The following is a 115,343-nucleotide window of genomic DNA, read 5'->3' as shown; positions in this document are numbered from 1 at the left end:
TCGATCTTGCGGCATTGCCGGTCTACAATCGCGATCGCGTCTTCGAAGGCTTCCGTGGCTTCGGTGTCATCCGGATTGGTGATTCTGTCATAGACCCGGATGCACGCGGCCTGCGCCTTCGCGCTCCTGCTCCGCTTCCTGAAGCACCAGACGCCGAAATTCCCACGGTCGATGTGGAAGCTCTGGAAGGCGACGACATCAAAGGTGAGATCGAGCCAGATCTTGAGACGCCAAAGGACGACAAGGTCATCAGGCTTGCGGAGCATCGACCGCAGCAGCGGCAGGAGCGCCATCTGTCGCCCTCGGATCGCTCCGCCTTCGAGGAGATACGCGCGCGCCTGCAGCGAGACTTCTTGGCTGCCCAGGAAGAAAAGGCAGCAAGAGAGGCGCAGGAGACGCGCGACAGCGACCTTGATGCCGTAAACCTCGACAGCACGGATCAAGGCGAGGCCGTACCGGCCGACCAAGATGAGGCGGCTATCGACCAGCCGGTGGAAGCGGTTGCCGAAGAGGCTTCAGCGCCTGTTGCAGAAACGCAGACCAATGAGGAGCAGTCCGCACCCCAGACTAAGCGACCGGATGTTCACTCTGCGCAGGGGCCAGGCATCGCCCCGCGGGACGTGGATTATCTCCCCTCTGCCTTTGCGACCGGCGGACGGCCCAGCGTCGAGCCAGACCTTATTGCGCACCTGCCGATTCCGCTTCTGGTTCACGCTGGCGATGAGCTCTACTTTGCCAATCAGGAATTCCTGGAACTGACCGGCTATGCCAGTCTCGACCAGATCCGCCGTGAAGGTGGCCTCGACCGTCTGTTCGTCGACTGCGACGATGAGGCTCGCGAGAGTGGTCGGGTCGTCGTACGGACACTTGGCGGCGAGGAAATTGCGGTTGAAGCGCATCTCCAGTCCGTGCGCTGGGAAGGTCATTCGGCGTTGCTTCTGTCGCTTCGGCGCAAGGAGCAGGAAAAGCCTCATCAACCGGCGCCGCAAGAGCCGATCATTTCCGAGCGTACACAAGAAGATACCGATCGCCAGATCGAGATGATGCGCACCATTCTCGATACGGCAACCGACGGCGTCATTCTGATCAACCCGGACACGACCATTCGCAGCATCAGCCGTCCCGCAGAAGCATTGTTCGGTTTCGACAGCGTGGCCGTTGAAGGAAAGCCCTTCCACACGCTGTTTGCGATCGAAAGCCGCAAATCCGCGCAGGATTACCTTGCCGGCCTGTCCGGCAATGGCGTGGCGAGCATCTTGAATGACGGACGTGAAGTCATCGGGCGTGAGGCGCAGGGACGCTTCATCCCGCTGTTCATGACCATCGGCAAGTTGCCCGAAGACAGCGGCTTCTGTGCTGTGCTGCGGGACATCACACAGTGGAAGCGTGCGGAGGAGCAGCTTACTCAGGCCCGTGCCCAGGCGGAGCGCGCTTCATCACAAAAGACCGAGTTCCTGGCACGTGTGAGCCACGAGATCCGCACCCCGCTCAATGCCATCATCGGCTTTTCCGAGTTGATGATGGACGAGAAGTTCGGGCCGATTGGCTCGGATCGTTACCGCGATTATCTGCGCGACATCAACCGCTCCGGCAACCACGTCCTCGATCTCGTCAATGACCTGCTCGACATCTCCAAGATCGAGGCAGGCGAGCAGGAGATGAATTACGAGGCTGTGTCGCTCAATGACTCGCTGGCTGAAACCGTTGCAATGATGCAGCCGCAGGCGAACCGGGAACGAGTCATCATCCGCTCCTCGCTCGCCTCGAACCTGCCGGAAGTGGTCGCAGACCTTCGCAGCGTGCGCCAGATCGCTCTCAATCTGTTGTCCAATGCGATCCGCTACACGCAAGCTGGCGGGCAGGTTATCGTCTCCACCTCATATGAAACGTCAGGCGACGTGGCGATGCGGGTACGGGACACCGGCATTGGAATGTCCGTCGCCGAGATCGATCAGGCTCTGAAACCGTTCAAGCAGATCAGTGCCCTCAAGCGCGGACGCCATGATGGTACGGGGCTTGGTTTGCCACTGACGAAGGCAATGGTTGAGGCAAACCGTGCCCGCTTCACCATTACCTCCACCCCGGCCGAAGGCACGATGGTGGAGGTGGTGTTTCCCTCGACGCGGGTTCTTGCCGAATAGTTGCGCTACTTGTTGCCTTCGTGGCGCAGGATCAGCCCGACAAACAAGCTTGAGAACAACACAATCATCAAGGCGTGCGGCGCTGCTTCCGCCATCATCCCTTCCGACGTGCGGCTGAAAACGGTCGTTGCCAGCGTGCTGTAGCCGATAGGCGCGAGCAGGAAGGTAATCGGCAATTCCTTGACGATCATGATGAACACCAGCAGCGACCCCGACAGCATCGAGGTCCGCAGCAATGGCAGCGTCGTCAACATGAACGATGCAAAATGGCCATGCCCAAGCGATCGCGAAACCTCCTCATAGCGCGGCCCGATCTGCAGGAGCCTGCTCCGCACAGGACCTACAGCAAGAGCGAGGAACGTCATTACATAGGCAAAGATCAGCAACGTGGCGGTCTGATATAGCCATGGCGCAGCGCGCAGAGCAAAGAACGCCATTGAAAGTGCGAAGGCCAGAGGCGGCACGGCGTAGCCGAGATAAACCAGCCGATCGAGCGCCGACGAAGCGCGCGACGGGTAGCGGACCGTGAGGTAAACGACCGGCACGGCGAGGACGATCGCCGCTACAGCTGCCGGAACTGCGACCAGCGTCGTGCGATAGAATGCGGTCAGAACTTCCCTCGGATCAACGAGCGGGCCAGCACGCCAGATCCAGTAACTCAGCACCATCAATGGCAAGCCGATCGACGCCACGTACACGCAGGTGAGGAACAACCAAACCAGCGGCCGTGCGCGCCCGAGCGAAACCGGTGCAGCCGGGCGCGCTGTCCCCTTCCCCGTGCGCACATAGCGCCGCCCGCGCAGGCGCGCCTCGATCATGATGAAGGAGAGTGTAACTGCCATCAGCATCAGCGACAGCCAAGCAGCGTAGACCCGGTCAAACGCACCGGAATACTGAGTGTAAATCGCGTAGCTGAAGACCTCATAGCGCATCAGCGCGATGACCCCGAAATCACCCAGCACATAGAGGCCGATGACCAGCCATCCCGAAAGCAGAGCCGGAACGAGATGGGGAACCACAACCGCAAAGAACGTCTGCCACGGCGTCCTGCCAAGGCTGCGAGCCGATTCCTCCAGACTTGGATCAAGACCGAGCAGCGAGGCCCGCAGGTTCAGGAAGAGGTAAGGAAATGTATAAAGCGAGAGGGCAAGGACGGAGCCTGACCAACCTTCCGGACGCGGCAGGCGGATACCGAAGAAGTGGGTCGCGAAACCGTAATAGCCGGACATCCCGATGAGGGCGTAGGCCATCACGTATCCGGGTACAGCCAGAGGCAAGACGCCCATGATGCTGTGGAATTTCTTGAAGCGAAGATCGCTGCGAACCACCAGCCAGGCAAGCGGCAGCGCGATCAAGGTCGTCATGATGAGAACGCCCGCCGTCAGCGCCAGCGTATTGCGCAACAGCAGGAAGTTGCGTTCGCGAAAGACGATCTCCGAAAGAGACGCTGAATCCCCTTCCAGCGCACGAGCCAGAAGGTACACGAACGGCAACAGCATTCCAGCCGCCACAATGGCGGCCGGAAGCAGCAAAAGAAGATGCGGGCGCCGCTGTCGCGACGCCCGCCAGGATGCAATTATGGTTGTCAGAGTAGGCCTACTTCACGCAACAAAGCCAGCGTTCCTTCAAGATCGCTGATCTGGTCGATGTCGATCCGCGGGCTGATGTCCTGAATCGTCGCGAAAGATTCCAGCGTGGTGTTGACGATTAGGCCCGGAATTACCGGGTACTCGTTGCCCTGAAGGGTGATGTACTGCTGCGCGGCAGGCGACAGAAGGTAATCGAGGAATTTCCGAGCGGTTTCCTGATTGTCGCTTGCGCTGACGATACCTGCGCCCGCAACGTTCAGCAGATTGCCAACATCTCCGGAAGCGAAGTGCGTCATTGCGACCGGATAATCCTTATCTGTCACCAGATAACGGCCGAGATAATAGTTGTTGACGAGGCCGAAATCGATCTCGCCATTGGCAATACCTTCGATCTGCGAACCGTTGTTCTTGTAGACCTTGGTGTCGTTGGCGATCATGCCTTCAAGCCAGGCTTTGGTCGCCTCGTCACCATGAGCAACGCGATAGGCGGTCACGAATGCTTGGAACGAGCCGTTCGTTGGCGCCCAAGCGACCTTGCCGCGATACTTCTCGTCAGTCAGGTCATTGATGGACGCCGGAAGATCGTCTTCCTTTACGCGCTCCTTCGAGTAGACGAGGACACGCGAGCGACCGCTGGTCGGCACCCACTTGTTGTTCACATTGCGGAACGCCTCGGCAATGCCTTCATTCATCTCGGCCGGAAGGTCCGCGAAAAGTTCCGAGATCGCGCCAAGCGCGCCGCCATCCTGAGCCCAGAACACGTCCGCTGGCGACTGATCACCTTCTTCCTGGAGCAGCGTCGCGAGCTCGGACGTGCCAGCGTAGCGGACATTCGCCTTGATTCCGGTGTCAGCCTCGAACTGCTTGATGATCGGACCGATCAATGCCTCACCACGACCCGAATAGATCGTGAGTTCCTCGGCCTGCGACGCAGCAGGAAAAGCGAGTGCAAGGGCAACGCAGCCCGCGAGAAGTTTCAGCGCTCTCATGTTCGTTCCAGTTCAAGGTTGGAAGAATAAAAACCATTGAGCATCCGCTGTCGGACAGCGTTCCTCCCAGACGGATGCCCACGCGGACCGTAACATTAGCTGAGCATCAGGTTCAAGTTTAATTCACAAGGATCCCGAGCTCGCGGAAGATCCGTCTGATAAAAAAAACGCCCCAGAAGGGGCGTATAGAAGTCAGAAAAGGCTGTCACACAAGGGCTTGAGCGACCCTACGCCGAGGCGGCTGAACAAAACTGTCCCTCAAGTTGAGTGCGACTATCGCGCCGTGGGCGTTAACAAAACCTTGCCCGAGCAGCGCAACATTTACCAATCGATATCCTCCCTGAAATCTAGGTAAATTTGGCAGCAACGGCTTGTTTACCATCAGGACTGCAGCTCAGGAATGTCTCTATACAGTTCAAGCGCCTGGGGATTGGCCAGCGCTTCCTTGTTCTTGACCTCTCGCCCGTGCACCACGTCGCGCACTACGAGCTCGGTGATCTTGCCCGATTTTGTGCGGGGTATGTCGCTGACGGCAACAATCTTGGCCGGCACGTGACGGGGGCTGGCGCCAGTGCGGATACGGGTCCTGATCTTCTGCTCCAGCTGAGGGTTGAGTGCTACACCTTCGGCGACGCGCACGAACAGAACGACACGAACATCGCCTTCCCATTCCTGCCCGATGCAGATCGCCTCAAGAATTTCGTCCAGTTGCTCAACCTGATTATAAATTTCGGCGGTGCCAATGCGCACGCCACCTGGGTTCAGCGTCGCGTCCGAGCGGCCATGGATGATGAGGCCGTCATGCTCGGTCCATTCTGCGAAGTCCCCGTGGCACCAGACATTGTCGAAGCGCTCGAAATATGCCGAGCGGTATTTGGCGCCGTCAGCATCCTTCCAGAACATGATCGGCATGGACGGAAAGGCCTTGGTGCAGACCAGCTCGCCCTTTTCCTGGCGGATCGAGCGGCCTTCATCATCCCAGACGTCGACCGCCATGCCCAGGCCCGCCCCCTGAATCTCACCCATCCAGACCGGCAGCGTCGGAACTCCGAGCACGAAGCACGACACGATGTCGGTGCCTCCCGAAATGGAAGCGAGGTGCACATCTGCTTTGATGCCTTCGTAGACGAAGCGGAAGCACTCTGGCGCAAGCGGCGAACCGGTTGACGATATGACCCGCACCGAGCTGAGGTCATGAGTCTCGATCGGTCGCAGCCCGGCCTTGCGCACGCTGTCGATGAATTTCGCCGACGTTCCGAAATAGCTCATCTTCCAGTCGCGGGCGTAGTCGAAGATGACGTTTCCATCCGGATGGAATGGCGACCCGTCATAAAGAAGCAGGGTTGCGCCTGACGCGAGACCGGTAACGAGCCAATTCCACATCATCCAGCCACAAGTGGTGAAGTAGAAGAAGCGGTCACCGTCCTTGATGCCGGCATGAAGGCGATGTTCCTTGACGTGCTGCAGAAGCACGCCGCCCGCCGAATGCACGATGCACTTTGGAACGCCGGTCGTCCCAGATGAGAACAGGATGTAGAGCGGATGATCGAAAGGCAGGCGCGTGAAGTTCAGCTCCACGGGCTGATACCCCTCAAGTGCTGCAGCGAGCGGCGTTGCCTTCTCGATCTCAGCCGAAACTTCTTGCGCATCTCCCAGATAATCGACGATCAACGCTGCTCGGACCGAAGGCATCTGATCGAGAACAGCGGCGATCTTTGCCCCTACCTCAATGCGCTTTCCAGCGTACCAGTAGCCATCGGGCGCGATGAACAAGACGGGCTCTATCTGGCCGAAACGATCCAGAACGCCCTGCTCGCCAAAGTCCGGAGAGCAGGAGGACCATATGGCGCCGATCGACGCAGCTGCCAGCATTCCGGCAACGGTCTCCGGCATGTTCGGCATCATGGCTGCGATCCGGTCTCCTGCCTGAACGCCGTGAGCGCGAAAGAGCTGCTGCATCCGTGATACTAAAGAGCGCAGCTCATCCCAGGAAAGGACGCGCTCTACCTTATCTTCCCCGCGAAAGACGATTGCCTCGCCGCTGCCGCTTTTTTGCAGAAGATTCTCAGCAAAGTTCAGCCGCGCATCCGGGAAGAAACGCGCGCCTGGCATCTTGTCTCCATCCAGAAGGACCCGCTCGCCCCTTTCACCAACGATCCCGCAGAAATCCCAGACCAGGGTCCAGAACGCTTCGCGATCGTTCACGGACCATTCATGGAGTGTGTTGTAGTCACCAATTTCTTTACCGGCGACGTTTTGTGCCAGCCCTGAGAATTCGGTTATCGGAGCATCAGCGATCCAGTCGGGTGATGGTTTCCAGAGTGGTGATGCTGGCGACATAGACGGCTCCTCCAAAATGCAATGTCGCGGCGAGTAAGCACACCGCCATCGATGTTCGCAAGCTTTAGGAATGCAATTGGCCGTAAGTGTCTCGATCACGCGAAGCCGCTGGCGGCTGAAATTCCCTATAGGTGCGATTGAGACGTCGTATTACGCTCAGCCACCTTCAATGTGAGGTTGATCAGGCTTGTTGACGATCAGAAAGGGACTCATTGCGCTGGCAGCGCTCCTTCTGCTCGCCCTGCTTTTCGTGACGGTCTTGCCGTGGATTGCATCCACCAAGATCGTGCGCGATCGCATTGCTTATGAACTGAGCCTCTGGAGCGGGTACCGGGTGTCGCTCGGGGAAGCGCCCGAACTGAACGTTTGGCCGACATTCAGCGCGGCATTGCGGGATGTTTCGTTCCACGAATGGGCGAAGGAGTCTCCCGCCGTACTCGAAGCCGACCGTCTTGATGTCTCGCTATCGCCCCTGGCCGCGCTGCGCGGGCGCGTCGAGATGTCGTCGATCTCGATGTACCGCCCGTTGCTGCGCCTGAACCGCACCGATGTGGGGCTCGATCTGCCAGCCTCGCCTGGTGGCGGACGCATGATGCAGGCGATCAACACCGCCACGCGCCTCGTCCAGGAAAATCCCAAAACCCCGGATCTGAAGGCGCTTCCAAGTGACGCTTTCGGCAATGTCGAATTCGTTGATGGCAAGATCGTCATTGTCGAAGGCGACGAGACTGAAGGCTTCAGCAACCTGACCGGCAAAATTACGTGGCCAGCTTTGAACCGTACTTTGCGGATAAACGCCAACGGCGTCTGGCGCGGCGAGGCGGTACAATTGGAAGCGAGCGCCGAAAATCCGCTCATCCTGATGGGCGGCGGAAACGCAACCGTCATGGGCTCGCTCAAATCCCCGCTTTCCGAGGCCTCATTCAACGGCACCGCCAACTTTTCGGGCGAACGGTTCTTCGATGGCGAGGCGAACATGGCAACCCCGGCCCTCCGGCGCATGCTGGAATGGCTGCGCGTTCCGGTCACGCCGGGCTCGACCATTGGCCCGGTCTCGGTATCCAGCCGGATACAGGGCAGCGGCAAACGTCTTCGTCTCGACAATGCCTCGCTTAAATTGGGAAGCAACAACGGCACTGGCGGCATCGACATCGCCTTCGTCGATGAGTTTCCCGCGATCTCCGGAACCCTTGCGTTCGACACGCTGGACTTGCGCACCTATCTGGCCGGTTTCACCTCAATCGCATCTGGCTCCGGCAGCCTCTATGCTCCACTCGACACCGGCATTGCCAACCAGATCTCGCTGGACCTTCGCCTTTCGGCAACGACAGCCACCCTCGGACATGTAACGCTTTCCGAAATTGCAGCTTCAACGCAGGTGAAGGGACCACTCATGGTCCTTGATCTGTCGCACGCGGATGGCTTTGGGGGCGAGCTGCAAGCAGGTCTGCGCATCGACACCATCGATGATCGCAAGGCGGTCGAGATCCGTCTCATTGCGACGGAGGTCGAAGCGCTGGCGCTTGCAAAGGCGGCAGGTGCGGAACGCCTGCTTCCGCAGGGACGCGCCAACATTTCTGTCATGCTCAAGGGCTCGGGCAACAACTGGAACGACGTTCTCGGGTCTGCAGAAGGGTCTGTCGCAGCCACAATCGGTCCAGGATCGCTGGGCGGTCTCGATTTGGCGAAGTTTCGCGAACGCTGGGGCGGTGGCGGCTTTTTTGCGCTGTCCGAAGTTGCAGGAGGCCCCATCGCGCTCAGCGGCGGTACGTTTAACGCCAAGGTGACGGGCGGCGTCGCGCGTATCGAAAAGGCTGACCTCCTTCTGGAAGATCAGCGCATCTTTTCCTTTTCCGGCATCATACCCTATTTCGGCCGCGCGCTCGCGGTGTCAGGCCACCTCGTCCCCGTCCTGCCGGGCGGCACCCGCGGGCTTGCAGAATATCCTTTCTTCATCGGCGGGGCTTGGGATACGCCATATGTGGCACCTGTTGTCCCCTCTTTCGAAAACCAGATTACCTATCCGCGCTGAGCAACTTGCTCATCGCGCTGGCGCTGGATGTCGCGTCGTTTGTTGACGATCGCAGCGGCTAACACCCCGACGGTGACAACAGCGATCAAAAGCGTGCAAACCGCGTTGATCTCCGGCGTCACACCAAGTCGCACCTGGCTGTAAATGCGCATCGGCAAAGTGGTTGCCCCCGGCCCCGAGGCGAAGCTCGCTATCACAAGGTCATCCAGCGACAGGGTGAACGCCAGCATCCACCCGGATACCACAGCCGGCATGATGACCGGGAGCGTTACGTGGATGAAGGTCCTGAACGGTGTCGCCCCAAGGTCCATCGCAGCTTCTTCCAGCGACCTGTCAAAGCTGATCAGGCGTGATTGGACGACAACGGCAACGAAGCACATCGAAAAGGTGATGTGGGCAAGCACAATTGTGAGAAAGCCACGATCGAGCCCTATCGCCACGAAAAGCAGAAGTAGAGAAAGGCCGGTAATCACCTCGGGCATCACCAAGGGCGCAAACACCATGCCGGAGAAAAGGAACCGCCCCCGAAAGCGCGTATAGCGCGTCAGAGCCAAGGCTGCCAACGTTCCAAGCACCGTCGCGACTGTCGCCGACACGAATGCGACGCGCGCGGTCACCCATGCCGCGTCAAGCAAAAGGCGGTTTGAGAACAGCGATGAATACCATCGCGTCGAAAACCCACCCCACACCGTGACCAGGCGCGACTCGTTGAACGAGTAGATGACCAGCAGGACAATCGGCAGGTACAGAAACGAGAAGCCCAGAACGAGCGCGACGATATTGAAGCGGCTGAGTTGGCCCTGCATCTCAGCGCTCCTGTTCCTGAGCCCGCGCCTGTGCGCGCTGGAAGAACATCATCGGCACCACCAGGATCAAAAGCAATATAACCGCCACCGCCGAGGCGACCGGCCAGTCCCGGTTGCCGAAGAACTCTGTCCAGAGCGTCTTGCCGATCATCAGTGTGGTCGAACCGCCGAGGAGATCTGGAATGACAAATTCGCCAACCGCCGGAATGAAGACAAGAAGGCAGCCGGCAACCACACCCGGCAGCGACAGCGGGAAGGTTATTTTCCAGAATGCTGCAATGGGCGGCGATCCAAGATCCTGCGCTGCCTCTATGAGGGAATAATCCAGCTTTTCCAGCGTCGCATAAAGCGGCAGGACCATGAAAGGCAGATAGGAATAGACGATGCCGATATAGATTGCCGTGTTGGTGTTCATGATCTGCAGCGGCGTGTCTATAATGCCAACCCAAAGCAGGAACTGGTTCAAAAGCCCTTCCGGCTTCAGGATACCGATCCACGCGTAAACGCGGATCAGGAAGCTGGTCCAGAACGGAAGGATCACCAGCATGAGCAAGCCCATGCGCATCGAGCTTGGAGCGCGCGACATCGCATAGGCCATCGGATAACCGACAAGCAGCGCGAAGAATGTGGAAATCCCGGCAATCGTGACGCTGGAGATATAGGCGTTGAAGTAGAGCGGATCGTCCACCAGCCACAGATAGTTCTCAAGCGAGAGCTGCTTCAGGTTTCCCCAAAACGCCGCCAAGCCATCCGCCCAGTCGAAAACCGGACGATATGGCGGCATCGCGATCGTCGTCTCCGACATCGAGATCTTGAAGACGATCGCGAAGGGCGCGAGGAATAATACCAGCAGCCACAGATACGGCACGATAATGACTAGCCGGCTCAGAATGGCCGACAAGATCGTGCCGCCATTGGTCTTCTGGCCGGCAGAAACGTTCCCGCCCCGTGTCGCAGCGCTCGCTTGGGACATAATCAGCCTCTCCAGCTAGCGCGTCAGGACGACGCCGGCATCCGGCGCAAACGAAATCCACGCACGATCCGACCATGTAAGTGGATCATCGCTGATCCGCGCGCTGTTCAGGGCACTGGCTTTGACAACTTGGCCGTCATCCAGCTTGATGTGATAGACCGTCATGTCGCCGAGATATGCAAGGTCCCAGACCTCGCCCTGCATCGCATTGAGGTGCCCTTCCGCAGGCGGCTTGGACGAGACCCGGATCTTTTCCGGACGGATCGCAAACGCGACCTCAGCACCTGGAGCAGCCTCGCCAGCATTTTCAACGGAGATTTGCGCGCCGCTGCCACCGCTGATGACAACGCTGTTGCCGGTGCGGCTGGCAACCTTTCCTTCAAGCAGATTCACACTGCCGACGAAGTCGGCAACGAAACGGGAAGCCGGCGCTTCGTAGATCTCTGCAGGCGTTGCAACCTGCATTACCTGCCCCTTGTCCATGATGGCGATCCGGTCCGCCATCGTCATGGCCTCCTCCTGGTCGTGGGTCACCACCACGAAGGTCAGCCCGAGATCCTGTTGCAGATCCATCAGTTCGAACTGGGTCGCCTCGCGCAGTTTCTTGTCGAGAGCTCCCAGGGGCTCATCAAGCAGAAGAACTTTTGGGCGCTTGGCAACAGACCGCGCGAGCGCCACGCGCTGACGCTGTCCGCCGGAAAGCTGATGCGGCTTGCGCTTGGCGAATTGTTCGAGCCGCGCGAGCTTGAGCATCTCCGCCACGCGCTCCGCGATCGCAGCCTTCGGCATGCCGTCCTGCTTGAGCCCAAATGCGATATTGGCCTCGACCGTCATATGCGGGAACAACGCATAGGACTGGAACATCATGTTGACGGGCCGCTTGTAGGGCGGGATCCCCGACAGGTCCTGACCGTCGAGCAGGATGCGGCCCGACGTTGGCGTCTCAAAGCCGGCCAGCATGCGCAAAAGTGTGGACTTGCCACAGCCCGATGCACCCAGCAGCGCAAAGAACTCGCGCTCGTATATGTCAAGGGACAGGTTGTTGACGGCCGTGAAGTCAGCGAAACGCTTGGTCACGTTCTGGAAGGAAATGTAGGGCCGTGCCTGCGGGTCGTTCCAGGGGGCAAAGCTTCTGCGAATGCTGCCGAGCGATTTCATTACCAAGAATCCCCGTCCCGATCACTAAACTAGCAGGGACACGACGCCGGGATGGTTCCCGGCGTCGCAATTGATGTCATTACTGCCCGGTGACGACCTTGGTCCACATGCGGGTGACAACGCGCTGAGTGCGGGTGTCGTATGGAAGGTGCGTGAACATCTGGCTCAGCGCTTCCTCATTCGGATAGATCGCAGGATCGCTGGTGATTTCCTCATCCACAAATTCCTGCGACGCAAGGTTGCCGTTCGCGTAGTAGACATAGTTGGTGGAGCGAGCGATCACTTCAGGCTCCATCAGATAGTTGAGGAATGCGTGTGCTTCCTCGACATGCGGCGCGTCAGCCGGGATCGCCAGCTGGTCAAACCACATCTGGGTGCCTTCCTTTGGCGCAACATAGGCCACGGTCACACCCTGATCAGCTTCGGCTGCGCGATCTCGCGACTGCAGAACGTCGCCCGACCAGCCCACTGACAGACAAATATCGCCGTTTGCCAGCGCGTTGATGTACTCCGAGGAGTGGAACTTGCGGACGTAAGGACGGATCGCCAGGAACATTTCCTCAACCTTGGCGAAATCCTCAGCCTCATGGCTGTTGGGATCAAGGCCCAGATACTGCAGGGCGATCGGCACCATGTCGCTCGGAGAATCGAGGACGTGAATGCCACAATCGGCAAATTTGGCAGCGTTTTCAGGCTTGAACAGGATATCCCAGGAGTCGATCTTCTCGGTGCCCATGATCTCCACCATTTTCTGGACATTGTAGCCCAGACCGACCGTGCCCCACATGTAGTTGATGGAATACTCGCCACCCGGATCGTACATGTCGGTACGTTGCGTGATGGCATCCCACATATTCTTTATGTTGGGCAGCTTGTCCTTCTGCAGCTTCTGGAACACGCCAGCTTCGATCTGGCGTGCAAGGAACGAACCTGTCGGTGCGACAACGTCATAGCCTGAGCCGCCCGACAATAGCTTCGTTTCGAGAAGCTCGTTGGAATCGAACACGTCATAAATGACGCGGATTCCGGTTTCCTTGGTGAAGTCACTGATGATGGACTCGTCGATATAGTCTGACCAGTTGTAGACGTTGACGACGCGATCCTGTGCCTGAGCGCCGACTGCGAAGGCAGCAGCGGCAAGTCCGACCGACGAAAGCAAAATTGCCTTGCGGATCATTGTGTTCTCCTCTGAAACCCGTTTTTGCCCCGGTCAGACACCGCGCCCTCCCGCTGCATTTTGTTGAAAGCCTATTGACGTTTTTGAACTGCGACAAGCAGTAAAAGCACCAATCAAGCCTAAAGGTAGGTGGTTCTTTCAAGCGGCGTGATTTCAGCCCAAAATGCCATGATTTCCGCGCGCTTCAGGTCCTTGTAGACCTTTGACAGAAGCGGCCCGAGAGCGCGGTCAGCAAAGCGTCCCTTTTCCATGAGCTGGAGCGCCTCGTCCATGTCATCCGGCAGATAAAGCCCTTCATCAGCGTAAGCATTACCTTCAATGGGCGGAGGCGGCACGTCCTTGTTCTCGATGCCCTCGATCATCCCCTGAATGATCGCGCTCATGACGAGGTACGGATTGGCGTCAGCTCCTGCAATACGGTGCTCAACCCGTCGGTTCGCGTCGTTCGACACGGGGATGCGCAGCGCGACCGATCGATTGTTCTCCGCCCATACGGCACGGGTCGGGGCATATGATCCCGGCGTGATGCGGCGGAACCCGTTCCAGGTATTGATGAAGAGAAGCAGAGATTCAGGCATGGTGCGAAGCAACCCAGCAACCGCCGACTCCAGAACCGGACGACCTTCGCTGCCTCCGAATATATTGCGGCCATCTGCGTCGAGCACCGAAGCATGCACGTGCATGCCATTGCCGGCATATTCGAGAAACGGCTTTGCCATGAACGTCGCCGTCATACCGTGCGCGCGAGCGCAGCCCATCACGATGCGGCGCAGCAGGATGACATCGTCGGCTGCCTTGAGCGGGTCAGCGCGATGCTTGAGATTGACCTCGAACTGGCCCGGCGCAGCCTCTTTGATGATCGTGTCGATCGGCAGCTTTTGCGCATGTGCCGCATCCCGGATCATGTCGAAAAGGTCGGCGTGCTCTGCAAGATCATCGAGACCATACATCCGCAGGCGGTCCGGCCCTGCCATGGCGCCCACCGGCGCTGGCATGCCATCGTCCCAGTCGGTCTCGGGGTCGAGCAGGTAGAATTCAAGTTCAAACGCAACGACCGGGAAGAAGCCCTTCGCCTGGATTTCGGCGACCTTCTTCTTCAGGACCTGCCGGGGATCGGCCAAAAACGGCTCACCTTCCGGCGTGAAGGTTTGAAGCAGAACCTGAGCCGTCTTTCGTTTCGCCCAGGGAACGATTGCGAGTGTCCCGCGAGTGGCTCGGCAGTAGCCGTCCTTGTCGCCGGATTCGATGTGGAGACCAGTTTCGGAAACCTCGCGGCCCCAGACATCGAGGCCGTGCAGCGACAGCGGAAAATTGACCCCTTCCCGGAACGCTTTTTTCAGCGCATCAGCCGGGGCCCATTTCCCCCGCATGACGCCGTTTGGATCGACGAGCAGAAATTCGACCGCCTCAAGGTCGGGATGCTCCTCCATAAACGCGCGGTACTCGTGGTCATGCTCGGACACTGCGTTACCGCTTCCACCCGACTCGGCCCCATTATTAGTTGGATCTAAACCTAAAGTTCCACTCTCTACTTCAGCTATTTGCAGGCTTCCGGTCTCCAGAACGCCCGATAGTGTTTCTCGCAAGGTAGACCTGTTTTGTTGTTACTGATTATTACAAGGTGCCCGGCGCCCGTAGGACTGTCAACGGGGGCGACTTCACCCAATCTCCTAGCGAAGTGCGCCAATGCCGGAGGTGCCCGGCCGCTGAGGGCGTGACAGACGAGAAAGCTGCATGCCGATATGCGACAGCAACGCGGCGAACACGATCGCGCCGCCGATGAGCGTGCTGGTGGACGGCACCTCAGCATGGACGAGCCAGACCCAGACGGGCCCCAGCAACGTCTCGAAGGTTGCCAACAGCGCGGCATAAGAAGCCGCGATCATCCGCGCGCCGGTGGCGAAGAACGCCAGCCCCAGCCCGAGATTGACAGCTCCAAAAGCAAACAGAAAGCCCATATCGGTCACAGAGACCTGGACAGAAGAAGCCTGCGTTGCAGCGAACCCCGCCGCCATCAGGGTCCCAAGGCACATGGCCGGTGTCATCCGGACATGGGAAAAACGCCGGGTCGTAACCGTGACGATCGAGAACATGATGACGATCAGCACCGCCAGCAAATTGCCGATGAGTGAGCTACTGGAACCCAGCGAGTCCGAGACCATGACGCCAACCCCGAAGATGACGGCGAAAATCGCGATCCAGGTGAAACGGGGAATCCGCTCCGCGAGCAGCACGAAGGAGAGAAGCGCCGCGACCAACGGTGTGCCGGCCTGTATCAGCAGGATATTCGCAACGGTCGTGTAACCAAGCGCAACGACAAAGGCAGAGGTGCACACCGTAAGGCACGCAGCCACCACGATCCCGGCAATGCCCATGCTGCGGAACATGGCGAGTGTGCCTCGAAGGCCATCACGGACAAGCATGAAGATGACGAGGATAGCCGCCGCCCAGACCGACCGCCAGAAGATGACCGCCCAAGGGTCATCTATCTCGATGAAACGCGCGAACATTCCACCCAGGCTCCAGCAAACAGCCGCGGCGAAGACCAGAACAAATCCAAGCCGCTCATCAGGTGCGGCGGCAGGGGAACTCACGCTGACTGCACTGGCCACCACGATCTCCCGAAAGCTCTGCTCAAGAAGATCGCTATCCAGTTTCCGCGCTCGCCGCGTGGTCCAGTTTGAGCCGCTGATTAGCTCACCTTTGACCCACTTCAATCGGCCCGCCGGGACGTCCCGGCCTAGACTTCGATCTGCTCTGCCAGCTTCTGGAGGATTGGCTGGAGACGATCCGGCATGATCGGCTTTTGAAGCACGATGTCGATGATACTGTCTGCACCGGGGATGGAAAGCTTGCCACTTGCGTGCGATAGCAGGATGACGAAGGGCAACCTTTCTGCCCGGGCATTGCGGCGCTCGGCCAACGGCTCGATCAGACGCGCCCACTCCGCATCATCCGGACTGTGATCGACAATGATCATGGCCGGCTCTTTGGCCTTCAGAATATCAACGTCGGTACCCGGTGCTTCTGCCAGCGCTTTCAGTCCCGCCCGCTCGGCAATCTTTGAAATGACGATCTGATTGATGCGTGAGGGACCGACAACCATCACCAGCTTCGTATCTGGCGTCAGAAATTGCGGCTCCAGCCGGTCGGAGCTGGCAGGCTTGCCATTCAGCATTGCAGATCTCTCCCCCGGAAGCCCCCCGCGAGTTGCCACCTCGCACGAACTTGCTGTGTCTCTTGCAATCCAAGATGAGAGTCAATAGTCGAGCCGGACTACCTGTCCGGATACTGCATCTAAAAAAGAAGAAGACGACCTATTTCAAGGCCGTCTTCCTCTTGTTTACTTCTACCCTCAGGCAGCATCACGCGACTGGGTAACAATGACAGGGATCATCAGGTCACCCCAATTGCCATCTCCGCCATGATGCCGCGCCGAGCGAACCAGTTCGACGGAAACCCCCGCCTCGACAGCCCGCATCACAGACTGGTTCAAGCGATGCAAATCGTTCGCGAGCATCCTGATCGTGGCCTGCTGATCGTCGTTCATGGCAGAGGCTTGTTCTTCTGCCCTTTCCTTGACGCGTGTTTTGGGGGTCATGGTTCTCTCCTCGCTTTGGGGACTTGCTTGCTATTCCGCTGCCGGGCGGAACTGCTCCGTTTCAGTGGATTCCTTCATGGCAGTCGTCGAAGACTGGCCGCCCGTGATTGCAAGCGACACGGCATCGAAATAGCCGGTGCCAACTTCGCGCTGATGCTTGGTCGCGGTGTAGCCGTTGGCTTCCGCCGCAAACTCGGCTTCCTGCAGTTCGGAATAGGCCGCCATCTGGCGGTCCTTGTAACCGCGTGCCAATTCGAACATGCCGTAATTGAGCTGGTGGAAGCCGGCGAGCGTGATGAACTGGAACTTGTAACCCATGGCTCCGAGTTCGCGCTGGAACTTGGCTATGGTGGCGTCGTCGAGGTTCTTCTTCCAGTTGAAGGAAGGCGAGCAATTGTAGGCGAGCTTCTTGCCCGGATGCACCTTGTGAACCGCCTCTGCGAACTTGCGCGCCTGCTCCAGATCCGGCTTGCCGGTTTCCATCCAGATGAGGTCGCAATAAGGCGCATAGGCGATGGCGCGGGCGATGCATGGCTCAATGCCATTCTTCACCTGATAGAAGCCTTCAACCGTGCGTCCGGCATCATAGTCAACAAACGGCTGGTCGCGCTCATCAATGTCCGAAGTCAGAAGCTTTGCGGCTTCCGCATCCGTACGGGCAACGATCAGTGTCGAGGTACCCATTATGTCAGCTGCCAGCCGGGCCGCATTGAGGTTGCGGATATGCGCCGCGGTCGGGATCAGAACCTTGCCGCCGAGGTGGCCGCACTTCTTTTCGGAAGCCAGCTGGTCCTCAAAGTGAACACCGGCAACCCCCGCCTCGATGAAAGCTTTCATGATTTCAAACGAGTTCAAAGGACCGCCGAAGCCGGCTTCGGCATCGGCAACGATCGGGGCGAACCAGGTCTCGACCGACAGGCCATTGCCTTCCGATGTCTCGATCTGATCTGCGCGCTGCAGTGTGCGGTTAATGCGCTTGGCAAGTTCCGGGGCGGCATTTGCCGGATAAAGCGACTGATCCGGATACATGGCGGAGGCCGTGTTGGCATCGGCTGCAACCTGCCAGCCGGACAGGTAGATTGCCTTCAGACCAGCGCGTACCATCTGCATCGCCTGGTTACCTGAAAGTGCGCCCAGCGCGTTGACGAAGTCCTCTTCGTGGATGAGCTTCCACAAACGGTTCGCACCGTTTTCGGCCAATGTGTACTTGATCTGGACCGATCCACGCAGCCGCTCAACATCAGCGACCGAATAGGGCCTCTCGATGCCGTCAAAACGACCGGCTGGAGCGCTCGGGATCAAGTTGTAAAAATCAGTCATGATGAAATTACTCCGTCGGTGGCATGTGTTTCCAGTACCTGCGCTAGGCGCCGTCTCTCGTGACTTGATTTACATTGCACTGCGAAGAGAGCCGAGAACTATGCGGATAATCGCCACCAAAATCGGGTGAATTTGTACTGGCGTTAACAAGAAACGGGTGTAAAGTTGTAAAGAATGTAAAGGGGGAACATCTGTAAATGCTCATACAAACGGGGCGTCATGGCTGAGCAAAAGATCTTCGCTGGCCCACGCATCCGCCGCGTGCGGAACGCGCTCGGCCTCACCCAGACCGCCATGGCGCAGGGCCTTGGCATCTCGGCTTCGTACCTGAACCTGATTGAGCGCAATCAGCGCCCCTTGACCGTTCAGCTTCTTCTTAAGCTATCCTCGGTCTACGACGTTGAGCCCGACGAATTGCAGGCCGAGGCTGGCGGTACCGTTTCCGCGATGCGCGAAGTCTTCGCCGACCCGCTTTTGGTCAGCGAACTACCGGGCGATCAGGAGCTCATCGACCTCATCGAAACCGCGCCCAACGCATCTGCGGCGATGATCAAACTCTTCCGCGCATACAAGGAGCAGGCAGAGCGCCTTACGGACCTGTCGGAAATGCTCGCGCGTGAAGGTCGGGCGACCTCGCTTATATCCGCCCGGCTCCCAATGGATGAAGTCAGAGAAACGTTAGAGCGCCGGCCAAACTATTTTCAATTCATTGAGGATGAAGCGGACGCGTTCATTCAATTGCTCCAGCCCGGAGACGATCTGAGCGGGGCGCTGAAAGGCTGGCTGCGCAGGGAGCACGGGATCGTAGTTCGAACCTTGCCGGTCTCCACCATGCCGAACTGGCGACGGCGTTATGACCGCCACTCGCAGCGCCTGTTCATCTCCGAGCGCCTGTCACCATTCGACCAGTTGCGGGAGGTCGCGATGGAGGCCTGTCTCATCCGCATGCAGGTGGCGATCGCCGCCGAGCTGAAGGCACTGGACCTCGGAAGCGATGAAGCACGCCGCCTCGCGCGGTTTGAGTTGGCCCGCTACGCGGCTCACGCCTTGATGATGCCCTACCAGGCATTCCTCACCGCCGCCCAGCGCGCTCGATACGATATTGACGTATTGCGATCGCGGTTTGGCGTGTCCTTCGAGCAGGCCGCCAACCGTCTGACCACCCTTCAGCGACGCGGCGCCTCCGGCATCCCGTTCTTTATGCTTGAAGTGGACAATGCCGGCAATCGCTTTCGCCGCGCGGGAGCGCATGGATTTCCTCATGGACGGTTCGGCGGCGGTTGTCCAAAGCTGCCCGTCCATGCGGCTTTCGCACAACCTGGACAAATCCTTGTCGAGGCGGTGGAGATGCCCGATGGCGCGGCATTCCTCACCTTTGCGCGCACGCTGGAAGGGCCGCAGGGCGCGTATAATGAAAGACCGAGGCGCACTGCACTGCTGCTTGGCTGCGATCTCGAGCACAAGACCGAGATCGTTTATTCCTCCGCCTTGCCAGCCCTTTCAGCAGCGACGCCCGTCGGGCCTGCCTGCCGCCTGTGCGAACGCGTCGGTTGCCTCGCACGCGCCGAACCACCTGTGACACGACCCTTGGGCCTCGATGAAATGGTTACTGGTCTCAGCGCATTCGACTTTCAATAGCAAAGATTAGCCACCCCTTCCCTTTCCCAATACGTCATGGCTATAGTCGCTACATTCCAACTCTATTGGTGATTGATGTCGGTCCAGAAAAAGGAACTCCGCTCCTCTAACCGCGGCGCTCGCAATCGAATTCCCGCCTTCGTCGAAAATCAGCGAGGCGTTAAGAACTGGCAGGAAGCCTCCGCCTGGCTCGAATGGCGAGGCATTGAAGACATAGAGTGCATCACGCCCGATCAGGCAGGGGTCGCTCGCGGCAAGATGATGCCGTCGAAGAAATTCACCTCGAACACATCTCTTGCTCTCCCGTCAGCCGTTTTCATGACGACCATTTCGGGACGCTATCCAGAGGATGGCAACGGCTTCGTCTATCCTGAAGACGATGGCGATCTGAAGTTGATGCCCGACCTGACCACGCTATCCGTCGTGCCTTGGGAAACAGACCCGACCGCACAGGTAATCTGCGATCTCGTCAACCAGGATGGCCGCTTCGTCGAGTTCACGCCGCGCAACGTCCTGCGCCGCGTTGTGGAAGCTTATGCCCAGCGCGGGCTCAAGCCTGTCGTGGCACCCGAAATCGAGTTTTATCTGGTTCGCAAGAACCCTGACCCGGACTATCCGTTGGAGCCGCCAGTGGGTCGCAGCGGCCGGGCGATCGGCGGCGGACAGGGCTATTCGATCGCCGGCGTCAACGAATTCGACGAGTTGATCGACGACATTTACCACTTCTCCGAAGGTCAGGGTCTCGAGATTGACACCCTGATCCATGAGGAAGGCGCCGGTCAGCTCGAAATCAATTTGCGCCACGGCGATCCGATCGAGCTCGCCGATCAAGTATTCATGTTCAAGCGCACGATCCGCGAGGCCGCGCTGAAGCACGGAACCTACGCCACCTTTATGGCAAAGCCGATCCAGGGACAGCCGGGATCGGCAATGCACATCCACCAGTCGATCGTCGACATCAAGACCGGCCAGAACATCTTCACCGGGGAAGATGGTGAAGAGACCGAGGCGTTCCGCCACTTCCTGGGCGGCATGCAGCGCCATGTTCCGGGCGCCCTCATCATGCTTGCACCTTATGTTAACTCATACCGTCGCCTGACGCAGGCTGCTTCGGCACCAGTGAACACCAAGTGGGGCTATGACAACCGCACAGTTGCGTTCCGGGTGCCGCGCTCGGATCCGGCAGCTCGCCGTGTCGAAAACCGTATCCCGTCCTCCGATGCCAACCCGTACCTTGCTCTGGCTGCCTCTCTGGCCTGCGGCCTGATCGGAATGGTGCAAAAGGAGGAGTGCGAACAGCCGGTCCACACCGCCGCAAACGAAGATGCGATCGATCTTCCCCGTGGGCTTCTTGAGGCGGTTGAACTGTTCGAGCAGGACGACGCGCTACGGGAAATTCTCGGTGAGGCTTTCGTCACCACCTATGCGGCGGTCAAGAAGGCGGAATTCGAAACGTTCATGGAGGTCATCAGTCCCTGGGAACGAGAATATCTGCTGTTGAACGTGTGAGGCTTGCCGTCTCGCACAAAGGTTCACACACAACCGTTCTCCGGTACCTTCCATGTCTCATTCTTCAGTAGCATCAACCTACCTTTCGCCGATTTCTCCTGGCCTCTCCTGGTACGAAGACACGGTCGGCGAGCGTCCTGAATATCCACCGCTTGATGGCGATGTCTCGGCTGATGTCGTGATCATCGGCGGTGGCTTCACCGGACTTTCTGCTGCCGCACATCTGGCAGCTGCCGGAACCAGCGTCGTCCTCATAGAAGCGCACCGTTTTGGCGACGGCGCCTCGGGCCGCAATGGTGGTCAGATGGGGACCGGCCAACGCGAGTGGGTAGAAGAGACGGAAGCCTCGCTTGGCTTTACGAGGGCCAAGGCCCTCTTCGATCTGGCAGAAGAGGCAAAGGCGCACCTTCTCTCCTTCGCCAAGACCAATGGCATCGAGATCGACTTCATGCCGGGTCAGCTTTCGGTCGCGCACAAGCCCCGTTATGTCCGACACTATCAGGAGCACGTGGAGATCATGGCCTCGCGCTATGATTATCCGCACATCACCTTCATGGACCGGAAGGAGACGGAGCAGAGGCTTGGTTCGACGCACTATCATGGCGGAATACGGGACACGGGGACCGGGCACATTCACCCGCTCAAGCTGGTCGTCGGCACCGCCCGCGTAGCCGCCCAGGCAGGTGCTACGCTCCATGAAGGGACACGAGCGACCGGGATCTCGTCACAAGGCGGCAAGGTGCGAGTGACCACAGCCAAAGGCACGATCACCGCTTCCAAAGCTCTGATCGCCGTCAACGCCTACAACGACAAGCTCGAACCGATCACGTCATCGCACGTCATGCCAATCGGATCTTTCATCGGCGCTACTGTCCCGCTCGGAGACGATTGCCCGGTTCTGCCTGGCTACGAGTCGGTCGACGATTCCCGTTTTGTCGTCCGCTATTTCCGCCGCTCCAGGGACGGGCGGCTGCTGTTCGGGGGACGCGAGATCTACGCGCCGGGCGATCCCAAGGATTTGCACGGCCCGATCAGGCGGCAAATTGTTGAGGTCTATCCGCAACTGAAGGATGTCGAGCTGACCCACAGCTGGGGCGGCTATGTCGGCATCACAATGCCGCGAACCCCGTTCGTGCGCGAGGTCATGCCGAATGTCATCTCGGCTGGCGGCTATTCAGGCCACGGGGTGATGCTGTCGAATTTCGTCGGAAAGCTTTTCGCCGAGACAGTTCTCGGCAACCGGGAGCGGCTGAGACTATTTGAAGAGCTCAAGATCCCGCCATTCCCCGGCGGAACGAAGCTGCGTACACCACTCCTGTTCCTTGCCCTGAACTGGTACGCCATGCGCGACCGCTTCTGAGGCAAGACGCAAGATGGGCCGCGCAAAGCACGGCCCATCCCGCCATATCGCAAACTCAGATGCAGCGACCGCCATCCACCTCGAGCGCTACGCCCGTAATGAACGCGGCTTCATCGGAAGCCAGCCATAGGGCTGCATTGGCAATGTCGAGCGGGGTCGAAAGGCGACCGAGCGGGATAGACGCCTTGAACTTCTCGCGCAGCTCCGGCGTGTCCTCGCCCATGAACTGAGCCAGCATACCCGTCTCGCCCGCGACGGGGCACAGGCAATTGACGCGAACGTTCTTTGGCGCAAGCTCGACGGCCATCGATTTCGTCGCCGTGATCGCCCAGCCCTTTGACGCATTGTACCAGGTCAGGCCCGGGCGCGGGCGAAGACCGGCGGTCGAAGCCGTGGTAATGATCGATCCCCCACCCTGCTTTTCCATGATCGGCACCACCGCCAGAGTCGAATAGTAAATCGCCTTCATATTGACGGCGGCGATGAGGTCGAACGTGTCCTCGCTGACACCTAGCAGATCGCCATTGCGGTGGGTGTAGCCCGCATTGTTGACCATGATGTCGATGCGCCCGAAGGACTGGAGTGCCTTTTCGACCATCTGGTCGATCTCGGATTTCATCGACACATCCGTCTGGATCCAGACGGCGCTGTCACCGATCTCGCGCGCCACGCGCTCTGCGCCCTTCGCGTTGAGGTCCGCGACGACAATTTTGGCGCCTTCTTCCGCGTAGCGTCGTGCGATGCCTTCGCCGAATCCGGACGCTGCGCCCGTGACGATCGCAACCTTGTCTTTCAGACGTGCCATGTAAAACCTCTATCCGTGGTTGAAGACGACCGTCTTGGTCGCGCTCATATCGTAAAGTGCTTCGAACCCTTTTTCGCGTCCGAAGCCCGATTTCTTGAAGCCGCCAAACGGCAGTTCGATGCCGCCGCCAGCGCCATAGCCGTTGACGAAAACCTGTCCGGCTCGAACCCTTTTCGCCACCCGATGCTGGCGTGCGCCATCCTTCGTCCAGACCCCGGCAACGAGGCCGTAATCCGTGCCGTTGGCGAGACGTATGGCCTCCTCCTCTCCCTCAAACGCAAAGAGCGAGAGTACCGGGCCGAAAACTTCCTCCTGCGCGATCGTCGCGTCCGGATCGACGGAACCGAACAACACGGCAGGATGATAAAACCCGCCCGCAGGCGCGTCCGGGTGGACCGTACCTTCGGCGAGCACCTCAATCCCCGCCTCGCGTGCCGCCGCCACCATCCCGGCAACGCGGTCGCGCTGCCTGGCATTGATGAGCGGCCCGAGGTCGAGATCTGCCTCGTGAGGACCGGCCACCAGTTTCGAGAACCTGTCTGCAAGAGCTGAGGCAACTTGCTCGTAAACTGATCGCTCGATCAGGATGCGACTACCTGCGGAGCAGGTCTGCCCGGCATTTTGCGTGATCGCGTTGACCAGCACCGGCAGCGCTGTCTCGATATCTGCATCAGAGAAGACGATCTGCGCGGACTTGCCGCCCAGCTCCATCGTCACCCCGCGATTGTTGATCGCAGCAGCCTGCTGGATCGCGGTCCCGGTAAGGGTCGAACCGGTAAAGGTCACATAGTCGACCAGGGGATGAGACGACAGCGCTGCACCCGCATCTCGCCCATATCCGCAAACGACGTTGAAGACGCCTTCAGGGATGCCGGCCTCAAGAGCCAGCTGAGCGATGCGGATTGCTGTCAGCGAGGCGTCCTCTGCCGGCTTGACCACCAGCGTGTTGCCCATGGCAAGAGCCGCCCCCGCAACTCGTGCAAGGATCTGCATCGGGTAGTTCCACGGAATGATGCCTGCCACCACGCCATGAGGCTCTCGCAGCGTGAGGGCCGTATAACCATCAAGAAACGGGATCGTGTCACCGTGAATCTTGTCGCCCGCGCCGCCATAAAACTCGTAGTACCGCATCGTGGCAGTGACATCGCCCTTGCCCTGACGCACAGGCTTGCCGGTGTCGCGCGATTCAAGGGCTGCCAGTTCATCGCCATGCTTTTCGACAAGATGGAAGAGCTGTGTCAGGCAGCGGCCCCGCTCCACCGCTGGCATTTTGCTCCACGGGCCTTCATAAAAGGCTTTATGCGCAGCACGAACCGCCCGATCCACATCAGCAGTGGCGGAAGCCGGAATGGAAGAGAAGACCTTGCCGTCGGAGGGACAGATGACGTCGATGCGTTCCCCTGAAAGCGCGTCAACTGCAACGCCGTCGATTAGGTTCATGAACGCGACGCCCTCAGCGACCGTCCGTGACAGGATTGTACCCATTGCAATTCCTCCCATTCACCGGCCCATAACGGCTTGAAAGGCTGCCGACGATGGACCAGTTCCTACTCGTGACAAAACCAGCAGAGATTTCAGAGTCAAGTAATACAAGCGCGACAAGCGCTGCGATCATTTGACTCTGGCCTTGTTAAATCGATTAGATTATACCGCGAAGCAACGCCAAGCAGGACTTCCTACCCTCATGAGCAGCCAGATCATCCCCGTCGATCCATTCGATTTCGTCATTTTCGGCGGAACCGGTGACCTTGCCGAGCGCAAGCTGCTCCCGGCCTTGTATCAGCGCCAGATGGCAGGACAGTTCCAGGAGCTCACCCGGATCATCGGAGCCTCGCGCTCACCCCTGAGCGACCAAGCCTATCGCGATTTCGCCCGTGCCGCGATCACGTCCTTCGTGAAGAAGGAAGAGATCGACAACGACCAGCTCGAGCTCTTTCTGGCCCGCCTTTCGTACCGGCAAGTCAACGCGATGAGCGGCGAAGGCTTTGAGGGGCTCAAGGAAGCGCTGAGCGAGAGCAAGGCAGTTCGGGTCTTCTACCTTGCCGTTGCTCCCAATCTTTTCGGCGACATCGCGAAGAACCTTGCAGCGCACGACCTCAACAAGGGAGATGTGCGCATCGTCGTCGAGAAGCCGATCGGCCGCGATCAGGCGTCCGCACGGCAGCTGAACGACGCGATCGGGGAAGTGTTCGACGAAACGCAGATCTTCCGCATCGACCATTATCTCGGCAAGGAAACCGTACAGAACGTGATGGCATTGCGCTTTGCCAACGCGCTCTACGAGCCGCTCTGGAATTCCGCCCACATCGATCACGTACAGATCACGGTCGCTGAAACCGTCGGCCTCGAGGACCGCGTAAGCTATTACGACAAGGCGGGCGCCCTGCGCGACATGGTTCAAAACCACATGCTGCAGCTTCTTTGCCTCACCGCAATGGAGCCTCCGTCATCGATGGAAGCGGATGCCGTTCGTGACGAGAAGCTGAAGATCCTGCGCTCGCTTCGCCGGATCACCGACAGCGACGCCAGCAAGCTGACCGTCAGAGGCCAATACCGTGCAGGTGCTTCACCAAGCGGCGCGGTCCGCGGCTATGCCGAGGAGCTTGGCGACCGCAGCGACACCGAGACGTTTGTGGCCATCAAGGCGGAAGTTGCGAACTGGCGCTGGGCGGGAGTTCCGTTCTACCTGCGCACCGGCAAGCGCCTCGCCGAGCGGGTCTCCGAGATCTGCATCCAGTTCAAGCCGGTGCCGCATGTGGTGTTCGACGAAAGCGCCGGTCCCATGACCGCAAACCAGCTCGTCATTCGCCTACAACCGGATGAAGGCGTGAAGCAGTGGATCATGATCAAGGACCCCGGCCCCGGCGGCATGCGCCTGCGTCATATTCCCCTCGACATGACCTTCGCCGACGCCTTCGAAGTGCGAAATCCAGACGCTTACGAGAGGCTGATCATGGATGTCGTGCGCGGTAACCAGACCCTCTTCATGCGGCGCGACGAGATCGAGGCGGCATGGGAATGGATCGACCCGATCCATGCAGCATGGGCAAACAACCAACAGAGCGCCCAGGGCTACACCGCTGGCACCTGGGGCCCCTCCTCCTCCATCGCCCTCATAGAGCGCGATGGCCGAACTTGGCATGAAAGTGTCTGATATGAATTTGAACTGGCAAACCTATCCCGATTCACAGGCGGTCGCAGAGGGTCTTGCCGACACGGTGGCTGACAAGCTCCGTGACGCCGTTTCAAATCGCGGCGAAGCCTTCATGGCTGTCTCAGGCGGGACGACGCCGAAGAAATTCTTCGCAGCACTGTCGCAGCGCAAGCTCGATTGGTCGAAGGTAACAGTCACGCTCGTTGATGAGCGGTTCGTTCACGAAGCATCTGACCGCTCAAACGCCGCGCTGGTTCGCGCCAATCTTCTGCAAAATGAGGCGGCAAGCGCCCGCTTCATTGGCCTCTACCACGAGGCAGCAGATGCAACAGCCGCCGCCGGCCAGGCCAGCGCCGAACTCTCCGCGCAAAAGTGGCCTCTTGATGTGGCAATCCTCGGCATGGGCACGGATGGACACACCGCGTCCTTCTTCCCGGACGCCGCCAACCTTTCGACCCTCATCGACCCGGCGCATGATGCAATCGTCGAGGGAGTCGACACGGTGGCCGGAGGCGAGCCGCGCTTGACCTTGCCGTTGCTGAGGCTGATCGAAGCTGGTTTCGTCGCCTTGCATATTGAAGGAAGTGAAAAGCGTCGCGTGCTTGAAGAGGCGACATTGCTGGATTCGATCCATCCGATCCGCGCAGTCCTGGTTAACGCACGCGAGCCGGTGCCCGTCTATTGGGCTGCCTAACAGACGGGTGAGACCATGACCGTCAGACATGAAATTGCAGCAATCACGGCCCGCATCGTCGAGCGCTCCAGATCGACGCGCGAAGAATATCTGGCAAGGATCGACGCAGCGATCGACAGGGGTCCGCACCGTACAACGCTGTCATGCGGAAACCTCGCCCACGGCTTTGCCGCCTGCGGTCCCGTCGACAAGGCGCTTCTGGCGGCTGACCGGGTGCCAAACCTTGGCATCATCACCTCTTACAATGACATGCTCTCGGCGCATCAGCCGTTCGAGACCTATCCGGCCCTGATCAAACAGGCCGCGGCAGAGGCCGGCGGCGTGGCGCAGGTCGCGGGCGGCGTTCCGGCCATGTGTGACGGCGTCACCCAAGGCATGCCGGGCATGGAACTGTCGCTGTTTTCGCGCGACGTGATCGCGATGTCGGCAGCGATCGGCCTGTCGCACAACATGTTCGATGCGGCCGTTTTCCTTGGCGTCTGCGACAAAATCGTGCCGGGGCTGACCATCGCAGCGCTCACCTTCGGCCATCTCCCGGCTGTCTTTATCCCCGCAGGCCCAATGACGACCGGCCTGCCAAACGATGAAAAGGCGCGCGTGCGCCAGCTTTATGCCGAAGGCAAGGTCGGTCGCGCCGAGCTTCTGGAAGCTGAGTCGAAGTCCTACCACGGCCCCGGCACCTGCACCTTCTACGGCACGGCGAACTCCAATCAGATGCTGATGGAGATCATGGGCCTCCACACGCCGGGTGCGTCCTTCATCAACCCGAACACACCTCTGCGTGATGCGCTGACGCGCGAAGCGACCAAGCGGGCTCTGGAAATCACCGCACTCGGCAACCAGTTCACGCCGGTCGGCCGCATGATCGACGAGCGCTCGATCGTCAACGGCGTCATTGGCCTGCACGCAACGGGCGGCTCGACCAATCATACGATCCACCTGATCGCAATGGCGGCAGCAGCCGGCATCAAGCTGACCTGGCAGGACATTTCCGACCTTTCGGACGTCGTGCCGCTTCTCGCCCGCGTCTATCCAAACGGCCTAGCCGACGTGAACCATTTCCACGCCGCAGGAGGCATGGGCTTCCTCATCCGCGAATTGCTCGACGCGGGCTATCTGCACGAGGACGTCAGGACCGTCTGGGGTGAAGGCCTGCGCAGCTACACGATCGAACCGCATCTTGGCGACGAAGGCACCGTCACGCGCATTCCGGCAGCTGCCGTCAGCGGCGATGCCAAGGTGCTCGCGCCAGCAAGCGCGCCTTTCCAGCTGACCGGCGGTCTGAAAGTTCTGCACGGCAATCTCGGCGCTGCGATCATCAAGACGTCCGCGGTCAAGCCGGAGCGCCGCCTCATCGAGGCCCCTGCCCGCGTGTTCCACGATCAGGAAGAACTCAACGCAGCCTTCAAGGCCGGCGAGCTCACCAGCGACTTCGTCGCCGTCGTCCGCTTCCAGGGCCCGAAGGCCGTCGGCATGCCGGAACTTCATCGCCTGACGACGGTGCTCGGCGTGCTGCAGGATCGAGGGCTAAAAGTTGCCCTCGTCACGGATGGTCGCATGTCAGGTGCTTCCGGAAAGGTGCCAGCGGCGATCCACGTCACGCCCGAAGCCCTCGACGGCGGCCCGATCGCCCGCATCCAGACCGGCGATATCATTCGGCTCGACGCCGATGCCGGCACGCTCGAAGTTCTGATCAACGAAGCCGAGTTCGCCAGCCGCCCTCTTGTCACCCAAGACCTCACCGCCAGCCACCACGGCATGGGCCGCGAACTCTTCGCCGGCATGCGCGCGCTGGCACTGAGGGCAGATGCGGGAGCGTCGGCATTTGGAGAAATGACGTGATTGCGAGAATAAGGGTTTAGGCAGGTACGGGATTACACCAGCAAGCCCCCATCGGCCCTCCGGGCCACTTCCCTCGTAAACGGGGGAAGATCAGAGGCGCGGGATCTCCGGGGATACTCCCCCATTCATGGGGGGGGGTGTCGCGACGCGACGGAGGGGGCGGCGGCCTCACCCATCAAGGCACAGTGACTTCCGTACGCTCGCCAGCCTTCACCGTCACCGTCACAAAATAGTTGCCGGGGTCGAGATTGCCCTTCCAGGCGTTATATTCGGTTCTCACGCGCTCGCCGGCGCCGCCATCGGGGCGGGCGTTGTAAATTTCCCAAGTCGGGCCGCGCAGGATGTCTACCGAATCTTCCGAGAGCGCCTCGTTCGGCACGACGCAGCAGGCTCCGGGGTAGTCCTCCCGGGGGGTGTTGCCTCCTGATGTTTATTTTTCCGCCCTTCGGCGAGAAGCTAGACGACGTACTGAGGCTCGCAACCCCCTACTTGCAAAGCAAAAGGGGCCGGAAAACCGACCCCTTCTGGAAAATGATGAAGTAATCAGAACTTCGGCGCTTCGACGCCTGCAACCCGGCTTGCCGACACCAGAGTATTGGCCATCAGCATCGCAATGGTCATCGGGCCAACGCCACCTGGGACCGGGGTGATCGCGCCGGCGTTCTTCGACGCACCTTCAAAATCGACGTCGCCGACGAGGCGTGACTTGCCTTCGCCCTTTTCGGGAGCCGGAATACGGTTGATGCCGACGTCGATGACGGTCGCGCCTTCCTTGATCCAGTCGCCCTTGACCATTTCCGGACGGCCAACAGCCGCGACGACGATGTCGGCGCTACGGCACAGTGCCGGCAGGTCCTTGGTGCGCGAATGCGCGACGGTGACGGTGCAGTTTGCTGCGAGCAGCAGGTTTGCCATTGGCTTGCCAACGATGTTCGAACGGCCAACGACAACAGCGTTGAGACCCGACAGGTCGGAGCCACGCACGCGCTCGATCAGCAGCATCGAGCCAGCGGGCGTGCAGGGGACGAACGCCGTGTTGACTTCGCCGGTGCCGAGCTTGCCGACATTGGCGAAGGTGAAACCGTCAACGTCCTTTTCGGGAGCGATAGCCTGGATGATCGCGCCTGAATCGATGTGATCCGGCAGCGGAAGCTGCACCAGGATCCCGTGGATCGTGCTGTCCGCGTTCAGTTCATCAATCAGCTTGACGAGATCGGCCTGGCTGGTCTCAGCCGGCAGGGTATGTTGGACGGACTTAAAGCCGCACTCGTTCGCTTTTTTCGACTTCGAGGCGACATAAACCTGGCTCGCAGGGTCCTCGCCAACGATGATCACAGCCAGACCAGGGGTCACGCCCTTCGCGGTCAGTGCCTCCGATGCATTCTTCACCGTCGCCAGAACGTCTTCGGCGACCTTCTTACCATCAATAATTTCGGCCATTTCTCTTCCCGATTAGTTCGGATCCAACTTCGCAGGGTGCGAAGGCGGTACAAGGTATCACTCCCTGACCGTGTACCCATGTCCCACTGTTACGGGATTCAGACTACTGGACGGCTCGATAAGCTCAAGTGCCGTGACGGCGCTGCGGCAAATTGTATACAGATCGTTCTTCCGCAAAACCCTCGATCACCTCGCGGAACTCCCTCAGACTGCGGCGGATCTCTTCAATCGCGGCGTCGGTGCGCTCGTCGATGAAGGCAGATTGATCCGTCCATGCGTTCTCGCTCGCCTGTTGTTGCCGGGGAGCGGAAGCAGCGGGGGTAGGCATAGGCGCCTGCTGAAACGCTGCAGCAGGCGCTGCGTTGACCGGCTGCTGCGGCAATTGAACGATGAAAACTTGAGGGGCCGGCTGGGCCTGAGGCATCGCTGGCGGCATCATCTGCGGCCAGCCGCGCATATGGGCCCATGGGTCGTATGGTGCAGGCATTGGCGCCATCGGGGTATATGGATAGTGCGCGGGGTGCATCTGCGGCCACATGGGTGGAACGGCGGCCTGCGGAGCCATGACTGGCACGGTCGTTGGCGCGACGCCAGCATGTGCATGCTGAATGCCCTGTGGCTGCATCGACGGCTGCGGCTCTGCAAGATAAGGATGCGGATATGTCGGATAGGCATACATGGCGTCGGTTCCTTCGCCTGTGTGTTGCACTGGTGGCTCTGTTACTGCGTTCGGTTCTGGCGTGACGCCGACTCCATCCGGGATCGCCGCGCTCATGTCGGCATTGTCGTCGTCCTCCCGCCTGCGGGTGCGGGCTGTGCGTGCAAATCCGAGCAGCAACCCCGCAAATCCGCCAGCACCGGCGAGGTGCCAAAGCGAGGGGGCAGTTGTCTGGCTCGGCGGCTCAGCCATCGAGATAATGCTTGGAGTTCCTGTCGGAATGGCTCCCGGCTGCGCTGCGTGAAGTGCCTGCTCATAGGCAGAGCGTTTGGCTGCTGCCTGACGCTCGAGCTCCCGCAATTCAACGAGTTCGCCGCCAATCGAACCCTGACGGACCTTCATTTGAGCCAGCTGGCTTGCCAGTTGCTGCTCCTGTTCAACCGCCCGCTTGAGGTCAGTCTGAAGCGCCCCGGCGACACGCCGTAGTTCGCCTGCGATTTCTTGTCGCGCAGCTTCGACCTCTGCTTCTGCGGCAAGGCGCTCTGGGTGGCGCGGCCCTAGCTTGACTGAAATCCGGTCCAGCTGCTGACGGGCCGCAGCAAACCGTGCGCGCAGTTCCGCAAGCGTCGGCGACGCGACCTGCTCTGGCAGCGAGCCCGTCACGATTGAATCCACATTCGCGTCACGCGTCGAGGATGCTCGCGCGTTCAGCTCTACCGTTCGTGCCCGCGCCGCAGACAATTCTTCGCTCAGACGCTGGATTTCATCGTCTGTGATGAGCCTGCCTTGCGCATCAACAAGTTCATGACGCGCCTTGAACGACTCGATCGCATGTTCGGCCTGCGCCACCGCGCTTTGCAACTCGGAAATGCGAGCTTCATCAACAACACTGCCGCCGTTCTTCTCGACGAAGACCGCTGCAATCGTGTTTGCGATTTGGGCCGCCTTTTGCGGTTCGGCGCTTGAGGCCGACACAGTGATGACGGAAGATGCACCACTTTGCTCGATCCTCAGAGAGCTACCCAGCGCCCTGATTGCGCTTCGGCGGCGCTGATCCTGCGAGGCTACATCGGCGGAAAAAAGCGCCAGAGGACCGGTCGACGCGCCATTGAATTCAGGATCAGCCACAAGATTAAGCTTGTCTGCGACCGCTGAGAGCAACGATCCGGACCGCAGCAGATGCAGATGGTTTTCCACCTCACCCTGGTCGATCAGCAACTCGCTGGTGGCCGTGTAGTTTTGTGGCCACGCCAGCGAGATCGCCGCTCCTGCAAGCGCACCGGCCATGGCAAGCACGAGCGGGCTCGCCAGCCTGCTGCGCAGTGAGGGCTCTTCCGCACCGACCACAAAAGGCTGAGCGGGGTCCGCAGATAGAGCTTCAACCTGAAAGTCGCTTGTTGAAGGTTCTGGAGTTTCTAAAGCTTGCGGCCGGGAATGCTGCTGCTCATCAAGCGCGATTGGCGCTACCGGCTCCGGTGAAGGGCGCTCGGCATAGCGCGATGCCATCGTCAGAAGCGAGGGTGAGCGAGCCTGCCTATCGTGTCGTTCAAAACCGCCCATCGAAGCCTGCAAGTCTGCGGGATGGTCACGGACGGATGTCCGCAATCGTTAAACCAAGCTAAAGAAGGATGGGTAACAAAAGGTTAATCGCCCGCCGATCCTCTGCGCGGTACTGGACGCCGCTTGCACGGAATGATGTTCTCACCTCCACGCGACTCACGGAGAGATGATTATGTCAGCGAAACTGGTTCTCGTTGGATGTGGCAATATGGGCTACGCCATGCTGGAAGGCTGGCTCAAATCAGGGCTGATCCGTGCCGCCGAGACCATCGTCGTTGAACCGGCCGAGACGCTACGGGAACGTGCCGCGCAACTTGGCGTCAACGCGCTGGCAAACAGCGGCGATATCGCGGCCGGCGCTGCGCCCCAGCTGATCATTTTTGCCGTCAAGCCGCAGGTCATTTTGGATATCGTTCCTGAATACGCCCGCTTCACCAGCTCTGCCACCTATCTGAGCGTTGCAGCTGGCACGCCGATTGCGGCCTTCGAAAAGCTTCTGGGCGATGACGCACCAGTCATTCGTTGCATGCCCAACACACCTGCCGCGATCGGCAAGGGCATGATGGTCACCGTTGCCAATGGCAACGTGTCGCAGGACGCAGCAGCATTTGTCCGCGAACTTCTGGCGACCAATGGCGAGGTGGCTTCGGTGGACGATGAGGCACTGATGGACGCCGTCACCGCCGTTTCGGGGTCCGGGCCTGCCTACGTGTTTCACTTCATCGAATGTTTGACCGCCGCTGGCGAGGCTGCAGGTCTTGCGAGCGAAACCGCAAAGCTTCTTGCGATGCAGACTGTGTTCGGTGCTGCATCGCTTGCCGCGACAAGCGGCACCGAGCCCGGCGAACTGCGCCGTCAGGTGACGAGCCCGAACGGCACTACCGCTGCCGCGCTGGATGTCCTGATGGGAGATGATCGCCTCAAGAAGCTGGTTGCCGAGGCCGTCGACGCAGCCCGGCTGCGTTCGATCGAACTCGGCAAGTGACCAATAGTCAGCCCAGCGCCGCGACCATTTCGTCCTGCTTGCGGCGCAGGGCAACGAGCGGAGAATCCGGCTGCGGTGCAGCGTTCGCGTAGGTGATGAGTTCGCCCTTTGCGATCGGCGCGATCACCGTTCCGCCTTCCAGAAGACCGCACGGAATGGCACTGGCCGCCCGCGCATCCTCGACCGACATCGCCCACGACCGATATGTGTACTCGCCGATCGCATCGAGATGATCGCCCGGCTTCAGGTCGCGTTTGGCAACGGCGCAGACCTCGGCCACCGGCTTGATCAGCGGCACCATGTCGGCTTTGTTGTAAAGTACCGCCCTTGCGCAGGAGAGCGGCACTTCGAGACTGGTCAGGTGATAGGGGCGGTAGAAGGTGAAGTATGGCCCCTCGCCCAGCTTGAGGTCGTTCATGCGCTCGCGAAGGCGCGGATGCGCCATCTCGGCGATGACGAAGACGCCTGGCGCAACACCCTTGCCGATCGAATAATCGACAACCCCCTTGCGGGAGAGGATACCGCCATCCTCGACCGGGCATAGAACGCGCGGCAAGTCCTCAAGCGAGGCTGCCGGGCCATGCATGCCCGGAAGATCCGGCACAAGCCCGGTCGCATTAGCGATCGCGGTCATCTCGACCATCGTCTTCGAACCGTCGACGAACTCGACCAGCATGCGCGGGTTCATGTTCCGGCGCTCGGCTTCTTCGCGATATTCGTCCGGTGTCGCGTCATGGTTAAGCGGGTTGTTCTTGCCCTTGCCCGCCGCGACGACCTTGTGGCCCATCGCCGTAACGAATTCGATCAGCTCCATGCAGGAGGACGGCTCATCACCGGCACCGACCGTATAGACGACGCCTGCCTTGTCAGCTGCCTGCTTGAGATAAGCGCCAACCGTGACATCCGCCTCGACATTCATCATGACGAGGTGCTTGCCGTGCTCGATGGTCTTGAGGCCGATCTCCGCTCCTGCGACCGGCTTGCCGGTGGCATCGACGACAACGTCGATATGCGGGCTGTTCATTAGAAGGTCAGCGTCCGGGATGATCGCGGTCTTGCCGCGCTCAATCAGCTCGGCCATCCGTGCTTCACTCTGAGCCTCGCCGGCACTGTCAGCCTCGCGCCCTGCAATGGCGATGGCCTCCTGCGCGCGCCCGCCACGGCGGTCCACAATCGCAGCCACTTCAAGGCCCTGCATGAGGGCCACTTGCGTAACAATGTCAGTACCCATCTCACCGCATCCGACAACGCCGATGCGAATGGGGCGACCCTCAGCAGCCCGTTGTGCGAGATCACGGGCAAGCCCGGTCAGGGCGACATTGGTCATGCGAGATCCAGTCTTTTAGCAGGAATGAAATCTTCACCGCGAGATAGACAAGCGTGGGCGATTGTCAACCGCAGCTGCCGACATCCCTGCCCGCCGCAAAGTTCGAGCAAGCTTGCGCTGCTAGGCTCCGGAAGCAAACAGGAGCAAGAAGACTTTGTCCGAAATGGGGAAGCGCATAATCATCCTTTTGACCCGCCAGCTTTCGCCGGTGGTTCGCTTTGCACTGATCATACTCGCTGCGACTGGCGTTACGCTCATTGTAAACTTGTCCTTGTGGTGGGCGCTGTCGGGCTTGAGCACCTTGTGGTCAGCGCTGATAATCGGCCCTGTCTTCCTTGCTTCGACGGTCGCAATGGGAGCTCTTTCTGCCTATTTCGCCTGGAAGGAGCTTGAGCCTCGAGGCAACGAGGTCGAGCGCCTCGAAACAAACGTCCAGTGCTTCGAAGCCGAACTCGAGGAGCGCCAGCGCGCTGCCCGCGCTCACGCGGCCATCGCCCGGCTGATGGAAGCGGGAGTTCGCCATCTTGCCGACGGCAACTATTCCTCTCGCATCACCGTCGAATTGCCTGAGCCTTATCGGGCGTTTCCGAGCTACTTCAACTCCGTTGCTGCAAGGCTCGAAGGAGCTGCAAATCAGCGGGAAGGCAATGCGCGGATCTGCAACCAGATCGACGAGACGGCGAACAAGATTTCGGAAGCAGCGCAACATCTTCAGCGGCGTGCAGAAAAGCTTGCGGAACGTGTGACATCCGACCTCAACACGATCGAAAAAGGTGCCGAGAAGCACCCGATTGAGGCAATTCAACTTGCCCAGTACACGATGGGTGGCGTCCGGATCGCGACAGACCGCAACATTGAGGCCGCTATCCAGTTGGCCGAGCTCGGGCGCATCGTTGCCGAGCACACCAGCCAGCTTCGAGCCGAGCCTGAACTTGCTTCAAGTGAAGAGCCAGGCGATGTGCTGCCGTCCACGCTGACCGAAGACGGAGCAATGGCGTTTCCGTCAACGATTGGCACCTCGGCGCTCAAGATGCTGCCGGTCTCAAACTGAATCTCGAGATCAGACGAACTTGCGGAACATCTTCGTCTGATCGATCAGTTCTTCCAGCATCTTTACCCGAGTGCTGGTTTCCTCCCAGCCGGCGTCCTGAACTGCGGCAATCACCGCCTCGACGATAAACAACGTCACCGCGGACGAGTCCCAGGCAGACGGCGCTTCGATGCGTGAATGGAACGAATGGGTTGCTTGCTTCGCCAGTGGCGACCCCCATTGATCGGTAAAGAGCACGACGACAACGCCTCTCGCCCGCGCCATCTCGGCAAGCCGCAACAGCTCCTGCTCATAGCGCCTCACATCGAAGGCGACGAGAACATCACCCTCTTTCATGTCGAGAACATAGTGCGGCCAGGTGTTCGCATTTGGCGCGATCAAGGTTGCCCCGCTGCGAATGACCTGCAGGTGGGTGAAGAGGTAATCCGCCAGCGAGCGCGTGATTCGTCCGCCAACAATGTGTACGCGGCGCTTCTCGTCGCCCAGCAAGGACACGACGGCGTCGAAAGTGTCCGTCGGCAATTGTCGCAATGTCTGCCCGAGGTTTTCCATAACCTGAGCCGCGAAGCGATTTAGCATGTGGCCGTCAGGCGCATGGGCCCAGCGGCCGCGACGCGCTATCGGATTCGAGATAGTCGCTTCAAGCTCACTTCGCAGAGCAGCCTGCATCTCCGGGAAACCCGCAAAGCCAAGCTTTTTCGCCATACGCACGACGGTCGGTGTCGATACGCCAGAGCCCTGCGCAACCGCTGTAATCGAATCGAGCCCGAGAACGGGATAGTTGGCGAGCATTGCATTCGCCAGCTGTCGCTCAGCGCGTGTCAGGCGGTCGAAACTCGCCCGCATCCGTTCCGCAACGGTCTGATCCTGTGGTTTCGTCATCCAAACTCCGAAGGTTGTCAGCGAACAGACCTTGGTCTCCCTGAATAGAATGCATCATGAGAGCGCCTTTGGAAGAGAAATTTTCAGAATCACCTTGACTATGACTAACCGTCTGGAATGATGCCCTAACGTCAATCGTCTGAAAACGAGTTTCGGTATAGCATCAAAGGCGTTGGAATGAGCGATACACATGCTGCCGGTCGATACGTCGAAGTAAGAAATCCGCATGGTACCGGCGCATATCTGCTCATCTGTGAGCATGCATCCAACGCAATACCTGCTGAATTCGCAAGACTTGGCCTGCCAGCTGAAACTTTAACCAGTCATATTGCCTGGGACCCTGGTGCACTGGCCGTTGCGCTTGAGATGTCGCGGCGTCTCGATGCGCCCCTGGTCGTCCAGAATGCGTCTCGGCTGATCTATGACTGCAACCGGCCTCCACATGAGCCTTCGGCCATGCCCGCCGTCAGCGAGATCTTCGAGATTCCCGGCAACGCCAATCTTTCTGATGCCGACCGGCAGCGCCGTACCGCCGAGTTTTACAAGCCATTTCGTGACGCTGTCACTGCTCAACTCGACGCGCGCCACGATCACCCAACGCTGGTAACCGTCCACTCCTTCACGCCCATCTATCACGGGAAGCAACGGGCTGTTGAAATCGGGCTTCTTCACGACTCAGATGACCGCATCGCCGATGGGATGATCAAGGCGGCTCGCGCGGAGGGCACCCGGTTCGACGTGCAGCTGAATGAGCCTTACGGGCCGGCGGACGGGGTGACCCACACCCTGAGGGAGCACGCGCTTCCGCGCCAAATCCCGAATGTCATGATCGAAATTCGCAATGACCTTATAGCAGATGAAGGAGCCCAGATCGCTATGGCGAACACCTTGTGCGGGTGGCTCAACAGTGCCCAGCAAAGCCTCAGCCTCGGCCTCGAGGAAACTCAAGGATCCGGATCGTGAGGCGCGCGATCGAGACCTACGTCCGCTGGGTGGACACTTTCAACCGCTGGGTCGGCCGCTTCGCAATGCAGTTAATCTTCGTCATGGGCGCGATGATGCTTTACGCCGTCGGCTCGCGGCTCTTTCTCGGCAAGCCGGTGAACTGGATCATGGAGATGTCCCAGTTCATGCTTGCAGCATATTTCCTCCTTGGCGGCCCCTATTCGATGCAGCTTAACGCGCATGTGCGCATGGACCTGTTTTACGGGCGCCTTTCGCCACACAAACGAGCTGTAACCGACGCCTTCACCATCCTGTTCGTGATCTTCTATCTCGGCGTCCTGTTCTGGGGCGGCGTGTCGTCGACGGAATACGCAATCACCTTCAATCAGAAGAACTACACGTCCTGGGCACCGCTGATGTGGCCAATCAAGGCCATCATGACCTTCGGCGTCTTCCTGATGCTGCTCCAGGCAATTTCATCCTTCTTCAAAGACCTCGCACTCGCGCGCGGGAAGCCCATCGCATGACTTCTGAACTGATTACCGTTTTTATGTTCGCATCGATGCTGCTGCTCATGGCCACCGGGCAGCGCGTCTTCGGGCTCATCGGCTTCGTAGGTGCGGTCGCGGCGCTCTGGCTGTGGGGCAAAGGCTCGGCAGAGCTGCCTTTCAATGCCGCCATCCAGGTGATGAACTGGTTCCCGCTCATCACGGTCCCCTTCTTTGTATTCATGGGCTACGTCCTCTCGGAATCCGGCATTGCCGGAAACCTCTACCGGATGTTTCACGTATGGTTCGGCGGGGTGCGCGGTGGCCTTGCGCTCGGCACGATGGGGTTGATGATCCTCATCTCCTGCATGAACGGCCTCTCAGTCGCGGGCATGGCGATTGGCGCGACGGTTGCGCTGCCTGAATTGCTGCGACGCGGCTACGACAAGGTGATGGTCACGGGCGTCATCCAGGGTGGCTCGGCCCTCGGCATTCTCATGCCCCCCTCAGTCGTTCTCGTCCTCTACGCAATGATCGCGCGCCAGCCGGTGTTGCAGCTCTGGCTTGCCGGCATCCTGCCCGCGCTTCTCATGGCAACGATCTTCAGCATCTATGTTTTCGTGCGTTGCCGGATGAACCCCAAGCTTGGCCCGGCCCTTCCCAAGGAAGAGATCGACGCGATCCCGCGCAGCGAAAAGCTCAAGCTGCTCTCAGCTGGCATCCTGCCGCTCGGTATTTTCGCCGCGATCATGGGGCTTTTCATGACCGGCGTCACGAGCCTCGTCGAAAGCTCGGTCGTTGGTGCCTTGCTCGCGGTGCTGGCTGCTGCAGTCACCGGCCGCCTCAACCGAAGGGTCCTCGAGGAGAGCACGCGCAACACGCTGACCGTGTCCTGCATGTTCCTCTGGATCATCCTTGGCGCGCTGTGCTTTTCCGCCGTCTATGACGGGCTTGGCGCAGTCCGCGCGATTGAAAATCTGCTGCTCCACACCTGGGAACTGACAGCGTGGGAAATCCTGATTGCGATGATGATCTCATTCATCATCCTCGGGATCTTTCTTGATGACACGGCAATGCTTGTCATCGTCGCGCCGCTATACATTCCTCTGGTCAAGTCTCTTGGCTTCGACCTGATCTGGTTCGGCGTCCTTTACACGATCACCTGCCAGATCGCGTACATTACACCGCCATTCGGCTACAATCTGTTCATGATGCGGGCGATGGCTCCGCCGCAAATCACGCTGGTCGATATATATCGGTCGATCTGGCCATTCTTCTTCATGATGATCTTTACGATGGTTCTCATCATGATCTTCCCGCAGATCGCTCTCCTGATCCCCAACCTCTATTATGGCCGGTGATCAGGGGGCCAATAACAACAAAAGGGAACGGGCAACCGAGGGCAACTCAACCAAACAAGCAATGGGAGAAACGATATGAGTAAAAAGCGCATCATTACCAAGCGCGACTTTCTGCGGACAGCAGGCGTTACGACTGCGGGCGCAGTTGGTGCGACCACACTAGCCGCTCCCTATGTGAAGGCGCAGGCTCCTATCCGCTGGCGTTTGCAGACCTACGCCGGCGCAGCACTGGCCGAGCATGTCATCAAGCCGTCGATCGACGCTTTCAACAAGGCGGCAAACGGCGAGATGGTCATCGACCTCTACACTGCAGATCAGCTCGTCCCGCAAGGTGAACTGTTCCGTGCGGTTCAGCAGGGCACCATCGATGCTGCGCAGTCCGATGACGATTCGATGGCAGCGCCCATCGACGTGTCGGTTTTCGGCGCATATTTCCCATCCGCATCGCGCTACAGCCTGGACGTTCCTGTCCTGTGGGAGTGGTATGGGCTGCGCGAAATCTGGGAAGAGGCGTACGCGGAAATCCCCGGCGTGACCTGGCTTTCTGCGGGCGCATGGGACCCTTGCAACTTCGTCACGACCAAGCCGATCCGCAGCGTCGAGGACCTCAAGGGGCTGCGCGTCTTCACCTTCCCGACCGGCGGTCGCTTCCTCGAGCGCTTTGGCGTCGTTCCGGTGACGCTGCCATGGGAAGACATTGAAGTTGCCGTCCAGACCGGCGAGCTCGACGGCATCGCCTGGTGTGGTGCGACCGAGGTGTACACAGTTGGCTGGGCCGACATCAACAAGTACTACCTCACCAACAACATCAGCGGCGCGTGGGCCGGTTCCTACATCGTCAACACAGAGCGCTGGGAAGAACTGCCAGAGCACCTGCAGCAGCTCTACAAGCTCACGATCGATTCCTCGCACTACTACCGTCAGCATTGGTATTGGTGGGGCGAAGCCCACTACCGTACGACAGGCGGCAAGCTGGAGCTGACAACCATTCCGGAAAGCGAATGGAAGCAGATCGAAGATGAAGCGATGAAGTTCTGGGACGAAATCGCTGCAACCAGTGATCGCAACAAACGCGTCGTCGACATCCTCAAGAAGTACGCGGAGACGATGCGCGCAGCCGGCGCGCCCTATCGCTACGGCTGATTGTTCAGCAATGATTGCAAGGAGGCCGGGCACAGCCCCGGCCTTCTTATTGCCCCGGAAGCGGTGGATTTTCCGCACGGTACACGCGCCCGGCTTTTGGCGTGAAGCAAAAAGAAAGCTGCAGAAATTCTGCGTGAAAAGGCTGGCGTTCCGCGCAGACTTAACCTAAGGTTAACCCTATCAATGCACGGTAGCGTACAGACGTTATCGTTCATACTCCAAGCGGGGGCTGGAGCACATAACAGCGGTTGGCGTGGTACTTTGGACTGCGCGCAGCAACTGTCAGTCTTGAAGCTGTGGTCGACCGCAGTTCGACGTGCAGCTTCCCCTCTGGAAAATTCGCCAACGGTGGAAACCGTATGGGACGATTTCGGGATCTGAGCATTTGCTGCCTTCGATCCCGTGCCACCGGCTTGGTGGCGGAAGCGTTAGCCGGGGGGGCACGATGCTTTCGCCCCGCCGGTGGGTCAAATTCTGGGCAAAACTCGCAAAAGCAGCTTAGAACGTACCGAGCCCATGGGGCTCAAATTGGGTACATGATCCGCCAAGCGGCCGTTCGGCGGCCTGCTTGATACGGCCGTAGCATTCGCACGACCTTGCTTCCAGAACATCACGTGCCGTAATCGTCACCAAACCGCGATGGTAAGAAATCGCGCCCGATGCAGCCAGATCAAGACAGATCGCGTTCACAGTCGCGCGGCGCAAGGCGAGAAGGGAAGAGCGTCTCCTGCGTGATGTAGAACGCATCTCCCTTGATCCGGTCGTGGGCATGGAGAAGCCAGCGGACCACGCGCTGCTCGGCTGAATGGAGGCTGTTGCAGGCAACCGTTTCCATCAACTGAACGATATGCGCCTTGGCGTAACGCAACATGAACTGGCGCACGCAGATGAACCGCGCCAGCGCGACATCGAGGTCGTCAATGGAAACCCAGGACGCTGATCCGCCCACCTGCACAACTGAGCGACCGAACGCTTCGCCCCCGCCCATAACCAGAGAAAATCCGACAAAGCCTTCGCGACCGATCGAGGCCTTCTCCACGGTGTGACCGCTTTCCATCTGAGAAATGACGGAGATTACCCCATCGTGAGGAAACACAGCGTGCGTAACCGGATCCCCGTCTTCCAGGATGACCTGCCCTGGTTTCATCTCACGCAGTTCCGCGCATTGCTCGAAAAATTCTCGCGCGTGAGCGCTGAACGGATGCCAGTAGCTTGTTGCCCAATGCCGGCAGCGCGGTCGGCTTTATCATCGTTCGAAAACCCTCGCCGTCATACGATGCCGCATGAATATGCGCGTAAACTTAAATCCCCCTTAACCACAACTGACCGCAGCCCCCAGCCAGAAGCGTTGGCAGCAAGGTTAAGGGGATCCAGCTGCGTCTCTATGAGTTAGGAAGGTACCCCGGTCGGCACGCTAATTTCCAGGATCGGCGGTTTGTGTGCCGGTATCGATGTTCACTGTCGGTTGATCTGCTTCGGCCAGCGGCTGTCGAGGAAATCCCTTGATGTTGGAGACTTCCTTGAGATCCCGCGCGATCTCCAGCGGGCTTCTCGCATAAGCCGTCACCAGACGAGCAACCGACACCAGCGCATGCGCATGGATGCGTTCGTATCCGTGCGAAGCATCGATGCCGAACGTAACGAGCGCCGTGCGGACATCGTGCCCCGCCTCGATCGCGGAGGCCGAATCTGAGCGGTAATAGCGGAACACATCCTTTTGGAACGCTATGTCGTTGGCACGGCAGAGATCGACCAGCTTTTTGGTCAGGTGATAATCAAATGGTCCCGACTGATCCGCCATAGCGATCGTCGCGCCGAACTCTGAAGAGTTCTGGCCGGGCGCCGTCGTGCCATTGTCGATCGTCACCATCGCCGCGACCTCCTGAGTAATGACAGCGGCGGCACCGACCCCGACCTCCTCTGCGATTGTGAAGAGGAAGTGGACATCGACGGGCGTCTCGGCCTGTTCGCGCTGGAGCGCCTCCAGCGAAGCAAGTGCGATCGCAACGCCCGCCTTGTCGTCAAGGTGACGGGAAGAGATGAAGCCATTTTCGAGAAATTCCGCGTTGGTGTCGAAGGCGACGAAGTCGCCCACATCGATCCCCAGCGCCAGCGTGTCTTCGCGCGAATGCGTTAATGCGTCGATCCGCAACTCGACATGTTGCCAGCCGACCGGCGCGGTATCAACCTCGTCGTTGAACGTATGGCCTGACGCCTTCAGCGGCAGCACCGATCCCCGAAAACTGCCGCGCTCCGTGTAGATCGTGACGCGCCCGCCCTCGGCAAACCGGGCCGACCAATGGCCGATTGGCACAAGTTCCAGCCGCCCATTGTCCTTGACCAGCTTGACCTGGGCGCCAAGCGTATCGAGATGGGCGATAACGGCCCTTGCTCCCTTGCGGCGAGCCCCCTGACGGACGGCGCGTATCGCGCCGCGCCGCGTCAGTTCCGGCGTCAACCCGAGCCGTTCGATCTCGCGGTAGCAATGACGCACCACCTGATCGGTGTAACCGGTGGGACTGTCGATCGCGAGCAGCGCTTTAAGTTGCGCAAGCAGATATCCCTGATCGATAGGCATCAGGCCCGGCCCAGCGCCATAGCTGCCGCCCGCGCGCCCGACAGAGGAAACAGCAAATCAAGGAACCGCTCCGCCGTTGGTTGCGGCTCGTGATTTGCAAGTCCCGGCCGCTCATTTGCCTCGATGAAGACGTAGTCGGGCCTGTCCGGGCTTTTGACCATGAAATCGATACCGACGACAGGGATGTCAATCGCTTTGGCAGCGGCGATCGCGGCCTCGACCAGGCGAGGATGAACGATGTCCGTCACGTCATGGATTGACCCGCCTGTATGGAGATTGGCGGTCTTGCGAACCATAATCTCGACGCCGTTTTCGGGAACACTATCGAGGGTGTAGCCAGCGATTGCGAGGCAACGCTCGGTCTCGGCATCGATCGGAATTGTGCTCTCGCCGCCGGTTGCAGATGCGCGGCGGCGCGATTGGGCAACAATCAGACTGCGGATTTTTTTGCGTCCATCACCGATTACATGCGGAGGTCGACGTACGGCTGCCGCAACCAGCTTGAAATCGATCACCACCAGCCGAAGGTCTTCGCCGCTAAAACACGCTTCGATCAGGACACGGTCGCATACCGTGCGCGCATTCGCGATTGCGGCCTTGGTATCTTCAACTGCGTCGATCCCGACAGCAATTCCGCGCCCCTGTTCGCCCCGAGCGGGCTTTACGACCACGCGCTCATGTTTCTTGAGGAAAGCTTCCAGCACTTCATCATCATCGCTCGCAACTATCTGCTCCGGAACTGACAGACCAGCACTCTCGACCACACGACGGGTTACCGCCTTGTCGTCGCAGATCGACATTGCAACAGCGGAGGTGAGCTCTGACAAACTTTCGCGGCAGTGGACGGACCGACCGCCATGCGACAGTCGAAAGAACCCGCCTTCCGCATCCGTGATCTCGACATGCACGCCACGCCGATGCGCCTCGTCAACGATCAGGCGTGCGTATGGGTTGAGTCCGTCATAATCCTCAAGCGGGCGTGAGAACAACTTCTCGTTGATCGGGTTCTTGCGTTTTACCGCAAAGACCGGAACGCGGCGGAAGCCTAGCTTCTCGTAGAGCTTGATCGCGTTTGCATTATCGTGAAGCACCGAAAGGTCCATATAGGCCCGGCCGCGGGCGGAAAAATGCTCCGCCAGGCGACGCACCAGCATTTCGCCGATGCCTGGATGCTTGGCCTGCCCGTCGACTGCCAGACACCAGAGCGATGATCCCTGCTCCGGATCGGAGAAGGCGCGTGGATGATCGACCCCGGTCACGGTCCCGATGATCTCCCCGGTCGTCTCATCCTCGGCCACCAGATAGATCAGCGCCCGGCTGTCCCGGTTGCTCCAGAAGAAGTCAGGCCGAACCTGAACCATGCCTCGCGAGCCATAGATGCGGTTTACCGCGCGCGCATCCGCCTCGGTCGAGAGCCTGCGGATGAAAAATCCGCGAGGCTGGCGGCGGCTGGCACGGTAGGTCGAGATGTCCAGTCGGTAGGTGTGGGACGGATCTAGGAAAATTTCTTGCGGAGCCGCAGCCAGCAGCACGTGCGGATCACGAACGTAGAACGCAATGTCCCTGCGCTCAGGCCCCTCTTCACGCAGGGCATCGACGATCTGCTGGGGATCGTCAAATGTATGAGAGAAGATCAACCGGCCCCAGCCGCAATCGATGCAGGCTTCGGATTGTGGAGGCTCCATTCCTGCCTGACCGCGCGCCTGCGCGTGGAAGCGCTGGAGTCTATGCGCCTGCGGCCGCTCATTACGCGCCATTCGACTATATCCCATGGCTCTGCATCCACATTTCGAGAAGGCCAACCTGCCAAAGTTCCGATCCTCGCAGCGGCGTAATGTGATCGGAGGGGTTGGCAAAAAGATCGTTCAGATAATCGTCGCGGAAGATTGCTCGCTCGCGTGCCACGCGGGAGTTGAGTGCGTCCTGCACCATCTCAAGATATGGGCCGTCGACATATTTCAGTTGCGGGACGGGGAAGTAACCTTTGGGGCGATCGATCACCTCGTGCGGAACAACGAGCCGCGCTGCGTCTTTCAGCACGCCTTTGCCGCCGCTGCGGAGCTTTTCTTCAGGCGGGATGTTCGCAGCCAGCTCAACAAGCTCATGATCCAGAAACGGTACGCGCGCTTCCAGTCCCCAAGCCATCGTCATGTTGTCGACGCGCTTGACCGGATCGTCTACCAGCATCACATGGCTGTCGAGGCGTAGCGCCGCGTCAACCGGGGTGTCGGCACCGGGCGCGTTAAGATGATCCGCGACGAATTGACGGCTCACATCGTCGCTCGGCAACCAGTCGGCATTGACCTGGCTCTTAAGAACTTCGTGCGAGCGATCGAAGAACACGCGGGCATAATCGCCAACGACATCGTTTGAATTCGCAAGGGGCGGATACCAATGGTAACCGCCGAAAACTTCGTCCGCGCCCTGCCCCGACTGGACCACCTTCACATGCTTCGAGACCTCCTGCGAGAGCAGGTAGAACCCGGCATTGTCATAGGACACCATGGGCTCCGACATCGCCCCGATTACACCTGGCAGCGCCTCAAGCAGCCGGTCCGACCCGACGAAAATCTTGTGATGGTCGGTGTCGTAGCGGTTCGCGATCAGGTCGGAATACTGAAACTCATCGCCCTTTTCGCCATTGGCTTCCTCGAAGCCCACGGAGAAGGTCGCAAGCCCGTGCTGGCCTTCCTCTGCCAGAATACCGACGATGAGACTGGAATCGACGCCACCGGACAACAGAACTCCGACCGGCACGTCAGCGACCATACGGCGGCGTACGGCGCGGCGAAGACCGTCGAGCACCATGTCCCGCCAGTCGTCGGATTTCAGCGATGCGTATTGCGGATCGCGCTGATAGGGCGGCGCCCAGTAGACTGAATCTTCGCGACTGCCATCTGGCTCGATCACGCGGATAGTTGCCGGCGGAAGCTTGCGAACACCTTTTATGATCGTGCGAGGCGGCGGCACCACCGCGTGGAACGTCATGTAGTGGTGGAGCGCGACGCGATCGATAGAGGTATCGACGTCACCCGCGCGCAAAAGCGCAGGCAGAGATGACGCAAACCGGATCGAGTGTGGTGTCTCAGCAAGATAAAGCGGCTTGATGCCGAACCGGTCTCGGGCCATCACGACCCGCCCGCTGTCGCGCTCATGCAAGACAAAGGCAAACATGCCGTGGAAGCGCTTCACGCATTCCTTGCCCCACGCATGCCAGGCCTTGAGGATGACTTCCGTGTCACCCTTCGAGAAGAACCGGTATCCCTTGCCTTCAAGTTCTTCGCGCAATTCTGGATAATTGTAGATGCAGCCGTTAAAGGCGATCGCGAGCCCAAGCTCAGCGTCTACCATTGGCTGTCGGGCCTTCTCGGACAGATCAATGATCCTGAGCCGACGGTGTCCGAGCGCTACATTGCCATGAATGGCAAGACCGGAACCATCCGGCCCGCGGGGCGCGAGAGCGTCCATCATTCTCGTTTGAGCTATCGCAGAAGGCTGCGCGCCATCGAAACGTACTTCACCACAAATCCCACACACGGTTCCGGGAGATCTCCTGTTTTTGATCGTTGCTGATGTGCTGACACAACAGTAGGGCCCGACGGACCCCAGTTTGCGAACGCCAGTCCGATGGGATTGTTCCGGAAAAATTGTCTCCAGTTGCGTCAGATCAAATGGATAGGCGGTGCAGAGAGCTAATCTGGGCTCAATCCGGCGTGGCAATTTGACCGTAAACAGTACGTGGACGCAGCGCCTTGGCGGTACTATTTTCCGGCCGCATTCTTTGGTAGGCGAGATGAATTACCAGCGATTTTTTGAGGAAGCGATCGCACAGCTCCATGACGAGCGCCGCTATCGTGTATTTGCCAATCTTGAACGTATTGTGGGTCGTTTCCCGCAGGCGATCTGGCGTTCCGAGGGTGAGGCGCGCGAGATTACAGTCTGGTGCTCGAACGATTACCTCGGCATGGGTCAGCATCCCGATGTGATCTCTGCATCCCAGAACGCTGCTGGAAGCATGGGGACCGGAGCCGGCGGTACGCGCAACATTTCAGGGACCAACCACCCGCTGGTGGAACTTGAGGAAGAGCTGGCCGATCTTCACAGCAAGGAAGCTGGTCTCGTCTTCACGTCGGGTTTCGTTTCCAATGAAGCCGCGATCTCGACAATCGGTCGCCTGCTGCCCAACTGCCTGATCCTGTCGGACGAGTTGAACCATGCCTCGATGATCGAGGGCGTGCGGCGCTCCGGCGCGGAAAAGAAGATTTTCCGCCATAATGACGTTACGCATCTGGAAAGCCTGCTGCAGCAAGCCGGCAAGGAACGCGCCAAGCTGATCGTGTTCGAGAGCGTCTACTCAATGGACGGCGACATTGCGCCGATCGAGAAGATCGTTGAGCTCGCTGAAAAGTACAATGCGATGACCTACATTGATGAGGTCCACGCAGTCGGCATGTATGGCGCACGCGGAGGCGGTATCACCGAGCGCGACGGCCTGGCTCACCGCATCGACGTCATCGAGGGCACGCTCGCCAAGGCGTTCGGTGCGCTTGGCGGCTACATCACCGGCACGCGCGAAGTCATCGATGCCGTGCGCTCCTACGCGCCGGGCTTCATCTTCACCACTGCCTTGCCGCCGTCGATTGCTGCCGCTGCTACGGCGTCAATCCGCCACCTCAAGGCTTCCAGCGTGGAGCGTGAGGGCCAGCAACGTCAGGCCCAGCGAACCAAGGACGTTCTTGCCGCCGCCGACCTGCCGGTCATGCCGTCGGAAACGCATATTGTTCCGCTGCTGGTTGGCGATCCGGAGCTGTGCAAGATGGCGAGCGACCGTCTTCTGGCGAAGCACAACATCTACATCCAACCGATCAATTACCCGACGGTGCCGCGCGGGACGGAGCGACTGCGTATCACGCCAACGCCGTGCCACGACGATGCGCTGATCGACGTTTTGAAAGATGCGCTGGTCGAGACCTGGACTGCCCTCGGCATCCCGTTCCGCGACGTCGCGGCTCCGCGAGAACCTGCTCGCTCGGACCGCATCGTACCGCTGGTGGTCTCGCAAGCTGGCGGCTGAGACGCCCGCTCCTAGTATAAACATCGAAAAAGCCCCGGCTGCGTCGCAACCGGGGCTTTTTGTTAAAGACGCTAGACTTACTTCGTCGCGAGAATGTCGCGGATCTCGGTCAGCAGCTTGACGTCTTCCGCAGGCGGTGCTGCCGGCTCTGCAGCCTTTTCCTTTTCGAGGCGGCGGCGCATCGAGTTCACACCTTTGACCATCAGGAAGATGATCCAGGCGAGGATCATGAAATTGATGATCACGGTGAGGAAATTGCCATAGGCAAAGACTGCGCCCTGCTCACGCGCTGCGGCGAGCGTGTTGGCAGTGACTTCTGACGACAGCGGCAGGAAATAGTTGGAAAAATCGAAGCCGCCGAAAAGGGCCCCGACGATTGGCATGATGATGTCATCGACAAGCGAGGAGACGATCAGACCAAACGCGCCGCCAATGATCACGCCAACCGCAAGGTCCATGACGTTACCCTTGGCGATAAACTCCTGAAATTCCTTTATCATCATCTCCCTCCTGGAGAATGGGCGTTACCGAAACATCGGCGGCCGGGGGCGACCGAAGATCACCAGATTAGCAAAGTGACCGCGGCCATTACCACATGCTGCTTATCAAGCGCCACGGCGGTCAAGAAGACTGCGCACCAGCACCTCATCAACCTCGCCAGTCGCAGGAATTCCGTTTGCCTTCTGAAAAGCGGTGATGGCTTCCCGGGTGCGCTCGCCCATCACGCCATCTTCGGCTCCGGCATCAAAGCCCTGCGCGTTGAGGATGCGTTGGATGTTGCGCACTGCCTGCCGCATATCGATGCTCGCAGTGGTCTCGCTGCCTTCGCTCCAGCTGTCAGGGATTTCGACCGCGTTCGCTTCAGGATCGGCCTCACGCACCTCCCAGAGTTCAGCTGCGTTACGCGCGCGTTGCAATGATTCAGCGCTGAGCGCCTTTGCTACTTCATCGCGCTTTTCGGCAGCATCCTTGTCACCGGCGCGAGCGACGAGGTCGAACCATTTGTAGGCTTCCTCAAGGTTCTGCTTCATCCCGACGCCTTTCGCCGCCAGAATTCCAAGGTTGAACTGGCTGTCGCGGACGCCCCGCTCTGCGGCTTCCAGGAACCATCTGGCGGCCGAATCGTGGTCTGTAACCTTGTCAGCGCCCATGGCGTGGAGAACTGCGAGATTGTGCATCGCGCTCGCATTGCCCTGCGTCGCAGCGAGCTGGTACCAGGTCTTTGCCTTGGCCACATCGCGCTCGACGCCGATCCCCTTTTCGTAGAGGTTGCCAATGCGGTACTGGGCGGGGGCGAGCCCCTGATCGGCAGCTTGTTCGTACCATTTGGCCGCCTCAGCCATATCGGCTTCAACGCCGCGACCTTCCGCATAGCGGCTGGCAATCTCGAACAGGGCCTTCGGATCTCCGGACGCCGCGGCCTCGCGAAGTGCTATGGGGCCAGCGTTGACCGGAATTGCTGCGACTTCCTCAGCGCTCGGCTCGGCTGGCAAGGCGACCTGTTCAACCGGCGCTGGGGGTTCCTCGACCTCGGGCAGCGCGTTGGAAATGGTCGGGTCAAGCCACGCCATGTCGCCGGCAGGATCGGGCTGCGGCCGCGCAGGTTCTTCGAGCACCGCCGACTGCTCGGAAACGAGATTCTCCTCGGTACCTGTCTCGCCCTGAAGTGCGACGGCACCCTCCTCGGCGTTTCCGGAGTTCAGCTGCAGCGCCTGGCTGTCATCTGCGACGATGGTACGCCCAATTTGCAGACCAAGGATGGTCAGAGCGACGACAGCGACACCCGCGAGGAGCGGCGCCCGGCTCTTGCCGAAAAGACTTCGCGTCCCCTTCTTCTCACCCTTGCCATTTTCGCCCGCCTTCGACGGATCCGTTTCTGCAGCTGCAGCCTGAGCAGCCCGCCGCGCGGCAGCGATAAAATCGGCCTTGGCGATTTCCGCGTCGCCTGCCTGTGGAGCAGCAGTCTTGGCGCTGCGGACGCGCTTCATGATCGCGTTCAGGTCCGGCGCGCCCGATCCGGGTACCAGCGGCTCGTTGGCAATCTGCGGATCAAGCGCAGTCTCTGCTTCCAACAAAGGCGCAGAGAACTCCGGAACCTCAGCTGCTGGCATTGAAGGCGTCGCAGCAACGGGCTCGCTTTCAGCGGTCTGCTTCGCCTTCCGTCCCGACAACGCCTTGGCAAGGCCTGACAGCATCGAACGCTTCGGCTCGGTATCGACGACCTTATCTGCGGCGCGAACCGTCTCGATAGCCCCCTCAAGCGCTGCTTCAGCCGCGCTCATCTCATGGGCATCAGGCGCAAGCGACAACGCATCTTCAGCCGGAGCGAAGGATGGCGTCTCGGGCAAGGTATTGCGAACCTTCTCGCGGCGCTCATGCTGTTCTTCCTGAGCGCTCTCGAGCATGCTGAGCCGATCGACGATCTTCAGTAGCGTGTCGTGGATCGCCTCGAACGTCTTCGTGTTGCGTTCATCGGAGCGACGCGCCAGCGCCTCAAGCGTCTTCAGATCGTCTGTCAGCGTCGCGATGACCGCGTCATCAGCAGTTCCGGGCGTAATGTTACGCACGGCTTCCTCTGCCGCAAGGCGAGCAGCCTCGACGACCAGCCGGCGGTTATCCTCAATCGTATCCTCGATCCGGTCCAGGCGCGGATGGATCTGCGCGAAGTCTGGGCTCGAAATTTGCGCGGTCAGCCCCGCAATCTGGGCCTCAAGACTGCGCAGCAACTCCGTGTCGACGCTGGCCGCGCCCGCTTCGACGATTGGCTGTCGTTCAAGACGGCCTGCAAGCTCGGCAAAACGCTCATCCATTGCCTGGAGAATGTGGTCGCTCGCCAGTGCATCGCCGTAAGGCTCGCGCTCACCCAAATGTACCGTCACATCATCGAGGCGACGCTCAAGGTCGCGGAACAGCGCTCGGCCCTGCTCGACCGCATCGTCCTGTCGCTGCTCCAGCATTGAGGCGACATTCACAAAACGACGTTCCATCCCTTCAAGCAGCGTCTCGACGTCAGGTCCTGCCTGCGTCTCATCAAGCTTGCGCGAGATGACGTCGATCTGGCTCGCCAACCGGCTGACCATGTCGTCAGGCATATCGACCCGACGCGCGATCTCCTCCACGCGAACCCCAAGGTCGGCAAGCTGGCCCGCCAAAGCGTTGGCCGGATTCTCTTCGACAATTGAAACCAGCTGGCGCGCAAGCGAGGAAATTCGCGCCTCGATCCGCTCGAACGGCTCAGGATCGAAAGAAGGCGAAAATGCTACGGCGGAGGAAGCCGCGACCGCGCGGGAAATCTCGTCAAGTCGCTCTTCAATCGCTTCCAAGGTAGCTGCGCTGACTCGATCCTGCTGGTGGGCGAACTGATCGACTGCCGACGCAAGGATCTTCATCTTCTCTTCGAGCGAGCGCATCGTGACGGAGCTCGGAAGCTTCTCCACGGCCGCCGAAATAGTTTCAAGACGGTGAGAAAGTGCATCGAGGACTGCGCCATCATGCGGACCGGCCTGGGGAGCAGATACCTTGGCCGCGATGTCATTCCAGCGGCGATCAAGCTCGTCCCAGCGGCGGTCGAAGGATTGCACGGTCTCTTCGCGCGCCAGCTTGCCGAGCGAGCTCTTCACGCCTTCCATTTCCTGCCGCAAAAGGTTGATCTGGCGATCATCACTTTGCTCGGCGAGGCGATGGATCATCCCGGACAGCCGCTCGAATTCGGCCTTGAGCTCGCCAGCGTCCGCAACTGCTCCACTTCCCTGCAGCGCCTGATCAATCTCCTGGCGAAGCTCGGCAAATTCGCGCCGAAGCCCCGTGGTCATCTGCGTTCGCACCTCTTCACGAAGCGAACGAAGCTCATCCACCATGGGATGATCCGACCGCGGCGCGGCGCGGCGTGCCAGCTCATCCCACTTTCGCGTGTCATCCTGATGCTGCCTTGCGCCATCAAAGTGGCGGCTGCGTCCGAAAAGAGACTCACCATCACTCGGCGCGATAGGCCGACGGATTCGGTTCTCGAGTTCGGCCAACGTCTCATTCAGCTGCTCTAGAGACGTGCTGGAACGGCGACGCCGTCCCGCGTTTACCGAATCAAGATAAGAGCGCCTGTTGTTCATCGAAACGTCCGCTACCGCCATATCGGCCGGAAATTCCGGCACGTTTTTCAACCTAAGCCCGAAGCGCCATCCAGATCGGGGCCACTTTGGCCCTGTCCGTCCTTCGGCGTATCCCCCGATGAAAAACCGTGATCGACAGTAGACATGATCTCACGGCACACCGACTACCGCGCACCTTCTACCCGGCATGGTAAACAACACGTTAACCATGCTTCTTAAGCTTCGGACAACAGATCGTGCCGCTGCGACTTTTTTCACCTGTTAAAGAAAATGTGACCTAGCGGCGTCTTTTCGCACTTGCAGCAAAAATCCCGCCCATTTATACCCCCGACCAATCGCTGACCTCACGGTCGGACGAGCATTTAGCCGGATGCCTTTCGCCCCAAGGGTATCCAAATTTGCGTTCCGCATCCGCGGGCGCGAGTATGGGGAAATGTAAAATGATGAACATGATGCCGGCCAGCGAAAGCTTAGCCAGTGCTTCCGAGGTATCCGACAATTACATCCGCATCGGAGATATGGCCAACCTGTTCGGCGTAACGCTTCGTACTCTTCGTTTCTACGAAGATAAGGGGCTTATATCGCCGAAGCGCGAAGGCAACACTCGCCTTTACTCACGTCGTGACATTTCTCGTCTCAACTTGATCATGCTCGGGCGTAAGGTTGGGTTCTCGCTGCGCGAGGTAAAGCAGATCATGGACCTCTATGATCCAGAGGGACGTAATATCAAGCAGCTGCGCACGCTTGTCGACAAGTCGGAGCGTCAGATGGTCAAGCTGGAAAAGCAGCGCGAAAGCGTTGAAGAGGCCATGCGCGACCTTCAGAACGCAATGAATGACTGGAAAGCTGTTCTGGCTACTCGTCTTCAGGCAGCTGCCGCATAATAAGATCTTCCCCAGATCTGAACTGGATGGGCTCGCCACTGGCGGGCCCATTTTTTTGTCTTCCGCCAACTTGATCGTCACATGTTGCCATCCGGCGCACAATTGACGTTTACGCAAACGTCAAATTTCGCTAGCTTTGCCTCGCCGCGATGCAATATCGCTCCATATTCGGCATGGACCGTTGGCCAGGAGGATTTCATGACAACCTACAAGGCGCCTGTTGCGGATACCCTTTTCATCCTGAACGACGTTCTCGGTTACGAACGCTATTCGAACCTGCCGGGTTTCGCCGACGCCTCGCCGGATCTGCTTGATGCCATCCTGGGCGAGGCGGCCAAGCTCGCCGAAAACGTCATCCATCCGCTCAATCAGGTCGGCGACCACGAGGGTTGCGTGCGTCACGCCGACGGTTCCGTCACCACGCCGACGGGCTTTAAAGACGGCTATGACCAGTATCGCGAAGGCGGCTGGATGTCGCTGGCGATCCCGGAAGAGTTCGGCGGACAGGGCCTGCCCTACACCGTGCACACAGCCGTCGCCGAGTACATGTCGTCCGCCAACATGGCGTTGATGATGTATCCGGGCCTGACCCAGGGCGCGATCGCAGCAATCCTCGAACATGGATCTGACGAGCAGAAGCAGACCTTTGTGCCGAAGATGGCTGAAGGCGTCTGGACCGGCACGATGAACCTCACCGAGCCGCACTGTGGCACGGATCTTGGGCTCCTTCGCACCAAGGCAGTCCCGACCGGCGACGGCGCTTACAAGATTTCCGGCCAGAAGATTTTCATCTCGGCGGGCGAGCACGACATGAGCGAGAACATCATCCATCTCGTCCTCGCGCGCATCGAAGGTGCGCCAGAGGGCGTGAAGGGCATCTCGCTGTTCATCGTGTCCAAGTTCAAGCTCGACGCCGATGGCAATCTTGGCGAGCGCAATGCCGTCTCGTGTGGCTCGCTCGAAGAAAAGATGGGCATCCACGGCAACTCGACCTGCGTCATGAATTATGACGAAGCCGAGGGTTATCTGATCGGTGCCGAGAACGGCGGCCTTAAGGCCATGTTCGTGATGATGAATGAAGCGCGTCTCGGCGTTGGCCTTCAGGGCCTGTCGCTTGGCGAGGTCGCCTATCAGAACGCCGTCGCCTACGCCAAGGAGCGCCTGCAGGGCCGTTCGATCTCAGGCGCGAAGTCGCCGGACAAGAAGGCCGACCCCATCATCGTCCACCCGGACATTCGCCGCAACCTGATGAACATGCGCGCCTTCAACGAGGCGGGCCGTGCGCTCATCCTCTGGACCGCGCTGAAGTCTGACGTTGCCCATCGCTCGGACGTTGAGGCCGACAAGCAGGAAGCCGACGATTTGCTTGGCTTGATGACCCCGATCATCAAGGGCGTCCTCACCGACAAGGGCTTTGAGCACGCCGTCATGGCGCAGCAGGTCTTTGGCGGCCATGGCTATATTGAAGAACACGGCATGAGCCAGTTCGTGCGCGATGCCCGCATCGCCATGATCTACGAAGGTGCCAACGGCATTCAGGCGCTCGATCTCGTCGGCCGCAAGCTGGCGCTCAACGGTGGTCGCGCCGTGCAGACCTTCTTCAAGGAGGTCGGCGAGTTCTGCGAAGCCAACCGCGCTGACGAAAACATGGCTCCGTTTACCAAGGGCCTCAAGAAGGGTCTCAACGACCTGCAGGCGGCGACGATGTGGCTGATGCAGAACGCGATGCAGAAGCCCGACAATGCCGGCGCTGCCTCGACCGACTATCTCCACCTCTTCGGCCTTGTCGCGCTCGGCTACATGTGGGGACGCATGGTCAAGACCGCGCAGGAGAAGATCGCGGATGGCAGCGGGTCTTCGATCCACGAGGCCAAGCTCGTCACCGGTCGCTACTTCATGGAACGCATCATGCCCGAGACCGCCGCGCACCTCGCGCGCATTTCGGCTGGCGCCGATTCCATGATGGCCCTGCCAGAGGATGCGTTCTAGAGTTTGTGCCGCCTCGGCCTGTCCAACGCGGGACAGGCCTCCCATATCTTCGGCGACAGGAGCTATTGAGTGACGATCCAGCCTGCAGAAGTTCTCAACCTTCCCAAGCCCGCATGGGCGGATGAAGAGGTCGGCATGATCTACGACATGGCGCAGCGCTTTCTCGAGGCTGAGATTGCGTCGCGTTATGAAGAGTTCGAGAAGAACGAGATCTTCGACCGCGAGAGCTGGCTGAAGGCGGGTGCCAATGGTCTGCTCTGCGCCTCGATGCCGGAAGAATATGGCGGGGCTGGCGGCACGTTTGCGCATGAGAGCGCAATCCTTGAAGCGATCAGCCATGTCGGCGTCGATGGCTTTGGCATCGGCCTGCACAACTCTATCGTCGCGCCCTACATTCTTTATTATGGCTCGGAAGAGCAGAAGAAGAAGTGGCTGCCAAAGATGGCGTCGGGCGAGATGATCGGCGCCATTGCCATGACCGAGCCCGGTGCCGGGTCCGACCTTCAGGGCGTGAAGACGCGCGCTGAAAAGGACGGCAATCACTACCGCATCAACGGCTCCAAGACATTCATCACCAACGGCCAGATGGCCGACCTGATCGTCGTCGTCACCAAGACCGACCCGGAAAAGGGCGCGAAGGGCACGTCGCTGATCGTGGTCGAAACTGAAGGCCTCGAAGGTTTCCAGCGCGGCCGTAACCTCGACAAAATCGGCCTCAAGTCGAACGACACCTCCGAGCTTTTCTTCAACGACGTTCGCGTGCCGACTGCCAATCTTCTTGGTGACGAGGAAGGCCAGGGTTTTGTCCAGCTGATGCAGCAATTGCCGCAGGAGCGGTTGCAGATCGGTGCGACTGCTGTGGCGATGTCGGAACGGGCGCTGGCGCTGACAATCGATTACGTCAAGGAGCGCAAGGCGTTCGGCAAGTCGGTGATGGATTTCCAGAACACCCAGTTCAAGCTGGCGGAATTGAAGACCGAGGTCACGGTTGGCCGCGTCTTCTACAATGACTGCGTCGCGCGCCACATTCGCGGCGAACTCGATCCGGCCACCGCCTCGATGGCCAAGTACTGGCTGTCGGACTTGCAAGGCAAGGTCGTTGACCAGTGCCTGCAGCTCTTCGGCGGCTATGGCTACATGAACGAATACCCGATTGCCCGCATGTTCCGCGACGCCCGCGTCCAGCGGATCTACGGTGGCACCAACGAGATCATGAAATTGCTGATCGCCCGCACGCTCTGAGCGTTGTGGCCGGCAAACCAAGGGAGAGACTGATGGCAGACGCTTTTGTCTATGACGCGGTGCGTACCCCGCGCGGTCGCGGCAAGAAGGATGGCTCGCTTCACGAAGTTCCGGCTGTGCGCCTTGCGGCAAAGACGCTGGAAGCAATTCGCGACCGCAACGGCCTCGACACTTCGACCGTCGACGACATCATCTTCGGCTGTGTTGATCCCGTTGGCGAAGCTGGTTCCGTGATCCCGCGCTCGGCGGCGTTTGAAGCCGGCTACGACAACAAGGCGCCGGGCATGCAGATCTCCCGCTTCTGCGCGTCCGGCCTTGATGCTATCAACCTGGGTGCAGCCAAGATCGCCGGCGGCTCGGACGAGATCGTCATTGCGGGCGGCGTTGAAAGCATGAGCCGCGTCGGCATGGGCATGTCGGGCGGTGCATGGTTCATGGACCCGTCGGTCGGCCTGCCAGGCTTCTTCGTCCCGCAGGGCGTTTCGGCTGACCTCATCGCCACCAAGTATGGTTTCTCGCGCGATGACGTCGACGCCTACGCAGTCGAAAGCCAGCGTCGCTCGGCCCATTCGTGGGAACAGGGCTATTTCAAGAACTCGGTCATAACGATCAAGGACCAGAACGGTCTGACCATTCTCGACCATGACGAGCACATGCGTCCTGGCACCGACATGCAGTCGCTCGCCTCGCTCAACCCGTCCTTCGTCATGCCCGGAGAGATGGGTGGCTTCAACGCTGTCGCGATCCAGCGTCACCCGGAAGTCGAGGCGATCAACCACGTCCACCATGCCGGCAACTCGTCGGGCATCGTTGATGGTGCGGCTGCCATTCTGCTGGGTTCAGAAAATGCCGGCAAGGCCATGGGCCTCAAGCCGCGCGCGCGCATCCGCGCCTTCACCAACATCGGCTCGGAACCGGCGATCATGCTGACCGGCCCGGTCGACGTGACCAAGAAGCTGCTCGACAAGGCCGGCATGTCGCTTGCCGACATCGACCTCTTCGAACTCAATGAAGCCTTTGCCTCGGTAGTGCTGCGCTACATGCAGGCCTTCGACATTCCGCACGACAAGATCAACGTTAATGGCGGCGCGATCGCCATGGGCCATCCGCTCGGCGCAACCGGCGCGATGATCCTTGGCACGGTTCTCGACGAACTCGAGCGCCGCGACCTCAACACCGCGCTTGTCACCCTGTGCATCGGCGCCGGCATGGGCACCGCAACGATCATCGAGCGCGTTTGAGCTGGGCGGAGGAGACAGAATAATGGCGAACTACACCAATTTCACGGTCGAGACCGACAGCGATGGCATCGCGCTCGTCACCTGGAACATGCCCGACAAGTCGATGAACGTCTTCACCGAAGAGGTGATGAACGAACTCGAACAGATCGTCGACCAGACCACCGCTGATGAAGCGGTCAAGGGCGTTGTCTTCACCTCGGGCAAGGAGACCTTCTCCGGCGGTGCGGACCTCACCATGCTGCAGAAAATGCTCGGCCTCTATGAAGCCAAGCGCGGCGGCAATGAAGAAGAAGCGATGCGCTTCCTGTTCGACAATGCCGGTCGCATGACGTGGCTGTTCCGCAAGCTCGAAACTTCGGGCAAGCCGTGGGTCTCGGCGATCAACGGTACCTGCATGGGCGGCGCGTTTGAGCTGTCGCTGGCTTGCCACGGGCGCGTTGCTGCCGACAGCGACAAGGTCAAGATGGCGCTGCCTGAAGTGAAGGTTGGCATCTTCCCGGGCGCTGGCGGCACCCAGCGCGTGATGCGCCTCACCGACCCGCAGTCGGGCCTGCAGATGCTCACCTCCGGCCAGAACCTGACGCCGAAGAAGGCGAAGAGCATGGGCCTGATCCAGGAGATCGCAGCGCCGGACCAGCTGATCGACGCTGCGAAGGCGATGATCAAGAACGGTCTCAAGCCGGTTCAACCGTGGGACGAAAAGGGTTTTAAGCTTCCGGGCGGCCCGGTCTATTCGGCAGCGGGCGCAAATCTCTGGCCGCCGGCAATCGCGATCCTGCGTCGCGAAACCTTCGGCAACTATCCGGGTGCAGCTGCGATTCTGCGTGCAGCCTATGAAGGTCTACTCGTTCCATTCGACACCGGCCTTCGCATCGAGCAGCGCTACTTTGCGCAGATCTTGCGCTCGACCGAAGCGCGCATGATGATCCGCTCGCTGTTCGTCTCGCTGCAGGAGCTGAACAAGGGTGCACGTCGTCCCTCAAGCGTGCCGGAATCGAAGTTCACCAAGATCGGCGTTCTTGGCGCTGGCTTCATGGGCGCAGGTATTGCCTTCGTCACCGCGAAGGCCGGAATTCCGGTTGTCCTGCTCGACCGTGATATCGCCGCTGCCGAAAAGGGCAAGGCGCATTCGGCGGGCCTGATGGATGGCGCGATCAAGAAAGGCCGCGCCACGGCAGAACAGAAAGAGAAGCTTCTCTCGCTGATCACGCCGACCGTCGACTACAAGGACCTTGAAGGCTGCGACCTCGTCATAGAGGCCGTGTTCGAGGATTCCGAAGTCAAGAAGGGCGCGACGCAGCAGACCGAAGCCGTCATCGCTGCCGACGCAATCTTCGCCTCCAACACTTCGACCATCCCGATCTCGGCGCTGGCACAGAACTCGTCGCGTCCGGCCAACTTTATCGGCATCCACTTCTTCTCGCCGGTCGACAAGATGATGCTGGTCGAGATCATTTTGGGCGAAAAGACCGAGGACAAGGCGATTGCCACCGCGATCGACTATGTTCGCGCGATCAAGAAGACGCCGATCGTCGTCAACGACACCCGCGGCTTCTACGTCAATCGCTGCGTCCTGCGTTACATGGCTGAAGCGTTCCAGATGGTCATCGAAGGCGTTCCGCCGGCAATGATCGAGAACGCGGCGCGCATGGCCGGCATGCCGGTTGGCCCGCTGGCGCTGACAGACGAAACCGCCATCGACCTCGCGCAGAAGATCATGAAGCAGACCATTCGCGATCTTGGCGAGAAGGCGGTCGATCCGGAACAGTTCAAGCTGATTAACACTATGGTCGACACGCATGGTCGCCTTGGCCGCAAGAACGGCAAAGGCTTTTACGACTATCCGGAAAAGCCGGCGAAGAAGCATCTGTGGCCAGAGCTCAAGACGCTCTACCCGCAGCAGGATGCCGATTCGCTCGACGTCGAAGAGGTCAAGCAGCGCTTCCTCGTCACCATCGCGCTCGAAGCTGCGCGCGTCATGGAAGAAGGCATCGTCACCGACCCGCGCGAAGCGGATGTCGGCTCGATCCTCGCCTTCGGCTTCGCGCCGTATACGGGTGGTGTGCTGAGCTATATCGACGGCATGGGCATGAAAAAGTTCCTCAAGCTCGCTGCCGACCTCGAAGCCAAGTATGGCCCGCAGTTCAAGGCACCGAAGCTTCTGGCCGACATGGCCGAGAAGGGCGAAACCTTCTACGACCGGTTCAATCCGTACCCGACGGCCGACAAGGCAGCGTAACCGGCACCGCCGATGCGAGATGCAAGCCTTCCCCTTTGGAGAAAGGGGAAGGCCCCGTTCGAAATGCAGATGCCAACTTCCGCAATATTGTCCAACCAGCCTTGCAGGTGAGGCGCCCGTTAGGGCAGAGGGGTGGCATGAATATCGCCCCCGCTTGAAGGTAATCGAAAATGTATGTTTGGCTCCGGCTTGCCCGGATGATGGCGACCGCCAGGTCGCGCGGTCCTTACAAGGTCGGCGATGAAAGCCGCCTCTCCTTCCGCTGCCTGCCGACGGATATCGACGGCAATGCGCATCTGAACAACGCGCGCTACATGATGCTCGCCGACGTTGGCCGGATCGACATCTTTGTACGTGCCGGGTTGCTGTCCCTGGCGCGCAAGAACAAATGGGCCCCGATGATGGGCGGCCTTCAAACCGTCTATGTCCGGGAAATCAAGCTCTGGAAGAAGTTTGACGTCGTGTCGACTGTTGAAACCTGGGACGACACGCAGATTATCGGGCGGCATCGCTTCGTTCTTGAAGATGGCCGCACCGCTGCCCTCGTCATGACCACCGCCGGCGTCTACGATTTCAACAATCGAAGTTTCCTCAAGATTGACGATCTTTTTGAAACCCTCGGCGTCACCGACAAGCCCCGCGCGCCAAGCGAAGAAGAACGCATTTTCATGTCCTCGCATACGGGGTTAAGGCAGCTCGCGAAGGGCCTGACGTAGGTTTCTCTCAGGGCGCCCCCTCCACCACCTTCGGTGGTCCCCCTCACCCCGCTTCGCGGGGGAGGATCTGAACGTCGAACGCAGCGATCTCCGGAGCTCCTCCCCCATTCATGGCGGAGGTGTCGCGAAGCGGCGGAGGGGGCGGCCAAGCCGCTAACGGTAAAGATGATCCGCCGGCAGGCCCAATCTCAGGCATGATTGCGCGGGTGGCAGAGATGGCAGCACAAGGCGGTCTGCCATGGCACCCGCCTGCCGCAGAAGGTTCTCTTCGCCAAGTCGCATCTCGTAGCTGTGGGGCAGTCTGAGGAAGGTTCTAATTTCCTGCGGCACCAGGGAGACCGCCGCCCGGACCATGGACCGTTGTATGGGGCGCAGGACGGAAGGAAACACATCTGCTTCCGAGATCAACTTGAGAAACTCCTCAATGATCGGCGACGGCTCCAAGCGGATGCGAACATCCTCGAGCATCTCTTCCCATTCGGTCACGGATGTAGGCGCCCCCCTTGCGCCATACAGCTTACCAGGAATGGTCGCCTCGGCGAAGGCTGTTGAGATTTCCGCTTCGCTCAGCGTGTCCACATAGCGGCTGTAAGCCAGTGCGAACCCGAAGGTTGCGGTCGCCTGCACCCAGTCCAGAAGCGGTGTGTCGTTGGCGCGGTAGGCGATACCGCCCGGAGTAACCCCGCCTACGCGCTCATGCTGGCGCACGACGCCCTCAATCATCTTTTTCGCCCTGCTCCTCGCCCCATAGACGGTCACCATAGCCGCGAGGCCTGTGCGCTGCAGGCGACCTGCAGGGTCCTTGCGAAAAGTGCTGTGTTCCCAAACACCCGTGCGAACGGACGGCTCCGCCAGTTCGAGTATGACTGCGGCGACCCCGCCGATGAAAAGAGAGACCGGATTTTTGAACAGCCGCCAGGATATCGAGTTCGGCGGCAGCAGCGCCTCCTCCCCCACCGGCTCGCAAAAATCAAAGCGAAGCCCGCCTTCCGGCTGCATCAATTTGCGCCCGAGCCGATCCAGTTGGCTCTCAAGCGGCAAAAACATCAATCGCGGAAAGCTGGTTCGTATATGCTTCATGCAGCATCCCTCGTGAGCGGAACCAATTTCCTTTCTGGCTTTTCGTTCCGCCTCGGCTGGACCCCGGCACGCGAAATCGATAACAATTGCGGAAGGCATTTCCTTCGCCGACGGATGAGCCATGCTTTCGCATCACCAGCTTTGGGCCGCCATCGACGCCCTTGCCGAAAGGCATTCGCTGTCGCCCTCGGGGCTTGCCCGGCGCGCGGGTCTGGATTCCACCGCTTTCAACAAGTCCAAGCGCACATCATCTGACGGGCGGCCGCGCTGGCCCTCCACGGAATCGCTGGCAAAGATCCTCGCGGCCACAGGCGTCTCTCTGGATGAGCTTGTCTCTCTCATCGACGGAAGTGATCGCGCAGCCTCGCAAACGGTTCCGCTTCTGGGCTTCGCGCAGGCGGGTGCAGGCGGATATTTCGATGATGCGGGCTTCCCTCAGGGTGAAGGTTGGGACGTCATCGCGGCTCCTCCGGGGACACCTGAGGGGTCTTACGCACTTCAGGTGCATGGCGATTCCATGTGGCCGCTCTATCGCGACGGCGACACACTGATCGTTAATCCGACCGCAAATGTGCGCAAGGGCGATCGGGTGGTGGTGCGTACGCGCGGCGGCGAAGTTACCGCCAAGCTCCTTGCGGCTAGAACGAGAGAGAAAATCGAGCTCGTGTCGCTCAATCCAGAGCATCCCAATCGGTCGATCCCCGTGCACGAGGTCGAATGGATCGCCCGAATAATCTGGGCCAGCCAATAGGTGACCTGATGCGCCCCCTCGCCGTAGGAATAGGACTGGCAGGGGTGATCAGCGCCGCAAGCCTGTTGATTGCCCACTCGACAGGCAGCGAGGTCAGTCAATCGCCTGCACAACAGTCTGAGGCACCTGCAGAGCCGATGCCCCCTCGGCCTTCGGCATCCACCCCGCCCATGCCAATTCGGCCAGCCAGCCCCGAGCTCCTCGCCGTCCCCGTCATCTCCCCACAAGACCTTGAGCGGATCGAACCCACTTTCGATATCGCCCAGTCAGACGAGTCGCGCCCGGGGGACAAGGCAACGCTGCTCTACCGGCCGCTATCAGAGCGCGCCGGTGAATTCGAAGCAAATGGCCATCGCATCCGCCTCGAAGGGATCGTGCCAACGGCCGCCGATGAAAAATGCAGCGAGGCAGGCAAGAGCTGGCCTTGCGGCATTCATGCGCGTACGGCCTTCCGCAATTGGCTGCGAGGGCGCGCGATCAGCTGCATCGTGCCTGCGACGCCAGCCCAATCAACCACCGTCACAACCTGTCATCTGGGCAAGCAGGATGCTGCGGAGTGGCTGGTGACACAAGGCTGGGTCAGGGCCGAGACTGCGGGCCCCTATTCTGAACTTGCAGAGGAAGCCAAAAAGAAAAAGCGGGGCTTGTTCGGCCCCGCTCCTCTTGTTTCTTCTGTGCTTCCGCCCGTTGAATTGCCGGACGAGCCCCCTCAATCAGGCAACTAATTCTCCGGCCAGCGCCTTGGCGATCAGGGTCCGCGTGTTGTCGATGCCGTAGAGCGCAGCGAACGAACCGAAGCGCGGGCCGCGCTCCTGACCGATCAGCACCTGATAAATCATCTGGAAGAACGCGACGGAAACGCCGGGGCCACCCTCGGGGCTCTTCTTCTTGTGGTCCTGATAGCGTTCGATAGCGCGGGCAACGTCGAGCGCAGCGTTCTGAATGGCTTCGCCATCGGCACCAGCCGGCAACGCTGCGAGCGTATCCGACAGTGCCTTGAGTGCCTCAGCTTCCACCTCGTCCGGCGCACGAAAGACTTTCGTCGGCTTCACGAAGTCTTCGAAGTAGCGGATCGCGTAACCGACGAGACGGTCAAGTTCAGGATGTGTCTGCGGCGTGACGCCCGGTGCATGGCGCGAGATGAACCCCCACAATACAGCCGGTTCGTGCGCGTTCGAGGCGCTGACAAGATTGAGCAGCAGCGCGAAGGACACCGGAAGATCCACCACCGGCACGTTGCCGCTGTGGATGTGATAGACGGGGTTGCCAAGACGCTCCTTCCATTCCTGACGCTGGTAGGCCGACAGGAAGGCGTAATATTCGTCAACGGCGCGCGGAATGACGTCAAAATAGAGCTTCTTCGCCGTACGCGGCTTCTGGAACATGTAAAGCGCAAGGCTTTCCGTCGGCGCGTAGGTCAACCACTCGTCGATCGTCAGACCATTGCCCTTCGACTTGGAGATTTTCTCGCCGTTCTCATCAAGGAAGAGCTCGTACACGAAGTGCTCCGGCGGCAAGCCACCAAGCACCTTACAGATATTGTCGTAGACCCCCATGTTCGGACCGTGGTCCTTGCCGAACATCTCGAAGTCAACGTTGAGCGCAGCCCAGCGGGCGCCGAAGTCTGGCTTCCACTGCAGCTTGACACTGCCGCCGAGGATCGACTGGGTCACCTCCTCGCCATCCGGATTATCATAGGTGATCGTCGCATTGACGGCGTCCACCTTCTTGATCGGTACGTAGAGAACCTGCCCTGTTTTCGGCGAGATCGGCAGGAACGGCGAATAGGTCGCGCGGCGTTCCTCGCCCAAGGTCGGCAGCATAATGTCCATGATCTGATCATAACGCTCGGCTACGAGGCGCAAGATCCCGTCGAAGCGACCGGACTTGTAATAATCGGTTGCGCTTGCAAACTCGTATTCGAAGCCGAACGTGTCGAGGAAGCGGCGCAGCATCGCATTGTTGTGCGCGCCGAAGCTGTCATGGTCCTCGCCAAAAGGGTTTGGCACAGCGGTGAGCGGCTTGTGCAGATGCGGCTCGAGGAAAGAGCGATCCGGCACGTTTTCCGGGATCTTGCGCATGCCGTCCATGTCATCGGAGAACGACAGGAGCCTCGTCGGCACCTTGTCCTCAGTCAGGATACGAAACGCATGACGCACCATCGTTGTGCGCGCCACCTCGCCGAACGTGCCGATATGCGGCAGGCCGGATGGCCCATATCCGCTCTCGAACAGAACCGCCTCCGGCCAGTCGCGGACCTCATAACGTTTTACGATCTTGCGAGCCTCTTCAAAGGGCCACGCTTTGCTTTCACGCGCCGCGGCAAGGATTTCCGGCGTCACTTGAAGCGAATTTGATCGCAAAGAAGTCATTTCCTAACTTTCCATGAGGGTTTGGCGGCACATCTGCACGCGGATGAACCTCTAAGCATGCATGTGAGGTGCGTCAATGATGTCACCGCTTTTTCATTGCGGCTCGCGGGGTGGCTTCCTAACTTTGCCCCGGATAGATTTACTTATTGCAGTGCAGGAGGGATTCATGGCTCAGCCGACCGCTCAGGAAGCGCTAGTCTACATAATGGTGATCGTGTCAGCCTCTGACCGAAACATGCGCGACGAAGAACTGGCACGGATTGGAGCAATCATTCGCACGCTTCCTGCTTTTGCCGACTTTCCGCAGTCACGGACGCTGGAGGCGGCTCAGGACTGCCAGAAGCTGCTCCATGAAGAAGCAGGGCTTGAAGGGGTCCTGGCCATGATATCAAATGCTCTTTCACCGGAGATGCGCGAGACCGCCTATGCTCTTGCGGTCGATGTCGCATCAGCCGACCATTCGGTCGCGCTTGAGGAGCTTCGCATCCTCGACATTTTGCGCAGCAAGCTGGCGATTGACGATGCAGCGGTCGGGGCCATCGACAGGGCCGCCAGCATCCGCCACCGCGCCTTCACTCAGTAAAAGCTAACCGGGAAATATTTGAGATAGAGTTCGGCGAAAACGCCCTTCACCGATATTTCCCTCAAGGCATAGTCGAACGCCTGCACCAGCGTGTCACCATCGTGTCGGACGGCGATTGCCAGTCCGGCACCAAGAAATTCCGGAGCCACATATGCCCCTCCGGCAAAGCGACAGCAATTTTCTGCATTAGTGCTGGCAAGCCAAAACGAGAGGCGGAGTCCGTCTCCAAAGACCGCGTCCAGCTTACCTTCTCGCAGATCATCCAGCATCCACTCGGGACGCGAATAGGTCACCGGTCTGGCTGACGCGAAATAGCTGCGCAACATTGCTTCATGCGCTGAACCCGCCAAGACGCCGACGCGGCGACCCGACACAGATTTATAAACAGGCTCATTGAGAGGCTTGTCCGTCTTGACGGCAAACCGGGCCGGAAAGCGCAGATATGGACGGGTAAAAAGGTAGGTTTCGCGCGTTTCCGCATTTACCGGAACACCGGCAATCAGCGCCTCGCCCTGCCCGCTCTCAATCGCGGCATCGAGTTCCTCCCAAGGCAGCCCCTGGATCTGGCAGCGTGCCGCGACGTCAAGTTCACGGCATATGGCACGCGCAAGATCGACATGAAAGCCGCTCAACCGGTTCTGCTGGTCGAGATAGCTGAAGGGCGGAAAATCGATTGTCGTCAGAAAGCGAATGCGGCTGACACTCGTCAGATCCGGCCGCGGCAGTCGTTCCTTGTCATCCCAATAATTTGGAATGGTTGGCTCGGCGGCTCTCGCCAGCGTGCCGCCAAAACCGTTGGCAAGCAGCAACGGAACGAGGGCGACGATGATGGATTTGACGGCGGAGCGGAACATTCACGCGGTTCTCAAGACGGGCATCTATCTGCGCTCTCTGCAGCTGGAGTGTCAACCACACTGCGCCGGCTCCTCCATCCGCCAAATAAGTTAACGCCCCTATTAAGTAAAAATTATAATATTTGAAAATTCTTAAATAACATGCAAGCATACCTTTTGGGCGGGAGTATATTGCTTGTATTGTGCGTCACTCATACTCGCGCACATCGATCTAACCTTTTGCGCCGATCGAGCAACCTCCTTCACGACGACACCGGACACCTGTCTGCAGTCATAAGGAGCGAGCAAGTGCCTGCAATTGCACAACCTCCACTAAGGACAGAGACATATAGCCAATCGCCCGGGATTATGCACCTCGCGCCCCGAACGGCTCACGATCGACGCCCTCTCCTTCTGTCTCATGAAAATATCCGTGAGCTGCGCATCGCACAGATCTTGCGCGAGTGGCACCCCGTTCTGAATCGGGCATCGATCTCCGCCGAGAACGCAACCAGCATTGCCAGGAAGGCGGTGGCAAACGACACGGGCTTTGCACGCGAGGCCCTTGCCTCAGGTAGAATCGACGAAGCGCGATTTTATCAGGCCATCGCAGCCGAGCTTGGCATCGGGTTCATCTCGAGGATCTCCCCGCAGCAAATCGTCATGGCGGCTGACGCTCGCCTTGAAGGCCTGAGCAGAAGCTTTGGCATCCCGCTCACGCTTTTGACAGACCGGCACGGCAACACCGTTCATGTCATCTCCCGGAAGGATCTTGATTTCGGGCCCCTCAAGAAGAAGATCGAAGAGCATCCCGAACTGGCGCGCCGATTGCGCATAGCGCCGCCGTCTACACTGCGTAAAGCGCTGATCCGCAGGAGCAGCGGACGGCTCCTGTTTGACGCACAAAATGCGCATGCACTCCGATCTCCGGATCTGAGTGCCGGAACTGTCATTACCGGCCGGCAGGGGATCCTTCTCGGTATACTCTTCGCAGCATTCGCCGGCTGCCTTGCGTTCACGCCGCATCTCACGCTTTTAATCATACACCTGATTGCTGCGATTACCTTTCTCGGCTGCATGGTCCTGCGGCTTTTGGCTCTGCAGGATGCGCGACCTGTCCAGCGACGGCACGTACAGCTGGGCGATCCTGATGAGCTGCCGATCTACTCCGTGATTGTCGCGCTTTATCGGGAGAAAGAGGTGGTGCCTCAGCTTCTGGTAGCGCTCGGCATGCTGCAATGGCCGCGCAGCAAGCTCGAGATCAAGATCGTCTGCGAGGCTGATGATGCAGAGACGCTGGCCGCCCTCAAAGCTCACCGGCTTCATCCCTGCATCGAAATCGTTGAAGTGCCGCCGAGCCTGCCGCGCACCAAGCCAAAGGCCCTTGCCTATGCGCTCCCGCTTTGCAGCGGGGAGTTAGTAACCCTTTATGACGCCGAAGATCGGCCGGACCCGTTTCAACTTGCCGCTGCCTACGCAGCTTTCCGTCGTGAAGGTCCGGACCTCGCATGCGTGCAGGCACCGCTGATTATCAGCAATTCCCACAGCAGCATTCTCGCGACCATGTTCGCGTTCGAGTATGCGGGCCTGTTTCGCGGGCTCTTGCCCTATCTTGCGCGCAAGAAGGTGCCCTTACCCCTCGGCGGGACCTCAAATCATTTCCGCCGCTCTGTCCTGCAAGAAGTTGGCGGCTGGGACCCGTTCAACGTCACAGAAGATGCGGATCTTGGCGTGCGCTTTGCGCGTTATGGATACCACGTCGGCATCATCCGCAATCCAACGCTGGAAGACGCGCCCGAAAACCTCCGTGAATGGCTCCCACAGCGGATCCGCTGGTTCAAGGGTTGGATGCAAACCTGGCTCGTCCACATGCGTCACCCGATCCTATTGTGGCGCGAGCTTGGCACCAGCGGTTTCATAACTGTCCAGATCCTGATGTTCGGGATGATCGTCTCATCGCTGGTGCACCCGATCTTTCTGGTTTCGGTGACCTATCACTGCGCCATCCTGACGACCGGCGACGCTGCATGGATGGACGGAATATACAGCCTGTTTGTGCTCATCGCACTGCTGGCGGGATACGCCACCTTCATCGTGCTTGGGTGGCGCAGTCACCCGTTACCGGAGCGCCCCTCGCTTCCGAAGGTGATCTTGCTGACGCCGGTGCACTGGACATTGCTGTCGCTGGCGGGTTGGGCAGCGCTGTGGGAGCTTTACTGGCGGCCTCACCATTGGCACAAGACGCCCCATCGCCGAACAGCGACGCCGCGTTCGGCTAACAACTCTCCCCAGCAAAAAGCCGCCATTCCGGCAACCGTTACAAATCTGTGATAGTTATCTGACAAAGCTCTTTTGGGCTCGTAACAATCGACCCCATTCGACAGATACAGGGTAACTTGAACATGAAATCCCAGATGGGCCGAGCTGCGGATGTCATCGACATTCTGGCTGCGCGGGAACTGGCCAATGTCCTGCCTGATCCGGTGATCCTGATCGATGGATATGGCGCCGCACGCTACGCCAACCCCGCTGCAATCGCCTCATTTGGAACGATCCGCGTCGGCACGCTACTGCAGCATCGGTTTCGCTCGCCGGAAATGCAGCAATTGCTTATGAACGCGCTGCGCACAAAAAGCTCCGGCGAGATCGAATACAGCGAACGCGTGCCTATCGAGCGGGTATTCCTGATTTCGATCCAGCCGCTCCAGTCAGAATCCGGGATATTCCTGGTCCACTTCAAGGACCAAAGCGAAACCCGTCGCATCGATCGCATGCGTGCTGACTTCATCGCCAATGCCAGCCACGAGCTTCGAACGCCGCTTGCTTCGATTTCCGGCTTCATCGAAACACTGCGCGGGCCCGCGAAGGATGATGCCAAGGCACGCGAGAACTTCCTGCAGATCATGCAGGCGCAGACGGCCCGCATGGCCCGGCTGATCGATGATCTGCTTTCGCTTTCGCGCATCGAGATGAAGCCGCATACGCGGCCTCAGCAAAAGGTTGAGCTTGGAGGCCTTTTATCTGGGCTTCTCGAGACCATGTCGCATCTGGCCAAAGATTATAACGTTGCCATCAATTTCACGCCGCCAGATGCACCGATCGTCGTTGCGGGAGACCGGGACGAGCTGATCCAGGTCTTCTCCAATCTTCTGGAAAACGCGTGCAAATATGGCCAGCAAGGCGAGCGCGTCGAGGTGTCCCTGAAGGTTGGACGCGGCACCGGCCCCGAAGCAACAATCTGCTTCCGCGATTTCGGGCCTGGCATTGCCGAAGAACACATTCCGCGACTGACTGAGAGGTTCTATCGGGTAGACGTCGAGAAAAGCCGCGTAAGAAACGGGACCGGGCTTGGCCTTGCCATCGTCAAGCACATATTGACGCGCCATGCGGGACGGCTGACCATCCATTCGACACCCGGCGAAGGCTCAACCTTCTGTGTGCACCTGCCCTTGTCGTAAACGTGTTCTTTATTCTGTCATCAGGGCGGATTACCCTGAGGAAACTCTTTCAAGCGGTTCGTCACTATCATGCTGTCTCCTCACATCGTGCGTGCCTACGATCATGAACTTGCCGAACTCGGCAATCGCATCGCATCGATGGGCGGACTAGCCGAGCGCATGGTCGATGAGGCCATGGCGGCGCTCGTCAATGCGGACACGGATCTGGCGCGCAAAGTCATTGCCGACGACGCGACCCTTGATGAAGGTCAGCGATGGATCGACGATCAAGCGATTCTGATGATCGCCCGACGTCAGCCCATGGCGGATGATCTGCGCGAAATTCTCGGCGCGATAAAGATCGCGGCCGACCTCGAACGCGTCGGAGATCTTGGAAAGAATATCGCCAAGCGCGTCGTAGCCGTCACCGAGGTGCGGCAGCCTGTCCAGCTTTTCCGTGGCCTGGAAGCGCTGACCACGCTGGCCCTCACCCAGCTAAAGCAGGTGCTCGACGTTTATGCCTCGAGAGAGGTCAGCACGATTGGTTTTGTGCGCAGCCGCGACGAAGAGATCGACGCGATGTACACCTCCCTCTTCCGGGAACTTCTCACATACATGATGGAAGATCCGCGCAACATTTCCCCCTGTACGCACCTCTTGTTCTGCGCCAAGAACATCGAGCGCATTGGTGACCATGCCACCAACATCGCCGAAACGGTCTACCACGTGGTGACTGGTGAGATGCTGCCGATGGATCGCGTCAAGGTCGACAAGAGCCACCAAATTGTCATCCGCGAAAGCCCGGAAGAATAGTTTCCTGACGGCGCAACCTTAACTTCCGTAACGCCCGACAAACGTCATTTCAAATATTTCCTGGCTTAGGCCGTAGAAACGCGAAAATAAAAAAGGGAGCCCGCAGCTCCCTTTTCTTGGTCCGTATCTTTTCCGGAACTTAGCGAGCGCGACGACGCTCCGACGCCGGCTGATAGGCAAGCTTTGCGTGATAGCCGCAATATGGGCTGCTCTCGCCCGACTGATTTCCGCAGAAGCTGAAATCGTCGTGAAGCGGGTCACCGTTAGGCCATTTGCAGGTGCGCTCGGTGAGCTCGATCAGCGACAGGTTGCGCGAAATCGGCACAACCACGTCCTCGATCGGGCGCAGCACCTGATGAACAACCGGCTCGGCGTCAAACTGCGCTGCAAGTGCAGTTGCGCCTACGGTTGCCGTGATCGTGCGCGCTGCGGGACGCGTCTGCACTTTTACCGGAGCAGCTGCTGGCGCAACCTTCTTTGCTCGCGGCTGAGCTGCCGTGGCGCGGCCCCTGCCCGAGAGTTTCAGACGGTGCACCTTGCCGATAACAGCGTTGCGGCTGACGCCCCCAAGTTGAGTTGCGATCTGGCTCGCGCTCAGACCCTCCGCCCAGAGTTTCCTCAGCAGTTCAACGCGTTCGTCGGTCCAATTCATGAGGAGAGGCTCCTGCTTCATGCTAGCGACGGAGTCGGAATCCACCAGCGCCCGGCCAAGGCCGGCTCGACACCATATGTATCGGGGTGATTAGATCCGCCGCACGAAATCTAGTTTTTCTGGCCCTCAAGCTACAGTATCGGCTGACTCCGTGACAAGAGTCCCTTTCGTCGCCCGAATCAGTTTTTACGGTTTTCCCCAACTTGGTCTCCGCCCAAGCAGGTGAAGTTCCGGAGCGGAAGGTTCCGGGCACGTTTTATTTGACACACCTCTTTTAAAGGTCGATATAAGCTGGCTTTTGCCGCCCTTTGGGCGGCTATTTTTATTGTCACTGACCGGAACGACCGGAGTTGCATGAAATGAGCGGATCGGCCCTTTTTGAAACCTTCGCACGAGCGCCGCTGGCATTTGAGCGAGGTGAAGGCAGCTGGCTGATAACCGAGGCCGGGGAACGCTACCTCGATTTCGCAGGTGGCATCGCGGTCAACTCGCTTGGACATTCGCACCCGCACCTTGTCGCCGCTCTGACCGAGCAGGCGCAGAAGCTCTGGCACGTTTCAAATCTCTACGAGATCCCCGGCCAGAGCCGTCTGGGTGAGCGCCTTGCAGCCTCCAGCTTTGCCGACCGCGCGTTCTTCACCAATTCGGGTGCAGAGGCGCTTGAGTGCGCAATCAAGACCGCGCGTCGCTATCATTATGTGAACGGCGCGCCTGAGCGCTTCCGCATCGTCACCTTCGAAGGCGCTTTCCACGGCCGCACCCTGGCGACCATCGCAGCTGGCGGCCAGCCGAAATATCTTGAAGGGTTTGGTCCGAAGGTCGAGGGGTTCGATCAAGTGCCGTTTGGAGATCTCGACGCTGCCGAGAAGGCAATCACGTCAGAGACCGCAGCCTTCCTCATCGAGCCGGTCCAGGGTGAAGGCGGCATTCGGCCCCTGCCACCGAAATTCCTCGAAAACCTGCGCGCACTATGTGACAAGCATGGTCTGCTTCTCATCGTCGACGAAGTTCAGTCGGGCGTTGGCCGCACCGGCAAGCTCTATGGTTATGAGTGGTCATCAATTCAGCCGGATATCATGGCGATCGCAAAGGGCATCGGGGGCGGCTTCCCGCTCGGCGCATGCCTTGCAACCGAAAGGGCGTCCATGGGAATGACGGCTGGCGTTCACGGCACGACGTTCGGTGGAAATCCGCTGGCGATGGCCGTCGGCAATGCCGTTCTCGACGTCATTCTTGAAGACGGCTTCCTAGAAGGCATCCAGCAAAAGGGCAATCTCGCCAAGCAGGGCCTCGCCTCGCTTGTTGATGAGTTCCCGTCTGTCTTTGAGGATGTGCGCGGCTCGGGCTTGATGCTCGGCCTGAAGTGCAAGATGCCGAACGGGGCCGTAGCGGGCGCCATGCGCGAGGAGCGCCTTCTGGCAGTTCCCGCGGGCGACAATGTTGTTCGCCTTCTGCCGCCACTGACAGTCACTGAGGACGAGATCCGTCAGGCGATTGCAAATATCCGCAGCGCAGCCACAAAACTTGTCGCTGAGGGGGAAGCAGCACAATGAACAAAGATTATCGCCATTTCACCGACCTGTCCGCGCTTTCGTCCGAAGATCTGCGCCAGATCCTCGATGATGCTTGCGCACGAAAGCACCGCCTGAAGGCAGGCGAGGTCTCGAGACCTCTCGCCGGCAAGGTTCTGGCGATGATCTTCGAAAAGCCGTCCACTCGTACGCGCGTATCTTTTGACGTCGGCATGCGCCAGCTCGGCGGCGAGACGCTTATGCTTACCGGCACCGAGATGCAGCTTGGGCGCTCGGAGACTATTGCAGATACCGCCAAGGTCCTGTCGCGCTATGTCGACGCGATCATGATCCGCACCATGGAACATGACCGCCTGCTCGAGCTTGCCGAGCATGCGACCGTTCCGGTCATCAACGCCCTGACGGACGATACCCATCCGTGCCAGATCATGGCCGACATCATGACCTACGAGGAACATCGCGGCCCGGTTCGCGACAAGCTCTTCGCCTGGACCGGTGACGGCAACAACGTGCTCCACTCCCTCATGGAGGCGTCGGCTCGCTTTGACTTCAGGCTAAATATTGCAGTGCCGGAAGGTAGCGAGCCCTCCCAGAAATATCTGGATTGGGCAAAGGAAAACGGCGCTCGCATCACGTTGACCCGCTCGGCCGAAGACGCTGTCGAAGGGGCAGACTGCGTCGTGACCGACACCTGGGTCTCCATGGGCCAGGAGCATCGCGCGCGCGGCAACAGCGTGTTCCAGCCCTATCAAGTCAACGCAGACCTCATGGCGCGCGCCAAGCCTGATGCGCTTTTCATGCACTGCCTGCCTGCTCATCGCGGCGAAGAGGTGACGGACGAGGTGATCGACGGGCCGCACTCCGTGGTGTTCGACGAAGCCGAAAACCGCCTCCATGCCCAGAAGGCAATCATCGCCTGGTGCTTCCGCGCTTGATCACGAAGGTGAGCGACCCTATCTGAGCGGCTCACCCGGATCTTGAGCGCCTGTCTGGTGTACGAACACCCGATGCGCAAGGTCGCGCGTGCATGCCCCTTGAAATGGGGCGCGCTTGCACGCAAAACGCATGTAACGACCCCGCGCCCAAAATTGCGACGCAGGCCCAACTGACAGGATATTCCAGTGGCTGAGACCCAGAGAAATCTCGGCGAATTCGGATTCGCCGGCGACGACCATGTTGTACCGTTCGCTGTGGAAGCGCTCGACATACGCGGGCGCTCGGTTCAGCTTGGTCGGCTCATCGACGCGATCCTTTCGCGGCACAACTATCCGGAGCCCGTCGCTCGCCTTCTCGCTGAAGCGATGACGCTGACCGTGCTGCTTGGTACTTCACTGAAATTCCAGGGCAAGTTCATCGTCCAGACTCGCTCCGACGGTCCCGTCAGCCTCCTTGTGGCGGATTTTTCCACGCCGCATTCCCTGCGCGCCTATGCCAGCTACGATGCAGAACTCGTCGATGAGGCGATCAAGGCTGGCAGAACCTCAACCGAGGACCTTCTCGGTAAGGGTGTCCTTGCTCTGACCGTGGATCAGGGCGCGCATATGCAGCGCTATCAGGGCATCGTTCCGCTCGACCAGACCTCTCTTGAGGAGGCAGCGAAAATCTATTTCCGCCAGTCGGAACAGATCCCGACCGATGTTCGCCTTGCGGTCGCCCGACAGTTGGTCCGCGGCGAAGGCGGCGAGGCGCGCTGGCGCGCCGGTGGCCTGATCACGCAGTTCCTGCCTGCCTCGCAGGACCGTGCCCGTCTACCCGACCTTCATGGCGGAGATGGCGACGACGGCCAGAATGGTCATGTTGAAGACGATTCCTGGTCGGAAGCGCAGGCGTTGGTCGCAACTGTGGAACCAAGTGAACTTCTGGACCCGACCGTCGGCTCGGAACGCCTGCTGTATCGGCTGTTCCATGAGCACGGTGTGCGCGTGTTCGAAGGAACGCCGGTTCGTGACGAGTGCTCTTGCTCTCGTGAGCGGCTGCATGGAATTCTGGCTGGCTTCACGGCAGAAGAGATGAAAGAAAGCGCGGAAGAAGGTGTCATCAAGATCTCCTGCGAATTCTGCTCGGAGACTTATCATTTCGATCCAGCCGAGTTTCTGAACAAAGATCAGTAGTTCTCAACCCTCCGTCGGCACACCTGCCGACGGAGGGCCTTTTGTGCTGGCCAGACCAGACCTCGAATGGTTAATATACCCGGAAAGCTTTTGTGAACCGGGAGGGGGCATGGTCAGCAGCGGCAGCCGGGCGGCGTGGGCCAGCACGAGACCGGACATAAAATGACTTTGAAGATCCTTTTAATCATCGCTGGTGCAGCAGCTTTTGGCTGGGGCTTTTCGGAGATCGTTGAGCATTCCGACAACTCGATCCGCAGTTCCCAGGATGCCGGCCTGAATTGCCAGGACTGGGCTTCAGGAAGTTGCGAGCGCACTTTTGAGCGATGAATGGCTCGCGGCCGTCAGAGCCAATATTGAATAGTTAACCGCTGCTGTGCAGAGTCCGCCTTGTCCCAAGGGCTTAGCAGGCGAGCAATGATGGCCGAGAATTTCACGACGCGCACGGAAATGCGTGAAGAAATTGCCGAAGCGGTATGCGAGATCGCCATTTGCCTGGCGAAGTCGATCCATGCCCTCGATCCGCAGGCTCATCGTCAAATGAATTTCGAGGCCGGGAAATCTTATAACCGCCTGCTTGGCGAGCGGCGCGAGCTAGCCGCTGACATCCTCTATCGCTTCGGACGCGCCTTGATGGATCGGGATCTGTTCCCAGAACCCGAGCAGACGGAAGACTAAAGCTTGTCTCCAAAAATGGATTTAGCCGCGCTTTAGTTCAGCGAGCGTGCAGCGTTTGGCAGATCAAGCGAAAAGGCCGGGATCGCGACTTCGAAGAGCTCGCCGTCATCCGCGCGCATCGTGTAGGTACCAACCATGATTCCCGATGATGTGCGCAGCGGGCAGCCAGACGTGTACTGAAAGCTGTCGCCCGGCTCCAGCACGGGCTGTTCGCCAACGACGCCCTCCCCGCGCACCTCCTCCTCACGACCATTCCCGTCGGTGATCCGCCAATAGCGCTCCATGAGCTGGATGCGCATCGTGGAATTGTTGACGATCGTCACCCGATAACCCCAGACGTACCGACCCTCATCGGGGTCGGAACGATCCGGGAGATAGAATGGCTCGACTTCAACCTCGATGTCGCGTGTCGTGCATCGATACATGGTGCTGACTGTCCGCCTGCCTGCGCTAAGATCGAGACTTAAGCCAATGCGCGCTCAATGTCGGCGATCAGATCGTCTGCGTCCTCAAGACCGACGGAAATGCGCAACGTGCCGCCATTGATGCCGATAGCAACGCGGGCCTCTTCGGTCAGGTTCTTGTGAGTCGTCGTGCCGGGATGGGTGATGAGGCTCTTTGCATCGCCCAGATTGTTTGAAATCTTCACGATCTCCAGCGCGTCCGCGAACTTGAACGCGCCCTCCTTCCCACCCTTCACATCGAAGCAGATCAGCGTCGATCCGCCCTTCATCTGGCGCGAGATCAGCTCTGCCTGTGGATGGTCCTTGCGGCCCGGATAAATCACCCGCTCAATCGACGGATGCTCTGCCAGGAAATCAGAGATGCGGCTGGCGTTTTCAGTCTGCTGGCGCACGCGCAGCGGCAGCGTCTCCAGTCCCTTCAGCAGCGTCCACGCGTTGAACGGCGACAGGGACGGTCCTGTATGGCGGAAATAGTCCTGCAGCTGTTCATTGATCCACTGCTTGTCGGAAAGGATCACGCCACCGAGGCAGCGACCCTGACCGTCAATATGCTTGGTCGCGGAATAGACAACCACATGAGCACCGAGCTCAAGCGGCTTTTGATGAAGCGGGGTCGCAAAAACATTGTCGACAACGACGCGAGCGCCAATGCTGTTTGCGATCCGCGCCACGGCCGCAATATCGATCACTTCCAGCGTCGGATTGGTCGGGCTCTCAAAGAAGAAGAGCTTGGTGTTCGGCCGAACTGCCTTTTCCCATTCTTCATTCTTGGTGCCATCGATCAACGTCGTCTCGACGCCGTATTTCGGCATCAGCTTTTCGATGATCCAGCGACAGGAGCCAAACAGCGCGCGGGCAGCAACCACGTGATCACCTGCCTGGACGCTACAAAGAAGCGCAGCAGCGACTGCCGCCATGCCCGACGCGGTTGCGCGAGCGTCTTCCGCCCCCTCCAGCGCGCACATGCGCTTTTCGAACATGTCGACCGTCGGGTTTGCGTAGCGCGAATAGATGAAGCCAGGCTCTTCGTCCTTGAAGCGTCGCTCAGCAGCACCAGCCGTTTCGTAAACGAACCCCTGGGTGAGGAACAACGCTTCGGAGGTCTCCCCGAACGCCGTCCTTACGGTTCCGGAGTGGACCATCTGGGTGGCTGGCTTCCAATTGCGCTTCGCTTCGTTGGTCATCTTACACCTGAACACAAAAAAACCGGCCGCGAAGTCGCATGCCGGTTCCTCCATCGGTCCCTTTAGCGACTTGTTTAACGTGGCTGCAAGCCGACCGGCAAATCACCACGGGATAACGGAGCTTTACGCCTCACGAGAGCTTGCGTCAATCGCCGCTGTCGTTAAACCTCGCCGGTCAAACATGAGGTTTTGACGTGCGTAAGACGGGTATTCTGCCGGATCGCGACATAGCTGCACTTTTTGACGCAGGTTCCATGTCCTCGTCGCGTGCCCTTGATGCTGACCAGATCCAGCCTGCCAGTCTGGACCTTCGCCTTGGCACGAAAGCCTATCGTGTACGCGCGTCTTTCCTTCCAGGCCCGAACAGCACCGTTCTCGAAAAGCTCGATCGGCTGAAGCTGCACGAGATGGAGCTGACCGAGGCCGGCACGGTTCTTGAGACCGGCTGCGTTTACATCGTGCCGCTGACCGAGCACTTCGCGCTTCCTTCGGATGTCTCGGCTTCGGCCAATCCGAAAAGCTCCACCGGCCGCCTCGACATCTTCACGCGCGTCATGGCCGACCGGACGCAGGAATTCGACAAGATCCCTGCCGGCTATCAGGGACAGCTGTTCCTTGAGGTCAGCCCGCGCACTTTCCCGATCATCGTCCGCCCTGGCTCGCGCCTTTCGCAAATCCGCTTCCGCAAGGGCGAGCCATTGCTGGACGAGAACGAACTGCAGGCGCTGCATGACAGCGAGACGCTCGTTGCCACCGAGGCACCGAGCATCACCAATGGGGGCATCGCCCTTTCCATCGATCTCAGCGGGGACCGCGACGGCCTGATCGGATATCGCGGCAAACATCACACTGCGGTGATCGACGTCGACAAGCGGGCCGCCCAGGAAGTTCACGACTTTTGGGAGCCGCTTTACGTCCGCGGGCGCCGCGAACTCATTCTTGATCCGGACGAGTTCTACATCCTTGTCTCGCGTGAAGCGGTTCATGTGCCGCCCGACTATGCAGCAGAGATGACGCCGTACGATCCACTCGTCGGCGAATTTCGCGTCCACTATGCCGGCTTCTTCGATCCGGGTTTCGGCCATTCAGCGGCGGGCGGCACTGGCAGCCGCGCGGTTCTCGAAGTCCGCAGCCACGAGGTCCCGTTCATTCTCGAGCACGGCCAGATCGTGGGCCGTCTTGTCTACGAACACATGCTGTCCCGGCCTCAAAACCTCTACGGCACTGACCTGAAGTCAAACTACCAGGCTCAGGGCCTCAAACTGTCCAAGCACTTCCGTACCTAGACCACACGGCTCAAGCCGGAATTTCGTAGAGATCTTCGGCAACCGGCGCGCAATCTGCTTGACAACACCGAGCCGCTTGAACGACTAATGCGGCTCGCGCGGGTGTAGCTCAATGGTAGAGCAGAAGCTTCCCAAGCTTACGACGAGGGTTCGATTCCCTTCACCCGCTCCAGCTCCCCTCAACACGAATGAAGCTTGTGGCACGTCAGCCTATTGACCTGCAGGTTGCATTTCCTCTGCGTCTACGGCGCGCATGTTGTCGTTATTGACGATATCGGGCGCGGTGCGGAAGCCGAAGTCGAACGCGAAATAGGCGGCGGTTATCGCGATGATGATCGCTGCCGCAACTATAAGTGCCTTGCGTTCACGCCATTTGGACGGCGCGTCTTGGTTCCTGATGTTCCGACGTCCGCTCATGCCGATCTCCATTGCTATGGGGTGCAACAAGCTGACGGGCGCAGATGTTCCTTCAAAATGAAAACCCCGCCGGGTGGCGGGGCTCTGGCGTGCCGGTCGAATTAGTACCAGCGACGCGAATGGTGGTTGCTCGCCAGCGACTGCCCAAGGAGGAAGCCGACAAGCAGGCCAAGAAGGCCCGCTGACGACAGCAAAGTCGCAGCCGTCCCAGGATTTTCGCGGATGGTTTCGGACATCGCATTCGCCTGGTGGCGGATCTGACGTCCTGCGCTGCGCGCCCGGTTGGAGGCCTCATCATAAAGATCTTCCGCTTCGCCGCGCACTTTCTCGAAAGCCTCCTGGCCGCGCTCGGACAGTTGCTTTGTCAGACTGCTGACTTCCGCCTTCAGGTCGGAAATCTGCTTCTCCATGTCTTTGCGACTATTGTCGTCCTTAGCCATATTTTCGTTCTTGAAGTCGCGAATGTTTGGATTTTCATTGTCGGCCATAAGTGGCTCCTTCGTCTCGCTGATATCACCCCGCCCATCAAACTCTGATGCGTCAGTTGCTCTCGACTGAAATTCCTGATTCGCCGACGCGCAACTCGATGCCGTCCGGCTTTGATTCCTCGCGGAACACATAGATGCCAAGCACGACAACGGCGACCGCCAGCGCACCGACGATGAGGAAGAGGTGGTTCTGCTTCATATTTTCCCTCGAACAAGCAGTCAGCAATTCTTGCGATCTTCTGCAAAAACCGCCTTATCTATTCAGTGAGAGGCTCAGTTTGTTGCCTGAAGTCACCGAATTACGCTCATCAACGCTGAAAACGCTGTTTGGTTGCCGAATGCGACGAGCTGCTCGCACTTGAAGCGCGCCTGTGGGAAGAGTATCTCGGCGTAAAAACCGACAGGAGACATGCATGAGCGCCCTCACCCGCTTTCTCGGCGACACGCCATTGCGCGTTGCACTCAAGCTCGTGGTCGTCTCCTTTCTCGTCGGTGTGGTCATGGTGACGTTCGGCTGGTCGCCTCATGACGTGCTGCGCGGCATCGCCGATTTCTTCAGCGGGCTCTGGAACATGGGTTTTGACGCCTTCTACCGCTTCCTCAGCTATTTCCTGATCGGCGCTGCGGTGGTAGTTCCGGTATTCCTCATTCTTCGGCTTTTGAGCTGGCGAAAATAGTTCCTTGGCGCAAGCTGCCCGCACCGGCCCTCGGCCCTTCAAGGTAACGAACCGGCTGGTCCTCGCCATCGCCCTGCCGATGATGATCGCTTACATGACGACGCCAATGATCGGCATCGTCAATACGGCTGTGATCGGACAGTTGGGAGATCCGGCAATCCTTGGCGGTCTGGCAGCCGGCGCCGTCTTGTTCGACCTCGTCTTCGCGACCTTCAATTTTCTCCGCACTGGAACGACCGGGCTTGTCGCGCAGGCTTTCGGACGCGGCGACGCGCCGGAGGAACAGGCAGTCTTCTGGCGGGCGCTGATCGTAGCACTTTCCATCGGGTTGGTCCTCGCGGTCGGCGCGCCTGCCGTTGCATGGGCCGGCCGGCTCTTCATGGCCGCGGAGCCTTCCGTCAGCAACGCGATGAGCACCTATGTGACCATCAGGCTGCTGGCAGCGCCACTGTCACTCTCGAACTACGTGATCCTTGGCTATCTTCTCGGGCGCGGACAGGCAGGGCTGGGCCTCGCGCTGCAGCTATTGATCAATGTCACGAACATCGTGCTGTCGATCTCCTTCGGGCTCTGGATGGGGTGGGGCATTGCGGGCGTTGCCTGGGCCACTGTCTGTGCCGAAGCGCTCGCGGCCATCCTCGGGCTTTGTGTCCTCGTCGCCCGCTTTCGGCGCCTTCCGCCGCTCGCGAAGGGCGCGCTGAGGAACGTCGAGGCGCTCAAGGTGATGTTCGCGCTGAACCGGGACATCATGATCCGCTCATTCGTCCTGCTCGGCGCCTTCGCGATCATCGCGCGGCAGGGTGCGCAGCTTGGAACGCTGACGCTGGCGGCAAATGCCGTCCTGATGAATTTCTTCCTGTTGGCCGGCTATTTTCTCGACGGTTTTGCAGCGGCGGCTGAGCAACTTGCAGGAAGATCTGTCGGAGCGCGAAACCGTGAGGCCTTCGATCGCGCTGTGCGCCTTACTGGCATCTGGGGCTTGTCGGTCGCCGCATTGGTCAGCCTACTCTTCGTCTGGAAGGGCGACATGCTGATCAACCTCATGACAACCTCGCATGAAGTGCGAGATCTCGCGGCAGCCTACTTGCCTTGGGCAGCTTTCACCGCGCTCACCGGGGTGCTCGCCTTCCAGATGGACGGCATTTTTCTTGGCGCAACCTGGTCAAGCGACCTGCGCAACATGATGCTGGTCTCGTTCGGCGTCTTCGTTGCCGCCTTGTGGCTGCTGATCCCGCCGCTGGGGAACATCGGACTATGGAGCGCGCTGCATCTGTTCTTGCTGATGCGCGGGCTGACCTTGGCACTGCGCCTGCCACGGCGCACTGACATAACGTTCAGCAGCTAGCGGAAACTTAGAACGAAGCGGCTTCCCAGCGCTCCAGCCCCGTATCGCGCATCTGGGTGATCGATGTGTAGCCCTCGCGGCGCAACAGGCGTCCCAGATCACGAACAATCCGGGCAGGCAGCGACGGCCCCCCATAGATCATTCCCGTGTAAAGCTGGACAAGATCGGCACCGGCACGAATTTTCTCTGCCGCAGTTTCTGCCGAATCGACGCCGCCACAACCGATCAGCGCAACATCCGGCCCGAGGCGGCGGCGCATGCGGGCCAGTTGCACCGTCGAGCGGGCAAAAAGCGGCTTGCCCGACATGCCACCGGTTTCGCTTGCCTTGCGGTTGGTGAGGCCATCGCGCGACAGCGTCGTGTTGGAGACGATCACCCCCTCGATCCGCTTGTCGAGTACCTCGGCGGCGATATCATCAAGCTCGTCTTCAACGAGATCCGGGGCGATCTTGAGGAATACCGGAACATGCCGGCCGATGAGCGCAGTCTGCTCGTCGCGTGCGTTCTCGACTGCAGCCAGAAGCTCGGCAAGGCTCGAGCGAGCCTGAAGATCGCGCAGGCCCGGCGTGTTAGGCGACGAGATGTTGACGGTCAGGTAGGTCGCCAGCGACGCGAACCGCTCAACACCGAGACGATAATCATTGATGCGATCGTCACTGTCCTTGTTGGCACCGATATTGATGCCGACAACACCGCCCTTGCCGGCACGCGCCTGCAAGCGGGCAAGCGCGGGAGCGTGGCCCTCATTGTTGAAACCGAGGCGGTTGATGACCGCCTCATCTTCTTCCAGACGGAAGATGCGGGGTTTTGGGTTTCCGGGCTGCGCGCGCGGGGTCAGGGTGCCCACCTCCGCAAATCCGAACCCGAGCCGCAAGAGCGGGTCAGCGACCTCAGCGTTCTTGTCGTAGCCCGCCGCCATCCCGATCGGATTGGCGAACTCGATCCCCGCAACGTTCGTCGTCAGAGCCAGGTCGCGATCTGGCGCGCAGGCAAGCGGCAGACCGCTCTTCAGCGCAGCGATGGAAAGCGTGTGCGCGCGTTCAGGATCAAGCGTAAAAAGCGCGCGACGGCCAAGTTGCTCCAGCATCATGCAGGCAGCTCCGGGAAAACATGTGAACCTTGATCGTCCAGCGGCAGCGGCTTGACCCATGCGGCAGAAGCGGGATCAAGCGGCGCATAAAGATGAGGGAACAGAGCGCCCCTGCGCGACACTTCCCATTTCAGCGCTTCGCCGAAGCTGTCTGCGTCAACCGCGATCAGCAGGAGATCCGTCTGACCGGAGAAATGCTTGGCGGCGGTTTCGCGCACCTGCTCGGCGGTTGAGAAATGGATGAAGCCATCCGCGATATCGACAGGGGCGCCGGAGAAGACTCCAGCGGCTTCCGCCTCGCGCCACATGGTTTCAGGAGCGATCTTGTAGATGAGCCTGGACATGGCAGCGCTATAGGCGCATCGCGCGCCGATTGAAAGCGCGAGCAGGACACTCTGTGACACGCCTGACGCAATTACGGCACAAACAGTGCTCACGAATGTGGGATCGGCAGTGGAAGGAGTATCTCATGCGACACGCAGGTGCACTCACCGTTGTTGCCTTGACGGCGATGGTCTCGTCGCCGGCATTGGCACAGGAAGACCGATACAGGCTGGAGCGAACCGAAAACGGGTATATCCGTCTCGACACGCAGACCGGACGCATGTCGAGATGCACCGAACAGGCACAGCAATTGATCTGTCGGATGGCGACGGAAGATCATGCCGCTTATGAGAAGGACATCACCGCGCTTGAGGAACGGATTGCTGCGCTTGAAGCGCGAATCTCGTCTCTTCAGAGCAGCGGCATCAAAACCGATCTCCCAACCGATGAGGAGTTCGAGCAGACGCTTGGCTACATGGAACGCTTCTTCCGTCGCTTCATGGGGATAGTGACGGATCTGGACCGCAATTTTCGCGATGAAAAGGCTCCGGAAGAAAGTCCGGATCGCACCTGAGTCTGAGCCGCATCATTTTTTAGCAGCATCGGCCTCCCGCGTTTGACTTCGCGCTCATACGGGCGCAAGAACAGGATGCTCACCTGACGGCATCCTCGCTCAGGGAGCTTCCGGGATCAGGCCACAAACAGTCGAGTTGGACGGGTGGGCATTTATCTTCCCATCGCCGAAATGTCGGTCAACATGGTCGTGATACTGGCCATGGGGGCCGCGGTGGGCTTTCTTTCCGGCATGTTCGGTGTCGGTGGCGGATTTCTGATCACGCCGCTGCTGATTTTCTACAACATTCCTCCGGCCATTGCCGTCGCGACCGGTGCGAATCAGGTTGTCGCGTCGTCCGTCTCTGGTGCGCTTGCGCATCTCAAAAAGGGCACCATCGACTTCAAGCTCGGCACGGTGCTGTTGATCGGTGGTATTGCCGGCTCGACCCTTGGTGCCTGGGTGTTCGCTCTGCTTAGAAGCGTCGGCCAGCTCGACCTGTTCGTGTCGCTGGTATACGTCGCGCTTCTCGGCACCGTCGGTGGACTTATGCTGGTGGAGAGCGTGCGCGCGCTTCAGCGCGCCCGCAGAGGCGTCAACCCGATCGCCCGCCAGACAGGGCAGCACAACTGGATTCACCGCCTTCCCTTCAAGATGCGCTTTCGCGCATCGAAAATGTTCGTCAGCGTCATCCCGGTGGTTGGCATCGGCGCGGTGATCGGGTTCCTGGCTTCGATCATGGGTGTCGGCGGTGGCTTCATCATGATCCCTGCCCTGATCTACCTTTTGAAGGTGCCCACCAACGTCGTCGTCGGGACGTCCCTCTATCAGATCATCTTCACGGCAGCCTACACGACCATCGTACATTCGACGGCCAACCAGACGGTCGACATCGTCCTGGCCTTCCTGCTTATGGTCGGGGGCGTCGCCGGGGCACAATATGGGGCGCGCGCAGGGCAGAAACTGCGCGGCGAGCAACTACGTGCGCTGCTGGCGCTTCTGGTTCTTGCCGTTGCGCTGCGCCTTGCCTTTGACCTGTTCGTGCGCCCAAGTTCCGTTTATTCGCTGACGGGCCTTTGACCATGATGAGGCTTGCAGCGAACAGATTATCCCTGGCCCTCCTGATCTCGGCGTGGTGCATGGCACCAACGCTGGCACAAGCCCCGACCGATGTGACGCCGGAATCAATCCAGATCGGCCTCTCCACCGATCGGGTGACGATCACCTCCGATTTCTCCGGAGCGGACCTCACAATTTTCGGTGCACTGGATAACGCAGATCCGATGGTGGCGCGTCAGGGGCGTTACGACGTGATCGTCGTCCTTGAAGGCCCCGCTCGACCGGTTGTTGTCCGCAAGAAGACGCGCGTTCTGGGCATGTGGATCAACACCGAGTCCGAGACGTTCGTGAACGTGCCGATGAGCTATTCGGTGGCGACCAGCCGCGCACGGCAGGACATAACCAACCCTGCCAATTACAAGCAACTGGCGCTAGGAGCCGAGAATATCACCGTTACGCCCTTTGACCGTAATGGCGATCCCGTGACGATCGAAGAATTCACCACCGCCCTGCGCGAACGCAAGAAAGCCAGCGGCCTCTTCAGCGAGCGCATTGGCGGCGTGCAGTTCCTCTCGCAGAGCCTATTCCGCGCAACGCTGCATCTTGCGCCAAACGTCCCCGTCGGCACTCACCGCGCCCGCGCCTTCCTGTTCAAGAACGGCGTATTCATCAAGGAAAATTCGGCACAGCTGGCGATCCTGAAGGCGGGCTTCGAGCAACGCGTGCACCGTGCGGCCCAGAACCACGGCTTCCTCTATGGTGTCGTTGCCGTGCTGCTTGCCTTCGTCACCGGCTGGCTGGGACGCCTGATCTTCCGCAAGGACTGATCGGTCAGCTTCCCCGCAACAAGCGTCGGGAAATCGCGAAGACACGGCTGTCGCCCAACATGTGTGCGACGAATGTCTCCCAGCGAAAAAGCCCCTTATACGCCTTGTCCAGCACGTTGAGCATGCCGGTATAAGCGCCAAACGCCGGCATGATCAGCCTGTCGCCATCGGTAGCGAAGCACCGGCGGCGTACGGCCCTGCCCCGGTGAACGACAACGGCTCCAGGGTGAAGATGGCCTGCAATTTCACCCGCTGATGCACCCGGCAGCGGCTCGTGGCGAAAGCGCAAGCCGCCAATGGCTAGCTCGTCGACCGTCGTTCCGGGAAGATCTGCCGGCGCGTCCGGATCGTGATTGCCGGCAACCCACAGCCATTCGCAGCCAAGCATCAGTTCAAGCAGACTGTCCCGGAAAGGTTGCGGCATTCGGTTTGCCCCACCCCCGTCATGAAAGCTGTCGCCAAGGCTGATCACCGTGCGCGGAGTGTAGCTTGCGATCACGCCAGCAAGCTTCTGCAATGTGGCAGCAGTATCATAGGGCGGCAGCAACTGGCCGCGCCGCGCAAAGGCAGAGCCCTTTTCAAGGTGAAGATCCGATACCGTCAAAAGACCAAGATCAGGAAAGTAAAGCGCGCCGCGCGCGTCGCACACCGCAAGCTCGCCAGCAATGACGATCTCTCCGGCGAATTGTGATTTTTCCGGCTCTGCGTTCATTCTTCGCCCATTGCCTCGCGGATCAACTCGTCTTCCGCTTCCGACAGCAGGATATCATCTGCTTCACCCTTTACCCGTTCCTTGCCGATTTCCATCATGACCGGAACAGCAAGTGGCGAGATGCGATCGAGCGCCTTATGCACGATTCTGCCCTTGATCCGCGAGAGCATGTCCGCAAGCCTACTGACATCCAGCAGCCCCGCCCCCGCATCTGCACGCGTTGCGCGCAGCAAGATATGATCCGGCTCATGCGTGCGCAGGACATCGTAGATCAGGTCTGCCGACACAGTCACCTGTCGTCCGGTCTTCTCCTGTCCCGGATGGCGCTTCTCGATCAAGCCTGCAATCACGGCGCAATTGCGGAAAGACCGCTTGAGCATCCAGCTTTCGGCGAGCCACGCCTCAAGGTCATCCCCGAGCATGTCCTCATCGAAGAGTTCGGAAAACGGCAACTTGCCGTTGCGGTGCAATTTGCCGATGTCCCCATGCGCCCACACGGCCAGCGAATAATCCGTTGCCACAAAACCCAACGGACGGGCACCGCCGCGCTCGAGCCGTCGTGTCAGGAGCATGCCCAGCGTCTGGTGCGCGAGGCGCCCCTCGAACGGATAAGCGACCATGTAGAAACGTTTTCCGCGCGGGAAGGTCTCGATGAGGAGGTCGCCGGGGCGCGGCAGCATCGACTTCTCGCGCTGCAGTTCCAGCCAGCCCGCGACCTGGTCGGGCAGTACATGCCAGCGCTCCGGATCAGCCAGCATGCCGCGAACTTCTGCCGCCAGATAGGTCGACAGCGGAAACTTGCCGCCCGCATAGGAAGGCACCCGCGCATCTTCCCCCGCAGCGTTCGTCACATAGCATTCATTTTCGCGTATCCCCTCAAACCGCAGCATCCGCCCGGAAAACAGGAAGGTGTCTCCGGGCGAGAGCGTCTCCAGAAAATACTCCTCGACCTTGCCGAGAACGGGACCGCCAAAGGCGTTTGCCCCCTTGCCGCGCTGGCGTGTCAGCCGCACGTTCAACATCGGTGCCTCGATGATCGTGCCGACGTTGAGGCGGTATTGCTGGGCGTATCGCGGATGGGAAACACGCCATTTCCCCTCCTTGGTCTGACGGATGCGCGCGTAACGTTCATAGCTGCGCAGCGAATATCCGCCGGTCGCGACGAATTGGACGACCTTCCCAAACGTGTCGGCGTCGAGCTTCGCATAGGGCTCCGACATCCGCACCTCGTCGAGGAGTTCAGCCTCATCGAATGGTTCAGCGCAGGCCATCCCCATCACATGTTGGGCAAGAACGTCCAGCGAGCCAGCCATGAGCGGCGGCGTGTCCTGCGCTCCTACATAATTTGCTTCGATGGCCGCTCGGCATTCCAGAACTTCAAAGCGATTTGCGGGTACGAGGATCCCCCGGCTCGGCTCATCCATCCGGTGATTGGAGCGCCCGATGCGCTGGGCAAGGCGGCTCGCGCCCTTTGGGGCACCAACGTGGATGACGAGATCGACATCACCCCAATCGATGCCGAGGTCGAGCGTTGAGGTCGCAACCACGGCCCGGAGCGCATTCGCCTCCATCGCGCTTTCGACACGTCGTCGCTGACCGACGTCGAGCGAGCCGTGATGCAGGGCAATCGGCAACGTGTCTTCATTGATGCGCCATAGCTCACCGAAAAGCCGCTCCGCCTGAGAGCGTGTATTCACGAAGAGAAGCGTAGTCCGGTGTCGCTTGACCGCGTCGTAAATCTCCGAGATCGCATATTGGGCGGTGTGCCCTGCCCAAGGCACGCGTTCCTCCGATTCCAGGATTGTGATAACGGGCTTTGCGCCGCCTTGAACCGTGATCAGATCCGCCATCGCGCCCGGCGGGCGCTGAGGCACCAGCCACCGGCGCAGTGCATCGGGATCTGCCACAGTGGCGGAGAGGCCGATTGTTTGAAGGTCCGGCAAAAAGCGGTGCAAACGTGCAAGGCCAAGCGCCAGAAGATGGCCGCGCTTTGACGTCACCAATGAGTGCAATTCGTCAAGAACGACGTATCGCAGGCCCGAAAAGAAGCGCTCCGAATCCTTGGAGGACAAAAGCAGTGCCAGCTGCTCGGGCGTGGTGAGCAGGATATCAGGCGGGTCCAGCTTCTGGCGCTGGCGCTTGTGCGTGGGCGTATCGCCGGTGCGTGTTTCGATGTTGACGTCGAGGCCAATCCCCTCGACTGGCTTGCCGAGATTGCGCTCAATATCAACGGCGAGCGCCTTGAGGGGCGAAATGTAGAGCGTATGAATACCGCGATACGCCTCGCCGGGCTTACGCTTTGGCCGCATCGCAAGGTCGGTCAGCGAGGGAAGAAAGCCGGCCAGGGTCTTTCCCGCTCCGGTTGGTGCAATCAGCAGGACAGATTTTCCCGCCTGTGCCTTATCAAGCAACTCAAGCTGGTGCGGTCGCGGGCTCCAGCCTCGCTCGACAAACCAGCGCGTGAAACTATCGGGAAGTATAGCCGTGGGCGGGACGTCGTTTTTCACTCCCCACAGGTAGCGCCTGGAAGATGTCTTTCCAAGTCAAAGCAGCCACAATTGGAACCCCTCTTTTTAAGGCGCCTGGAAACCCTATCTTGTGGGTAGATGAACCCACACAAGCTTCTCCATCCACGCCCCGAAGGGCTCTATTGTCCTCCGGGCGACTTTTACATCGACCCGGTTAGGCCGGTGGATCGCGCCCTGATCACGCACGGTCATTCGGACCATGCGCGTTCAGGCCACGGCCATGTTCTCGCCACCCGCGAGACCCTCGACATCATGGCGATCCGCCACGGCGAGAATTTTGCTGGCGCGTCGCAAGTGGCGAAGATCGGCGAAATGATCACGATCAACGGCGTGCGGGTCAGCTTCCATCCTGCCGGCCACGTGCTTGGGTCTGTCCAGATCGCTGTGGAGCTGGATGGCACCCGCATCGTCGCCTCCGGCGATTACAAGCGCGTTGCAGATCCCACCTGCGCTCCTTTCGAACTTGTCCCATGCGACGTTTTCATCACCGAGGCCACATTCGGTCTGCCTGTGTTCCGGCACCCGCGACCAGAGGATGAAATCGCTCGGCTGTTGAAATCGATGACCCAGTTTCCGGAGCGATCGCACCTTGTCGGCGCCTACGCGCTTGGCAAGGCCCAGCGCGTCATCCGCCTTGTGCGCGATGCAGGCTACGAGGACACCATCTTTATCCACGGTGCCCTCGCTCGGCTCTGCGACTATTATGTCAGCCAGGGTATCGATCTGGGAAAACTCTCACCGGCCACGATTGATCGCACCGCCAAGACGGACTTTTCGGGGGCGTTGGTTGTAGGTCCGCCATCCGCCTTCGCCGATCGCTGGGCTCGGCGCTTCCCGGACCCCGTTGCAGCATTTGCTTCCGGTTGGATGAGAATCCGTCAGCGCGCCAAGCAGCGCGGCGTCGAACTGCCGATCATCTTGTCGGATCACTCCGACTGGGACGAACTCATACTGACGATCAGACAAACGGGCGCATCCGAAGTCTGGGTCACGCATGGTCGCGAGGAAGCTCTGGTCCGCTGGTGCGAACTTGAGGGGATCAAGGCGCGGCCCCTCCATCTCGTTGGCTATGAGGATGAGGGTGACGCATGAAGCGGTTTGCGGAACTCCTCGACCGGCTGCTGCTGACCTCATCGCGCAATGCGAAGCTCAAGCTGATGATCGACCATTTTCGTGAGATGCCAGATCCGGAACGTGGGCTGGCGCTTGCGGCACTTACAGGCGAGCTTTCCTTCTCATCCGTCAAGCCAGCGCTCCTGCGCACGCTCATCATGGAGCGGATGGACGCGGTGCTTTTCACCTATTCCTATGATTATGTCGGAGATCTCGCAGAAACCGTCTCTCTGGTCTGGCCGGATGGTGGCCTGGCGAACGATCGGGATATCCCGCTTTCCTACGCGGTTGATACACTGCACGCCGTCAGCCGCTCCGATGCGCCTAAGGTTCTGGTCTCGCTTCTTGACCGGCTGGAGCCGCCCTCTCGTTTCGCACTCATCAAACTTGTGACCGGTGGCCTGCGTGTCGGCGTCTCTGCCCGGCTTGCAAAACAGGCTTTGGCCGATTTCGGAAATGTCGAGGTGCACGAGATTGAAGAACTTTGGCATGGCCTGACACCTCCTTACGAAGAACTGTTTGCGTGGCTTGAGGGTCTTGGCCCCAAGCCCGAGCAGGCAGCCTTCGCTCCGTTCCGGCCCGTGATGCTCTCGACGCCTGTTCAGGACAGCGACCTTTCCAAGATCGATCCTGCCGATTACGCGGCGGAGTGGAAATGGGACGGAATCCGCGTGCAAGCTGTGTCGGAAAATGGCGTGCGGCGGCTTTATTCGCGTACCGGAGACGACATTTCCGCAACTTTCCCCGACCTTCTTGAAGCCATGGATTTTGAAGGTGCTCTCGACGGGGAACTATTGGTCGGCACCCCGCCTGAGCACGTTGGAACCTTCTCGGATCTGCAGCAGCGACTGAACCGCAAGGTGGTGCCGATGAAGACGATCCGCGAATATCCGGCATTCGTCAGATGCTACGATCTTCTGATTGATGGTGATGAGGACGTTCGAACCCTGCCCTTGGCAGAACGCCGGCAACGGCTGGAGCGGTTCGTGACCACGCTCGACCCAGCGCGCTTTGATCTGTCACCCATCGTTGACTTCAACAATTGGGAACATCTAGAGCGACTTCGTGTAGCGCCGCCTCATCCCATCATTGAAGGCGTAATGCTGAAGCGACTGGATTTCACTTACGTCGCCGGCCGCCCGAAGGGTCCGTGGTTCAAATGGAAGCGGGACCCGCACACGGTAGATGCAGTTCTGATGTACGCCCAGCGTGGGCACGGCAAGCGATCCGGTTATTATTCGGATTACACATTTGGTGTCTGGAAGGGCGACGAGCTCGTGCCGGTGGGCAAAGCCTATTTCGGCTTCACCGATGAAGAGCTACGCCAGATCGACAAATTTATCCGGGACAATACGGTCGAGCGCTTTGGCCCTGTCCGCTCGGTAAGGGCGGAACCTGATCATGGCCTTGTCCTCGAAGTGGCCTTTGAGGGTCTCGCCCGTTCGGCTCGTCATAAATCGGGCGTTGCCATGCGCTTTCCGCGCGTCTCGCGGTTGCGCTGGGACAAGCCGCCAGCCGAAGCGGATCGTCTCGAAGCTCTTACCGCAATGCTGGATTGATCAACCAGCCGGGCCAGATGGCGTGACACGGATCTCGTGAATTTCGACGGCGCGCCCTTGCCCCTCAATGTCCGGATTGATGGAAATGATGCCACCCGAACCTGGATTGGCATTCGGAAGCTCCACCTCGAACAGGAAGTCCTCCCGCGTCTCGCCGGTAATGAAGCGCTTGCGCCCACAATCGCCAAGGGCAGCGAGGCTGCATTCTACCGCCATCTGCGTCTCCTCGCCATCGGCGGACTTGGCTACGATGGCGAACACGACCTTACGGCCAGACAGCTGGTCCAGAATGCCCTGGCCGACATCGAACAGGATTGGGGATCCAGAGGCGCCCGAGGCTATGCGGATGAAGCTTCTGCCATCTTCCTCATCAACCTCTGCCTGCGTATCTCCAGGCGCGCTGACGGTGGTCGGATCGTTAGGCGAAAAGATCGTGATCCAGTCTGCCAAAGGCTCTTCGGAGCCCAGAGCCGGCGGTGGCGTGCTCGTCTGTTCCGCCGGGCGCGAACTTACCGGGGCTGTCGTCTGAGGATCCGGGAGGCGTACTTGCCCGCTTCCCAGGAACGAATAGACACCGCCAACGAACGCTGCGAACACCACAAGAGCGACAAGCGGCGCGATCCAGCTGCGACGTACGCGCGGCGGACGATCGCCCCGCACAGGAGCGGCGATAGGCTCCGGCCTTCGATCGGCCTCAGGTCCTGCATGACTGTCTACACGCGGCGCCTCGACCGGCGCGGCTGCGGTAAATTCTGGCTCGCGCCGTCCAACAGAAATTTCCGGCGCCTGGGCAGCAGGGGCAGCTGGTGCCGTGCGTTTGGGCTCTATGGTTGGAACTGCCGGGATGAACTGCGATTCGATCTGGGATATATTCGCCGACAGCTCCTGGCGGCGACGCTGGGCAATCTCCGGTGTCAGTTTCGGATTAGCCTGCAAAGCGCGGTCAAGCGCGGCAAAGGCAGAACGGTAAACCTTCTCCCTATATGCCCGCTGGCTGGTGTCGCCTTTCTCGAAGGCGGCTCTTATCGCTTTCTCGATCGGGTCCACGCTGTCCACCACGAATTTCTGCCGTATGGCGCATGGTTAGCTGCTTGGCGGCTGTCAATCAATCGCAGCCTCGCATCTTGTGTCACGGCACGTCGGCACAAAGCGCCACTGCGCCTATTGCCGTGCCCCTTTCGTCTGCTACAACTCGGCCCACTTTGGTACGATCGCAACGGGGCATCGCATGGCACTACCGGCAGTTCTGGCAGAGAATTTGCGCATTCCCGTCGTAGCATCGCCAATGTTCATCATATCCAACCCCGAGTTGGTCCTGGCGCAGTGCAAGTCCGGTATCGTCGGTTCCTTTCCCGCTCTCAATGCGCGGCCGGAAGCTCAGCTTGATGAATGGCTCGCTCAGATGAGCGAAGAAATCACCGCTTATAACGAAGCGAATATCGGCCACCGCGCGGCGCCTTTTGCCGTGAACCAGATCGTTCACAAGTCGAACACCCGGCTTGAACGTGATCTGCGACTTTGCGTGAAATATAAGGTTCCGATCGTCATCACCTCTCTTGGTGCCCTGCCCGAAGTGAATGAGGCGGTGCATTCCTATGGCGGCATCGTCCTGCACGACGTCATCCATGACCGGCATGCGCGCAAGGCGATTGAGAAAGGTGCCGATGGCCTGATCGCGGTTGCCGCGGGCGCTGGCGGACATGCCGGAACCTTGTCGCCCTTTGCGCTCGTCCAGGAAATTCGCGAATGGTTCGATGGGCCGCTCCTTCTGTCAGGGGCGATCGCCAATGGCAGCGCGATCCTCGCAGCTCAAGCAATGGGAGCAGACCTTGCCTATATCGGCTCCCCTTTCATTGCGACGCGTGAAGCACGCGCGTCGGATGCCTACAAGCAGATGATTGTCGAATCAAAAGCGGCTGACATCGTCTATTCGAACCTCTTCACCGGTATCCACGGAAACTATCTGAAAGGCTCGATCCGGGCAGCAGGTCTCGACCCGGATAATTTGGAAACAGCCGACCCGTCCAAGATGGATTTCAGCAGCGCCGATGCAAAGGCCTGGAAGGATATCTGGGGCTGCGGCCAAGGTATTGGCGCCGTCAAAAACGTCCTCAGCGCCACGGAACTCATCGACCGCCTTGCAGACGAATATTTCGCAGCAAGAGAAAGGCTGCGCGGGCGCTAATATTCACGCCCGCCGCTTTCACGCGCCGGTCAATCCTTCGGAATGACGGTGATCCGCCCATCGAGCCTGGGCTGGTAGGGCGCATTGTTCGCGATATACTCCGCCAGCACTTCTTCCATGCCGGGGCCGTAATCATACGGATCCATACCGTTCGAGGCGAACAGCGCGTAGCCATCTCCGCCTTTGCGCATGAAATCGTTGGTCGCGACTGGATAGATCTTCTCGGGTTCGATCGGCACCCAGTTCTCCCCCTCGCGCACCTCGACATTTTTGACACGTCCTGAATCTGGCGGCACATTCATGTCCACCGTGAATTTCAGGCCCGCGACCTGCGGAAACTTGCCCGCGCCGTTTTCGATGTCGTTCACACCGGCCTCAAGCGAAGCGACAATGTCCTTACCCTTGATCTTCATCGTCGCCAGGGTGTTCTGGAACGGCAGCACAGACAAAACGTCTCCGACCGTGGCCAGGCCCTCCCCGATCGATGCGCGCAGCCCGCCTCCGTTCTGGATTGCTATGGTGATGCCCTGGTCTGCCACGCGCGCGAGCATTGCATCCGTTACAGCTACACCCATCTCACATTCACCGGCACGGCATTTTTCGCGGCTGCCGTCGATCAGCCCTCGAACCTCGCCGACCGCCGTCGACTTCATCTTCTCGATCGGACCCGCCAGTTCCGCAATCCGGGCCTCGATTTCGGGATCCGGTTCGATGGAGGCGTCCAGTATGCGCGTATCTCCAGTGGCCTCTGCGACATAGCCATCCTGATCGAAGATGAGCGTGAGGTCGCCCAGATGCTTCGAATAGGCTCCAGCCTGCACGATGGGTACGGCGCGACCTGCCGGGTTTTCAACAAGGGTCGCATAGGAAGGAGCGTCCTCTTCCGTGTTCGACAACAGCGTATGGCTATGCGCACCGATGATCGCGGCAATACCTTCCACCTGTGCCGCGATCTCCTGATCGCGCGGAAAACCGACATGGGAAAGAAGCAGCACCTTGTCGATGCCCTCTCCCCGAATGCGCCCCACTGCTTCCTTGAGGTACTCGATGTCGTCGACAAACGTAACATTTGGCCCGGGCATCGAGATAGTTGCCGTCTCGGTCGCCGTTACTGCCAGGACCCCGATCTTCTCCCCTCCGACTTCAAGAACGCCGCATTCCTGGATTTTTCCCGCGAGCTTCTCGCCTTCACCTACCTTGATGTTGCCCGAGATGACCGGAAACTCGACCAGATCGATAAAATCCGCGAGAACGTCAGGCCCGTTGTCGAATTCATGGTTCCCGACCGCCATCAGGTCAAAGCCGATCCTGTTCATCATCTCGCCTTCGGCCTTGCCGCGATATGTCGTGTAGAACAGGGAGCCCTGGAACTGGTCGCCGGCATCTAGCGTAATGACGTTTTCGCCAGCCTCCTCGATCTCCCTGCGACGCTGACGAATCTTCGTCGCAAGGCGGCCGAAACCACCGAAGCACTTGCCTTCACTTTCATCGTCGATCGAGCAGGTCGAATTGAAGCGGCTGATCGATTCCACCCGCGAGTGCATGTCGTTGATGTGCAGAATATTCAGTTTGAACGAGCCTTGAGCCCGCGCTGTTGACATCGAGAAGCTGGCAGCACCGCCGCCGCTGACAACCGCAAGCGTTGCGCCTGCAATTGTGAGAAACCTTCTTCGGGAGAGCCCGCTGCTCGCAACCATTCGTTTGTTGCCGTGATCAGACATGATGCTCCTCCCGGTTTATCTGATTAATCGGTCGTCACTTCCCCACCGCGTCATACAAAATTAAGTCTAGATCGGAATATACGTCGCACAGATGACGTTATTGCTTCCGCCGCGCCACGATGTTGATCTGTCGATCGAGACCAGTCAAGGCCACAATGCTGCTGGCCGGCTTCGCTAAAGCTGAGATTCGATCGGCAGCAGCGACACAACTTTCGCAAGAGCGCGGCGGCGAGCACTCGCCTCGGGTTCACGGTCCCAAGTCTGGAGCACTCCGTCCTCCTCGCCTTCCCAAATGATGGATCGCTTCTCGTTCAGACTGAGCCGGTAACTCATTGGAAGTGTCGTTTCCTCGTCAAAAAGGTCCTGCAACATTTTCACGATGACATCTTCGGAAAAGAGGATGCCCATCTCCGTGTTGAGCGATACGGAGCGTGGATCGAAGTTGAACGATCCCACGAACGCCGTTTTCCCGTCGACGATGAACGCCTTGGTGTGAAGGCTTGCATTTCGCGAGCCAAACAGGGACATGTCGTTGTCCCATCCTGCCTTCTGCAGCTCGAACAGCCTCACACCTCCGGCGAGCAAAGTGCGCCGGTAGGGGGCGTAGCCGCCATGAACCGCCGCAACATCCGTCGCCGATAGCGAATTGGTCAGGACCGCAACGTCCACCCCTTTGGCGACCAGCCCTATCAGCCGCGCCGAGCCATCCACGCCAGGTACAAAATATGGCGATGTGATCGAGACCGACTTTTCAGCCGACATGATGACCGGCATGAGCGACGACATGATCCAGTTCTGGGCCCCACGCGCCAACGCCTTTTCTGGCGGATCAGAGACAATCTTCGCTTCGCGGGTCCAATGAAGACCTATGTCGCCATTGAGCATGGCGAGAGCCGACATCCGCTTTCGCAGCTGTTCGATATAAGGGCTTGCACGCCCCTTGGCGCTGATACGGGCAACGCCTTTACGAAGGCGGCGCAATGTTCCACGCCGCGGGCGGATGAGAGAGCGGATCGGCATGGCGACCTCGCTGTTCCAGTATGCGTCGAAGACCTTCGACGCTCCCTGAACGACAGGCCCCACCATCATCATGTCGATATCGCGAAAATTGGACGTCTCGGCGGCGCCGAAATATGCATCGCCGATGTTTCGCCCTCCAACAATGGCGAGGCGTCCGTCAACGATCCACGCCTTGTTGTGCATCCTTCGAGTTACGCTGAAGAAGCGCAGAACCATCTCGATGCCCCGGCGAAGGCCGCCATGCCGGGCGCGGCTCGGATTGAACAGGCGTACTGCTATGTTCGGATGCGTGTCGAGGGCTCGATAGGCACGGTCGAGCCCTCGCATGTTAATGTCATCGATGAGAAGCCGCACGCGCACGCCCCTGTCAGCCGCGCCAAGCACCTCCTTCATCAGCAAGCGCCCTGTAAGGTCCCCCTTCCAGTAATAGTACATGAGATCAAGGCTGCGCCCTGCAGCGCGCGCGGAAAGAGCGCGGACGGCAAATGCATCAAGATTGCCGGATATCAACGCAAGCCCGCTCTGCCCGTCATGCCTCTCGAGCATGGGCGCAATCGCGCGATCAAGTTCGGTAGCTGAAAGTTCAGTCTCGAGCGCGTGGCTCGGTGCCCCCAGAGATCGGCGGGCAAAATAGCCATAGGACAACACGGCAAGGAACGATGCAGCTGCAAAGAACCCGGCGCCGGCAGTCAGTACGAGCAAGATTTCCATCGCCGCCCCTTATCATGTTTCCTATAACATCTTGATAAGGCGGGTGGTTGCATGGTGGATCCGGGCGGCCCTGCAACGGAAAACCCGGCGGCTGATGCCGCCGAGTTCAGCTGTATTCAACCGCGACGCGCCTTCGCCACTGCGCGCTTGGCCATGACCACCACGAGGTTGGCCCGATATTCAGCGGAAGCGTGGATGTCACTCATCAGCCCTTCTGCAGGGATCGAAGCGCCTTCCAGAGCAGAGGCGTCGAAATTCGCTGCCAGCGCAGCTTCGAGGTCTGCGGAACGGAATACGCCATCGCCACCTGCACCCGTGACCGCCACCCGAACATCACCGCCATTCTTTGCCACGAAAACGCCGGTCATCGCATAGCGCGAAGCCGGGTTTGGAAACTTTTCGTAGCCGCAGGTTTCCGCGGCGGTGAAATAAACAGCCGTAACGATTTCATCGTCATCCAGCGCGGTTTCAAACAACCCGGTGAAAAAGTCTTCCGCAGCAAGCTCCCGGCTGTTGGTGACGACGGTGGCACCAAGCGCGAGCATTGCCGCCGGGTAATCAGCGGCCGGATCGTTGTTGGCAACTGAGCCGCCGATCGTTCCCATGTGACGGACATGCGGATCACCGATATGCGATGCCAGATCGCAGATGGCCGGACACACCGCTGCCAGCTCGCGGCTTGTTGCGACTTCCGCGTGGGTCGTCCCGGCGCGAATGGTCACCTTGTTGCCCTCTACCGAGATGCCCTTCAGTTCTGCAATGTGGCGCAGGTCGATCAGGTCGGAGGGCGCGGCAAGGCGTGTCTTCATCGCCGGGATCAGCGTCATCCCGCCTGACACGAATTTGCCGTCTTCAGCGTCCTGGAGCAGCTTCAGCGCGTCTGCGACCGAAGATGCCCGGTGGTAGTTGGTTTGATACATCGTTGTTACCTCCGGTAACGCATTGTCTGAACAACTGACGGTCTGGATGGGACAGGCGGTTCAGCCCGTCCCGTCCGCCGACCCTCAATGTCGGGTTGCTGAGCGGATCGTGGCCCACACCTTTTGCGGTGTCGCCGGCATCTGCAGGTCGTTGGTTCCAATCGCATCCGTGATCGCATTGATCACGGCAGGCGGTGAGCCGATTGCACCGGCCTCGCCGCATCCCTTGATGCCAAGCGGGTTGCTTGGGCACGGCGTGTTCTGGTGCGACAGCTGGAAGGACGGCAGATCGTCTGCGCGCGGCATGGTGTAATCCATGTAGCTGGCAGTCAGCAGCTGGCCGGAGCTGTCATCATAATGCGCCCCTTCAAGAAGTGCCTGGCCAACGCCCTGCGCAATACCGCCATGTACCTGTCCCTCAACGATCATCGGGTTGATGATGTTGCCGAAATCATCTGCTGCAACGAACTGGACGATATCGGTGATGCCGGTATCGGGATCGATCTCGACTTCGCAAATGTAGCAACCCGCGGGGAAGGTGAAGTTGGACGGGTCGTAAAACGCTGTCTCCTTCAGCCCCGGCTCCATGCCACCCGGCAAATTGTGCGCGGTATAGGCAGCAAGCGCCAGCTGGAACCACGGCACGGATTTGTCGGTACCGGCGACCTTCAGTTCGCCATTCTCGATGACGATATCGCCCTCGTCGGCCTCCATCAGATGCGCGGCGATCTTCTTTGCCTTGGCCTCGACCTTGTCGAGCGCCTTGACGATCGCCGACATGCCCACAGCTCCTGAGCGCGAGCCATAGGTGCCCATTCCCATCTGCACCTTGTCCGTGTCGCCGTGGACGATCGACACGCTGTCGAGCGGAACGCCAAAACGTTCGGACACCAGCTGCGCGAAGGTGGTTTCGTGGCCTTGGCCGTGGCTATGCGATCCAGTCAGCACTTCGATCGTGCCAACCGCATTGACGCGGACCTCGGCTGATTCCCACAGGCCAACGCCTGCTCCAAGCGAGCCCACTGCTGCCGATGGCGCGATGCCACACGCTTCGATGTAGCAGCTCATCCCGATGCCACGCAGCTTGCCGCGCGATTTCGCTTCCGAACGACGCGCTTCAAACCCGTCCCAGTCCGCCGCCTGCATGGCCGCGCTTAGCGATGCCTCATAGTCACCAGCGTCATAGTTCATGATCACCGGGGTCTGGTGCGGGAACTCGCGGATGAAGTTCTTGCGGCGAAGCTCCGCGGGGGAAAGACCAAGCTCGCGCGCGGCGGTTTCCACCGTGCGCTCCAGAAGGTAGGTCGCTTCCGGACGGCCGGCTCCGCGATAGGCATCGACCGGCGCGGTGTTGGTGTAGACCGCCCGCACATTGGCATGGATCGCGGGGATATTGTACTGGCCCGACAGCAAAGTCGCGTAGAGATAGGTGGGAACCGACGACGAGAACAGCGACATGTAGGCGCCGAAATTGGCGATGGTATCGACCTTGAGCCCGATCATCCGGTGGTTCTCGTCAAAGGCGAGTTGAACTTCCGTCACATGGTCGCGGCCATGCGCGTCGGTCAGGAAGCTTTCCGTTCGATCAGCCACCCATTTCACGGGTACGCCGGTTCGCTTCGAGGCCCAAAGGCATACGATCTCTTCCGGATAGATGAAGATCTTCGACCCGAACCCGCCGCCGACGTCCGGCGCGATGACGCGCAGCTTGTTTTCCGGAGCCACATTGTAGAACGCGCTCATGACGAGCCGCGCCACATGCGGGTTCTGGCTCGTCGTCCAGCAGGTGTAGTGGTCCTCGGCCTTGTCATAGACGCCCAGCGCAGCGCGCGGCTCCATCGCGTTCGGCACAAGCCGATTGTTGACGATGTGCATCCTGGTGATGTGCGCTGCGCGAGCAAGCGCCGCATCGGTTTCCGGACCGTTGCCGATCTCCCAGTCGTAGATCAGATTACCTGCGGCCTCGGGATGCAATTGCGGCGCATCGGGCTTCAGCGCATCGACAGCTGAAGTTACGGCGTCGCGCTCCTGATAGCTGACCTCGACGGCTTCGGCTGCGTCACGCGCCTGGCCCTTGGTCTCGGCCACAACGATGGCAACCGCATCCCCTGCATAGCGCACCCGATCGACCGCCAGCGGCGACCATGCGCCCATATTCATGGGCGATCCGTCCTTCGAGTGGATCATCCAGCCGCAGATCAGATTGCCAATGCCATCAGCCTTGATTTGCTTGCCGGTCAGGACGCCAATCACGCCGGGCATCGCCTCGGCAGCGGAAACGTCAATGCCAAGAATATCTGCATGCGCGTGCGGCGAACGTACAAACACCGCGTGCTTCATACCGGGCACGACCATGTCGTCGACATAGCGTCCGCCACCGGTAATGAATCGCTTGTCTTCCTTGCGCGCGACGCGCGCTCCTATGCCTTCAACTCCCATTAAAGTTCTCCTCCGGAACCGAGAGAATTGTGGGTATGGGCGAACCGCCGGCATTTTTTTGCCTGGCGATCAGTGACGATCGGGTTCCCTCCTCCCCTGTCCACCCAGCTCAAACATCAGGCCGCGACCGTTTCCTTGTTTTCGGCCATGCCCTTCATCTTCTCCGACGCGGCGAGGATCGCCTTGACGATGTTGTGGTAGCCCGTGCAGCGGCAGATATTGCCTTCGAGTTCGGCGCGAACAGTCTTCTCATCGAGCCCCTCGGGATGTCGGCGAATCATGTCCGTTGCCGCCATGATCATGCCCGGCGTGCAGAACCCGCACTGCAGCCCATGATGCTCCCTGAAAGCGGCCTGCACCGGATGCAGATCCGCATCAGCTGTTGCCGCAAGGCCCTCAATCGTCAGGATCTCGGATCCCGAAGCCTGCACGGCAAGAACGGAGCAGGACTTCACAGCCTTGCCATCCATATGAACCACGCAGGCACCGCACTGCGAGGTGTCGCAGCCGACATGTGTGCCGGTCATTCCAAGATGCTCACGCAGATAGTGTACCAGCAATGTCCGGTCTTCGACGTGACCCGACACTTTACGGCCGTTAACGACCATCGAAACGTCTGACATGAATCTCCTCCAGATCATACGCGTGCCGAAAGCCCCTCCCGGCACGAGCGTGGCGAAACTGTAACGCAGCTATCGAAATAGTCTATGGGGCAAACCCGGAGGAGAATTTTGCGCGACACAAAACTGCCCCTTGTGTTTCCCGTCCAATGAAGCTATCACGCGCTCACTTTCGTCAGACCTCCGGTCGACGCGGGCCGCTTTAGCTCAGTTGGTAGAGCACATCATTCGTAATGATGGGGTCAGGTGTTCGAGTCACCTAAGCGGCACCATTTCCTCAGCCCACTTATCGTTTCATTGTGGTGATTGATTGAGCGAGGCATCGGGCATCGCGCTCTAATTGTTGGTCGCGGCCAGGTAAAGCAGGGTTCCTGGTTTCAATTAACCGGATCTACGGAACAGCGTAACCAGAACGCTCCGCATCGCAGAATAGTCATCGCTGCCTATTTTCACTTCCCAATCGCGCTTAACCTTGCGTGGGGGAAATTTGGCTTTCCGTAGTGCGGCACCAAATCGATCGGGATCGATCCCGACTTCCAGGGCCATATTCGCTACAGTCGTATGATGTCTAGATATTTTAAAATCTCCTATACTCTATACTATATATAGGACACCGATCCCAAGACGCAAACACGCCCGCTTTGGGAGCGCCGTTCGCTACTTTTATTCAAGAAACTCCAGGATAAACGCCAAGCTTCTCGGCATTTGCTCCATTGCCCGGATGCACGCATATCAGTCCATCCATAAACATCATGGCTCCGCATAGCCGCTAATATCAATTGCTATATCCTTTGCGGCCACGTCCCCCGGTACAATGAATGCTCCCTGGCGAATAGCGTGGCCGGGTACGTAGTCGAATTCGATGCTTTTCTGCATCGCTTCTACCTCGGTACCCGGAACGGAAAGCACGAGAGTGACGGCTGAAGCGGCTTCGTCGCCGCGGTTAGACAGCGCGAATTTGACCGACGTCCCTGTGTCCAGGGGCTCCACTTCGACAATCTGCGCCACCAAATTCGGCGGTATATTGCCCGCAAACATCGCCTCATGAGCAAGAAAGGCGATCAGGGCGGTGACGAGAATTGCGGACGCGGCACCAAAAATCCATTCAATCAGCGGGCGATTTTCGTTTGGGCGCTCTTCCGGCGTATCAGGCATATCCGCCTCCTAGAGCACAAGGCGCGCGGAGGCGGCGCCGATCGCGGAGGGGAAACCAAGAACCACGGTCGCCATGACCACATCCCCGAAGGAAAGCCCGTCGGTCCGCGCGAAAACCCATAAAAGGAAAAGGCTCATCGAAAGCGCCACGACATAACCAGGCAAAGTCAGGCGGATGAAAGCTCCCCACATGGATTCGTCCTGCGAGATCTGCGACCCGCCAGCAAAGCCAACTGCAAATACGAATCCATGCATCAATCCAAGTGACAAGCCGACGAGGGCCAGAGCATGCCATTCGCTCATGCGGAAGGAGATCAGCATCATCTCTTCCGTCGGCGCCATGTTGAAGCCGAGGAACAGCGCCCCCACGGCCATCAGGAAAAGTTCGCCACCATAGGTTTCGTCCTTTTCCTCGGCCTCTTCCTCGCCCGTATCCCTGAACTGTCCCTTTGCAAGAAGCGCACCGATTGCGCCCGGCACCATCTGGATCGCGATCTTGCCGATGATTTCATCAGCTGACATGCCGGGCCCCAGCGCGCCGAACAATATGAGGAGAACCAGACTCGTGATCGCCGCAACGCCCAGCGCAATCAGCGCATCGATGACGTCGTCGCGCCAGCTACGCGTGTCCTCGAAGCCGATTTGCCGCGACAGGAAAAAGAGCATGGGCAGCGCGGCAAGCACCAACACCAGCAACCGCACACGGTCGAGGTAAAAGCCGAGCTGCCACAACTCCATCGTCATTAGCATCGGCAACGAGAAGATCAGCGCGCCACCGGCTGCTCGACCAAAATCCCGCAGCGCACGGCCCGACGCCGTGGCTGGAGCAGGAGATTGCGGCTTGGCATTCATGCATAGAAGAACAACTGGAAGCTGCTCGTGTTCCGAGCCCTACGCTTCGTCGCGGTCCCAGGGCGATATTGGTTGCGATGCTTCGACCAGCCAGTTCAGGAGCGCCTCAACCGCAGGGTTGTGCCGGCGACTCTCGGGCACAAGAGCGCGGACCCACAAGTCGGGCACCGCGTAATCGGTGAGGATCTCGACCAACCGCCCTGCCCGGATGCTGTCACGTGCAATGTGACGGGCCATGATCGCGATCCCGAGATCCTTCTCGAGCGCGTTCAACAGGACATGGGTGTCGTTTGCTCCAAAGGTGCTTGGCACGTCGACCGTGATGCCACCTTGTGCGCCCTCGAAGCGCCAGCTGTTGCCGGTGGCGAGGTAACTGAGGCAGGAATGCTCGGAAAGGTCGCTTGGATGTTTGGGTATCCCCGCCCGCGCGAGATAGCCCGGTGAGGATACGGTGACACGCCGCAGGCGGCATAACGGGATGTCGACTACATTGGCATAAGTCGCCGGCAGCGCGCCGATGGCAAGGTCATAGCCTTCTTCCATCGGGTTGACCGAGCGATCCATCAGCATCACTTCCATCCGCACGCCGGGGTTCTTTTTCTGGAACTCCGTGAGCATGTCGCCGAAATGGCTGACCGTGAGCGTCGTGGGAACCTTGATGCGCAAGCGTTCCTTCAGCCCCTGACCAAGGCTCGATCCCTCGCGAAACGCGCTTTCAATGTCAGCCACGAGCGGTGTGAACCGCCGAACATAATGGGCGCCTGCTTCCGTCAGTTCGAGGCTACGGGTCGAACGGTTGAACAGCTTGGCCTTGACCCGATGTTCCAGCTGCCCGATCCGCTTCGCGACCACCGACGGCACGGTGTCGAGCGCACGCGCCGCTGCCGAAAAGCTGCCCGCCCGCACCACAGCGATGAAGGTCCGCATGTTCTCAAGTGTGTCCATATCGGTCGCTCACCCGCTTCTTCTTTCGCGATCTGCGAAAACTCTCTCCATGAATGGGGGCTTTTTTTCGAAAGATCAATGCGTCACAATCCGGCTCGGCTGGAGGAGGCGCGCCCGCATGTCCGTTTGTGCGAGAGCGCGTGGCTGTCCGCCTCATGAGGAGGTCAAACACATGACATCACCTGTGCCCAGCGCTACAAATCTTCGCGCTGGATCGTTGCCAATCGCAGGACTGGGCGCGATCGACTGCGACGTCCACCCTCGTTCGCCGCGGCGTCAGGATCTCTTGCCCTACGTCGATGATTACTGGCGCGAGATCTTCATGTCGCGCGAGATCGATCATCTCGAACTCAGCGGCTATCCGGAGACATTGCGCCCGAACCGGGCAGCGCCCGACGCCGGAAATGGCGATGCCGCTTCGCTGGCAAAGGCGCTTCTCGACCCGCTGAAGCTGGACGCGGCAATCCTCAACGTGACCTCCGGCGTTCACGCGATCTTCGACCCCTATCTGGCGCAGGTGCTTTGCCAGGCCACCAATCGCTGGCTCGCCGCCGAGTGGCTGGACCGCGATCCGCGCCTGCGCGCTTCGCTGATCGTTCCCTTGCAGCATCCGGAAGCTGCGGTCGCCGAGATCGAGGCCTACGCCAAGGATCATCGCTTCGTACAGGTTCTCGCGGTCGTCATGAACGACAAGCCGCTAGGCCAACGCTATCTCTGGCCGATCTACGAGGCCGCTTCCCGTCACGGATTTGCGCTCAACATTCACGCTGGCAACACCTATCGCCACGCCCCGACCCAGAGCGGCTTCAACAGCTATCTGGTTGAAGACTTCGTCCATCAGACGCAGGGCTTTGCCAATCAGGTCGGCAGCCTCCTGGCTGAAGGTGTCTTGGCAAAGTTCCCGGAGATGAAGGTCGTCCTGTCGGAATCCGGTGTTACGTGGATGCCAAGCCTGATGTGGCGCATGTCGAAGGATTGGCGCGGTGTTCGCATCGAGGTGCCATGGGTGAAGGAGATGCCTTCGCTCCTGATGCGCAAACAGGTCCGCCTGACGCTGCAGCCATTCGATGGCCCATCGGATCCGGCGCAGGCTGCGCGTGCCATTGCGCATCTTGGCGGCGACGAGATGCTCCTCTTCTCCAGCGACTATCCGCACGATCACCGCATTGACGTTGCCTACTGGCCAGCGAACCTTCCGGAAGAGCTTGCCGCACGCGCCGCGCGCGAAAACGCGCTGGCAACCTATCCGCGACTGGAGGTGTAGCATGAACGAGATGACCCGCGAAGCAGACCTCACCAACGCCAACAAGGTGAAGCTCGTCGACTGCGACATCCATCCGGCGATGAAAACGCGCGACGAAATGCTGAAGTTCATGCCGCTGCGCTGGCGTGAACATGCCCGCGATTTCGGCATCCGCACCGCAAGCCCGCTTCACGGCGCCATGCCCTACCCGCGAATTACTCCGGGCAGCGGCATGCGACGCGACGCCTGGCCACCGGCTGGCGGGCCACCTGCCTCCGACGTTGCCTTCCTGCAGGAACAGCTTCTCGACGCGCTCGGCATTGATTACGGCATCCTGCAGGCGCTTGGACCTGGCGGGGCGACGATGAACCAGGGCCTCGGCGCTGCGATTTCATCGGCCATGAATGACTGGCAGATCGAAAAATGGCTTGAGGCCGACAAGCGCCTCAAGGGCTCGATCTGTGTGTCTCAGGAAGATCCGGACTCGGCGGTCGCGGAAATCGAAGCGCGCGTCAAGGACAAGCGCTTCGTGCAGATCGCGATCACCCCGCGCATGCTCGAACCTGCCGGTCGCAAGCGTTACTGGGCGATCTACGAAATCGCCGAGCACTACAATTTGCCGATCAGCATGCACTCGGCCGCCTATGGCACCCGTGCCAATACCGGCACTGGCTGGACGTCCTTCTATCTGGAAGAGCACTTTGCCTTCTCGAATGCCTCGCAGACCGCGATCACCAGCATGGTCTTCGAAGGCGTCTTCGAGCGCTTTCGCAACCTCAAGCTGGTGGTGGTGGAAGGTGGCTTTGCATGGCTACCGCCTCTCAGCTGGCGCATGGACCGCGAATGGGAGCGGATGAGGGAGGAAGTCCCGCATGTCGTGCGTGCTCCGTCACAACAAGTCCGCGAACATGTCTGGCTCACGTCCCAGCCAATGGAAGAGCCCGAGGTGAACCGCGACCTCTACGACATCCTGTCCTGGATGGGCGAAGACAAGCTGATGTTCGCGACCGACTATCCGCACTGGGATTTTGATCACCCCGAATATGCTTTCAAGGTGCCGCTCGATCCGGCGCTGAAGCACGCGATCATGGCAGGCAATGCCTGCAAGCTCTACGGACTGGAATAATGGAAGCAGATACCAAGGCGAAGCGGCACGTCGTGTGCCGCGCCGATGAAATCCAGCCGGGGGCGTCAAAACGCGTCCAGGTGGCTGGCCGCGACATCGCAATCTTCAACGTCAATGGCGAATATTCCGCGATCGGCGATCGTTGTCCGCATGAAGGCGCGAGCCTGTGCGCGGGCGCGATTGTCGGGCTCGCGGAGGCAGATGAGCCGGGCGAAGCACGCATGACCCGCCATGGCGAGTTCGTGCGCTGCCCATGGCACGGCTGGGAATTTGACCTCAAGACCGGCAAGTCCTGGTGCGATCCTCGCCGCACCCGCGTCAAGAAATTCGACCTTGCGGTCGAGGACGCCACGAAGATCGTGGAAGGACCCTACAAGATCGACGTCTTCGATATCCGCCAGGAAGGCTCCTACCTGGTCATCGACATCTGATCTGACAAACCGCGCCGGTTATTCCGGCGTGGTTTTCGCCAGGAACCGGGCAATCATTGGCCCGAAGATCATCACGATAAAAAAGCGCGCCATCTGCATCGCCAGGATGAACGACATGTCGACGTTTCCTGCGGCAGCCGCAATAATCGCGATGGAATCCATCCCACCCGGGCTCGTCGCCAGATAGGCGGTCAGGAAGTCGATGCCGAGCGTCTGGCTGAGCAGGAAGCCGATTCCTGCACAAAAGCATAGCAATAGGACGATCGAACCCACCACCTGCGGCAGGGCGCGGGCCGCATGGCGCACGATCGGCCGGGTAAAATTCAGCCCGATGCTCCAGCCGATCCCTGCATAGCCAGCCAGAAGCAGCCATGGCGGCAGCTGAAAATCGACGCCTGCCCCGAAATGCGCCACCAGTGACAAAATCAGCACGCCCATGAAATAGGGCGAGGGCAACCGCAACAGCTTTCCGAAGAAGGCCCCCGCTGCAATCAGCATCAAAGTCGGGCCGAACGAAAACGGATCGAGCCGCGGGAAGAACTCTGGTTCGGCGATCGTCACCGAAGCGCCTGGAACGATGAAGGCGGCAGTCACGGCAGCAACCGCCGCAACGAGCATCACCCTGAGATATTGCATGAAGGCGACAAGTCGGAAGTCGGCCCCAAATGCGTCGGCCATGATCACCATGACCGATGCGGCCCCGGGCGACGAGCCCCAAATGGCGGTGCTTCCCGGCAAGATACGCCACCGGCTGATCTGCCATCCGAGGTAGGTTGAGGCGGCAAGCGTTGCCATGGTGAACGCGAGGAACAGCGGCCAATCCGCCGCAATCGTTCCAAGGATCTGCGGCTCGATCGTGGCAGCGATCAGAATGCCGATAACGCCCTGAGACGCGGCGAAGACCGGGAGAGGAATTCGAATGGTTGCGCCGTGTGTTCCTGCGATGACACCCGCAATCATCGGACCAATAAGTCCGGCGGCCGGCATCTGAATCCATTCGATAAAGAAATAGAACGCACCCGAAAGCGCCAGAAGCAGCGCCCATTGCGCCAGCTTTGGAAATGCCGCGAGCGGCTCCCACCCCGGTTGGGACTCCGTGGGCGTTACCATATCAGCCTCGATTTTCTCAAACTGTCGAAGTACCGCGCGTGGCTAACCCACGCGCCCAAAGGCAGGCATATCAGGACGCCTGCCGGCTTGGTGCCTTGTCTTTCGCCAGCTTGCGGAACTTGCGCACGACCATGTCGCGCTTGAGCTTGGAAATGTGGTCGATGAACAGGATGCCATTGAGATGATCGATCTCATGCTGCAGGCAGGTTGCCAGCAGCCCGTCGGCAGTGACCGTCTGTTCCTGACCCTTGATGTTCAGGTATTTCACCGTGACAGTGTCGGGCCGCTGAACCTCGGCGTAGTAGTCCGGAATTGAAAGGCAGCCTTCCTCGTAAACGGATACACCGGCGCCAGTGTCCACGATTTCAGGGTTGATGAACACCTGAGGTGCCTTCGGCTCATTCTCCTTGGCCAGATCAATGACCAGCATGCGCCGTGCCTCGCCGACCTGGATCGCCGCCAGACCAATGCCGGGAGCGTCGTACATCGTCTCCAGCATATCGTCAGCGAAACGTCGCACATGGTCGTCAATACGCTCAACGGGCGCTGACACCTGACGAAGAATTGGATCGGGGAGAATTACGAGCGGTAGGATCATGGGCGTGAGGTAATGCCATGACCGAACGGCGTCAACGACAATTGCATCGATGTTCTCGTTTTGATCTTCTGGATGTCGCTCGAATCGTTTAACCTCAGCTAATGGACGAATTTTCGAGCGCCTTTTCCGTTCCCGTGGCTCAGCTTGGCGCGACAACGCTTACCCTCGGGCAGCTGCTGTCTGGCGGTGCCATCCTCGTTGTCATTCTTCTGGTCCTCCTCGTTCTTGGCCTTTGGCGCTCGGCACAAGCGCGCGCTCTGGCCGCCGCCGAAGCAGCCGAACGGGCACGTGAGTTTGAGACGCGCATGTCTGAAATCATGCGCTCACAGGCGGAAATGCAGGGCCGGATGGGAACGATTGCCGAAGTCTTCGGCAGCAGGCAGGCGGAGCTCACTCGTGTCTTGGGTGATCGCCTTGATGGCCTCAGTTCCCGTTTGGGTCAGTCGCTGACCGAACAAACGAAGTCCACCCACGAAAATCTGGCGAAACTTCAAGAACGACTGGCAGTCATCGACACGGCCCAGTCGAACATCCAGTCGCTTGCGGGACAGGTCGTTCAGCTACAGCAAATCTTGTCCAACAAGCAGACGCGTGGCGCATTTGGCCAAAGCCGGATGGAAGCGATCATTGCCGATGGCCTGCCCCACGGCGCGTACGAATTTCAGGCGACGCTCTCCAACGGCAATCGCCCGGACTGTCTCATCAGGATGCCGAACGGGGCGCCGGACCTCGTCATCGACGCCAAGTTCCCGCTGGAATCCTGGAACGCAATGCGCGACGCAGGGCAAGCGGGCCACCCTGAAGCTGCCAAATCAGCGGCACAGGCATTTCGCCGCGACGTAGAGGTTCACATCCGCGCCATCGCCGAGAAATATTTTATCCAGGGCGAGACCCAGGACACGGCATTTCTCTTCGTGCCCTCCGAGTCGATCTTTGCGGAGATCCATGAGAACTTTGAAAACCTCGTTCAACGGGCGCACCGCTCGCGGATCGTGATCGTCTCGCCCTCGCTCTTGATGCTGTCCATACAGGTCATTCAGGCCGTCTTGAAGGACGTGCGTATGCGCGAACAGGCTCATCTGATCCAGGGCGAGGTGGTTCGCCTGATGGAAGATGTCGGTCGGCTTGATGATCGGGTTCGCAAACTGCACTCACACTTTTCGCAAGCTTCGCGGGACATTGATCTCATCCTGACCTCGACAGAAAAGGTCACCAAACGCGGCGCGAAAATAGAGGCGCTTGAATTGAGCACAGATGAGGAAGCTTCCGAAAAGTCGCGAGGCGCCGCGAGTGCACCTGCCAACGGACGTCTTCGGCTGCATGTGGTCGAAGACCCCGATTAAACTCTGATGCCCGGAGCGGCTTGGAGGAGCAGGCTGCGCATCCTATATCGGGTGCATGATTAAGCTCTCGGTACTTGACCTCTCGCCGGTTCCAGAAGGCAGCGATGTTGCCCGCTCCCTGGCCAATACGGTGGATCTGGCCCGCCATGCCGAACGGCTCGGCTATCGACGCTACTGGCTCGCCGAACATCACAACATGCCCGGTATTGCAAGCGCCGCAACTGCAGTCGTCATCGGCCATGTTGCGGCCGGCACCCACAGCATTCGCGTTGGTGCCGGCGGCATCATGCTCCCCAACCACGCCCCGCTGATGGTTGCCGAAGCATTTGGCACGCTGGAGGCGCTGCATCCTGGCCGCATCGATCTTGGCCTTGGCCGCGCGCCGGGGACGGACCAGATCACGGCACACGCCCTTCGCCGCACCATGAATGCCAGCGTCGACTCGTTCCCGAACGACGTTGTCGAACTTCTGCATTATTTCAAGCCTGAACAGCCGGGGCAGCGGGTTCGCGCGGTACCGGGCATGGGTCTGCATGTTCCGGTCTGGATTCTTGGCTCGAGCCTGTACGGCGCCCAGCTCGCGGCGATGCTTGGTCTTCCTTACGCGTTCGCGTCTCACTTTGCGCCCGCCGAAATGGAAAACGCGCTTCACGTCTATCGTGAGCGCTTCGAGCCGTCGGAATACCTCGAGCGCCCCTATGCAATGCTTGGCATCAACGTCACGGCCGCAGATACGGACGAGGAAGCTGAGCTGCTCTTCTCATCAACACAACAGGCCTTCGTGAACATCCGCACCGGACGCCCCGGCAAACTCCCACCACCAAAGCCCGGCTACCTCGCCTCGCTTGGGGAGCCAGAGAAGGCGGTCCTCGCTCACACTCTCACCTGCTCGGTCGTCGGGTCGAAGGAGACCGTCAAGGAAGGCCTCAAGGCCTTCGCCAGGCGTACTGGCGCGGACGAACTGATGGTCACCGCCCAGATCTTCGACCACCACGCCCGCGTCCGCAGTTACGAAATTCTCGCTGAGGCGGCCAAGGAATTGCAGGAAGAAGAGCTGGTGACGGTGTAGCGGCGGCAAAAGCCGGCCAAAGTGTAGATACGGGAGAGCCGCGGAAGGTCTGCTACGGAAAAAGCCCCCGCAGCCCCCTCCACCACCTTCGGTGGTCCCCCTCCCCCGTGAACGGGGGAGGATCCAAGCGGCCCTGTCCGTTTTTCAAGGAACGCTCAGCATCTCCGGGATCTTCCCCCGCTAGCGAGGCAAGTGTCGCAAAGCGACGATGGGGGCGTTTAGACGCCGCTTATCCTAAAATGGCAGCTTGAAGCCGGGAGGGATGGGCAGGCCAGCGGTCAGCTCACGCGACTTTTCCTGCATCACCGCTTCGACCTTTGAACGCGCATCATTGTGCGCAGCAACGATCAGGTCTTCCAGAACCTCGACGTCGTCTTCCTTGAACAGCGACGGGTCGATCTTAAGGGACCGCATTTCCGACTTGCCTGAAAGGACGACCTGGACGAGACCGCCGCCGGCCTGCCCGCTGGCCTCGGTGTTGGCAATCTCTTCCTGCATGGCCTGGAACTTGGCCTGCATCTCCTTTGCCTTGCCCATCATGCCGAGAAGGTCTTTCATGCTCGTCTCCACAAAACCCTAAAAATCATCGTCATCGTCATCAATGCCCGGATCGGGCATAAGATCCGCAGGTGCATCGTCTTCAACGTCGGCGGCGTTCGGGATCGTCACATTGACGATCTTTGCGCCGGGAAAACGAGCCAGAATGGCAGCCACGGCGGGATCATTGCGCGCGTCCATCATCGCGGTCTCGCGCCGCTCGTCGTCGATCTCCGCAAGCGTTGCGCCGCCTTCCTCACGAGAGACGGTCACCATCCAGGGGCGACCGGTCCATTCCTTGAGGCGATTGGAAAGGTTCGGAACGAAATCGCGTGGCGCATCAGGCGTCAAACTGACTTCAAGCCGTCCCGGCTCGATGCTGACAGGGCGCAAGAAGCGGCGGATCATCACCTTGAGCGCAACGTCGCGGTGCGAATCCGCCAGCTTGGCAAGATCGGACAGAGAGTTCAGCCGAACGGCAGGTTCCGCCTCGACTGCGGGGGCTGGCGCAGGCTGCGCCTGCATTTCCGCCTGTGGCTGCGAGGCAACCAGTCGCATCGTCTGGCCACCACCGCCGGTGACGGGAGGAGCGTAAGATTGTGTCGCGATCGCCGCGGCCGTGGCTGTAGCACCGCCCCCACCCGGGCGCGCACCACCATTTGGCCGGGGAGCGCCGCCCGCGGGGATGCCACCGCCCTGTTCCAGCGATTTCAACGCCTCATCCAGCGTCGGAAGCGTGGCCGCGTGGGCGATCCGGATCAACACCATCTCGGCGGCGTTGACCGGACGATTTGCCGTCTGCACCTCGGAAATGCCCTTGAGCAGCATCTGCCAGGTACGTGACAGAACACGCACGGAAAGCTGCTTTGAATAGTCGAGGCCGCGCGTGCGCTCGTCCTGTGACAGCGACGCATCACCAGCCGCCGCAGGCACGAATTTCACCCGCGTAACGAGATGGTTGAACTCGGCAATCTCGGTCAGCACAGTCGCTGGGTCTGCACCCGCATCGTACTGAGCACGAAATTCATTCAGCGCCCCGGCCACATCGCCCTTCATCAGAAGCTCGAACAGATCGATGATGCGGGCGCGATCAGCCAGACCGAGCATGTCGCGAACGGTTTCCCCCGTCACCTTCCCCGAGGAATGAGCGATCGCCTGATCGAAAATCGACTGCGCGTCGCGCATCGAGCCCTCAGCGGCGCGCGCGACCATGGCCAACGCGTCGTCTTCGGCTTCCACGCCCTCGAGCGAGCCGATATGCGCCAGATGCTGCTTGATCAGCGCAGCATCGATGCGGCGCAGGTCAAAGCGCTGGCAGCGCGACAGGATCGTGATCGGAACCTTGCGGATTTCCGTGGTCGCGAAGATGAACTTCACATGGGGTGGTGGTTCCTCAAGCGTCTTCAGCAGGCCGTTGAAGGCCTGGTTCGACAGCATGTGAACCTCGTCGATGATGTAGACCTTGTAGCGAGCCGACACCGGCGCATAACGGACCTGTTCGATGATCTCGCGAATGTCGTCGATGCCTGTATGCGAGGCGGCGTCCATCTCGATAACGTCGACATGGCGGCCTTCCATGATCGCATCGCAATGCTGCCCGGCAACAGAGAGGTCGACGGACGGGCGATCTATCGTATCAGTCTTGTAATTGAGCGCTCGCGCAAGAATGCGCGCGGTGGTCGTCTTGCCGACACCGCGAACGCCCGTCAGCATCCACGCCTGTGCGATGCGTCCGGTCGAGAAAGCGTTGGTAAGGGTTCGGACCATCGGCTCTTGGCCAATGAGACCGGTGAAGTCGCGCGGACGGTATTTACGCGCCAGGACCCGGTAGGCGGCGTTCGTGGAAGCGTCTTTGCCTGCGTCAGCCATGCCTGCGGCCAAACTCCCCTGCGGAATGGTGCGAAGCCCGAGTTTCGCCGCCGGCAGCCGACTGCGTCAACCGCGTGCCGCAGCCATTGCGGCGGATGGCGGAAAGAATAGGGTGGGAGGCTGGCACGGTGACCCGTGCCTTGGCTCGTTAGGGCTGCTTCCTTCCGGACCTGACCCGGTTGGCGAGTGGCTCGTCCACCACCAACCTCCCAAGGTTCATATCGGCAATTCGCGTTCCGAATGCAAGGGGGATGTCACGCTTGCTCACGATTCGCTTGCAGGTCGATCCACACATCTTTAGCCTCACGCAAAAAGCAGAGCGAGGAACTGCCGTGATAGGTGCCGGGAAGGCTGGATTCGAACTCGACCCGCGCCTTGAGCGCGACACTGCGCCCGTACTTTGGCTCGGGCTGTGCGAATTGCGTCTGATGGACGATCGCCGCTGGCCTTGGCTCATCCTTGTGCCGCAGCGACCTGGCGCAGTGGAAATCCACGACCTGACGCCGCTGGATCAGACCATGCTGACCTTCGAGGCCAACACCGTCAGCGAGGCTCTGAGCCAGGTTACGGGCTGTCACAAGATCAACACCGGCGCGCTTGGCAATGTCGTTTCACAGCTTCATTTCCACGTTGTGGCGCGCAATGAAAACGACCCGAACTGGCCGGGTCCGGTTTGGGGATACGGCCAGCGCGAACCATACCGCCGTGAAGATCTGCACGGCTTTATCGAAAAGATCCGCGCCAGGCTTTCCTGAACCAGACTGAATATCGACATGACTTTTGCTCCGCTCACCGGCCCCGAACGCGAGCCAAGCCAGTTTGTTGGCTTCGCTGGCAACCGTATCGACCGCCAATCCGAAAATCGCAGCGAAGACTCCCTTGTTCTTGCTCTCGCTGATCCGCGCACGCGGATCATGCTGTCCCGGGCCAGCCGACTTTACGTAAAAGTGGGCGGCAGCGATCCCGACGCCTATTTTTCACTCGCGGAAGCAAAAGATATGGGGGCCGATCTGGAACAGGCGGTGCTGCTAGGCATGTCGGCTGACGGCCCCGTGCTCGTTGCCCCCGGATCACTGGAACCGGAAGATCTTCCCGAACACATCAAGGCGATCGACCACCGTTCGATCTACACGCAAGGGCTCCTGAGCGATAAGACGACCGGCGAACTCGCGCAAGGTGCCGCCCTCCTGACCTGGCATCACACGCACCGGTTTTGCGGCCGCTGCGGCGGGCGGACGGAAATGCGGATCGGCGGCTACAAGCGCGTCTGCACCCAATGCAATGCCGAGCATTTTCCTCGCACCGACCCTGTGGTGATCATGCTTGCGGTTCAAGGAGACCGATGCCTTCTTGGCCGCAGCCCGCATTTTGGCGAGGGGATGTACTCCTCCCTCGCAGGCTTCATCGAACCCGGCGAGACAATCGAAAACGCCGTTCGGCGCGAGACAATGGAAGAGGCGGGCATCAAGCTTGGCCGCGTCGCCTACCACGCCAGCCAACCCTGGCCATTTCCACACACGCTGATGATTGGCTGCTATGGCGAGGCGATCAATGGCGACATCAACTTCGATGACAAGGAACTCGAAGACTGCCGCTGGTTCCCCCGCGACGAAGTCCGCTCGATGCTCGCAGGTTCCCACGCGCAAGCGCTGCGCCTCCCACCCCAAGCGGCAATCGCGCATCATCTGATCCGGTTCTGGGCGGAGGCGGAGTAGCGTCAGGGGCAGAGAACCTTCAAGCGCCCCTCGTGAGGCCAGATACGGATCGGCGCATCAGCCCCCTCCGGCCCGTTGGGCCACCTCCCCCTCACAAGGGGGAGGAACCCGGACAGCCGGTGCGCTACGCACGGATCCTCCCCCGCCTGTGGGGGGGAGCGACTGTGTTGGGGGTCAAGCTGTTTTCCATGGTTTGCTGTCCCGGAGCATGGCGTTGAGGATGGTGACGAGT

Annotated in this window: 99 protein-coding genes, 2 tRNA genes, 1 other RNA gene and 1 riboswitch (1 of these 103 running past the window's edge); of the genes, 50 read left to right on the top strand and 52 right to left on the bottom strand. The window is 59.7% G+C overall.

The window, feature by feature from the left end:
- A protein-coding gene (locus tag IOD40_RS10580; protein WP_198476513.1) for a histidine kinase dimerization/phospho-acceptor domain-containing protein crosses the window boundary here: on the top strand, positions 1–2,141 show its 3' portion. Its footprint begins 1,141 nt before the window's first position; 2,141 of the gene's 3,282 nt are visible here — the last part of the coding sequence; its start codon lies beyond the left edge, outside the window; its stop codon occupies positions 2,139–2,141.
- Positions 2,142–2,146: 5 nt separating this feature from the next.
- Here the strand turns inward: IOD40_RS10580 and IOD40_RS10575 are convergent, their stop codons facing one another.
- The 3 genes from IOD40_RS10575 to IOD40_RS10565 all read right to left on the bottom strand — a co-directional run bounded on the left by IOD40_RS10575 (position 2,147) and on the right by IOD40_RS10565 (position 7,059).
- Positions 2,147–3,640 (bottom strand): ABC transporter permease, encoded by a 1,494-nt coding sequence (locus IOD40_RS10575; protein ID WP_233713937.1) that lies wholly within the window; start codon positions 3,638–3,640, stop codon positions 2,147–2,149.
- Between the two features lie 86 nt (positions 3,641–3,726).
- Entirely contained in the window at positions 3,727–4,719 is a 993-nt protein-coding gene (locus tag IOD40_RS10570) for an iron ABC transporter substrate-binding protein (RefSeq protein WP_198476511.1), read from the bottom strand.
- A gap of 381 nt (positions 4,720–5,100) precedes the next feature.
- Positions 5,101–7,059, bottom strand: a complete 1,959-nt coding sequence (locus IOD40_RS10565; RefSeq protein ID WP_198476510.1) for an acetoacetate--CoA ligase — start codon at positions 7,057–7,059, stop codon at positions 5,101–5,103.
- Between the two features lie 190 nt (positions 7,060–7,249).
- Here IOD40_RS10565 and IOD40_RS10560 point away from each other — a divergent pair, with 190 nt between their 5' ends.
- The gene (locus IOD40_RS10560; protein WP_210336860.1) at positions 7,250–9,091 is read left to right on the top strand and encodes an AsmA family protein; all 1,842 of its coding nucleotides are present in this window, start codon (positions 7,250–7,252) and stop codon (positions 9,089–9,091) included.
- On the opposite strand, the gene IOD40_RS10555 is transcribed toward IOD40_RS10560, so the two are convergent.
- From IOD40_RS10555 to aceA, 9 genes are all read right to left on the bottom strand, one after another.
- A complete protein-coding gene (locus IOD40_RS10555) occupies positions 9,079–9,897 on the bottom strand; it encodes an ABC transporter permease subunit (protein ID WP_198476508.1) in 819 nt (272 codons plus the stop codon). The two genes, IOD40_RS10560 and IOD40_RS10555, sit on opposite strands and share 13 nt — an antisense overlap.
- Position 9,898: 1 nt before the next feature.
- A complete protein-coding gene (locus IOD40_RS10550; protein ID WP_198476507.1) occupies positions 9,899–10,870 on the bottom strand; it encodes an ABC transporter permease subunit in 972 nt (323 codons plus the stop codon).
- Between the two features lie 15 nt (positions 10,871–10,885).
- The gene (locus tag IOD40_RS10545) at positions 10,886–12,028 is read right to left on the bottom strand and encodes an ABC transporter ATP-binding protein (protein ID WP_198476506.1); all 1,143 of its coding nucleotides are present in this window, start codon (positions 12,026–12,028) and stop codon (positions 10,886–10,888) included.
- Positions 12,029–12,107: 79 nt separating this feature from the next.
- Positions 12,108–13,205 (bottom strand): polyamine ABC transporter substrate-binding protein, encoded by a 1,098-nt coding sequence (locus IOD40_RS10540; protein WP_198476505.1) that lies wholly within the window; start codon positions 13,203–13,205, stop codon positions 12,108–12,110.
- A gap of 119 nt (positions 13,206–13,324) precedes the next feature.
- Entirely contained in the window at positions 13,325–14,635 is a 1,311-nt protein-coding gene (locus IOD40_RS10535; protein WP_198476588.1) for a glutamine synthetase family protein, read from the bottom strand.
- A 240-nt stretch (positions 14,636–14,875) separates the two neighbouring features.
- Positions 14,876–15,817 carry a DMT family transporter gene (locus IOD40_RS10530; RefSeq protein WP_407649184.1) on the bottom strand — a complete coding sequence of 314 codons (942 nt, stop codon included), beginning with the start codon at positions 15,815–15,817 and terminating at the stop codon, positions 14,876–14,878.
- 128 nt (positions 15,818–15,945) lie between these two features.
- Positions 15,946–16,383 carry a response regulator gene (locus IOD40_RS10525; protein ID WP_198476504.1) on the bottom strand — a complete coding sequence of 146 codons (438 nt, stop codon included), beginning with the start codon at positions 16,381–16,383 and terminating at the stop codon, positions 15,946–15,948.
- Positions 16,384–16,560: 177 nt separating this feature from the next.
- The gene (locus IOD40_RS10520; RefSeq protein ID WP_198476503.1) at positions 16,561–16,806 is read right to left on the bottom strand and encodes an SMc00767 family acetate metabolism repressor; all 246 of its coding nucleotides are present in this window, start codon (positions 16,804–16,806) and stop codon (positions 16,561–16,563) included.
- 30 nt (positions 16,807–16,836) lie between these two features.
- The gene (aceA, locus tag IOD40_RS10515; protein WP_198476502.1) at positions 16,837–18,126 is read right to left on the bottom strand and encodes an isocitrate lyase; all 1,290 of its coding nucleotides are present in this window, start codon (positions 18,124–18,126) and stop codon (positions 16,837–16,839) included.
- Positions 18,127–18,345: 219 nt separating this feature from the next.
- On the opposite strand from aceA, the gene IOD40_RS10510 reads away from it, so the two are divergent.
- The 3 genes from IOD40_RS10510 (at position 18,346) to IOD40_RS10500 (ending at position 22,633) form a co-directional block, all read left to right on the top strand.
- Complete coding sequence (locus IOD40_RS10510) at positions 18,346–19,764, top strand: helix-turn-helix domain-containing protein (protein ID WP_198476501.1); 1,419 nt, start codon at positions 18,346–18,348, stop codon at positions 19,762–19,764.
- A gap of 75 nt (positions 19,765–19,839) precedes the next feature.
- A complete protein-coding gene (locus IOD40_RS10505) occupies positions 19,840–21,273 on the top strand; it encodes a glutamine synthetase family protein (protein WP_198476500.1) in 1,434 nt (477 codons plus the stop codon).
- 52 nt (positions 21,274–21,325) lie between these two features.
- Complete coding sequence (locus IOD40_RS10500) at positions 21,326–22,633, top strand: NAD(P)/FAD-dependent oxidoreductase (protein WP_198476499.1); 1,308 nt, start codon at positions 21,326–21,328, stop codon at positions 22,631–22,633.
- Between the two features lie 55 nt (positions 22,634–22,688).
- On the opposite strand, the gene IOD40_RS10495 is transcribed toward IOD40_RS10500, so the two are convergent.
- Both IOD40_RS10495 and IOD40_RS10490 read right to left on the bottom strand, forming a co-directional pair.
- Positions 22,689–23,438 (bottom strand): SDR family oxidoreductase, encoded by a 750-nt coding sequence (locus tag IOD40_RS10495; protein WP_198476498.1) that lies wholly within the window; start codon positions 23,436–23,438, stop codon positions 22,689–22,691.
- Positions 23,439–23,447: 9 nt separating this feature from the next.
- Positions 23,448–24,923 (bottom strand): aldehyde dehydrogenase family protein, encoded by a 1,476-nt coding sequence (locus tag IOD40_RS10490; RefSeq protein ID WP_198476497.1) that lies wholly within the window; start codon positions 24,921–24,923, stop codon positions 23,448–23,450.
- 199 nt (positions 24,924–25,122) lie between these two features.
- On the opposite strand from IOD40_RS10490, the gene zwf reads away from it, so the two are divergent.
- The 3 genes from zwf to edd are packed head-to-tail and all read left to right on the top strand — an operon-like array spanning position 25,123 to position 29,128.
- Positions 25,123–26,592 (top strand): glucose-6-phosphate dehydrogenase, encoded by a 1,470-nt coding sequence (gene zwf / locus IOD40_RS10485; RefSeq protein ID WP_198476496.1) that lies wholly within the window; start codon positions 25,123–25,125, stop codon positions 26,590–26,592.
- Positions 26,579–27,286 carry a 6-phosphogluconolactonase gene (gene pgl, locus IOD40_RS10480; RefSeq protein ID WP_233713935.1) on the top strand — a complete coding sequence of 236 codons (708 nt, stop codon included), beginning with the start codon at positions 26,579–26,581 and terminating at the stop codon, positions 27,284–27,286. Before zwf ends, pgl begins: the two co-directional genes overlap by 14 nt.
- Before the next feature lie 15 nt (positions 27,287–27,301).
- Positions 27,302–29,128, top strand: a complete 1,827-nt coding sequence (edd, locus tag IOD40_RS10475) for a phosphogluconate dehydratase (RefSeq protein ID WP_198476495.1) — start codon at positions 27,302–27,304, stop codon at positions 29,126–29,128.
- 175 nt (positions 29,129–29,303) lie between these two features.
- Here the strand turns inward: edd and IOD40_RS10470 are convergent, their stop codons facing one another.
- The 3 genes from IOD40_RS10470 to IOD40_RS10460 form a co-directional block, all read right to left on the bottom strand.
- Entirely contained in the window at positions 29,304–29,507 is a 204-nt protein-coding gene (locus IOD40_RS10470) for a hypothetical protein (protein WP_198476494.1), read from the bottom strand.
- A 164-nt stretch (positions 29,508–29,671) separates the two neighbouring features.
- Positions 29,672–30,568, bottom strand: a complete 897-nt coding sequence (gene folD / locus IOD40_RS10465; RefSeq protein ID WP_198476493.1) for a bifunctional methylenetetrahydrofolate dehydrogenase/methenyltetrahydrofolate cyclohydrolase FolD — start codon at positions 30,566–30,568, stop codon at positions 29,672–29,674.
- Between the two features lie 124 nt (positions 30,569–30,692).
- On the bottom strand, positions 30,693–32,732 hold the full coding sequence (locus IOD40_RS10460) for a GumC family protein (RefSeq protein WP_210336859.1): 2,040 nt from the start codon (positions 32,730–32,732) through the stop codon (positions 30,693–30,695).
- Positions 32,733–32,958: 226 nt separating this feature from the next.
- On the opposite strand from IOD40_RS10460, the gene proC reads away from it, so the two are divergent.
- Positions 32,959–33,771, top strand: coding sequence for a pyrroline-5-carboxylate reductase (proC, locus tag IOD40_RS10455; RefSeq protein WP_198476491.1), 813 nt, complete (start codon positions 32,959–32,961; stop codon positions 33,769–33,771).
- 7 nt (positions 33,772–33,778) lie between these two features.
- Here proC and IOD40_RS10450 read toward each other — a convergent pair whose 3' ends face one another.
- Positions 33,779–35,098: an NAD(P)H-dependent oxidoreductase gene (locus IOD40_RS10450; protein ID WP_198476490.1), complete on the bottom strand. Its 1,320-nt coding sequence runs from the start codon at positions 35,096–35,098 to the stop codon at positions 33,779–33,781.
- Positions 35,099–35,261: 163 nt separating this feature from the next.
- Here IOD40_RS10450 and IOD40_RS10445 point away from each other — a divergent pair, with 163 nt between their 5' ends.
- Complete coding sequence (locus IOD40_RS10445) at positions 35,262–36,149, top strand: hypothetical protein (protein ID WP_210336858.1); 888 nt, start codon at positions 35,262–35,264, stop codon at positions 36,147–36,149.
- A gap of 9 nt (positions 36,150–36,158) precedes the next feature.
- On the opposite strand, the gene IOD40_RS10440 is transcribed toward IOD40_RS10445, so the two are convergent.
- Entirely contained in the window at positions 36,159–37,031 is an 873-nt protein-coding gene (locus IOD40_RS10440) for a MurR/RpiR family transcriptional regulator (RefSeq protein ID WP_198476488.1), read from the bottom strand.
- 177 nt (positions 37,032–37,208) lie between these two features.
- Between IOD40_RS10440 and IOD40_RS10435 the strand changes: the two genes are divergently transcribed.
- From IOD40_RS10435 to IOD40_RS10420, 4 genes are all read left to right on the top strand, one after another.
- A complete protein-coding gene (locus IOD40_RS10435; RefSeq protein ID WP_198476487.1) occupies positions 37,209–37,994 on the top strand; it encodes an N-formylglutamate amidohydrolase in 786 nt (261 codons plus the stop codon).
- Positions 37,991–38,503, top strand: coding sequence for a TRAP transporter small permease subunit (locus IOD40_RS10430; RefSeq protein ID WP_407649162.1), 513 nt, complete (start codon positions 37,991–37,993; stop codon positions 38,501–38,503). Before IOD40_RS10435 ends, IOD40_RS10430 begins: the two co-directional genes overlap by 4 nt.
- Complete coding sequence (locus IOD40_RS10425) at positions 38,500–39,825, top strand: TRAP transporter large permease (RefSeq protein WP_198476486.1); 1,326 nt, start codon at positions 38,500–38,502, stop codon at positions 39,823–39,825. The genes IOD40_RS10430 and IOD40_RS10425 overlap by 4 nt, the downstream gene beginning before the upstream one ends.
- Positions 39,826–39,900: 75 nt before the next feature.
- Entirely contained in the window at positions 39,901–40,968 is a 1,068-nt protein-coding gene (locus IOD40_RS10420) for a TRAP transporter substrate-binding protein (RefSeq protein WP_198476485.1), read from the top strand.
- A gap of 670 nt (positions 40,969–41,638) precedes the next feature.
- On the opposite strand, the gene IOD40_RS10415 is transcribed toward IOD40_RS10420, so the two are convergent.
- From IOD40_RS10415 to IOD40_RS10400, 4 genes are all read right to left on the bottom strand, one after another.
- Complete coding sequence (locus IOD40_RS10415; RefSeq protein WP_198476484.1) at positions 41,639–42,115, bottom strand: Crp/Fnr family transcriptional regulator; 477 nt, start codon at positions 42,113–42,115, stop codon at positions 41,639–41,641.
- Between the two features lie 267 nt (positions 42,116–42,382).
- The gene (locus IOD40_RS10410; protein ID WP_198476483.1) at positions 42,383–43,546 is read right to left on the bottom strand and encodes an osmoprotectant NAGGN system M42 family peptidase; all 1,164 of its coding nucleotides are present in this window, start codon (positions 43,544–43,546) and stop codon (positions 42,383–42,385) included.
- Positions 43,546–45,303 carry an N-acetylglutaminylglutamine synthetase gene (ngg, locus tag IOD40_RS10405; RefSeq protein WP_233713934.1) on the bottom strand — a complete coding sequence of 586 codons (1,758 nt, stop codon included), beginning with the start codon at positions 45,301–45,303 and terminating at the stop codon, positions 43,546–43,548. The genes IOD40_RS10410 and ngg overlap by 1 nt, the downstream gene beginning before the upstream one ends.
- Positions 45,304–45,307: 4 nt before the next feature.
- Positions 45,308–47,083 carry an N-acetylglutaminylglutamine amidotransferase gene (locus tag IOD40_RS10400; RefSeq protein WP_198476481.1) on the bottom strand — a complete coding sequence of 592 codons (1,776 nt, stop codon included), beginning with the start codon at positions 47,081–47,083 and terminating at the stop codon, positions 45,308–45,310.
- Between the two features lie 256 nt (positions 47,084–47,339).
- Here IOD40_RS10400 and hemA point away from each other — a divergent pair, with 256 nt between their 5' ends.
- Complete coding sequence (gene hemA, locus IOD40_RS10395; protein WP_198476480.1) at positions 47,340–48,620, top strand: 5-aminolevulinate synthase; 1,281 nt, start codon at positions 47,340–47,342, stop codon at positions 48,618–48,620.
- A gap of 77 nt (positions 48,621–48,697) precedes the next feature.
- On the opposite strand, the gene mscL is transcribed toward hemA, so the two are convergent.
- Positions 48,698–49,120 carry a large conductance mechanosensitive channel protein MscL gene (gene mscL / locus IOD40_RS10390; protein WP_198476584.1) on the bottom strand — a complete coding sequence of 141 codons (423 nt, stop codon included), beginning with the start codon at positions 49,118–49,120 and terminating at the stop codon, positions 48,698–48,700.
- Positions 49,121–49,225: 105 nt separating this feature from the next.
- On the bottom strand, positions 49,226–52,747 hold the full coding sequence (locus IOD40_RS10385; protein ID WP_233713933.1) for an SEL1-like repeat protein: 3,522 nt from the start codon (positions 52,745–52,747) through the stop codon (positions 49,226–49,228).
- Between the two features lie 422 nt (positions 52,748–53,169).
- On the opposite strand from IOD40_RS10385, the gene IOD40_RS10380 reads away from it, so the two are divergent.
- The 6 genes from IOD40_RS10380 to IOD40_RS10355 all read left to right on the top strand — a co-directional run bounded on the left by IOD40_RS10380 (position 53,170) and on the right by IOD40_RS10355 (position 61,037).
- Positions 53,170–53,610 carry a MerR family transcriptional regulator gene (locus tag IOD40_RS10380; protein ID WP_198476583.1) on the top strand — a complete coding sequence of 147 codons (441 nt, stop codon included), beginning with the start codon at positions 53,170–53,172 and terminating at the stop codon, positions 53,608–53,610.
- Between the two features lie 198 nt (positions 53,611–53,808).
- Positions 53,809–55,599, top strand: coding sequence for an acyl-CoA dehydrogenase (locus tag IOD40_RS10375; protein ID WP_198476478.1), 1,791 nt, complete (start codon positions 53,809–53,811; stop codon positions 55,597–55,599).
- A 69-nt stretch (positions 55,600–55,668) separates the two neighbouring features.
- The gene (locus IOD40_RS10370) at positions 55,669–56,841 is read left to right on the top strand and encodes an acyl-CoA dehydrogenase family protein (protein ID WP_325099707.1); all 1,173 of its coding nucleotides are present in this window, start codon (positions 55,669–55,671) and stop codon (positions 56,839–56,841) included.
- 32 nt (positions 56,842–56,873) lie between these two features.
- Positions 56,874–58,082, top strand: a complete 1,209-nt coding sequence (locus IOD40_RS10365) for an acetyl-CoA C-acetyltransferase (RefSeq protein ID WP_198476477.1) — start codon at positions 56,874–56,876, stop codon at positions 58,080–58,082.
- 22 nt (positions 58,083–58,104) lie between these two features.
- Positions 58,105–60,321 carry a 3-hydroxyacyl-CoA dehydrogenase NAD-binding domain-containing protein gene (locus tag IOD40_RS10360; protein WP_198476476.1) on the top strand — a complete coding sequence of 739 codons (2,217 nt, stop codon included), beginning with the start codon at positions 58,105–58,107 and terminating at the stop codon, positions 60,319–60,321.
- A gap of 170 nt (positions 60,322–60,491) precedes the next feature.
- Positions 60,492–61,037 carry a thioesterase family protein gene (locus IOD40_RS10355; RefSeq protein WP_198476475.1) on the top strand — a complete coding sequence of 182 codons (546 nt, stop codon included), beginning with the start codon at positions 60,492–60,494 and terminating at the stop codon, positions 61,035–61,037.
- A 153-nt stretch (positions 61,038–61,190) separates the two neighbouring features.
- On the opposite strand, the gene IOD40_RS10350 is transcribed toward IOD40_RS10355, so the two are convergent.
- Complete coding sequence (locus tag IOD40_RS10350) at positions 61,191–62,117, bottom strand: oxygenase MpaB family protein (RefSeq protein WP_198476474.1); 927 nt, start codon at positions 62,115–62,117, stop codon at positions 61,191–61,193.
- Positions 62,118–62,238: 121 nt separating this feature from the next.
- Between IOD40_RS10350 and IOD40_RS10345 the strand changes: the two genes are divergently transcribed.
- Positions 62,239–62,868, top strand: a complete 630-nt coding sequence (locus tag IOD40_RS10345) for a S24 family peptidase (protein WP_198476473.1) — start codon at positions 62,239–62,241, stop codon at positions 62,866–62,868.
- The gene (locus tag IOD40_RS10340; RefSeq protein ID WP_198476472.1) at positions 62,835–63,593 is read left to right on the top strand and encodes a thermonuclease family protein; all 759 of its coding nucleotides are present in this window, start codon (positions 62,835–62,837) and stop codon (positions 63,591–63,593) included. Before IOD40_RS10345 ends, IOD40_RS10340 begins: the two co-directional genes overlap by 34 nt.
- On the opposite strand, the gene IOD40_RS10335 is transcribed toward IOD40_RS10340, so the two are convergent.
- Positions 63,582–65,240 carry a lysine--tRNA ligase gene (locus tag IOD40_RS10335; protein WP_198476471.1) on the bottom strand — a complete coding sequence of 553 codons (1,659 nt, stop codon included), beginning with the start codon at positions 65,238–65,240 and terminating at the stop codon, positions 63,582–63,584. The genes IOD40_RS10340 and IOD40_RS10335 overlap by 12 nt on opposite strands.
- 166 nt (positions 65,241–65,406) lie before the next feature.
- Here IOD40_RS10335 and IOD40_RS10330 point away from each other — a divergent pair, with 166 nt between their 5' ends.
- Positions 65,407–65,823, top strand: a complete 417-nt coding sequence (locus IOD40_RS10330) for a tellurite resistance TerB family protein (protein ID WP_198476470.1) — start codon at positions 65,407–65,409, stop codon at positions 65,821–65,823.
- Here IOD40_RS10330 and IOD40_RS10325 read toward each other — a convergent pair.
- Positions 65,817–66,677 (bottom strand): transporter substrate-binding domain-containing protein, encoded by an 861-nt coding sequence (locus tag IOD40_RS10325; protein ID WP_198476469.1) that lies wholly within the window; start codon positions 66,675–66,677, stop codon positions 65,817–65,819. The two genes, IOD40_RS10330 and IOD40_RS10325, sit on opposite strands and share 7 nt — an antisense overlap.
- Positions 66,678–67,112: 435 nt before the next feature.
- On the opposite strand from IOD40_RS10325, the gene IOD40_RS10320 reads away from it, so the two are divergent.
- The 3 genes from IOD40_RS10320 to phoU all read left to right on the top strand — a co-directional run bounded on the left by IOD40_RS10320 (position 67,113) and on the right by phoU (position 70,906).
- Positions 67,113–68,987 carry a glycosyltransferase family 2 protein gene (locus IOD40_RS10320; protein WP_210336857.1) on the top strand — a complete coding sequence of 625 codons (1,875 nt, stop codon included), beginning with the start codon at positions 67,113–67,115 and terminating at the stop codon, positions 68,985–68,987.
- Between the two features lie 71 nt (positions 68,988–69,058).
- Complete coding sequence (locus tag IOD40_RS10315) at positions 69,059–70,114, top strand: ATP-binding protein (RefSeq protein ID WP_198476467.1); 1,056 nt, start codon at positions 69,059–69,061, stop codon at positions 70,112–70,114.
- Between the two features lie 69 nt (positions 70,115–70,183).
- Complete coding sequence (phoU, locus tag IOD40_RS10310; protein WP_198476466.1) at positions 70,184–70,906, top strand: phosphate signaling complex protein PhoU; 723 nt, start codon at positions 70,184–70,186, stop codon at positions 70,904–70,906.
- A 139-nt stretch (positions 70,907–71,045) separates the two neighbouring features.
- Here the strand turns inward: phoU and IOD40_RS10305 are convergent, their stop codons facing one another.
- A complete protein-coding gene (locus IOD40_RS10305; protein WP_198476465.1) occupies positions 71,046–71,558 on the bottom strand; it encodes a GcrA family cell cycle regulator in 513 nt (170 codons plus the stop codon).
- Between the two features lie 359 nt (positions 71,559–71,917).
- Between IOD40_RS10305 and IOD40_RS10300 the strand changes: the two genes are divergently transcribed.
- The 5 genes from IOD40_RS10300 (at position 71,918) to IOD40_RS10280 (ending at position 75,876) form a co-directional block, all read left to right on the top strand.
- Entirely contained in the window at positions 71,918–73,111 is a 1,194-nt protein-coding gene (locus IOD40_RS10300; RefSeq protein WP_198476464.1) for an aspartate aminotransferase family protein, read from the top strand.
- On the top strand, positions 73,108–74,025 hold the full coding sequence (argF, locus tag IOD40_RS10295; protein WP_198476463.1) for an ornithine carbamoyltransferase: 918 nt from the start codon (positions 73,108–73,110) through the stop codon (positions 74,023–74,025). Before IOD40_RS10300 ends, argF begins: the two co-directional genes overlap by 4 nt.
- A gap of 186 nt (positions 74,026–74,211) precedes the next feature.
- A complete protein-coding gene (locus IOD40_RS10290) occupies positions 74,212–75,201 on the top strand; it encodes an Hsp33 family molecular chaperone (RefSeq protein WP_198476462.1) in 990 nt (329 codons plus the stop codon).
- Between the two features lie 162 nt (positions 75,202–75,363).
- Positions 75,364–75,528 (top strand): hypothetical protein, encoded by a 165-nt coding sequence (locus IOD40_RS10285; RefSeq protein ID WP_198476461.1) that lies wholly within the window; start codon positions 75,364–75,366, stop codon positions 75,526–75,528.
- 90 nt (positions 75,529–75,618) lie between these two features.
- Positions 75,619–75,876 carry a hypothetical protein gene (locus IOD40_RS10280; RefSeq protein WP_198476460.1) on the top strand — a complete coding sequence of 86 codons (258 nt, stop codon included), beginning with the start codon at positions 75,619–75,621 and terminating at the stop codon, positions 75,874–75,876.
- A 32-nt stretch (positions 75,877–75,908) separates the two neighbouring features.
- Here the strand turns inward: IOD40_RS10280 and apaG are convergent, their stop codons facing one another.
- Complete coding sequence (apaG, locus tag IOD40_RS10275; protein ID WP_198476459.1) at positions 75,909–76,301, bottom strand: Co2+/Mg2+ efflux protein ApaG; 393 nt, start codon at positions 76,299–76,301, stop codon at positions 75,909–75,911.
- A 38-nt stretch (positions 76,302–76,339) separates the two neighbouring features.
- Complete coding sequence (locus IOD40_RS10270; protein WP_198476458.1) at positions 76,340–77,524, bottom strand: O-succinylhomoserine sulfhydrylase; 1,185 nt, start codon at positions 77,522–77,524, stop codon at positions 76,340–76,342.
- Between the two features lie 41 nt (positions 77,525–77,565).
- A riboswitch (SAM riboswitch) is annotated at positions 77,566–77,643 on the bottom strand.
- A 75-nt stretch (positions 77,644–77,718) separates the two neighbouring features.
- Here IOD40_RS10270 and IOD40_RS10265 point away from each other — a divergent pair.
- Together IOD40_RS10265 and IOD40_RS10260 are read left to right on the top strand one after the other, a co-directional pair.
- Complete coding sequence (locus IOD40_RS10265) at positions 77,719–78,810, top strand: 2'-deoxycytidine 5'-triphosphate deaminase (protein WP_198476457.1); 1,092 nt, start codon at positions 77,719–77,721, stop codon at positions 78,808–78,810.
- Positions 78,811–78,908: 98 nt separating this feature from the next.
- Positions 78,909–78,982: transfer RNA gene (locus IOD40_RS10260), tRNA-Gly, on the top strand.
- Positions 78,983–79,020: 38 nt separating this feature from the next.
- On the opposite strand, the gene IOD40_RS10255 is transcribed toward IOD40_RS10260, so the two are convergent.
- The 3 genes from IOD40_RS10255 to IOD40_RS10245 all read right to left on the bottom strand — a co-directional run bounded on the left by IOD40_RS10255 (position 79,021) and on the right by IOD40_RS10245 (position 79,914).
- Positions 79,021–79,227 (bottom strand): hypothetical protein, encoded by a 207-nt coding sequence (locus IOD40_RS10255; RefSeq protein ID WP_198476456.1) that lies wholly within the window; start codon positions 79,225–79,227, stop codon positions 79,021–79,023.
- A 101-nt stretch (positions 79,228–79,328) separates the two neighbouring features.
- The gene (locus IOD40_RS10250; protein WP_198476455.1) at positions 79,329–79,715 is read right to left on the bottom strand and encodes a DUF883 family protein; all 387 of its coding nucleotides are present in this window, start codon (positions 79,713–79,715) and stop codon (positions 79,329–79,331) included.
- A gap of 52 nt (positions 79,716–79,767) precedes the next feature.
- A complete protein-coding gene (locus IOD40_RS10245) occupies positions 79,768–79,914 on the bottom strand; it encodes a hypothetical protein (protein WP_198476454.1) in 147 nt (48 codons plus the stop codon).
- Between the two features lie 214 nt (positions 79,915–80,128).
- On the opposite strand from IOD40_RS10245, the gene IOD40_RS10240 reads away from it, so the two are divergent.
- Positions 80,129–80,392 (top strand): DUF6460 domain-containing protein, encoded by a 264-nt coding sequence (locus IOD40_RS10240; RefSeq protein ID WP_198476453.1) that lies wholly within the window; start codon positions 80,129–80,131, stop codon positions 80,390–80,392.
- Positions 80,393–80,396: 4 nt separating this feature from the next.
- Entirely contained in the window at positions 80,397–81,737 is a 1,341-nt protein-coding gene (locus IOD40_RS10235; protein WP_407649157.1) for an MATE family efflux transporter, read from the top strand.
- A gap of 7 nt (positions 81,738–81,744) precedes the next feature.
- Here the strand turns inward: IOD40_RS10235 and IOD40_RS10230 are convergent, their stop codons facing one another.
- Together IOD40_RS10230 and IOD40_RS10225 are read right to left on the bottom strand one after the other, a co-directional pair.
- Complete coding sequence (locus IOD40_RS10230; RefSeq protein ID WP_198476452.1) at positions 81,745–82,827, bottom strand: quinone-dependent dihydroorotate dehydrogenase; 1,083 nt, start codon at positions 82,825–82,827, stop codon at positions 81,745–81,747.
- Positions 82,824–83,171 (bottom strand): DUF952 domain-containing protein, encoded by a 348-nt coding sequence (locus IOD40_RS10225; protein WP_198476451.1) that lies wholly within the window; start codon positions 83,169–83,171, stop codon positions 82,824–82,826. Before IOD40_RS10225 ends, IOD40_RS10230 begins: the two co-directional genes overlap by 4 nt.
- Positions 83,172–83,296: 125 nt before the next feature.
- On the opposite strand from IOD40_RS10225, the gene IOD40_RS10220 reads away from it, so the two are divergent.
- From IOD40_RS10220 to IOD40_RS10210, 3 genes are all read left to right on the top strand, one after another.
- A complete protein-coding gene (locus tag IOD40_RS10220; protein WP_198476450.1) occupies positions 83,297–83,725 on the top strand; it encodes a hypothetical protein in 429 nt (142 codons plus the stop codon).
- 144 nt (positions 83,726–83,869) lie between these two features.
- On the top strand, positions 83,870–84,784 hold the full coding sequence (locus tag IOD40_RS10215) for a sulfite exporter TauE/SafE family protein (protein WP_198476449.1): 915 nt from the start codon (positions 83,870–83,872) through the stop codon (positions 84,782–84,784).
- A 5-nt stretch (positions 84,785–84,789) separates the two neighbouring features.
- Positions 84,790–85,590: a TIGR02186 family protein gene (locus tag IOD40_RS10210; protein WP_198476580.1), complete on the top strand. Its 801-nt coding sequence runs from the start codon at positions 84,790–84,792 to the stop codon at positions 85,588–85,590.
- 4 nt (positions 85,591–85,594) lie between these two features.
- Here IOD40_RS10210 and pdeM read toward each other — a convergent pair whose 3' ends face one another.
- Positions 85,595–86,302 carry a ligase-associated DNA damage response endonuclease PdeM gene (pdeM, locus tag IOD40_RS10205; RefSeq protein WP_198476448.1) on the bottom strand — a complete coding sequence of 236 codons (708 nt, stop codon included), beginning with the start codon at positions 86,300–86,302 and terminating at the stop codon, positions 85,595–85,597.
- On the bottom strand, positions 86,299–88,809 hold the full coding sequence (locus IOD40_RS10200; protein ID WP_325099706.1) for a ligase-associated DNA damage response DEXH box helicase: 2,511 nt from the start codon (positions 88,807–88,809) through the stop codon (positions 86,299–86,301). Before IOD40_RS10200 ends, pdeM begins: the two co-directional genes overlap by 4 nt.
- Positions 88,810–88,908: 99 nt before the next feature.
- On the opposite strand from IOD40_RS10200, the gene IOD40_RS10195 reads away from it, so the two are divergent.
- Together IOD40_RS10195 and IOD40_RS10190 are read left to right on the top strand one after the other, a co-directional pair.
- The gene (locus IOD40_RS10195; RefSeq protein ID WP_198476447.1) at positions 88,909–89,922 is read left to right on the top strand and encodes a ligase-associated DNA damage response exonuclease; all 1,014 of its coding nucleotides are present in this window, start codon (positions 88,909–88,911) and stop codon (positions 89,920–89,922) included.
- The gene (locus IOD40_RS10190) at positions 89,919–91,502 is read left to right on the top strand and encodes a cisplatin damage response ATP-dependent DNA ligase (protein WP_198476446.1); all 1,584 of its coding nucleotides are present in this window, start codon (positions 89,919–89,921) and stop codon (positions 91,500–91,502) included. The genes IOD40_RS10195 and IOD40_RS10190 overlap by 4 nt, the downstream gene beginning before the upstream one ends.
- On the opposite strand, the gene IOD40_RS10185 is transcribed toward IOD40_RS10190, so the two are convergent.
- Positions 91,503–92,561 (bottom strand): hypothetical protein, encoded by a 1,059-nt coding sequence (locus IOD40_RS10185; protein WP_210336855.1) that lies wholly within the window; start codon positions 92,559–92,561, stop codon positions 91,503–91,505.
- Positions 92,562–92,730: 169 nt separating this feature from the next.
- Here IOD40_RS10185 and IOD40_RS10180 point away from each other — a divergent pair, with 169 nt between their 5' ends.
- Positions 92,731–93,687 carry an NAD(P)H-dependent flavin oxidoreductase gene (locus IOD40_RS10180; protein ID WP_198476444.1) on the top strand — a complete coding sequence of 319 codons (957 nt, stop codon included), beginning with the start codon at positions 92,731–92,733 and terminating at the stop codon, positions 93,685–93,687.
- Between the two features lie 29 nt (positions 93,688–93,716).
- On the opposite strand, the gene IOD40_RS10175 is transcribed toward IOD40_RS10180, so the two are convergent.
- The 5 genes from IOD40_RS10175 to IOD40_RS10155 all read right to left on the bottom strand — a co-directional run bounded on the left by IOD40_RS10175 (position 93,717) and on the right by IOD40_RS10155 (position 101,121).
- A complete protein-coding gene (locus tag IOD40_RS10175; RefSeq protein ID WP_233713931.1) occupies positions 93,717–95,408 on the bottom strand; it encodes a bifunctional metallophosphatase/5'-nucleotidase in 1,692 nt (563 codons plus the stop codon).
- A 174-nt stretch (positions 95,409–95,582) separates the two neighbouring features.
- Positions 95,583–97,139, bottom strand: coding sequence for a phospholipase D family protein (locus tag IOD40_RS10170; RefSeq protein WP_198476443.1), 1,557 nt, complete (start codon positions 97,137–97,139; stop codon positions 95,583–95,585).
- Positions 97,140–97,255: 116 nt separating this feature from the next.
- Positions 97,256–98,059 (bottom strand): FAD binding domain-containing protein, encoded by an 804-nt coding sequence (locus IOD40_RS10165; protein WP_198476442.1) that lies wholly within the window; start codon positions 98,057–98,059, stop codon positions 97,256–97,258.
- 84 nt (positions 98,060–98,143) lie between these two features.
- Positions 98,144–100,498, bottom strand: coding sequence for a xanthine dehydrogenase family protein molybdopterin-binding subunit (locus IOD40_RS10160; protein WP_198476441.1), 2,355 nt, complete (start codon positions 100,496–100,498; stop codon positions 98,144–98,146).
- 116 nt (positions 100,499–100,614) lie between these two features.
- Positions 100,615–101,121, bottom strand: coding sequence for a (2Fe-2S)-binding protein (locus tag IOD40_RS10155; RefSeq protein ID WP_198476440.1), 507 nt, complete (start codon positions 101,119–101,121; stop codon positions 100,615–100,617).
- Positions 101,122–101,314: 193 nt separating this feature from the next.
- Here IOD40_RS10155 and IOD40_RS10150 point away from each other — a divergent pair.
- Positions 101,315–101,390: transfer RNA gene (locus tag IOD40_RS10150), tRNA-Thr, on the top strand.
- A gap of 478 nt (positions 101,391–101,868) precedes the next feature.
- On the opposite strand, the gene IOD40_RS10145 is transcribed toward IOD40_RS10150, so the two are convergent.
- The 3 genes from IOD40_RS10145 to IOD40_RS10135 are packed head-to-tail and all read right to left on the bottom strand — an operon-like array spanning position 101,869 to position 104,070.
- Entirely contained in the window at positions 101,869–102,273 is a 405-nt protein-coding gene (locus IOD40_RS10145; RefSeq protein WP_198476439.1) for a hypothetical protein, read from the bottom strand.
- Positions 102,274–102,282: 9 nt separating this feature from the next.
- Entirely contained in the window at positions 102,283–103,125 is an 843-nt protein-coding gene (locus IOD40_RS10140) for a TIGR02587 family membrane protein (protein ID WP_198476438.1), read from the bottom strand.
- A 39-nt stretch (positions 103,126–103,164) separates the two neighbouring features.
- The gene (locus IOD40_RS10135) at positions 103,165–104,070 is read right to left on the bottom strand and encodes a LysR family transcriptional regulator (protein ID WP_198476437.1); all 906 of its coding nucleotides are present in this window, start codon (positions 104,068–104,070) and stop codon (positions 103,165–103,167) included.
- A gap of 172 nt (positions 104,071–104,242) precedes the next feature.
- Between IOD40_RS10135 and IOD40_RS10130 the strand changes: the two genes are divergently transcribed.
- Genes IOD40_RS10130 through IOD40_RS10120 form a run of 3 tightly spaced genes read left to right on the top strand, consistent with a single transcriptional unit; the run spans position 104,243 to position 106,870 of the window.
- The gene (locus tag IOD40_RS10130; protein ID WP_198476436.1) at positions 104,243–105,334 is read left to right on the top strand and encodes an amidohydrolase family protein; all 1,092 of its coding nucleotides are present in this window, start codon (positions 104,243–104,245) and stop codon (positions 105,332–105,334) included.
- Position 105,335: 1 nt separating this feature from the next.
- Positions 105,336–106,439 (top strand): amidohydrolase family protein, encoded by a 1,104-nt coding sequence (locus IOD40_RS10125; RefSeq protein ID WP_198476435.1) that lies wholly within the window; start codon positions 105,336–105,338, stop codon positions 106,437–106,439.
- Positions 106,439–106,870 (top strand): Rieske (2Fe-2S) protein, encoded by a 432-nt coding sequence (locus tag IOD40_RS10120; RefSeq protein ID WP_198476434.1) that lies wholly within the window; start codon positions 106,439–106,441, stop codon positions 106,868–106,870. The genes IOD40_RS10125 and IOD40_RS10120 overlap by 1 nt, the downstream gene beginning before the upstream one ends.
- Positions 106,871–106,888: 18 nt before the next feature.
- On the opposite strand, the gene IOD40_RS10115 is transcribed toward IOD40_RS10120, so the two are convergent.
- Both IOD40_RS10115 and def read right to left on the bottom strand, forming a co-directional pair.
- Complete coding sequence (locus tag IOD40_RS10115) at positions 106,889–107,980, bottom strand: AbrB family transcriptional regulator (RefSeq protein ID WP_198476433.1); 1,092 nt, start codon at positions 107,978–107,980, stop codon at positions 106,889–106,891.
- A 70-nt stretch (positions 107,981–108,050) separates the two neighbouring features.
- A complete protein-coding gene (gene def / locus IOD40_RS10110; protein WP_198476432.1) occupies positions 108,051–108,578 on the bottom strand; it encodes a peptide deformylase in 528 nt (175 codons plus the stop codon).
- Positions 108,579–108,679: 101 nt separating this feature from the next.
- Here def and IOD40_RS10105 point away from each other — a divergent pair, with 101 nt between their 5' ends.
- Positions 108,680–109,921 carry a DNA recombination protein RmuC gene (locus IOD40_RS10105; RefSeq protein WP_198476431.1) on the top strand — a complete coding sequence of 414 codons (1,242 nt, stop codon included), beginning with the start codon at positions 108,680–108,682 and terminating at the stop codon, positions 109,919–109,921.
- Between the two features lie 55 nt (positions 109,922–109,976).
- The gene (locus tag IOD40_RS10100; RefSeq protein ID WP_198476430.1) at positions 109,977–110,990 is read left to right on the top strand and encodes an LLM class flavin-dependent oxidoreductase; all 1,014 of its coding nucleotides are present in this window, start codon (positions 109,977–109,979) and stop codon (positions 110,988–110,990) included.
- Between the two features lie 234 nt (positions 110,991–111,224).
- Here IOD40_RS10100 and IOD40_RS10095 read toward each other — a convergent pair whose 3' ends face one another.
- The 3 genes from IOD40_RS10095 to ffs all read right to left on the bottom strand — a co-directional run bounded on the left by IOD40_RS10095 (position 111,225) and on the right by ffs (position 113,606).
- Entirely contained in the window at positions 111,225–111,548 is a 324-nt protein-coding gene (locus IOD40_RS10095; RefSeq protein ID WP_198476429.1) for a YbaB/EbfC family nucleoid-associated protein, read from the bottom strand.
- Positions 111,549–111,566: 18 nt separating this feature from the next.
- A complete protein-coding gene (locus IOD40_RS10090; protein WP_198476428.1) occupies positions 111,567–113,396 on the bottom strand; it encodes a DNA polymerase III subunit gamma/tau in 1,830 nt (609 codons plus the stop codon).
- Positions 113,397–113,508: 112 nt separating this feature from the next.
- An RNA gene (ffs, locus tag IOD40_RS10085) (signal recognition particle sRNA small type) lies at positions 113,509–113,606 on the bottom strand.
- Between the two features lie 41 nt (positions 113,607–113,647).
- On the opposite strand from ffs, the gene IOD40_RS10080 reads away from it, so the two are divergent.
- Together IOD40_RS10080 and nudC are read left to right on the top strand one after the other, a co-directional pair.
- Positions 113,648–114,151 (top strand): HIT family protein, encoded by a 504-nt coding sequence (locus tag IOD40_RS10080; RefSeq protein WP_210336854.1) that lies wholly within the window; start codon positions 113,648–113,650, stop codon positions 114,149–114,151.
- 18 nt (positions 114,152–114,169) lie between these two features.
- Positions 114,170–115,111: an NAD(+) diphosphatase gene (gene nudC / locus IOD40_RS10075; protein ID WP_198476427.1), complete on the top strand. Its 942-nt coding sequence runs from the start codon at positions 114,170–114,172 to the stop codon at positions 115,109–115,111.
- Positions 115,112–115,343: the final 232 nt, after the last annotated feature.

This window comes from Aquamicrobium zhengzhouense, from assembly GCF_016124105.1.
GTDB classification, from domain to species: Bacteria; Pseudomonadota; Alphaproteobacteria; order Rhizobiales; family Rhizobiaceae; genus Aerobium; species Aerobium zhengzhouense.
The sequence above is the reverse complement of the archived record's forward strand: the minus strand, read 5'-3'. Positions and strand labels throughout refer to the sequence as shown.

Excerpts from the sequence above, each read along its gene's own strand:
- IOD40_RS10575 (WP_233713937.1), bottom strand. The coding sequence starts at position 3,640 with ATGCTGTTGCCGTTCGTGTACCTTCTGGCTCGTGCGCTGGAAGGGGAT.
- IOD40_RS10570 (WP_198476511.1), bottom strand. The coding sequence starts at position 4,719 with ATGAGAGCGCTGAAACTTCTCGCGGGCTGCGTTGCCCTTGCACTCGCT.
- IOD40_RS10565 (WP_198476510.1), bottom strand. The coding sequence starts at position 7,059 with ATGTCGCCAGCATCACCACTCTGGAAACCATCACCCGACTGGATCGCT.
- IOD40_RS10555 (WP_198476508.1), bottom strand. The coding sequence starts at position 9,897 with ATGCAGGGCCAACTCAGCCGCTTCAATATCGTCGCGCTCGTTCTGGGC.
- IOD40_RS10550 (WP_198476507.1), bottom strand. The coding sequence starts at position 10,870 with ATGTCCCAAGCGAGCGCTGCGACACGGGGCGGGAACGTTTCTGCCGGC.
- IOD40_RS10545 (WP_198476506.1), bottom strand. The coding sequence starts at position 12,028 with ATGAAATCGCTCGGCAGCATTCGCAGAAGCTTTGCCCCCTGGAACGAC.
- IOD40_RS10540 (WP_198476505.1), bottom strand. The coding sequence starts at position 13,205 with ATGATCCGCAAGGCAATTTTGCTTTCGTCGGTCGGACTTGCCGCTGCT.
- IOD40_RS10535 (WP_198476588.1), bottom strand. The coding sequence starts at position 14,635 with ATGGAGGAGCATCCCGACCTTGAGGCGGTCGAATTTCTGCTCGTCGAT.
- IOD40_RS10525 (WP_198476504.1), bottom strand. The coding sequence starts at position 16,383 with ATGCTGAATGGCAAGCCTGCCAGCTCCGACCGGCTGGAGCCGCAATTT.
- IOD40_RS10520 (WP_198476503.1), bottom strand. The coding sequence starts at position 16,806 with ATGACCCCCAAAACACGCGTCAAGGAAAGGGCAGAAGAACAAGCCTCT.
- aceA (WP_198476502.1), bottom strand. The coding sequence starts at position 18,126 with ATGACTGATTTTTACAACTTGATCCCGAGCGCTCCAGCCGGTCGTTTT.
- IOD40_RS10510 (WP_198476501.1), top strand. The coding sequence starts at position 18,346 with ATGGCTGAGCAAAAGATCTTCGCTGGCCCACGCATCCGCCGCGTGCGG.
- IOD40_RS10505 (WP_198476500.1), top strand. The coding sequence starts at position 19,840 with ATGTCGGTCCAGAAAAAGGAACTCCGCTCCTCTAACCGCGGCGCTCGC.
- IOD40_RS10500 (WP_198476499.1), top strand. The coding sequence starts at position 21,326 with ATGTCTCATTCTTCAGTAGCATCAACCTACCTTTCGCCGATTTCTCCT.
- IOD40_RS10495 (WP_198476498.1), bottom strand. The coding sequence starts at position 23,438 with ATGGCACGTCTGAAAGACAAGGTTGCGATCGTCACGGGCGCAGCGTCC.
- IOD40_RS10490 (WP_198476497.1), bottom strand. The coding sequence starts at position 24,923 with ATGGGTACAATCCTGTCACGGACGGTCGCTGAGGGCGTCGCGTTCATG.
- zwf (WP_198476496.1), top strand. The coding sequence starts at position 25,123 with ATGAGCAGCCAGATCATCCCCGTCGATCCATTCGATTTCGTCATTTTC.
- pgl (WP_233713935.1), top strand. The coding sequence starts at position 26,579 with ATGAAAGTGTCTGATATGAATTTGAACTGGCAAACCTATCCCGATTCA.
- edd (WP_198476495.1), top strand. The coding sequence starts at position 27,302 with ATGACCGTCAGACATGAAATTGCAGCAATCACGGCCCGCATCGTCGAG.
- folD (WP_198476493.1), bottom strand. The coding sequence starts at position 30,568 with ATGGCCGAAATTATTGATGGTAAGAAGGTCGCCGAAGACGTTCTGGCG.
- IOD40_RS10460 (WP_210336859.1), bottom strand. The coding sequence starts at position 32,732 with ATGGCATCGCGCTATGCCGAGCGCCCTTCACCGGAGCCGGTAGCGCCA.
- proC (WP_198476491.1), top strand. The coding sequence starts at position 32,959 with ATGTCAGCGAAACTGGTTCTCGTTGGATGTGGCAATATGGGCTACGCC.
- IOD40_RS10450 (WP_198476490.1), bottom strand. The coding sequence starts at position 35,098 with ATGACCAATGTCGCCCTGACCGGGCTTGCCCGTGATCTCGCACAACGG.
- IOD40_RS10445 (WP_210336858.1), top strand. The coding sequence starts at position 35,262 with ATGGGGAAGCGCATAATCATCCTTTTGACCCGCCAGCTTTCGCCGGTG.
- IOD40_RS10440 (WP_198476488.1), bottom strand. The coding sequence starts at position 37,031 with ATGACGAAACCACAGGATCAGACCGTTGCGGAACGGATGCGGGCGAGT.
- IOD40_RS10435 (WP_198476487.1), top strand. The coding sequence starts at position 37,209 with ATGAGCGATACACATGCTGCCGGTCGATACGTCGAAGTAAGAAATCCG.
- IOD40_RS10425 (WP_198476486.1), top strand. The coding sequence starts at position 38,500 with ATGACTTCTGAACTGATTACCGTTTTTATGTTCGCATCGATGCTGCTG.
- IOD40_RS10420 (WP_198476485.1), top strand. The coding sequence starts at position 39,901 with ATGAGTAAAAAGCGCATCATTACCAAGCGCGACTTTCTGCGGACAGCA.
- IOD40_RS10415 (WP_198476484.1), bottom strand. The coding sequence starts at position 42,115 with ATGAAACCAGGGCAGGTCATCCTGGAAGACGGGGATCCGGTTACGCAC.
- IOD40_RS10410 (WP_198476483.1), bottom strand. The coding sequence starts at position 43,546 with ATGCCTATCGATCAGGGATATCTGCTTGCGCAACTTAAAGCGCTGCTC.
- ngg (WP_233713934.1), bottom strand. The coding sequence starts at position 45,303 with ATGGCGCGTAATGAGCGGCCGCAGGCGCATAGACTCCAGCGCTTCCAC.
- hemA (WP_198476480.1), top strand. The coding sequence starts at position 47,340 with ATGAATTACCAGCGATTTTTTGAGGAAGCGATCGCACAGCTCCATGAC.
- mscL (WP_198476584.1), bottom strand. The coding sequence starts at position 49,120 with ATGATAAAGGAATTTCAGGAGTTTATCGCCAAGGGTAACGTCATGGAC.
- IOD40_RS10385 (WP_233713933.1), bottom strand. The coding sequence starts at position 52,747 with ATGGCGGTAGCGGACGTTTCGATGAACAACAGGCGCTCTTATCTTGAT.
- IOD40_RS10380 (WP_198476583.1), top strand. The coding sequence starts at position 53,170 with ATGAACATGATGCCGGCCAGCGAAAGCTTAGCCAGTGCTTCCGAGGTA.
- IOD40_RS10375 (WP_198476478.1), top strand. The coding sequence starts at position 53,809 with ATGACAACCTACAAGGCGCCTGTTGCGGATACCCTTTTCATCCTGAAC.
- IOD40_RS10365 (WP_198476477.1), top strand. The coding sequence starts at position 56,874 with ATGGCAGACGCTTTTGTCTATGACGCGGTGCGTACCCCGCGCGGTCGC.
- IOD40_RS10360 (WP_198476476.1), top strand. The coding sequence starts at position 58,105 with ATGGCGAACTACACCAATTTCACGGTCGAGACCGACAGCGATGGCATC.
- IOD40_RS10355 (WP_198476475.1), top strand. The coding sequence starts at position 60,492 with ATGTATGTTTGGCTCCGGCTTGCCCGGATGATGGCGACCGCCAGGTCG.
- IOD40_RS10350 (WP_198476474.1), bottom strand. The coding sequence starts at position 62,117 with ATGAAGCATATACGAACCAGCTTTCCGCGATTGATGTTTTTGCCGCTT.
- IOD40_RS10345 (WP_198476473.1), top strand. The coding sequence starts at position 62,239 with ATGCTTTCGCATCACCAGCTTTGGGCCGCCATCGACGCCCTTGCCGAA.
- IOD40_RS10340 (WP_198476472.1), top strand. The coding sequence starts at position 62,835 with ATGGATCGCCCGAATAATCTGGGCCAGCCAATAGGTGACCTGATGCGC.
- IOD40_RS10335 (WP_198476471.1), bottom strand. The coding sequence starts at position 65,240 with ATGACTTCTTTGCGATCAAATTCGCTTCAAGTGACGCCGGAAATCCTT.
- IOD40_RS10330 (WP_198476470.1), top strand. The coding sequence starts at position 65,407 with ATGGCTCAGCCGACCGCTCAGGAAGCGCTAGTCTACATAATGGTGATC.
- IOD40_RS10325 (WP_198476469.1), bottom strand. The coding sequence starts at position 66,677 with ATGTTCCGCTCCGCCGTCAAATCCATCATCGTCGCCCTCGTTCCGTTG.
- IOD40_RS10315 (WP_198476467.1), top strand. The coding sequence starts at position 69,059 with ATGAAATCCCAGATGGGCCGAGCTGCGGATGTCATCGACATTCTGGCT.
- phoU (WP_198476466.1), top strand. The coding sequence starts at position 70,184 with ATGCTGTCTCCTCACATCGTGCGTGCCTACGATCATGAACTTGCCGAA.
- IOD40_RS10305 (WP_198476465.1), bottom strand. The coding sequence starts at position 71,558 with ATGAATTGGACCGACGAACGCGTTGAACTGCTGAGGAAACTCTGGGCG.
- IOD40_RS10300 (WP_198476464.1), top strand. The coding sequence starts at position 71,918 with ATGAGCGGATCGGCCCTTTTTGAAACCTTCGCACGAGCGCCGCTGGCA.
- argF (WP_198476463.1), top strand. The coding sequence starts at position 73,108 with ATGAACAAAGATTATCGCCATTTCACCGACCTGTCCGCGCTTTCGTCC.
- IOD40_RS10285 (WP_198476461.1), top strand. The coding sequence starts at position 75,364 with ATGACTTTGAAGATCCTTTTAATCATCGCTGGTGCAGCAGCTTTTGGC.
- IOD40_RS10280 (WP_198476460.1), top strand. The coding sequence starts at position 75,619 with ATGGCCGAGAATTTCACGACGCGCACGGAAATGCGTGAAGAAATTGCC.
- apaG (WP_198476459.1), bottom strand. The coding sequence starts at position 76,301 with ATGTATCGATGCACGACACGCGACATCGAGGTTGAAGTCGAGCCATTC.
- IOD40_RS10270 (WP_198476458.1), bottom strand. The coding sequence starts at position 77,524 with ATGACCAACGAAGCGAAGCGCAATTGGAAGCCAGCCACCCAGATGGTC.
- IOD40_RS10255 (WP_198476456.1), bottom strand. The coding sequence starts at position 79,227 with ATGAGCGGACGTCGGAACATCAGGAACCAAGACGCGCCGTCCAAATGG.
- IOD40_RS10250 (WP_198476455.1), bottom strand. The coding sequence starts at position 79,715 with ATGGCCGACAATGAAAATCCAAACATTCGCGACTTCAAGAACGAAAAT.
- IOD40_RS10245 (WP_198476454.1), bottom strand. The coding sequence starts at position 79,914 with ATGAAGCAGAACCACCTCTTCCTCATCGTCGGTGCGCTGGCGGTCGCC.
- IOD40_RS10240 (WP_198476453.1), top strand. The coding sequence starts at position 80,129 with ATGAGCGCCCTCACCCGCTTTCTCGGCGACACGCCATTGCGCGTTGCA.
- IOD40_RS10230 (WP_198476452.1), bottom strand. The coding sequence starts at position 82,827 with ATGATGCTGGAGCAACTTGGCCGTCGCGCGCTTTTTACGCTTGATCCT.
- IOD40_RS10225 (WP_198476451.1), bottom strand. The coding sequence starts at position 83,171 with ATGTCCAGGCTCATCTACAAGATCGCTCCTGAAACCATGTGGCGCGAG.
- IOD40_RS10220 (WP_198476450.1), top strand. The coding sequence starts at position 83,297 with ATGCGACACGCAGGTGCACTCACCGTTGTTGCCTTGACGGCGATGGTC.
- IOD40_RS10210 (WP_198476580.1), top strand. The coding sequence starts at position 84,790 with ATGAGGCTTGCAGCGAACAGATTATCCCTGGCCCTCCTGATCTCGGCG.
- pdeM (WP_198476448.1), bottom strand. The coding sequence starts at position 86,302 with ATGAACGCAGAGCCGGAAAAATCACAATTCGCCGGAGAGATCGTCATT.
- IOD40_RS10195 (WP_198476447.1), top strand. The coding sequence starts at position 88,909 with ATGAACCCACACAAGCTTCTCCATCCACGCCCCGAAGGGCTCTATTGT.
- IOD40_RS10190 (WP_198476446.1), top strand. The coding sequence starts at position 89,919 with ATGAAGCGGTTTGCGGAACTCCTCGACCGGCTGCTGCTGACCTCATCG.
- IOD40_RS10180 (WP_198476444.1), top strand. The coding sequence starts at position 92,731 with ATGGCACTACCGGCAGTTCTGGCAGAGAATTTGCGCATTCCCGTCGTA.
- IOD40_RS10175 (WP_233713931.1), bottom strand. The coding sequence starts at position 95,408 with ATGTCTGATCACGGCAACAAACGAATGGTTGCGAGCAGCGGGCTCTCC.
- IOD40_RS10170 (WP_198476443.1), bottom strand. The coding sequence starts at position 97,139 with ATGGAAATCTTGCTCGTACTGACTGCCGGCGCCGGGTTCTTTGCAGCT.
- IOD40_RS10165 (WP_198476442.1), bottom strand. The coding sequence starts at position 98,059 with ATGTATCAAACCAACTACCACCGGGCATCTTCGGTCGCAGACGCGCTG.
- IOD40_RS10160 (WP_198476441.1), bottom strand. The coding sequence starts at position 100,498 with ATGGGAGTTGAAGGCATAGGAGCGCGCGTCGCGCGCAAGGAAGACAAG.
- IOD40_RS10155 (WP_198476440.1), bottom strand. The coding sequence starts at position 101,121 with ATGTCAGACGTTTCGATGGTCGTTAACGGCCGTAAAGTGTCGGGTCAC.
- IOD40_RS10145 (WP_198476439.1), bottom strand. The coding sequence starts at position 102,273 with ATGCCTGATACGCCGGAAGAGCGCCCAAACGAAAATCGCCCGCTGATT.
- IOD40_RS10140 (WP_198476438.1), bottom strand. The coding sequence starts at position 103,125 with ATGAATGCCAAGCCGCAATCTCCTGCTCCAGCCACGGCGTCGGGCCGT.
- IOD40_RS10135 (WP_198476437.1), bottom strand. The coding sequence starts at position 104,070 with ATGGACACACTTGAGAACATGCGGACCTTCATCGCTGTGGTGCGGGCG.
- IOD40_RS10130 (WP_198476436.1), top strand. The coding sequence starts at position 104,243 with ATGACATCACCTGTGCCCAGCGCTACAAATCTTCGCGCTGGATCGTTG.
- IOD40_RS10125 (WP_198476435.1), top strand. The coding sequence starts at position 105,336 with ATGAACGAGATGACCCGCGAAGCAGACCTCACCAACGCCAACAAGGTG.
- IOD40_RS10120 (WP_198476434.1), top strand. The coding sequence starts at position 106,439 with ATGGAAGCAGATACCAAGGCGAAGCGGCACGTCGTGTGCCGCGCCGAT.
- IOD40_RS10115 (WP_198476433.1), bottom strand. The coding sequence starts at position 107,980 with ATGGTAACGCCCACGGAGTCCCAACCGGGGTGGGAGCCGCTCGCGGCA.
- def (WP_198476432.1), bottom strand. The coding sequence starts at position 108,578 with ATGATCCTACCGCTCGTAATTCTCCCCGATCCAATTCTTCGTCAGGTG.
- IOD40_RS10105 (WP_198476431.1), top strand. The coding sequence starts at position 108,680 with ATGGACGAATTTTCGAGCGCCTTTTCCGTTCCCGTGGCTCAGCTTGGC.
- IOD40_RS10100 (WP_198476430.1), top strand. The coding sequence starts at position 109,977 with ATGATTAAGCTCTCGGTACTTGACCTCTCGCCGGTTCCAGAAGGCAGC.
- IOD40_RS10095 (WP_198476429.1), bottom strand. The coding sequence starts at position 111,548 with ATGAAAGACCTTCTCGGCATGATGGGCAAGGCAAAGGAGATGCAGGCC.
- IOD40_RS10090 (WP_198476428.1), bottom strand. The coding sequence starts at position 113,396 with ATGGCTGACGCAGGCAAAGACGCTTCCACGAACGCCGCCTACCGGGTC.
- IOD40_RS10080 (WP_210336854.1), top strand. The coding sequence starts at position 113,648 with ATGTCACGCTTGCTCACGATTCGCTTGCAGGTCGATCCACACATCTTT.
- nudC (WP_198476427.1), top strand. The coding sequence starts at position 114,170 with ATGACTTTTGCTCCGCTCACCGGCCCCGAACGCGAGCCAAGCCAGTTT.